Here is a 114,473-nt window from a genome sequence, read left to right as displayed (position 1 = left end):
CTTTCAGCGGCTGCTGGGCTAGCGGTGCAGGACGTACTGGCCGCTGAACCTCACCGCCGGCTCGTCACTGCCGTCATTGCTCACCGTTGTCTCCAACGTCAACCGCGCCCGCCCACGACGCTGGTACATGGCCAGGAATCGCTCCCAGGTCTTTTCGTCGGGCGCTGCACAACGCGCCACCGCCGCACCGGTAACCGGCAACGGGTAGCTGATCTGCCCTTCCTGGATGACGATATGCCCGTCATCGATCCCCCGTTCACGCAGGCGCAGGTGCAGCCAGCCCCAACCCACCAGCACTGCTGCGCAGTACAGGCTGCCGCCGAACATGGTGCTTTTGTGGTTGACGTTGGCCGCCAGCGGCAGTTGCAGGCGCAGGGTGTGCTGCTGCCAATCGATCACTTCCAGGCCCATCTGGCGGGTCAGGGGGATGTCGCTGTGCAGTACGGACTGCAGGTACTGGCTATCGGTGCTCATTAACGGTTGTCCTCTTGATCGTCATGCCCGCCGCTGCCGCCGTCGAAGTTCAAGCCGTGCTTGCGCAGCTTGTCATGCAGGGTTTTGCGGGGGATACCCAGTGCTTCGGCCAGGCTCCGCATGGAGCCATGTGGCTGGGCCAGTTCAGCAGCGATCAGCGAGCGTTCGAACTGCTCGACCTGCTCGCTGAGGTTGCCGCTCAGCATGGGTGCTGCCGGTGCTGCTGCCGAGGGGGCCTGGCTATCCAGTGCCAGTTCCAGGCCAAGGGCGAAACGCTCGGCGGCGTTCTGTAGCTCGCGGACATTACCTGGCCAGTCATGACGCAGCAGCAGGGCGCGTTGCGCTGGCTGCAGCGCATGCGGCGACAGACCATGGCGTTGGCTGGCAGCATCGGCGAAATGCTGGAACAGCACCAGTATGTCGTCCCCGCGTTCGCGCAGTGGCGGAATACGCAGCGGCGCGACGTTCAGGCGGTAATACAGGTCCGCGCGGAATCGCCCTTGGTCGGCAGACTGACGCAGGTCTTCCTTGGTGGCGGCAATGATGCGGATATCGAGCGGGATCAACTGGTTGCCACCCAGTCGTTCGACCACCCGCTCCTGCAGCATGCGCAGCAACTTCACCTGCACATCCAGGCTCATGCTCTCGATTTCGTCGAGGAACAGCGTGCCGCCGTTGGCAAATTCGAACTTGCCGATACGGCGCTTCTGCGCGCCGGTGAACGCCCCGGGCTCGTGGCCGAACAGTTCGCTTTCGACCACCGATTCGGCCAGCGCGCCGGCGTTGATCGCCACGAATGGCCCTTCGCTGCGGCTGGACAGGTCGTGCAGGGCGCGAGCCACCACCTCTTTGCCAGCGCCGGTCTCGCCCAGAATCAACACATCGGCGCGGGTGCCGGCCAAGGCACCGATCTGCTCGCGCAGGCGCAGCATGGCCGGTGAATGGCCGACCAGGCGGGTTGCCAGCTGCTGGCGGTCGCTCAGTGCCAGACGCAGGCTACGGTTGTCCAGCACCAGCCGGCGCAAGGCCAGGGCGCGGCGTACGCTGTCGAGCAGAGCGTCTGTGGCAAAAGGTTTTTCCAGGAAGTCATAAGCCCCGGCGCGCATCGCCTGCACCGCCAGCGGCACATCGCCATGGCCGGTAATCAGCAGCACCGGCAGCTCGCTGTCACGGCCGTGCAGTTGTTCCAGCAACTGCAGGCCATCGATGCCCGGCATGCGGATGTCGCTGACCACCACGCCGGGCCAGTCGGCCTCGATACGCTCGGCCAGGCCTTGAGCTTCGGCCAGGGCGACTACCTTGAGCCCAGCCAGGTCCAGGGTCTGGCTCAAGGCTTGGCGCAGGTGGGGGTCATCGTCCACCAGGATGACCTGGGCTCGGCTGTCGATCAGTGTCTCGGTGGTCATGCCGAGGGGTCCTCCGAATTGGGCAAAGTAGCGCCAGACGCGGCCACACGCAGCTGGAGGGTCAGCATTGCGCCACCTTCCGGGTGGTTGGCCAGCAGCAGTTCACCGCCCAGGGCGCGCATCAGGCTTTCACAGATGGCCAGGCCCAGGCCCAGGCCCTGGGTACGGGTCTTGGTTGTGAAGAACGGCTCCTTGGCGTGCTCCAGGGCCTGGCGGCTGAAACCGGGGCCGTTGTCACGGATGTACAGGTAGACGCAGTCATCACGCTGCTCGGCACTTAGCCACAGGCGACGCGGGTTGGCTTTTTCAGTCAGGGCGTCGAGGGCATTGGCCAGCAGGTTGCCTAGCACCTGGCGCAGGCGGGTCTCGCCGGCCTGTACCCACAAGGTGGCTTCCGGCAGGTCGCGGATCAGCTCTACGGCCATCGCCCGGCGGCGCTTGGCCAGCAGCGCCAGGGCATCGTCCAGGGCCGGCTGCAGGGCCACGCTCTCCGGGGCATGGCGGTCACGACGGGCGAAGGCGCGCAGGTGGGCAATGATCGAGGCCATGCGCCCGGTCAGCTCGCCGATCAGCTTGAGGTTGCCGCGGGCGTCTTCGGTACGTTGGTGGTCGAGCAGGATTTCGGCGTTCTCCGCGTAGCTGCGGATGGCGGCCAGGGGCTGGTTCAACTCATGGCTGATACTGGCCGACATGGTGCCGAGAACCGACAGCTTGCCGGCCTGCACCAGTTCGTCCTGCGCGCGCACGGCCTCCTGCTGAGCGTTTTCGCGCTCCAGCACGGCATTTTTCAGGCGGGTGTTCAGGCCTTCAAGGTCGGCGGTACGTTCGGCCACGCGCTTTTCCAGTTCCTGGCGGCCACGGGCTTCGAAGTCGATGCGGTCGATGTAATGGCGTCGCCGTTGCATCACCAGGCCGGCTAACAACATCAGTACAAGCAGCGTACCGGCACCGATGGCCATGACCGTCTGCACCGAGCGATCAACCAGCGTGCGCGGGGCGAGGATGCTGACTTGCCAGCCGGTTTCCTTGATGTCGCGGGTCTGGGTGATCCAGGCCTGCGGGTTGAGAACCAGCGGCTGTGGGGCCTGGGTCGGATAGGGCTGGATGGCGATGATGGCCTGGCGCTCGGCGTCGGTCAGCGTGCGGGTAGCACGGAAGCGCCAGTCGGGCCGCGAAGTCAGGATGACCACGCCATTGTGATCGGTCAGCAACAGCTGCTCGGGCGTACGGCCCCACAGGGTTTCGGTGTGGTCGAGATCGACTTTGACCACCAGCACGCCGACGATCCGCTCGCGGTCCCGCACGGCCGCGGCAAAGAAGTAGCCACGTTTGGCCGAGGTGGTGCCCTGGCCGAAGAAGCGGCCCAGGTGGCCGGCCATGGCTTCGTTGAAGTAGGGGCGGAAGGCGAAGTTTCTGCCGACGAAGGTGTCGTGCTTGTCCCAGTTCGAGGCGGCCAAGGTGTTGCCGCTGATGTCCATCAGGTACATCACCTCGGCACCGGTCTGTTGCACGATGTCCTTGAGCAGGCGGTTGGCGTTGGTCACCGCTTCCAGGCGGAAAGGATCGGCCAGTACATCACGCAGCGCCGGCAGGTCGCCGAGAATTTGCGGCAAGGTCTCGTAGCGGTGCAGGGTACCGAGCAAGTTGGCGACATACAGGTCGAGGGTCTGGCGGTTCTGCGAGGCCAGCTTTTCCTGGTAATAGCGCTCGGCCAAGTGATGCAGGGGCCACAACAATGGGGCCAGGCTCAGCGCCAGCAGGGCCAGGCTGCGCCAGCGGGGACGGCGTGGGGGCGTGGGTTTTGCAATCATCACGTAAATGCGCCAGAAAAGTCTGACGCAATTATGCGCTAGTTAAGGCAGCAGTTCCGCCTCTGCCAATGGCAGGCCTACCTTGTCCTTGTCCGATAACAGCGGTGGCTGCTGCAGCCCCCAGTCGATGTCCAGTTGCGGGTCGTCCCAGCGGATGCAGCGGTCGGCGTCAGGGTTGTAGTAGTCGGTGGTCTTGTAGAGGAACTCGGCCGATTCACTCATCACTGCAAAACCGTGGGCGAAGCCAGGTGGAATCCACAGCTGGCGATGGTTGTCGGCCGACAGGTGCACCGCGACCCATTTGCCGAATGTTGGCGAGCTTTTGCGCACGTCCACGGCGATATCGCGGATTTCCCCGTGTACCACGCGCACCAGTTTGCCCTGGGTGTTTGCCACCTGGTAGTGCAGCCCGCGGAGCACGCCCTTGATGGAACGCGAGTGGTTGTCCTGGACGAACTCCACGTTCACGCCGGTTTGCTGTGAGAACTCACGGGCGTTGAATGCCTCGAAGAAAAAACCACGGCTGTCAGCGAACACCTTTGGCTCGATGATCAGTACTTCAGGGATTGCTGTAGGGGTGATGTTCATAGCGGCTCGCTGGCCCGTCGCTCAAGTATTGACCCTAGTCGGCCTTGCCGGAAATTTCCGCGCGTAGCTGTAACAGGATGCATAAGGTGTGGCTATGGTAGACAGCAGGCCGCTCCTTTCACCAGACCAGCGCTGACGTGTGCCGATTGTTATCGATTTAAATTCGCTGAATTGCGCGGAATTCTTCGATTTTCAGGCTTCAAATATCGATATATATCGGTTATAAATTGAAAAACGCCCCAGCTCACCCGGCTCAGGGCCATCACAGAGGTCACCCATGAAAACCCTCAACTCCACGCCCCGTGCCGATGGTTTCCACATGCCCGCCGAGTGGGCTCCACAAACTCAGGTATGGATGGTCTGGCCGGAGCGCCCGGACAACTGGCGCCTGGGCGGCAAGCCGGCGCAGGCTGCCCACGTAACCCTGGCCAAGGCCATTGCCCGTTTCGAACCTGTGACCGTCGCGGCCTCCGCTGGCCAGTACGAGAACGCTCGGCGCCAACTCGACCAGCCGAACATTCGCGTGGTTGAAATCAGCAATGACGATGCCTGGGTGCGTGACACCGGCCCTACCTTCGTCATCAACGACCATGGCGAAGTGCGCGGTGTAGATTGGGGCTTCAACGCCTGGGGCGGCTTCGATGGCGGCCTGTACGCACCCTGGAACCGCGACGAGGAACTGGCCGCCAAGGTGCTGGAAATGGAGCGCTGCCAGCGCTACCAGACCGAAGGTTTTGTGCTGGAAGGTGGTTCGATCCACGTAGACGGCGAAGGCACCGTGATCACCACTGAGGAATGCCTGCTCAACCGCAACCGCAACCCTCACCTGAGCCGCGAGCAGATCGAAGCGGTGCTGCGCGACCACTTGGCAGTCGACACCGTGGTGTGGCTGCCCGACGGCTTGTACAACGACGAAACCGACGGCCACGTCGACAACTTCTGCTGTTACGTGCGCCCGGGCGAAGTGTTACTGGCCTGGACCGATGATTCCAACGACCCCAATTACGCGCGCTGCCACGCAGCCATGGACGTGTTGAAGAACACCCGCGACGCCAAGGGCCGCGAGTTCATCGTGCACAAGATGCCGATCCCGGGCCCGCTGTTCGCCACTGCCGAAGAGTGCGCCGGTGTCGACCAGGTCGCCGGCAGCCAGGAGCGTGACCCGTCGGTGCGCCTGGCGGGTTCGTATGTGAACTTCCTGATCGTCAACGGTGGCATCATTGCCCCAAGCTTCGACGACCCGGCAGATGCTGAAGCCAGAGCGATCCTGGCAAGGATCTTCCCCGACCATGAGGTGGTGATGATCCCGGGCCGCGAGCTGCTCTTGGGTGGCGGCAACATTCACTGCCTGACCCAACAGCAGCCAGCGCCGGTCAAGCGCTGAGCGCATAATGGATAAAGAGGCCCGTCACATGACGGGCCTCTTTTTTGCGCGAGCGACGCCCGGAGGCCGAGCTGGCATACGTTTTGTATTGTTTTTCAAACAGATAGCGAGATGGCATGGCCAGGCCGCGCCTCTGATCTGTAACAATACCAACGTAAATTAGCCGCTCACGGGCCAGGGAGTACGTGTGGACATGAACGCAGCAAGTGAGTCGGCTTTGCGCCCATCGGCAGTTGATCGCCAATCGCTCAGGCTTGTGGCGAAGTGGTTGAAACACCATGGAAGCATCAGGGTCAGGACGACCGACCCACGACGTCTGCTTGCCGGGCGATACCCCCAAGGGTTGATCAGTGAAGCAGAGATGCAGGCGCTGATGGCGGTGTGGCACTGATCGATTGCACCTGTACCTGCCTCTCCGCGGGCTTGCCCGCTAAGAGGCAGGTACAGTCAACAAAGATCAGAAGCTGTAGCTACCCGTCACTACAAGGCTACGCGGATCACCCACCTGGATCTGCGCCGCACTGGTCGCCGAGCTGTAATAGGTCTTGTCGGCAATGTTGCTCAACGCCGCCCGCACATCCCAGTCATGCGTACGGTAGCCCGCCAGTGCATCCCAACGGCCATACCCTGGCAATACCGTGGTGTTCTGGTTGTCCGCATAACGTTCGCCCACCAGTGTCAGCCCGGTCTCGGCGTACCACCCCAATTCTGGCTTCCAGGTCACGAACAGGCTGCCATTGCGCTTGGCCACGTCATTGATGCGGTTGCCTTCCTGGCCGTTATTGTCCTTGACGATGATCGCATCCTGCAGGCCAATGCCGCCGCGTACATACCAGTTGCCGACGATGTTGCCGGTGGCCGTCAGCTCGATGCCGCGTGAACGCTGCATGCCGCTGAGCAAGATGATGTTCGGGTCGTTTGGGTCGCGGGTGCGGCGGTTGTAAAGTTCCAGCTCGTAGATAGCCAGGGTGGTGGTCAGGCGCTGGTCCAACCAGTCGCTCTTTACGCCTATTTCTTTCTGCCGGGTCTCTTCCGGGTCGGTTTTATTGGTGTTGCCCTGTGCCCCTGGGGTGATGCCGATCAAGCCGCCACCCACCGGTGAGAAAGTTTTGCTCCACGAGGCGTAGAACGAATGGTCGCGCCATGGCGTGTAGACCACGCCCAGGCGTGGGCTGGTGCTGTTGCTGTCCTGCGGTTCGCGCAAGCCATCCTTGTTGGTGGTTTCCACTTCGAACTGGTCAAAGCGCACGCCGGCGAGAACCTGCCACTGATCGTTCAGGCGAATCTGGTCCTGCAGATAAACCCCGCGGCTGTCGACCACGGTGTGGTTGTTGCTCGATACCGCCAGCGCACCATTGTGCGGCTGGCTGGGTTTGCCCAGGCCTGGCAGGTCCTGTCTGCCAGCGCTGTACAGCAACGGGTCGCGCCGCTGGTTGCCGAACTCCAGGCCCAGCAGCAGCTTGTGTTCAAGGCCCAAGGTGTCGAAGTCGCCCTCGGCCTCCAGGTTGTTGAACAGGTTGCGGGTGTTCAGGTCCTGCTGCCAGCGTTGGCGGGTCAAGGTATTGGTGCCGGCGTCGTAGCCCGTGACATAGGTGTTGTCGAACTCGCTGTCGAGTTTGAACAGGCCCAGGGTGTGGCGCAGTTGCCAGGTTTCGTTCAGCTGGTAGTTCAGCCGCGAACGCAGCGACTGGGCGCGATCATCGATGTAGTCGCGCTGGTCGCCGTAGGTGGTGCCGCGGCTGACGTCGGCGGGGCGACCATTGACCCCAGGAATGCCACGGTCGGGCGTGCGGTTGTAGCGGCTGTATTCATACTGCACCAGCCAGTTCAGGTCGGGGGTGATCTGCCAGCTGATCGACGGGGCGAACAGTTGGCGGCTGCCGTCGATACCATCGCGGAAGCTGTTGTTGTCCTGGTTGCCCATGTTCAGGCGCAGGCTGACCGTGTCGCTGGGGTCGGCGCTGAGGTCGGCATACAGGCTGCGCAGGTCTTCGCTGCCGGCCTGTGCTTCGATGGTCGAGCGGCGACCCGGCTCCGCTGCCTTGCTGACCCTGTTGACGATGCCGCCCTGGCTACCACGGCCATACAGCACCGCTGCCGGCCCCTTCAACACCTCGACCCGCTCGATGTTGTGCAAGTCGCGGATGTACTGGCTGTCGTCGCGGATACCGTCCAGGTAGAAGTCGTTGCTGGCCTCGAAGCCGCGGATGCGTACGCTGTCAAAACGGGTGTCGGCGCTGCTGCTGACGTTTGGGATGCCCTCCAGTGCCTTGCCCAGTGTGTTGCTGCCGTAGTCCAGCACATTGGCGGTTTTCACCGTATCGATGGCCTGCGGCACATAACGCACAGGCGTCGAAGTGCGGGTTGCGGTGCTCACCTCCTTGACCCGCGGGTTGTCCTTCTCGCGCTCGCTGTCGGCGGTAACCGACGACTCCGGCAGCGTGGTGGTGGCGGCACTGGCCAGGCTGGCGCTGAAAAGCAGCGACAGGCCGAGCGTCAGGGGTGAAAGGCGGCAGGGTACAAGCATGGGCACATTCAGACCGGGCAGTTGAAAATAAGGTGCGAATGGTAATGCTTGCTATTTGCTCTTGCTTGGGTATTTGTAAAGGGTTGTCTTTACATATGTATCTGTTTGTAACAGTCTCTGCGGCCACGCTTTGCCTGCGCACAGGAAATTGTCCGTTTGATCAAAAGGCAATTTCCTACACAAGATAAATTGCCCGCTGATAGCGCAAACCTGCATGAAAATGCACCGGATACGCCGAATTTCTTGGTTATATCAACCTGCATTTCACGACTTTTTGACATTTGTAATCTCGCGCGGCTAGGATTCGGCCAACGCCTGCTGGCCATGGTATTGGCCAGGCTGCTGCCAAGGGCCGCCGTGAACTTACCGGTTGGCCCGCCCGGCTGGATCCGCATAGCGTCGAACCTACGAAGGGGCGTTGGTTCCCGGCGTCATATTGCAGCGCGTTTTTGATTAAGAAATAAGGAAAACAACATGTTGAAAACCAGGACCAGCCTGGTCGCCCTGGCGATGATCGCCGCGACCCAGGCTCAGGCCAATGACCAGGCTGACAGCAAGGGTTTCATCGAGGACAGCCACGCCAACGTCCTTCTGCGCAACGCCTACATCAACCGTGACAAGAAGCATGGCACCGACGACCAGATCGAATGGGGCCAGGCGTTCATCGCCAACTTCTCCTCCGGCTTCACCCAGGGCACCGTTGGCGTCGGTGTCGACGCATTCGGCCTGTACGCCGTGCGCCTGGATGGTGGCAAAGGCCACAACGGTGGTGGCGGCGTCGACTTCTTCAAACCGCACGAAACCACCAATGCCGAAGGCAACGCCAGCTCGCCGCACAACCTGGCCCGTGGTGGTGCTGCAGTGAAATTCCGCATTTCCAACACCGTGCTGAAGTACGGTGACCAGATGCCAGCACTGCCAGTGCTGCAGTACGACGATGCACGTCTGTTGCCAGAAAGCTTCACCGGCACCCTGATCACCTCCAAAGAGATCCAGGGCCTGGAACTGAACGCTGGCCGCTTCACCCAGGAAGCGCGCAAGAGCGCCGAGCGCCGTGATGGTGGCGGTCTGAAGTCGATCAACGTCTTCGGTGCCAGCTACAAGTTCACCGACAACTTCACCGCTTCGCTGTACACCGCCGACAACGAAGACGTGATGAAGAAGCACTACCTGGGCTTGAACTACGTCTTCCCGATCGCCAGCGACCAGTCCCTGACCCTGGACTTCAACGGCTACAAGTCGGATATCAACAACAAGTACGTAAAAGCCGCAGGCTTGAACGGCGACTCCAACACCATCTGGAGCCTTGCAGCCACCTATGCGTACGGTGCGCACTCGTTCACCCTCGCTCACCAGCGCAGCACCGGCAGCACTGGCTACAACTACGGCTTCTACCAGAACGCCGGTGGCGTGGGTGACGGTGGTTCCACCATCTACCTGGCCAACTCGTACTGGTCCGACTTCAACGCCGAAGACGAGCGCTCCTGGCAGCTGGGCTACGGCCTGGACTTCGGTGCCTACGGCATTCCGGGCCTGACCTACAAGCTGGCCTACGTGGTGGGTGACAACATCAACACCCGCAACGTCGCCAACCCGCAAGGCTTTGGCGAAGGTAAAGAGCGCGAGATCTTCAACCAGATCCGTTACGTGGTGCAGGACGGCCCGGCCAAGGACCTGTCGATCAAACTGCGTAGCTCGTTCTTGCGTACCAACAACGCCGTGCAGCAGAACGGTTACAACGACGACGGCAACGAAGTCCGCGTATTCGTCGAGTACCCGATCAGCATCTTCTGATCTGCAGTTCTTTGCATGAAAGCTGGGGCCGCGCTGCGGCCCTTCGCGGGCTTGCCCGCTCCCACAGGTAAAGCGCCGCCTTCGATGGCGCTGCAAATTGTGGGAGCGGGCACGCCCGCGAAGGGCTGCAGGGCAGCCCCAGTCATGTTTGTCATGCAGGTTCAGTCTCTTCGTGGCGCAGTCTTGATGCCACAGTTCGTGTTGCAGTGTCTCCCGTCTCCGGCGCAAAACTGTCGCTACGCGCCATCCGCCACATCCGCGCATAAAACTCGCTTTCGATCGAGCCACTGAGTAATTCGCCCGGCTTGAGGAATGTGTGCAAGTCCGAAAACAACCCGATTTCGCTGGGGCTGATGCGCCGCGCCAGGTGCTTGGGCTTGAGCTCCGAAGGGTGCTCCAGGCCTGCGGCAGCCAGCATCTCGGCCAGTGCGTGCAGTGTGTTGCGGTGGAAGCTGGCCACCCGTTCGGCCTTGTCTGGTACCACCAGGGCGCGCTGGCGCAGAGGGTCTTGGGTGGCCACGCCAGTCGGGCACTTGTTGGTGTGGCAGCTCTGCGACTGAATGCAGCCAATGGCAAACATGAAACCGCGTGCCGAGTTGACCCAGTCAGCGCCGATGGCCAATACGCTGGCAATGTCGAAGGCGCTGACGATCTTGCCCGCCGCACCAATGCGGATGCTGGAGCGCAGGTTCAGGCCGACCAACGTGTTGTGCACGAACATCAGGCCTTCGCGCATCGGCACGCCCATGTTGTCGCTGAACTCGCGAGGTGCCGCGCCGGTGCCGCCTTCTTTGCCGTCGACAACGATGAAGTCAGGGGTGATGCCGGTGGCGAGCATGGCCTTGGCAATGCCCATGAACTCCCATGGGTGGCCCAGGCAGAACTTGAAGCCCACGGGCTTGCCGCCCGAAAGCTCGCGCAGGCTGGCTACGAACTGCAGCAACTCCACTGGTGTGCGGAAGGCGCTGTGCGCCGCCGGCGAGATGCAATCCTCGCCTGCACGTACGCCACGGGTCTCGGCAATTTCGGGGCTGACCTTGTGCCCCGGTAAAATGCCGCCGTGGCCAGGCTTGGCGCCCTGGCTGAGCTTGATCTCGATCATCTTCACCTGTGCCGAGCGGGCCTGTTCGGCGAAGCGCTGTGGATCGAAACGACCGTCCTCGGTGCGGCAGCCGAAATAGCCGCTGCCGATTTCCCAGATCAGGTCGCCGCCGTGCTCACGGTGGTACGGGCTGATGCTGCCTTCGCCAGTGTCATGGGCAAACCGGCCCATGCGCGCGCCGCGGTTGAGTGCGGCGATGGCGTTGGCGCTGAGGGCGCCGAAACTCATCGCCGAGATGTTGAAGATCGAGGCCGAGTAGGGCATTCGGCATTGCGGCCCGCCGATGGCAATGCGGAAGGAGGCAGGGTCTGGCGTGGCCACCGGCAGCATGGAATGGCTGATGAACTCGAAACCAGGTTGGTAGGCGTCGTTGAGCGTGCCGAATGCTTTCTCGGCGCTTTCGTTCTTGGCGCGGGCGTAGACCAGCGAGCGTTGCGAGCGGGAGAACGGCAGCTTGTCGTCGTCACCTTCGATCAGGTACTGGCGGATTTCCGGGCGGATGGTTTCGATCAGGTAACGGATATTGCCCAGGATCGGGTAATTGCGTCGCACCGCATGGTGGCTTTGGCGCAGGTCATTCAGACCGACCAGGCTGAGCAGCGCGGTGATCAGCGTTACCGGCCACAGCCAGGCATGTTGGGCCAGCAGGGGCAGGCTGGCGAAAGTGAAGACAAGGCAGAGTACGAGGCAGGCGTAGCGGCTGGGAAGAGAGTGTTTCATGGGTCCATCGCAGGCAGGATGACCGGGCATAGGATAGGCAAACGCAGGGGACGGAAAACCTGGGTAACCGGTAAAAGACTGTTACCTGATTGCGAATTCCCAGGCCTGCGCAGCCCTATGTTGTGGGCGGCCTTGTGTCGCGATGGGCTGCTCCCACAGAAGATCGCGTTAGCCAGGCAGCAGTATGCTGACCCGCAATCCACCGCTCTCACGGTTCGACAGCATCAGCTCACCCCCATGGCTGGTGGCGATCCGCTGGGCAATGCTCAGCCCCAGCCCATATCCGCCGGATGCCTGGTTACGCGACCCCTCACCGCGCACGAACGGGTCGGTAATGGTCGTCAGCAGCGCTGGCGCAATCCCCGGCCCGCGGTCGTCGATGTGGATGAACACCCCTGTGGTGGTCCGCTCCAGCGTGACAGAAACATCCTTGGCATAACGCAACGCATTGACCAGCAAGTTCTGCAGGCAGCGCTGCAGCAGCAGGGCATCCCCCCGCAGGCTGTTCACCCGGCCGTGCACGGGCAGTGGTTCCTGGTCAGTCGCCAGGTCCGCACACTGGCGCGTCACCAGCCGGTCCAGGTCCACCTGCTGCAAATTCTGCTGCTCTCCGGCACGCAGGTAATCCAGAACCTGACCGATCATATCGTCCATCTGCGTGATGTTCTGCCGCAGGCGCTGGCGGTGTTCGTCATCGGGTAAGCGCTCCAGGCGCAGGCGCATGCGAGTCAGTGGGGTGCGCAGGTCGTGAGACACGGCGGCCAGGAAGTAGGCCTTGTCGTTGACCATGGCAATCAGCCGCTGCTGCATCGCATTGAACGCCTGCGCCGCCTGGCGCACCTCCTCCGGGCCATCCAGTGCCAGGGGAGGCTGTTCGAGGTTACTGCCCAGGCCGCGTGCGGCATCGGCCAGGCGCCGCAACGGGCGCAGGCACAGGCGCACGGCAATCAGGCACACCAGCAACACGGCGACAATACGCAGCGCATACACCCGCAGCAGGTAATCGCTGATCAGCACCCACGCCGACTCGCCGCTCCAGCCCTGCAGTTCCTGGCCCGCAATGGTCAGCCAGTAGCCATTGGCCAACGGCACCGCGAACTGGATATGCGCCTGGGCCGTGCGCAGGCCGAACAGGCTGCGCCAGACGATCGGTTGGCCCAGTTCGTCGGTGAGTTGCACGTTCATCAGGCGCACGTCCTGGGCATGCCCCAGTTCGTACTTCAGGGCCTGCTGCAGCAACAGCTCGACCCGCCTGCGCCCAGGGCGCTCGTCATGCTCTTGCGCAGGCAGGCTTTCGACGCAGCGAAGCTGGTAGTGGGCTGGCGCCTGCAATGTACCGCCGTGGCAGTCGATCTGGGCAATCAGGGGGGCGCTGCGTGCAGCAACCAGTCGCACGGGCACCTCTAGCGCCTGGGCGAAACGCACATCGAACCAGATGCTGCTCGACATCAACTGGATCACCAGCGTGCCACTGACCATGATCAGCAGCAGTTGACCAAACAAGGTGCGTGGCCACAGCCGGTGAAACCAGCGCATGTCAGGCCCCGGCCGCGAGGGTGGCGATACTCAGCAGGTAGCCCTCGTTGCGGATGGTCAGGATTTGCGCGGCCCCCGCCGGCGCCCGGCGCAGTTGCTGGCGCAGGCGGCTGACGCACATGTCCACCGAGCGGTCGTCGGGCAGGTGGTCGCGGCCGAACGCGCTGCGGGTCAGTTGATCACGCGAGACCACACGGTTGTTGGCTTCCAGCAGTTCGCGCAGCACGCGGTAGTCGGAGCGCGGCAGGGTCAGGGTCTCGCCATCCGGGCGGGTGAGCAGACGCTTGACGTGTTCCAGGCGAAAGCCAGCGAACAGCTGGGCGTCCACCACGGGCTCTTCGGCACAGGTGCCCAGGCGTTGCGGACGACGTAGTACGGCTTTGATCCGGGCAATCAGTTCGCGTGGTTCGAAGGGCTTGGCCAGATAGTCGTCGGCGCCCACTTCCAGGCCGATGATGCGGTCCAGCGTGCTGCCCTTGGCTGACAGCATGATCACCGCCAATCCGGGGGTGGCCTGCAACTGCCTGCACAGGCTAAGGCCGTCCTCACCGGGCAGCATCAGGTCGAGCACCACCAGTTCCACTTTGTGCCGGGCCAGCTGGTCGCGCATCTGTTCACCGTCGGCTGCGGCCAGCACGTTGTAGCCGGCATCGGTCAGGTAATCACAAAGAAGTTCGCGGATCTCGTCGTCATCATCGACAACCAGCAGGGTCGTGCTCATGCAGAAAAACACCTGTTAGGTGAGGGCCGGTGGCGCTCGTTACGTTCAATTACATCCCCGTACATGTCGGGTCTGGAGCCCGGAGGGCTGATCCCTAGAATCCTAACAAAAAATCATCTGCAAATACGAAGCCTTCCCAAATGAATCCCAAGAGCATCCCGATAGCGTTCACTCCCTTCAGTCAAAGTGGCAGTCGCCTCAAGCCGCTGGCCTTCTGCATTGCCGTCGCCATCAGCGGTGGGGCAATGGCTGCCGACGGCAAACCCCTTGTACTGGACGCCACGCAGATCGAAGACAGCGCATTACTGCCTGCCGACGACGCTGGCCAGTTGGGCTACACGGTCGAGAGCACCCGTAGCTCCACAGGCCTGGCACTGACACCACGGCAGACGCCGCAATCGGTTACCACCATCACCCGCCAGCAGATGGATGACCGCGACATCCACACCATCGAGCAGGCACTGGGAACCACCCCAGGCGTAACAGCCAACAAGTCCGAGGTGGGTGGGCGTACCGACTACCGCGCGCGTGGTTACTCGATCAGCAACTGGAAGGTCGATGGCCTGCAGACCCAGGGCGGTTCCGATTTCAGTGGCAGCGGCAATGCGCTGAACATGGACCTGTACGAACGCATCGACATCGTGCGCGGCGCCAACGGCCTGCTGGGCGGCACCGGCGACCCCTCGGCAACCGTCAACCTGATCCGCAAGGCACCCACCAAAACCTTCGGCGGCAGTGCCTATGCCACTTACGGCAGCTGGGACAAGCGTCGTCTGGGGGCTGACTTGAACCTGCCTCTGTCCGAAGATGGCCGCCTGCGTTCGCGCTTCGTGATGACCCAACAGGATGCCAACTCCTTCCGTGACAACCAGTCCGAGCGCTCCCGCGCCGCGTTGGCCAACTTCGAATTCGACCTGGACGACACCACCACCCTGGGCGCCGGTTACCAGTATGAGTACAACAAGGTTGTGGGCGGCGGCTGGGGGGCGAACATCCCGATCTGGTACCGCGATGGCAGCAAGACCGACTTGCCGCGCAGCACCAACGTGGTGCCCAGCTGGAGCTTTGGCGAATACACCACCCGCACTGCGTTCGGTTCGCTAGAGCACCGCTTCGACAACGACTGGACCCTGGGCCTGAAAGCCGCCCAGGCCACCACCGAAGCCCTGAACCACCGGGGCCTTGCCAAGGTGAACTCGGCCGGGCGCGGCAGCTATGGTGGCTATTGGGACCAGGACGGCAGCGGCGCCGTACTGAACGGTTTGCACAGCTCCAGCGACACCACCCAGCAGTCGGCGCAGATCGACCTGTCTGGCCCATTCCAGTTGTTCGGCCGCACCCACCAGGCCATGGTCGGCTACAACGACAGCCGCACCGTCGGCTGGTCACCCCAGTACACCTGCACCATGGTCGGCGACGGCATGGCCAGCGCGCCTGCACTGGGCTGCCAGTTCCGCGCCAACAACGGCTTCCCGGTGACCGACTGGCACAATGGCGTGGATGACGACTACGACCTCATCGCCTCGCGCACCGGCCTTCACAGCAAGACCACCACCCGCCTGCAGGGCATGTACGCCGCCACCCGCCTGAGCATTACCGACCCGTTGTCGGTGATCGTTGGCGTGCGCACCAGCAACTATTCTTCGGTCACCCGCAGCGTGGCCGGCGAGCGCAGCAGCCAGGAAGAAAACGGCATCGTCACCCCCTACCTGGGCGCGGTGTATGACCTCAACGACAACTACTCGGTATACGCCAGCTACACCGATATCTTCACGCCGCAAACGTCTGAAACCAGCAGCGGCAGCAAGGTCGAGCCGATTCGTGGGCAAAGCTACGAAACAGGTATCAAGGGTGAGTGGTTCGATGGTCGCCTGAACGCCTCGGCGGCCTACTTCCGCACCAAGCAGGAAAACAAGGCCGTGCTGGACGGCGACCTGACCACCCCGACCGGCGGCAGCGCCTACAAGGCCGGCTCCGGGCAGGAAACCGACGGTATCGACCTGGAAGTCGCAGGCGCCCTGACCCCCAACTGGAACGTCTACGCCGGTTACACCTACCTGCACTTCCGCCGCGTCGACAGCGACGGCCGCAGCGACCCGTCGCACCTGTTCAAGGCCTCCACCACCTACCGCCTGAGCGGCCCGCTCGACCGCCTGACCCTGGGCGCCGGCGTGACTGCGCAGAGCAACATCCGCGCCATCTCCAGCCCGGCTGGCCAGCCCACCAACGGCGTGAGCAATGGTGCCACTGACGTGAACTGGTCCGGTTATGCCATCTGGAATGCCATGGCCAAGTACCAGCTCACCGACAACACCAGTGTCAGCCTCAACGCCAACAACCTGTTCGACAAGCACTACTACAGCCAGTACGGGTTCTATGCCGGGGCGATTTATGGTGACCCGCGTAACCTGTCGTTGACGGTAAGCACCGCGTTCTGATCAAGCCCTTCCACAGGGTCTGGCGCTGTACCTGTAGGAGCGGGTTCACCCGCGAACACCGGCGCAGCCGGTGCCTGCAACCGCATCGCCAGCTTCGCGGGCACGCCCGCACACGGAACCAGCGCTGGGTTCAAGGCCTGCGCTGGGCCGCCAAGCGGCCCTTTCTCACCTGGGCTCTGCCGCTTGCCCTGGCTCAACCGGCTTCTCCAACTGGCCCTCGAAGCTATTCCAATCCTCACCAAACAGCTCCACCGGATGCATGGTCCGGTCTGCGCCATTGCCACAGGCTAGCGCCTTGGCAGGGCAGTACAGGTCGCAACCCCAGCAGATACGCTCGGGGTGGCGAGGGTTTGTGGGGAATCTCTTGGCCATGCTCAACCTCCCTCAGGGCTACCTGATCTGAACGTAAACCCCTCGCCCTGCGCGTCGTTTGACGGGCATCAATCCATTGACGATCGCCAGGTCACCGTACATCGCGCATCCAGATATCTGGTTGATAGATATCTGGATCAGAGATATTTTCCACCCTATGTCGGTGCGCCGGGACAACACAATGCGGGTCATAACGAAAGCGGCGGTTACCAAGGCGATTGAAGCCCCCGACCAGTGGAAAGCGCCCCTAAGCCTGTGGCTGACGACCTTCGACAGGGCGACGCTGCGGTTTGAATCTTTTGAACAGTTGAGGCAGACGTGGGCCACGGTGTCTGGCTGGAATGTTGATCGCATCCCCCACTCAAAACTCAGGCCCGCCAGCCGCAAAGGGCCGCTTGATATCTACGTGTTCGATATCAAGAAAAACGAATGCCGCCTGATCGCGTGGCTCAATGCGCGAACGGGCACTCTCTACATCAAGGCCATTCTGTCGCAAGCCGAGTGCGACAAGTGGTGCAGAAGCGATATCAGGTAGCAACCTGGGCAGCGCGATATTTCAATTCGACAGGTGACAACATGAAGCGGGATAAAATCGAAGCCAATGGACGAGATGCCTTCATCGCTAATATTTCACCCATGCTCGATGGCCTGAACACTCAGATGGCAACCATGGCCCAGCTTCTGGCCGCCTGCCATGACCCCATCAAGGATGATGCCGAGCTTGAGGCACGCATGGCCTTGATCGACGAGCTCTACTCCCATGCGGACAGCGAAGGCCACGCTGCGGCACGCTTTGCCGAGATGGTAGCGGACCGCGTCTACGAGTATGAGAGTGAGTCTGTATTGGTGCCGTTCGCGAGCCAGGCCGAAGCGTTGGCCTTTCTGCTGTCGGACAGGGGCGTGAAGCAGAAGGACCTGTCGGCGATAGCGACCCAGAGCGCGGTATCCGAGATTCTGAACAACAAGCGGAAGATGACGGTTGCCCAGATAAAGGGCTTTGCTGAGTTTTTCAGCGTACCGGTTGAGTTCTTCATGCATGGGGTGGTTTGACAGGCTCGATAGCTGTCTCCGACCACAGCCCAGACTCGACCAGCGCACTGCACACCATGGCTCGGAACCCGTGGCCGCAGATATCCACCTTGGTGTCGTAGCCCATCGTCCTGAGTGCGGCAACCCCTGCGAACACCAAGTCAAATTGGCTAGTGATCGCGTGGATCTGCCCAAGCAAGGCCACTGCATGCGGCGGGTGTTGCATTCGTTCGTAAAAACGACCAACAGGTCCGACCGGCACGCGATGCAGGTCGCCGAACAGCGGATGAAGGAGTTGAAGCAAGAACTGAGAAAAATGGGATACAGGGTTTAGTTGCCAGGCGTTTGGGTGATCACGATCTGGGGCGGTGAACCGGCATCGTTCGAGGGCAGGGTCAGGGTTGTGCGAAAGCCGAGCTTGTCCAGCATGTCCATCATGGCGTCCAAGGTGAATTTCTCGATCTTGCCATTTGCAAGCTCGGATATGCGGGATTGGGTTACGTTCAGCTTGGCTGCGGCATCATGCTGTTTGAGGCCCATTTTTTTGATGCAGTCAGTGATGAAAATGGACAAGTCCATTTTCAAGGCCATTTTGCTGGCGGTATCTGCGTCGTGGGTGGCGTGGAAAGGGCTTTCGTGGAATTGAAGCGCCATCGGCTTGCCTCGGCAGAAATATCTAAAATTTACGATAAATCGTAGTGGGGATTGGTTGGCGAGTCAAAGCGTTTGTGTTGGAGGGTGTGTCTGTTTTTGAGCTGGGCTGTGATCAGAGAATTGCATCTGCTTGGGGGGGTGGGGCTGCTGCGCAGCCCATCGCAGGCAAGCCAGCTCCTACACCGATCGCGGTGGCTTCAGGGCATCTGTAAGGCAGGGGATTGGGGGCTGGGGGGGTTAAAACAAAAAAGGCCCACCTTTCGGTGAGCCTTTTTTGATACTGCGTATGGTGCCGGCACCAGGAATCGAACCCGGGACCTACTGATTACAAGTCAGTTGCTCTACCATCTGAGCTATACCGGCAATGGGGCGTCATTATAGCGATCGTTTGGCGCCTGTAAACCACTTCCTTGCGAATGTTCGCAAAAGACCTAAGTCACCGGCCCAAAAGAAGAATTTTCCTACCAGCCGCGGTGCATGGTGGTGACGCTAGGCTCGCTTTTACCCGGGTTGAAAAACAGCTTGTCGTTGTCGCAGCCGCGCTTGCGGCATGGGGCTTCTGTGCGCAGGGGCAGGCCTTTGTCGCCGCCCAGCTGCATGCCGGGGTGGTTCCAGCCCAGGTTGCTGTTGGGGTGGGGCGAGGTGCCGCCGGCGCAGCCGGTCAGGGCCAGGGCGAAGGTCAGCAGGGCGAGAGGGTTGGCTCGGGTCACGATGCTCAGGTCCGGTGGTCCATTGTCGGTTCTGGCGCAACGCCAGAAGGTCGCGGGGCTGGCGGGCAGCGCGCGACGTCACTTGTTAATGATTTGGGGGGCGGATGATACACCGTTGCGGCGGTGGAGCATTAGCCTTGTGTTGTCTGGTATGGCCTCTTCGCGGGTGAACCCGCTCCTACACGGGGGCGGGTAAGCCGGGTTATCTGTGTAAGGGAATTCTGAACCATGGGGTCAAAAGCTTCAGGGTTTGGATGCTTCGGAAGTATCCTACGCGCGCCGCCGAAGTAACGCTGTTGTCGGGGAAGTGGCTCACGGATACCGTTCTCGGGTCGCTCTGGCGACTGGGTGTGAGAACCCGACTTGAATAAGCGCTACCCGCCATGGTGGTCGTACGTGGGCAGACCTCGGTCTGGCCGGGCTTCCTTATTCACTCGGTTTCTCACCCTGCGTACGGCTGCCGCCCCAAATCCGTGAGAAAGATTTTTGGCAGTCTCCTTCCGTGAATAAGGATTTGCCATGAAAAAAGATGTTTCTGAGCCAATCACAACCGCAGGCGTGGAAACCTTCCTCGCAGCCGGTAACCCATCCCTCAATCTGCTACGCGTAGAGCCCGGCGTCCCTGTCGATGCTGCCTACGAGCATGTCTCGATCCTGATGGGCTACATCAAGCACCTGGTGCGCGAGGGGGATATGGAGGACGACCATAAATTTCTGGGTGCAGCCGATTACCTGTGCGACATGGCCAAGGCGCTGATGAACGATATCGAAATTGCCAAGGGCAAGGCGCATTAGGCATTGACGCGGTCATTTGTGGGAGCGGCCTTGCGTCGCGAAAGGGCTGCAAAGCAGCCGGCGATTTCAGAGATTGCGCCGAAAACGGGGGCCGCTTTGCGGCCCTTTCGCGACGCAAGGCCTCTCCCACAAAAGCCGCTTGCGCTAACCACAAGAAATGTTTATGCACAAGTGGCATCGGCGACCTGAGCGAAAGGCATGCCGGATCGCTACGCCGCTGGTCTTTGCGCAAACGCCTGTTTTTACTGGGCTGTAGCCGCAAGCAGGAATAAGCCAAGCGCTTGAAATAGCGCTTGGATCCAACAGGTAATCACAAGCTTGTTCACAGACTTATCCACAGGTTGTGCTGCGGCTAACCGTCGCGTTCCGCAAGAATGAGCAGGTTGCGCGGGGTCAGTGGGTAATCGCAGAACAGGCCCAGGCGCACGTCATAGCCTTGTTCTTCGAGGAACAGGGCGCGATCGAGTACCAGCCACAGCTCCAGTGGCCGACGGAACAGGTTGCGTACGCGCTCCAGGTTCCGAACCTCGGCCAGGCGTTGCCAGCCCGCAGCTTCCAACATTGCCCAGTCCGGGTTGCCACTCACTGGCAATTGCTTCAGTTCAGCCAAGTCACGGCAGTATTGCTCGAAGGGCTTCTCCAGCCAGGCCACCGGCAGGGAAGGCGTCGGCAGGTATTCATCGCTCTGGCGCTGCTGGCGTTGCAGCAGGTCGAAGCCCAGACGCCGGGCCATCGAGGTGTCGCGCTGGCGCCGCACGCGGGCGCCGGCAGTGACGGTTTCGCTCAAGGGCAGGCCCAGGTCGTCCAGCGATAGCTGCAGGCTCGACGCCTGCGCGGTTGTGGATAACGCCTGGTATTGCTGCGCCGCGATGCGGTTGTAGCAGCAGGGGGCTATGGCCAGTTGCCGGCAACCTTGCTGGCTGGCCAGTTGCATCAGGCGTACATGCAGATCGCCACAGGCATGCAGGGCAACCACGCTTTTATCGTCAGCCAGGTGGCGAGCGCTGTCGCTGGCCATCACGTCCTGATGTACGTGCTGTGCTTGCAAGTGGTGGTGTGCACTCAGGGCCTGACCGGCAGCGACCAGTTCGGCGTCGTACTCCAGGCAGGTCAGGTGTTGCCCAGTTTGCAGCAGGCGACGGCCGAGGTGGCCTTTGCCAGAACACCAGTCCAGCCAGTGCCGGGGCTGCTTGCGGAAGGCCAGGTGGCTGGCGAAGGCTTCGATCTGCTGCCATTTGCGGCCGGGGACGGCGACGTCCAGGCGGTGGGCGGCAGGCGGTAGATTGGTTTGCGCAAGGCTGCCGAGCGTGGCGAGCTGTCGGGCTTGTTCGGCCAGTTGCGGGAATGGGGCAGGCAAGCGGTCAATGGCGCTGTCGGCTTCGGCGTCTGCAAGGGAACATTGGCGCAGGTGAGCGGCAAGCGCTGGGTGGGTGGTTTCCCAAGGCAGTTGCAGGGTGGTGAAGGGGCGGGGTTTCCACAGCGGTTGGTGCTCGATCAGGAACTGGTCGAGGGCCTGGAAGCGGGTGCTGAGGTGGTGGCTGTGGAGGGGGCTGGGCATGGGGATGTGTGTTGGGGTTGAGGGCCTGTCCGCGGGGAAACCCGCTCCTACGAAGGTTCAGCATAGGCCTGTTGTAGGAGCGGGCGTGCCCGCGAAGATGGCCAGGAGATGTCAGCGGCCTTGGCAGGCATCCACGCGCAACCAGCGCTCCAGCAGCTTGAAGCCTTGCACCAGCATGAACGAGATCACCAGGTAGAACACGCCTGCAGCGAAGAAGATTTCCACCGGCAGGTAGGTGCGGGCGATGATGGTACGGGCCATGCCGGTCAGCTCCAGCAGGGTCACGGTACTGGCCAGGGCACTGGCCTTGAGCATCAGGATCACTTCGTTGCTGTACGCCGGCAGGCCGATGCGTGCGGCGCGTGGCAGCATGATGTAGAACAGCGCCTTGCCCCGCGACATGCCCAGCGCCCGCGCCGCCTCGATCTCACCTTTGGGGATCGACTGCAGTGCGCCGCGCAGGATCTCGGCAATGTAGGCGGCGGTGTGCAGGGTCATGGTCAGCACCGTGCACCAGAACGGGTCGCGCAGGTAGGGCCACAGCGAGCTGGAGCGCACCGCATCGAACTGCGCCAGGCCGTAGTAGACCAGGAACAACTGCACCAGCAGCGGCGTGCCGCGGAAGAAGAAGATGTAGCTGAACGGCACGGCGCGCACGTACCAATGGCGCGAGGAACGAGCGATGCCCAATGGGATGGCCAGGATCAACCCGGCAACCACGGCAATGGCCACCAGTTCCAGGGTCAGGACTGCACCCTCGGCCAGGCGTGGCAGCCATTTGAAGATGACTTCCCAATTCATTGTTCAGCCCTCGCAAAGCCGCGAGCGGCGCGTTTTTCCATGAAATGCATACCGGTCATGGCAATGACGGTCAGGCCCAGGTAGATGCAGGCCGCAACCATGTAGAAGGTGAACGGCTCTTTGGTCACGGTCACGCCGATTTGTGCGTGGCGCATGATTTCTTCCAGGCCGATTACCGACACCAGGGCGGTGTCCTTCATCAGGATCATGAACAGGTTGCCAAGGCCGGGCAGGGCGATGCGCCACATCTGCGGCAGGATGATCCGCGAGAGGATGCGGGCCTTGGACAGGCCTAGCGCCAGGCCAGCTTCACGGTGGCCTTTGGGGATCGCCAGGATGGCGCCACGGAACACTTCGGTGGCGTAGGCGCCAAAGCACAGGCCGAGGGCGATGACGCCCGCAGCGAAGGCGCTGAGCTCCAGGCCCGGCATGTTCAGGGCTTCGCCGAGGCTGCTCATGAGCCCGACGGTACCGAAATAGATAAGCAGCACCCAGAGCAGTTCGGGCACGCCGCGCACCAGGGTCGAGTAGAAGCCGCCAAGCCATTGCAGCGGCTTGAGCGGAGAGGTCTTGGCCAGGGCGCCGAGCAGGCCCAGGACCAGCCCCAGCAGCAAGGCGCAAAGCGCCAGTTTTACGGTCATCAGGGTGCCGGCCATCATGGCCGGACCGAATCCGTGCAGGTCGATATTCATGGGCAGGTCATTTTAGGGACTGGCGCGCCGCAAGGGCGCGCCGGTCAGGGCGGATCATTCGATGCTGAACGGGAAGTACTTGTCGTTGATTTTCTTGTACGTACCGTCGGCTTTGATTTCTGCCAGGGCTTTGTTCAGGTCGTCGCGCAGCTTGGTGTCACCTTTGCGCACGGCAATGCCGATCTTGTCGCTGTCCATCACCGGCTCGCCCTTGAACTCGAAGTTCGAGCCGTCTTTGCTTTTCAGCCACTCGTACTGCACGTACTTGTCGGCGAGGATGCCGTCGATACGACCGGAAACCAGGTCAAGGTAGGCGTTTTCCTGAGTGTCGTAGAGTTTGACATCGACATCCGGGTAGTTGTCTTCAAGGTAGGTGCCTGCCAGGGTGGCGCGCTGGGTGCCGATGACCTTGCCCTTAAGCGACGCTTTGTCGGTCTTGAAGTCGACGTTTTTCGGCGCGATGAACTGCAGCTTGTTGGAGTAGTACGGATCGGTGAAGTCCACAGCCTGCTTGCGTTCGTCGGTGATCGACAGCGACGACACCAGGAAGTCGAACTTCTTGGCGTTCAGGGCCGGGATGATGCCGTCCCAGTCGGAGGTAACGACCGAGCACTCGACTTTCATCTTGGCGCACAGGGCGTCGCCGATGTCTTTGTCGAAGCCAACCACGTTACCGCTGGCATCCTTGTTGTTGAACGGTGGGTAGGCGGCTTCGATGCCCATGCGCAGTTTTTCTGCGGCCATGGCGTTTGCCGACATCACCAGCGTGGCAGCAGCTGCCAGGAGAAACTTCTTGTAGGTGTGCATGTATTGCTCCGTTAGCGGTGGCTGGACATGAATTGCTTGCAACGCGCCGAGGTCGGGTTTTCGAAGACCTGCTGCGGCGATCCCTGCTCTTCGACCAGGCCCTGGTGCAGGAAGACGACTTCACTGGACACATGGCGGGCAAAGCTCATCTCGTGCGTCACCAGCAGCATGGTACGGCCTTCTTCGGCCAATGCGCGGATAACGTTAAGCACTTCCTGGACCATTTCCGGATCGAGGGCCGAAGTGGGCTCGTCGAACAGGATGACCTTGGGCTTCATGGCCAGGGTACGGGCAATGGCGGCGCGCTGTTGCTGGCCACCGGAAAGCTGGGCGGGGTAGCTGTGGCGTTTGTCGTAGATGCCGACCTTGTTCAGCAGCGCTTCGGCGGCTTCGATGGCCTCGGCCTTGCTTTGGCCGAGCACGCGGCGTGGCGCCTCGATGATGTTGTCGAGGATCGACATGTGCGGCCACAGGTTGAAATTCTGGAAGACAAAGCCGATTTCGCTGCGCAGGCGATTGATCTGGCGGTTGTCGGCAGCGATCAGGTCGCCATTCTTGGAGGCCTTGAGCTTGAGGGCTTCGCCGGCGACCAGGATTTCGCCCTGGTGCGGGTTCTCGAGCAGGTTGATGCAGCGCAGCAGGGTGGACTTGCCGGAGCCGGACGACCCCAGGATGGAGATCACGTCACCGTCGCGAGCGGTCAGCGAAATGCCCTTGAGAATTTCCTGCTCGCCGTAGCGTTTGTGCAAATTGCGGATTTCCAGCGCGGGCGTGGCCTGAGCCATGTGCGGTCCTCATGTGTTCGGGTGCGTTCCCAGCTGTTGGCGGCCTTCCTGGCGTGCGCCAAGCTAGCATAGCGGCATTATGACGGCCAACAGGGTCGCCGGGGACTGGGGGCACTGGTGGGGCAGTTTGTCGCATCGCTACAGCGTAACGTCGCGCAGATGTCCGCGAAGGTGTCGCCCAGCACCAGAGCCTTGATGAAAAAAGGCCCGATGGTGCCAGCTTTGGCCGGCTCATGGAAGCTGTTTTGGCCCATTGGAGGGGTAAACCCGACCTTTTGGCCGTAGGAACGGGTTATCCCGCGAATGCCTCTTTGAGATCGTGAGGTTGTACCCATGGGTTGCACTTTTTGTATTGCGCTGGTGCAAAGGTGTTACCGAGGAGCACCTTTGGTGCGTTTGTAAGTGGGTATTTCAGTAATCCGCTCATTTGATGCCCTTTCGGTCAGGCATTGGCCGAAAGCCCTCCAAGCCCTCTCCTGAAAGGCCTGTAGAATTTTCTGACGAATGCATTTAGCACCTGGCGCGTTTATTGCCAGCAGGAAACCGCCGATTGCAGTGACGCCTAGGTCAACCCCTGGCGCGCTCTGTATCCGCAGTCGGCGTGGTCCACTCCTTACAAAGGTAGTTTCAATGAGCGGTAACAATTCCAATGACCTCGCTCAGGGGCTCAAGCAACGGCATGTGACCATGCTGTCCATCGCTGGCGTCATCGGTGCCGGCCTGTTCGTAGGCTCCGGCCACGCCATCGCAGCTGCCGGCCCTGCCGTGCTGCTGGCTTACGCTGCCGCCGGTACGCTGGTCGTGCTGGTGATGCGTATGCTGGGTGAAATGGCAGTCGCCTCGCCTGACACTGGTTCGTTCTCTACGTATGCCGACCGCGCCATCGGGCGCTGGGCCGGTTTCACCATTGGCTGGCTGTACTGGTGGTTCTGGGTGCTGGTGATTCCGCTGGAGGCCAACGCCGCCGCGGCCATTCTGCATGCCTGGTTCCCGGCGGTTGACCTGTGGGCGTTCTCCCTCATCATTACCCTGGCACTGACACTTACCAACCTGTGCAGTGTGAAGAACTACGGTGAGTTCGAATTCTGGTTTGCCCTGCTCAAAGTGCTGGCGATCATCGGCTTCATCGCCGTGGGCTGTGCTGCCTTGTTCGGCTTTGTTCCGAACAGCCAGGTGAGCGGTGCCAGCCACCTGTTCGATACCCAGGGCTTCATGCCCAACGGCCTGGGCGCAGTGCTGGCAGCCATGCTGACCACCATGTTCTCGTTCATGGGTACTGAAATCGTCACCATCGCCGCTGCCGAGTCGAAGGACCCGGGCAAGCAGATCAGCCGTGCCACCAACTCGGTAATCTGGCGTATCTGCCTGTTCTACCTGGTGTCGATCTTCCTGGTTGTGGCCCTGGTGCCGTGGAACGACCCGGCCCTGGCCGAGGCTGGCTCTTACCAGACCGTGCTGAGCCGTATCGGTGTGCCGAATGCCAAGTTGATCGTCGACATCGTCGTGCTGATTGCCGTGACCAGCTGCCTGAACTCGGCGCTGTACACGTCTTCGCGCATGTTGTTCTCGCTGAGCAAGCGTGGCGACGCCCCGGCCATCGCCCAGCGCACCACCAAGGCGGCGACCCCGCATGTGGCGGTACTGCTGTCCACCGCAGCGGCATTCCTTTGCGTGTTCGCCAACTTCGTGGCACCGGCCCAGGTATTCGAGTTCCTGCTGGCCAGCTCTGGCGCCATTGCGCTGCTGGTGTACCTGGTGATCGCCGTGTCGCAACTGCGCATGCGCGCCCAGCGTGAAGCCCGTGGCGAAAAGATTACCTTCAAGATGTGGCTGTTCCCGGGGCTGACCTGGGCGACCATTGCATTCATCGTTGCCATTCTTGTGGTAATGGCGCTGCGTGAGGATCATCGTGTAGAGATCATTGCGACTGCGCTGCTGAGTATTGCTGTGGTGGCGGCTGGCTTGCTGGTGCACCGCAAGCGCGAGGCTGCCGGGCGGGCGGCGCTGGACAGCTGATCTGCGCTGGCTGAAATGAAAAGGCCGCGCCCAGTGAAGGGTGCGGCCTTTTTTGCCTGTACCGGCCCTTTCGCGGGCAAGCCCGCAGGTTCACCACAGGCCCGTAGGAGCGGGTTTACCCGCGAAAGGGCCGGGGCGGCTGGCCAATTTCCTTGGCTAATCACCGTTGCAGCCGCCATCGTATTCGCGGGTAAACCCGCTCCTTCAGGGGGCGCAACAGGTTACATGGCCCTGTCAGCCAAACTGCTTCTGCTGTTGCTGCTGTTTGGCCACGAGTTCGGAAGCGGCGATATAGGCTTCCTGGAACTCATCACTCTCCAGCCAGGCCATGGTGGTCTCTTCGTCAGCGCCGTCCAGCCATTTGCGGTAGGCGTTGAACACCAGCACGATGTAGTCGGTAGCGTGTTCTTCCTTGTGTCCCTTGAGCACCAGGGCGAGCAGCGGATCTACCAGGAACACCGAGATCATTGGCACCAGGCCGCCTTCCTGGGCTTCCTTCATCTTGTTGAACATCGCGTCGTAGCTGCCCGACTCCATGGCCTTGTTGTACACCTGCTCGACGCTTGCGCTGTCGCCGGCGCTGGCCTTGACCGCTTGGCCGCTGCGTACCATGCGGTTCTGCTTGGCCTTGCTGGCGGCGCGCTTGGCGCGTTTCTGTTGCTTGGTAGGGGTGGCCATGGGCAAATCCTTGGGTGTGTCTGAAAGTGCGCGTATTGAAGCGCAATTGCCCGATAAACCCAAGCAGTGCTCCCGGGCGCTGCCGCTTGAGATGTCTGTGGGATACATATCCAGATTATGCGAACCGTGGGCCCTGCGTAGCTTCTCTCCCGCTGCCAGCCATGCTGGCTGGCAGCCTGTCACCGCGCCAATTCGGCGTCTGTGAGTGATGCGCACGTTTGCGCTGCAAAGGAGGAGTCATGAAGCACTTTTATCTGGTCACCCTGTACGGCTACACGGACGATGGCAGGGTTTACTATCCAACCGGTTTCGCCGGTTGCGACGAACAGAGGATTACAAAGGCTGACATCGCTGCCGTCATCGAAAAAGGCAAGCAACACGGCCACCTTCGGTTGCACAGCATCTCCTACCTCGGGCACATGACCGAGGATGCATTCGAGCATCTTCGTTCCATGTCGGACGAGTAAGGTTCGACCCGCAGTCTGCTTATGGCTGCGGGTTTCTCGATTGCATGGCGAGCCTTCAGGTTGCGTTGTGAAATCGGGTGTTCTTCGAAGCCGCGTGAAGTTAAAAAATCACAGGCAACAAAAAACCCGCACTAGGCGGGTTTCTTGTTGTCGCTTCGGGTAACTTTGCAACCACCAGAAGCTTGAAGGTGGTGCCCAGAGACGGAGTCGAACCGCCGACACGAGGATTTTCAATCCTCTGCTCTACCGACTGAGCTATCTGGGCGACGAGGTGAATTAAATAGATTTCCGGACCGCTCGTCAACGACTTTTTGAAAAATTTTTAAATTAATTCCGTCGCTTACGATTTTTGGGGTCATTCGGCCGGTGGAACGTAGCCTTCGGCCTGGGCGTATTCTTCGCCGGCGAAAAACTTGTCCATTTCGGCCTGGAGGAATTTGCGGTCCTCGGCGTTCATCATGTTCAGGCGCTTTTCGTTGATCAGCATGGTCTGGTGCTTCTGCCAGTCGGCCCAGGCTTTCTGCGAGATGTGTTCGAAGATGTCCTGGCCCTTGGCGCCGGGGTAGGGCGGGCGTTCCAGGCCGGGTAGTTCTTCTTGGTACTTGCGGCACATCACGGTGCGAGTCATCGGGCGTCTCCTGCAATCAGTTCGTCGGTCGCGCGTTCAAGCAGCTTTTTCACCGGGGCGGCAAGGCCCAGACGCGGCGGGGTGGCGAGGTTATACCAGAGCCAGTCGGCCTCGGCCACGTGCTCGCCGACCGGGTCGACGCGTACTAGCCAGGGTTCGATTGCCAGCTGGAAGTGGCTGAAGGTATGGGTCAGGCCGTCCATGGCGTGGCGGCCAGCCAGGCGCAGGCCATGCTGGTAGGCCAGGTCGTCGAGCTGGGCGATGTCGTCCAGTTCCGGGAGGCTCCACAAACCACCCCACAGGCCGCTGGAAGGACGGCGGTAAAGCAGGATGGCGCCTTCGTGGTTGGCCAGCAGTGGCATCAGTGTGCGCCGTTGCGGTAACGCCTTGCGCGGTTTGGGCTCGGGGTAGCGGGTTTCTTCGCCGTGCAGGTGCGCTTCGCAGCCGCGCTGCAACGGGCAGATCAGGCAGCTGGGCTTGCTGCGCGTGCACAGCGTGGCGCCCATGTCCATCATCGCCTGGGTGTAGTGGTTGGCGCGTTGTTGCGGGGTGAAACGCTCGGCGGTGGCCCATAGCTGGTTGGCAACTTTGGGTTCGCCGGGGTAGCCGGCCTGGGCGGTGTAGCGTGCCAGCACGCGCTTGACGTTGCCGTCGAGGATCGGTGCGCGGATGCCCATGCTGATGCTGGCGATCGCGCCGGCAGTCGAGCGGCCGATGCCGGGCAGTTCGGTAAGCTGCTCGACACTGCGCGGGAATTCGCCGCCATGTTGCTCGACGACGACCTTGGCGGCTTTTTGCAGGTTGCGTGCGCGGGTGTAGTAGCCCAGGCCCGTCCACAGGTGCAGCACTTCGTCCTCCGGTGCCTCGGCCAGGGCTTGCACGGTTGGCAGGGCCTGCATGAAGCGGTCGAAGTAGTTGAGCACGGTGCTGACCTGAGTCTGCTGCAACATGATTTCCGACACCCACACGCGGTACGGCGTGATGCCCTGTTGCCAGGGCAGGTCGTGCCGGCCGTGCTCGTCATACCAGTCCAGCACAGCGCTGGAGAACTGCTCGGGGCTCATCGGTTGAACAGCCCCTTGAGCGCGTCTTTCAGTTCCGGGCTCACTTTGTCTCCAAGTTTTTCATCAAGTTTTTCATCGATCTTGTCTTTCAGGCGGTTGCCGGCCAGTTTGGCGGCAACCTTGCCCAGGCCGTTCTGGTCCAGGCGGCAGGCCTTCGCGCCGAGTTCCAGCGGGCCACGGCAGCGCAGGGGCACTTCAACACCCACATAGCGTTCGTTGACCTGGCAAGCCGGGTCCGGCATGGCACGCTGGTCGCCTTCGACGATTACGCCGATGTTGTAGTCCATGCCCAGCACGCGCAGGTCGAGGTCACCATGGCCGTTGACGGTCAGGCCAGGGATGCGCGCCTTGAGGTCCGGGTTGCTGGCGACGCCATTGCGCACCACCAGGCTGCCGCGCAGTTCCTGGAACGGGGTGTCCTTGCCACGTGGCTCGCTGTTCAGCGTCTTGCGATTGAGCGTGGCGATGGCCTGGCACAGCTGCTGTTCCAGGTTGGCATTGACCAGCACGCCGTCGTTGATGGTGAAGTTTGCGCTGCCGTTCAGGGTGTCGACCAGTGCCTTCTGGCTGTTACCGGTGGCTGTCATGTCACTGGTCAGGGTCAGCAGGCCCTTGACCGGTGGTGTCTGCTCCTTGCCTTCGGTCTTGATGAAGTGCTCCACCGGCACCCGCTGGATGTTGGTGCTCACACCCAGCTGTGGCACGGCAGGGCGTACGTCGACCGTGCCCTTGGCTTCGAAGGTGCCGTTGTACAGCTCTCCGCGCAGGGTTTGCAGAGTCAGCAGGCCGCCTTGGCCAACGGCCTTGAGCTGGGCGCCTTCGATCGGCAGCTTGTCCAGGGTCAACGAGCCGAAGGCCAGGTCAGCCTGCAGGTCGAGGGCGCGCAGCCGGTCGATCGGCAGCAGTTTGTCGTCGCTCCAGGCCACTTGCGTTGGGGCGTTGGGCAGTGGTGTGGTGCCGGCACTGGCTACGGCGCTGGCCTCTTGTTGCTTGACCTCGGCCTGGCGCGCAGCGGTGGCGCCCTTGGCCTCCTCGCTCTTGGCCGGCAGGTAGCGGTCGGCGTCGAAGGTGTCGCCCTTAAGCTGCAGGCGCAGGGCTTGTTTGGCGAAATCTTCGACGGCCACGCGGCCGCTGAAGGTGCTGTCGTCCAGCTTCACTGCCAGGTCTTCCAGGGCCAGGCTGCTGGGCGTGCCCTGCAGGCGAGTGACCAACTCCAGCTTGGCGAAGGCGGCCGGATCGTTGGTGGCCGGCAGCGGGCGACCAATGCTTTCAAGGAAGGCGCGCAGGTTGAACTGGGCGATGGACAGGCCGCCGCTCAGCTGGGGTGCCTTGTCCAGATCGCGCAGGTTCAGCTCCCCGAGGGCGCGCAGTTGGTTGGCCGAGACTTTCAGGCCGTTCCACGAGGCGACATTGGCGGCCAGGTCGACCAGCAATTGGCCTTGGGCGGCGAAGGTCACGGTCTTGCCGCCGGTAGGCTCCCCCGAGGTTTCGCCCGACAGGCGCATGTCTTCGAAGTTGTAGCGCTTGAGTTTGCGGTCGAAGCGCAATTCGCCGGCCAACTCGGTACGGGCCTTGATGCTCGGCTGGCTGGCGCTGATGAAGGCACTGGCCTTGAGCGGGATGTTTGCGCCTTCATGGATCGGGCCGGTGCTCAGCTGGATGCTTTCGGCGCTGTAGCTGTGGCCGGTCTTGGCATCGGTGTACTGCACGCGGGCGTTGTTCACGGTCAGGCTGTCGATGTCCAGCTTGATGGCGCGGTCGTTGCTTTCGGCGGTCGCAGGCTTCTGCTCGGCAGGAGCCTGTGCGGATGCATCGGTGCTTGCGCCGTTCTGTGCGGGCAGCGGCTTGCCGATGTCTTCCCAGTTGCCATGGCCCTGTTCGTCACGCGTCAGGGTCAGGTTCAGGCCTTCGACACGTACGTCGCTCATTTGCACTTCGCGGCGCAGCAGCGGCAGCACACGGACCGAAAGCCCGAGCATCTGCAGGTCGGCGAACGGCTCCTTGGGGTTGTTCAAGGTAGCGATGCTGGCTTCGTGCAGCTCCAGGCCCAGCCATGGGAACAGGCTCCAGCCGATGTCACCGTTGAGGGTCAGTTCGATGTGAGCCTTGTCGCGTGCCAGCTGGCGAATCTCGTCTTTGTAGTCGTTGGGATCAAAGAGGTGGGTCAGGGCGAAGCCCAGCGCCACGATGATCAGCAGTAACCCGAGAAGCCCCAGTCCCAGGATTTTGCCGAACGCTTTCATGGGCGAGTCCTTTTAGTCCGTTAGTGAGTTCAGGCGGCAGAGTATAACGCTGTAGCGGTTACCCCTGCTTGTACGACTAGAGATGTAGGAAATTCCTACGCCTGTATCAGATCGTACGGCTTTCGACAGCCTAGTATTGAGCGGGTGCCGGGAACATGACCGTTTCAGTCAGGCAAAATTGAACGATGGCAGATTGCTTTCACGCTGCTTGATGCTGCTACCCTTGCGCCGCTTCGCGAGCACCCTCCCAATAACAAGGATCAGATCCATGACCAGTACTGTCGCGACGGGAACCTCGGCCAGTGCGCCAGGCTTTCTGTCGAAGGAACGCATAATCGCCCGCCCAGGCTTCAACCGCTGGCTGGTTCCGCCAGCCGCCCTGGCCATTCATCTGTGCATCGGTATGGCCTACGGCTTCTCGGTATTCTGGCTGCCTTTGTCGCAAGCCCTTGGGATCACCGCCCCCGTCGCCTGTGCGGCAGACATGGGCTTCATGGCCCGAATGTTCAGCGCCGAATGCGACTGGCCAATCTCGATGCTGAGCTGGATCTACACCCTGTTCTTCGTATTCCTCGGCTGCTCGGCGGCGGTGCTGGGCGGTTGGCTGGAGCACGCCGGCCCGCGCAAGGCTGGCCTGGTCTCGGCCTTGTGCTGGTGCGGCGGCATGCTGCTTTCGGCGATAGGTGTGAAAACCCATCAGCTGTGGCTGATGTGGCTTGGCTCCGGCGTAATCGGCGGTATCGGCCTGGGCCTGGGCTACATCTCGCCGGTATCGACCTTGATCAAGTGGTTCCCGGACAAACGCGGCATGGCCACCGGTATGGCGATCATGGGCTTCGGCGGCGGGGCCATGGTAGGGGCGCCGCTGGCCACCGCGCTTATGGGGCATTTTGGCAATGAGCACGAAGTTGGCGTATGGCAGAGTTTTGTCGCCATGGCGGCGATCTACTTCGTGTTCATGACCGCTGGCGCACTGGCGTATCGCGTACCTCCGACCGGCTGGAAGCCTGAAGGTTGGGCTGCACCGTTGAAGAATGCCAGTAACGCCATGGTCACCGACCGCCACGTGCACGTCAGTGTGGCCTGGAAGACTCCGCAGTTCGCACTGATCTGGCTGGTGCTGTGCCTGAACGTGTCGGCGGGCATCGGCATTATCGGTATGGCTTCGCCGCTGCTGCAGGAAGTGTTCGCCGGTAAATTACTGGGCAACGAACTGACCTTCAGCCAGCTGAGCACTGCGCAGTTGGCGCAAATTGCCGCGATCGCCGCCGGATTTACCGGCCTGCTGAGCCTGTTCAACATTGGCGGCCGGTTCTTCTGGGCATCGTTCTCCGACTACATAGGCCGCAAGAACACCTACTTTGCCTTCTTCGCCTTGGGTGTGGGCTTGTACAGCCTGGTGCCGAACATGGGGCACCTGGGCAACGTGGCACTTTTCGTGGCCGCGTTCTGCATCATTCTGTCGATGTATGGCGGTGGCTTTGCAACGGTGCCGGCCTACCTGGCGGACCTGTTCGGCACGCAGATGGTGGGTGCCATCCATGGTCGCCTGCTGACCGCCTGGGCGGCAGCGGGGGTGCTGGGGCCGGTGCTGATCACCTACCTGCGCGAGTATCAACTGGCGGCAGGTGTGGAGCGGGCAGCGGCTTATGACATGACCTTGTACATTCTCGCGGGTTTGCTGGTGCTGGGCTTTATCTGCAACATGCTGGTGCGCCCGGTGGCCGACAAGCACTTCATGAGTGATGCCGAACTGGCGGCCGAGCGCGCGTTGAGCCATGACAAGGGCGCCGATGGGGCGCGGTCGCTGGAGTGGAAAGCGGCGCCAGGCAGCCTGCCACTGGTGCTGCTGGCCTGGGCGGTGGTGGTTGTGCCGTTGGCCTGGGGTGTCTGGGTGACCTTGCAGAAGACCGCTGTGCTGTTCCATTGATCAGCAGGGGCGCGCGTTGCGCCCCTTTCGCAGATGCAGGAGCGGGCCGTTGTGGTTGTATAGACCTGTAGCGGTATCCAGTCCGCATAAATCCTGGCTTTGCCATATGTCATCCGCGTTTCAAGCTGGCGCGTTCTGGGCCTATAATGAACCCCTTTTCGCCCAATGATTTTGCGGAGCTGGTGATGGTTGAACGTAAGGCTTCCGTCGAGCGCAATACCCTGGAAACCCAGGTCAAGTGCTCGATCAACCTCGATGGCAGTGGCAAGGCCCGATTCGATATCGGTGTGCCCTTCCTTGAACACATGCTGGACCAGATCGCCCGCCATGGGCTGATCGATCTGGATATCGAGTGCAAGGGTGACACGCATATCGACGATCACCATACCGTCGAAGACGTCGGCATCACCCTGGGCATGGCATTCGCCCAAGCCATCGGTGACAAGAAAGGTATCTTCCGCTACGGCCACGCCTACGTGCCGCTGGACGAAGCGCTGTCACGCGTGGTCATCGACTTCTCTGGCCGCCCAGGCCTGCAGATGCATGTGCCGTATACCCGTGCCAGCGTTGGCGGCTTCGATGTCGACCTGTTCCAGGAGTTTTTCCAGGGCTTCGTCAACCACGCCCTGGTAACCCTGCACATCGACAACCTGCGTGGTCACAACACCCACCACCAGATCGAAACCGTATTCAAGGCTTTCGGCCGCGCCCTGCGCATGGCCATCACCCTCGACGAGCGTATGGCCGGGCAGATGCCTTCCACCAAAGGGTGCCTGTAAATGCAAACGGTAGCCGTAATCGACTATGGCATGGGTAACCTGCACTCGGTGGCCAAGGCACTTGAGCACGTAGGTGCCGGTAAAGTGCTGGTTACCAGCGATGCCTCAGTGATCCGCGAGGCCGACCGTGTGGTGTTCCCGGGCGTGGGCGCGATTCGCGATTGCATGGCCGAGATCCGCCGCCTGGGCTTCGACAGCCTGGTGCGCGAAGTCAGTCAGGACCGCCCGTTCCTCGGCATCTGCGTCGGTATGCAGGCGCTGCTCGAGCACAGTGAGGAAAACACCGGCGTCGACTGCATCGGCCTGTTCCCTGGCCAGGTGCGCTTTTTCGGCAAAGACCTGCAAGAAGACGGCGAGCACCTGAAGGTGCCGCACATGGGCTGGAACGAAGTCGCCCAGACCATCGATCACCCGCTGTGGCACGACATCCCTGACCGCGCACGTTTCTACTTCGTGCACAGCTACTACATCAATGCCGGCAAACCGGGCCAGGTGGTGGGGCGCGGTCACTATGGCGTCGACTTTGCCGCAGCGCTGGCCGACGGTTCGCGTTTTGCCGTGCAGTTCCACCCGGAGAAGAGCCATACCCATGGCCTGCAGCTGCTGCAGAACTTCATTGCCTGGGACGGGCGCTGGTAAATGAGCAGGTCGAAGACCAAGGCCCCGAGCATCACCCTTGCCCCCGAGCAGGAGCGCGAAGCGCTCGACACCTTGAAGCGCTTCCTCGAAGACCGCTTCGAACTGCAGTTGGGGTCATTCGAGGTGGCCGAGGTCCTCGAGCTGTTCAGCAAAGAAATTGCACCCCATTACTACAACAGGGCGATTGCCGATGTTCAACTGCACCTCAAGGAGCGGTTCGAGAGCATCGAAAGCGACCTGTGGGCACTCGAGAAGCCCTGAAACCCAACAAATAGACAGGTTCCCAAGATGCTGATTATCCCCGCTATCGATCTGAAGGACGGTGCTTGCGTGCGCCTGCGCCAGGGCCGCATGGAAGACTCTACGGTATTTTCCGACGACCCGGTGAGCATGGCTGCCAAGTGGGTCGAGGGTGGTTGCCGCCGCCTGCACCTGGTCGACCTCAACGGCGCCTTCGAAGGCCAGCCGGTCAATGGTGAAGTGGTTACCGCCATCGCCAAACGCTACCCGAACCTGCCGATCCAGATCGGCGGCGGTATCCGTTCGCTGGAAACCATCGAACACTACGTCAAGGCTGGCGTCAGCTACGTGATCATCGGCACCAAGGCCGTCAAGCAGCCCGAGTTCGTCGCTGAAGCGTGCAAAGCCTTCCCGGGCAAGGTCATCGTCGGCCTGGACGCCAAGGACGGCTTCGTCGCCACCGACGGTTGGGCCGAAGTCAGCTCGGTGCAGGTCATCGACCTGGCCAAGCGTTTCGAGGCCGATGGCGTCTCGGCGATCGTCTACACCGACATCGCCAAGGACGGCATGATGCAGGGCTGCAACGTGCCCTTCACCAAGGCACTGGCTGAAGCCACCCGTATCCCGGTGATCGCCTCGGGTGGCATTCACAACCTGGGCGACATCAAGGCCCTGCTGGACGCCAAGGCCCCGGGCATCATCGGCGCCATCACTGGCCGTGCCATCTACGAAGGCACCCTGGATGTCGCTGAGGCCCAGGCCTTCTGTGACAACTACCAAGGCTGAGGACTGAACCATGGCACTGGCCAAGCGCATTATCCCTTGCCTGGACGTGGACAACGGCCGGGTGGTCAAGGGCGTCAAGTTCGAGAACATCCGTGATGCCGGCGACCCGGTGGAAATCGCCCGTCGCTACGACGAGCAAGGTGCCGACGAAATCACCTTTCTCGACATCACCGCCAGCGTCGATGGCCGCGACACCACACTGCATACCGTCGAGCGCATGGCCAGCCAGGTGTTCATCCCGCTGACGGTAGGGGGTGGCGTGCGTACCGTGCAGGACATCCGCAACCTGCTCAACGCCGGTGCCGACAAGGTCTCGATCAACACCGCCGCGGTGTTCAACCCAGAGTTTGTCGGCGAGGCGGCGGACCGATTCGGTTCGCAGTGCATCGTTGTCGCCATCGATGCCAAGAAAGTGTCCGGGCCAGGTGAAGTGCCGCGCTGGGAGATTTTCACTCACGGCGGGCGCAAGCCGACCGGGCTGGATGCAGTCGAGTGGGCGAAGAAGATGGAAGGCCTGGGCGCTGGCGAGATCCTGCTGACCAGCATGGACCAGGACGGCATGAAGAACGGCTTCGACCTGGGGGTCACCCGCGCTATCAGTGATGCGCTGGGCATTCCGGTGATTGCCTCGGGGGGTGTGGGTAACCTGCAGCACCTGGCAGACGGCATTCTGGAAGGGCACGCCAGCGCGGTGCTGGCAGCCAGCATCTTCCACTTTGGCGAATACACCGTGCCTGAGGCCAAGGCCTATATGGCTTCGCGCGGAATCGTCGTTCGCTGATCCATTGATCGGGGCTGCTTTGCAGCCCTTCGCGGGCACGCCCGCTCCCACAGAGATCTCAGCAAACCTGTTGGAGCGGGCGTGCCCGCGAAGGGCCGCGAAGCGGCCCCAATTGCCTCAGCCGAGGGTCTTGCCGAGCAGCGCGTGGTAAAGCTCGGTATCCCCGAGAATCCCCACTACCTTGTCGTTATCCTGCAGCACCAGCTTGTTGCCGGTTTGATAACGAATCTGCAGCGCATCACGCATGCCGATGTCGGCGTGCACCACGGTCGGCCTGCGTTCCAGCAGCTCCACATCTTGCCCCGGTGCCCATTTCTGCATGTCCAGACCGTTCTGGCCCTGGCGTGCACGCTTGAGCGCGCCGCCTTCGCCAAGGTCCAGCCACGAATCGATACCTGGATCCAGGCACACCGAGCCATTGACCCGTTTGCAGTTGTCCAGGCTGCGCATCAGGCTGCGGCCGCACAGCACGTTCAGCGGGTTGGTATGGGCGACGAAGGTGCGCACGTATTCGTCGGCCGGGTTCAGCACGATCTCCTCCGGCTTGCTGTACTGGATGATCCGCCCGTCTTTCATGATCGCAATGCGGGTACCCAGTTTCAGCGCCTCGTCCAGGTCGTGGCTGACGAACACGATGGTTTTGCTCAACTTGGCCTGCAGGCCAAGCAGCTCATCTTGCAGGCCTTGGCGGATCAGTGGATCCAGGGCCGAGAACGGTTCGTCCATCAGCAAGATGTCGGCATCCATCGCCAGCGCCCGGGCCAGGCCCACGCGCTGTTGCATGCCGCCAGAAAGCTCATCCGGCCTCTTGTTGCGCCACTGGGTCAGGCCCACCAGCTCGAGCTTCTCGTCGACCAGCTTGCGCCGTTCCTTTTCCGGACGACCCTGCATTTCCAGGCCAAAGCTGATGTTCTCGCGCACCGTCAGCCAGGGCATCAGGGCAAACTTCTGGAACACCATGGCAATGCGCTTGGTACGCATCATCTTCAGCTCGGCCGCGGAGCAGTTGGCAATGTCGATGTGCTTGCCTTCGTGCTCGACGAACAACTTGCCGCGGCTGACGGTGTTGAGGCCGTTGATGCAGCGCAGCAGGCTCGACTTGCCCGAGCCGGACAAGCCCATCAGCACGCAGATCTCGCCTTTGTTGATATCGAGGTTGGCCTTTTCGACACCCACCACCAGGCCGGTCTGCTTGAGGATCTGCTCGCGGGTCTGGCCTTGGTCCAGCAGCGCCAGTGCCTCGCGCGGCTTGTTGGAGAAGATGACGTCGACGTCTTCGAAACGAATGATGCTCATGCCTCACCCCTTACCGGCAGTTCCGGTTGCTTGCAGATACGGTCGAGCATGATTGCCAGCAGCACGATCGCCAGGCCCGCTTCGAAGCCCAGGGAGATATCGGCGGTGTTCAGTGCGTTGACCACAGGTTTGCCCAGGCCGTCAGCGCCGACCAGAGCGGCAATTACTACCATCGACAGCGACAGCATGATGCATTGAGTGACACCGGCGGCGATGCTTGGCATCGCGTGCGGCAGTTCGATACGGGTAAGCAGCTGGCGACGCGAGCAGCCAAAGGCCTTGCCGGCGTCCATCAATTCTTGCGGCACGTCGCAGATACCCAGGTAGGTCAGGCGGATGGGCGCGGCAATGGCGAACACCACGGTGGAGATCAGCCCCGGTACCACGCCCAGGCCGAACAGGGTCAGGGTAGGGATCAGGTAAACGAAGGTGGGTACCGTCTGCATCAGGTCGAGCACTGGGCGCATGGCGGTATAGAACATCGGTTTGTGCGCGGCGAGGATACCCAGTGGCACGCCGATCAACACACACACCACCGTGGCGAAGGTGACCTGCGCCAGGGTTTCCATGGTTTCCTGCCAGTAACCCAGGTTGAGGATCAGCAGGAACGACAGGGCAACGAACGCGGTCAGCGCCCACTTGCGCTGGATCAGGTGCGCCAGGGCGGCGAACAGGGCGATGAGAACGAGCGGGTTGAACCAGGTAAGGGTATTGGTGACCCCGTAGATCATGAACTCCAGGCCTTGCGCGATGGCGTCGAAGTAATTCGCGCCATGCTGGGTCAGCCATTCGACGAACGACGCGATGTACTGGCCCAAGGGTATTTTCTGATCGATAAGCATGATAGCGAGCTTCCACCTGCATAGATTGAAATCAACCCGAGGCAGGCACGGTCCTGCCCCGAGGTAGCGCTACTGCGTAGTTCGTTATTGCGTAAGCTTGGCCTTGGCCGCCTCCAGGCCGGGTTTGCCATCAAAGGTGGTAACGCCGGCCAGCCAGGCATCCAGCTTGCCTGGGTTGTCCTTGATCCATTTCCTGGCGGCGGCTTCGGGTTTCATCTTGTCGTCCAGGACATAGCCCATCATGGTGCTTTCATCCTTGAGCTCGAACGACAGGTTTTTAAGCAGTTGGCCAACGTTGCTGCATTCCTGCGTATACCCCTTGCGGGTGTTCGTCAGCACGGTGGCCTTGCCGAAGTCAGGGCCGAAGAATTCGTCCCCGCCGGTCAGGTACTGCATCTTGAAGCGGGTGTTCATCGGGTGTGGTTCCCAGCCCAGGAACACCATTGCCTCGCCGCGTTTCTGCGCGCGGTCAACCTGCGACAGCATGCCCGCCTCGCTGGACTGCACGATCTTGAAACCGGCGTCCTTCAAGCCAAAGGCGTTCTTGTCGATCATGCTCTGGATGGTGCGGTTGCCGTCGTTACCCGGTTCTATGCCGTAGATCTTGCCGTTCAGTTCCTTCTTGAACTTGGGGATGTCGCTGAAATCCTTCAGGCCCTTGTCATACAGCGCCTGGGGGACTGCCAGGGTGTACTTGGCGTTTTCCAGGTTGGCGCGCACGGTTTCTACCGTGCCGGCATCGCGGTACTGCTTGATGTCGTTTTCCATGGTCGGCATCCAGTTGCCGAGAAACACGTCCAGGTCCTTGCCGGTGGCCAGCGACTTGTAGGTCACCGGTACCGAGATCATGGTGGTGTGGGTCTTGTAACCCAGGGCTTCGAGCACAACGCTGGTGGTCGCGGTCGTGACTGTGATGTCGGTCCAGCCGACATCGGAGAAGCGTACAGTCTGACACTGCTCGGGTTCGGCTGCCTGGGCCAGCAATGGCGCGGACAGCAGCGCAACCAGCAACAGCGAGGGTGAACCTTTCATGGATGGACTCCTGAGATATTGTCTTCGGGTTCGCGTGGGTCGCCGGGCTTTCTGAGGGTCCGGTCGACCAGGCCTGCAGAGGGCAGGATGCGTGGCCGTGCTTTACGAGTCGCTTTCGATAATCCTCCAGCGCCGGGCAATCGCCTACTGGTGGGGTCGTATCCAGTACGGAACGGGTCGTATCCAGTATGGGCGATGTCGCTTATGGATTTTTCCACCCCCTCACACGCATTTTTGCGTCACCAGGCCGCTGGAAAACGGCGTGGTGGGCACAGTGCCTTGGCTGAAAACAGCGCGGCGCTGCTGGACAAAAGTACGTCGGTTGCAGACGGCGAGGTGGGCGGTAAAAGCCCGATGATGCTGGCATTCAAGGCGGCCCGCTGTTTGAGCCTAGCAGCTACCCCGCCCTGCGCATGGCGCGCAGAGACAAGCCCAGCAAGAGGTGATTCGACAATGGCCATCAGCGTGTTCGACCTGTTCAAGATCGGTGTCGGGCCCTCCAGCTCCCACACCGTCGGCCCCATGCGTGCTGGCGCCCTGTTCGTACAGGGCCTGCGAGAACGCGGCGAGCTGGAACGTGTAAAACGGATCGAAGTGCGCCTGTATGGCTCGCTGTCGGCCACCGGTATCGGTCATGGCACCGACAACGCCACCATCATGGGCCTGATGGGCGAGTGGCCTGACGCCATTGACCCGACCCAGATCGTGCCGCGTATCGCCGACCTGCGCGAAACCAACACCCTGCAACTGGATAGCCGCTTGCCCATCGAGTTCGTCTGGGCCCGCGACATGCTGCTGCTGGACGAGAACCTGCCGTATCACCCCAACGCCATGACCCTGATTGCCGAAGGCGAGCAGGGCGAGTTGCACCGCGACACCTATTACTCCGTGGGCGGCGGCTTTGTGGTCGATGCAGCCCAAGCCGCCAGCGGTGTGCTGGATGCTGACCAGACGGTGCTGCCGTACGACTTCAACAGCGCCGCCGAACTGCTGCGCCTGTGCAAGCAAAACGACCTCAGCGTGTCGCAATTGATGATGGCCAACGAGAAGGTCTGGCGCAGCGAGGAAGAAATTCGCGCTGGCCTGCACAAGCTCTGGGAGGCCATGCAGGAATGCGTCAACAACGGCCTCAAGTACGAGGGCACGCTACCCGGCGGGCTTAACGTGCGCCGCCGCGCCGCCAAGCTGCACCGCAGCCTGCAGGAAATCGGCAAGCCCAACGTGATCGGCTCGACCATGAGTGCCATGGAATGGGTCAACCTGTTCGCCTTGGCGGTCAATGAAGAAAACGCCGCCGGTGGGCGCATGGTGACCGCGCCTACCAACGGCGCGGCGGGTATCATCCCCGCGGTGCTGCATTACTACATGCGATTCAGCGATGCGGTTGATGAATCCAGCGTTGTCGATTACTTCCTGGCCGCCGCCGCCGTGGGCATCCTGTGCAAGAAGAACGCCTCGATCTCTGGTGCCGAAGTGGGCTGCCAGGGGGAAGTCGGCTCGGCCTGCGCGATGGCAGCAGCGGGTCTTGCCGAAGTGCTTGGTGCCACCCCGCCACAGGTTGAGAACGCCGCTGAAATTGCCCTGGAACACAACCTTGGCCTGACCTGCGACCCGGTTGGCGGGTTGGTGCAAGTGCCCTGCATCGAGCGCAACGCAATTGCTGCGGTGAAGGCCATCAACGCGGTGCAGATGGCGTTGCGTGGTGATGGTGAGCACTTCATTTCCCTCGACCAGGTAATTCGCACCATGCGTGATACCGGGGCCGATATGCACGACAAGTACAAAGAGACCTCGCGCGGCGGCCTGGCGGTCAGCGCTATCGAGTGCTGATTTGCAGATCTGATCTCCAGGGCATCTTCGCGGGCAAGCCCGCTCCTACAGGAACTGTGCAATCCCTGTAGGAGCGGGCTTGCCCGCGAAGACGCACTGGAGGCTGATGCGGGTGCAACACAACCGCCAATGCCTCTTTATGGTGCAGTGATGAGCGCCCCGTCTACCGTTCGTCGGATGTCGCGATCAGTGTTGGCGTTGTCGGTGACACTTAAGGGTGTCGCTTCTGGGAAACCCACGCGGCGCGTGTCACTAAACTGCTCAACCGTTACAGGCAACGCGCTAGCTCGCCTGTTCTGGACGATTGGCCAACACGTTGCAAGTACTTGAAATGCCCAATAAAGGCGTCGTTTTCAGGTTTTTTTGGATGGCCGTTCAAGTTTAGGCACGGCGTTTGCGTTGAGATTGGCAAGCCTACCCCCGGAAAATGACCGAGGGGTCATAACAAGAAGTAAGTGCCCGCCTGAGGCACACCCTGCATTTGTGTGAGGAGAAATCGCGATGACGTCGTACAACTCCGGGAATCCAACCCAGAACCGCACAACACCCCAGTCCATCGGGTTTCTTCTATTGGACAATTTCACCCTGATTTCCCTGGCCTCGGCAGTCGAGCCGCTGCGTATGGCCAACCAGCTGTCTGGCCGCGAGCTGTATCGCTGGCACACGCTGACGGTCGATGGCGGTCAGGTGTGGGCCAGCGATGGCCTGCAAATCACACCGGATGCCGCAATCAGCAATGCTCCGCCCATCGACACCGTGATTGTCTGTGGTGGTGTTGGCATCCAGCGTTCCGTCACCCGTGAGCACGTCACCTGGTTGCAAGCCCAGGCCCGTCAGTCGCGCAGGTTGGGCGCCGTGTGCACCGGCAGTTGGGCACTGGCCTGCGCTGGCCTGCTCGATGGCTTCGATTGCAGCGTGCACTGGGAATGCCTGGCCGCAATGCAGGAAGCCTTCCCGCGGGTGAACATGAGCACCCGTCTGTTCACCCTTGACCGCAACCGCTTCACCAGCTCCGGTGGCACCGCGCCGCTGGACATGATGCTGCACCTGATCAGCCGTGATCACGGCCGCGAGCTGTCGGCGGCGATCTCCGAGATGTTCGTCTACGAGCGTATTCGCAACGAGCAGGACCACCAGCGTGTGCCGCTCAAGCACATGCTTGGCACCAACCAGCCGAAGTTGCAGGAAATCGTCGCGCTGATGGAGGCCAATCTGGAGGAACCGATCGACCTGGACGAACTGGCGGTGTATGTGTCGGTTTCGCGACGCCAGCTGGAGCGCCTGTTCCAGAAGTACCTGCACTGCTCGCCGTCGCGCTACTACCTGAAGTTGCGCCTGATCCGTGCGCGGCAGTTGCTGAAGCAGACGCCGATGTCGATCATCGAAGTGGCATCGGTGTGCGGCTTCGTGTCGACCCCGCACTTCTCCAAGTGCTATCGCGAGTACTTTGGCATTCCGCCGCGTGACGAGCGCGTGGGCTCCAACACCGCGCAGCAGGTGGCCATGATGCCGATTCCGCAGGCCATGACCCTGTCGCCGCACAGCGGGCCGATGGCGGCCCTGAGCCAGGCGCGCAACGAGTCGACATTTGCCAGTGTAAGGCTCTGATACCGCGCCGGCCTCTTCGCGGGCACGCCCGCTCCCACAGGTCACCCGCTGAGCTTGAGCCAGCGGTGATCTGTGGGGGCGGGCTTGTTCCGCGAAGGGGCCGGTCCTGGGTAAATGGATTACGCGCGTTTGTTGAACTGCGCCAACGCTGGCAACAGTTGCTTGTCGATGGCTTGGCGCACCGCAGGCAGGATCGTCGCACTACCGGTGTACATCTGCTCCACCATCCCCTTCAGCGCCCGCGCATTGGGCTCGGTCAGCCCACGAACTACCGCTTCACACGCCTGTTCGGCACTGGCCCCGGCAGGAATATCGAAACCGCGCGCGCGCAGGTGGCCGGCGAGGTCGTCCTGATCAATCAAATCCGCATGCATCATGGCTGTTGTCCCTTTTATCGCTAAGAGAGTGCTGCTGTGATTTACGACCGATTCTGTGACGTGCGCGACAGCCTCGCAAGGACAGAATGTCGCCATGGCTGCTTTGGCTAAGAACAGGTCGTTTACGACTAAATCCCCTGCCAGGCAAGCACGCACACTGAAGCCATTCACGGTACAGAGGGTTTGGTCACCCTCGCTCACACGCAGTGGATGTTGCTCGCTCTTGGCCCCGGTAGCTCACGGCTTTCCGGGGTTATTTTTTTGCAACTGTTATTTATGTCAGTTGTTGGGAATCGATGCCCGTGGTCCAGTAAAGCTCCGATATCTGGAGCATGAACATGAACCGGAAACAATTGAAATTCTGCTTGCTAGGTGCTGTGTTTCTTTTTGGAGGATGCACCGCTTCGGACCCTACAAACTATCTCGACAGTTCGGCGGATACGCTGTTTCAGATCAAGCCAGACCAGAACCTCGCCGCCCTTGAGCGGCAATCGGGTACTGACCAGTATTTGAAGCTTTTGTTGAGTGTGGCAGAAGACGCTGAAGTTAAGGAAGTGCAGGTCAGTCCTGGGCTTGTATCGAAAGATACGGCGATGCTATCAATGCCTCTTACTGACGGCCGAACGGTGAGTTTCAAGTTGTCAAGAAGCGATAGTGTTGCTTCGGGAATGGTAGGGTGGGTTGGCGATTTGCCTTCCAATCGCAGACAACTCTACCCCTCATCTGCGGAAATCGATATGGATCCGCTCAACTGGGTTTCGTTGGTGAGTGACGGCAACCTGGTCGTTGGGGATGTCCGGGTGGATGGGCAGCTCTACCGGTTAACGGCGGTTGGCAAAGGCCAGCAAGTTTTGGTCAAGGTGGATGAATCAAAATTACCACCAGAAGCAGCGCCGATAGCTGTTCCTGTGCAAGCGCAGGCAAAAACCAAGTCACTCAGTACGTCTCAGTCGCCAAAAAGCACTATTAGGGTGCTATTCGTTACAACGCAGCAGTCGAGGGCCACGTTTCCGAATTACAAGCTCGAATTGGCTCAGGCGTTACAGAACGCCAACCAATACTTGATCAATAGTAAAATCGATGCCGTGTACGAGCTGTCGAATATTTACGACTCTGACTACGATGAAACAGGCAAAGAACCCAGTACTCAGCTTAATGATATGATAGCCGATAGACCATTAGGGGCGAAAATTCATATCGAACGTGAAAAAGTGCGCGCCGATCTGGTATCTATGCTTTCTACGTATAGTATTTACTGCGGTATAGCGAAGATGCCAGCGTACAGGGAGACGGCTTTCTCGTCCATTAGTTGCTTTGGTGCGTTAGGTCACGAATTAGGGCATAACATGGGGGCTACGCATAGTGACGAGTTTCCCGCTGAGGACATACCCGCTTATGCTTATGGCTACAAGCATACAGCACCAAATTTTCATACGCAGATGCGAACGTCGCATGGCGCCATCCCCTATCATTCAAACCCGCGGTTGCAGTATCAAGGGGTTCCGATGGGTACGGTGGATAAGAATGATGTGGCACGAACTTTCAATGAAAATCGGGACACTGTTGCCAATTTTTATCCGGACCCTGCTCATCGCGTTCGTTTGTGGTTGTACGGGTCGAACCGGGGTTGCTTCATTGATTTGAAGCCGGGTGAACAAGCCTTGCTCTCATGGTATACAGAATGCAAGGATAATGATGTCGACCCCGTACGGGTTGAGGTAAAAGACTTCTACAGTGGTTCGACCCCGAGAAAATTATGCTTCGCCAACATTTTGTACACGGTAAAGAGCTGCTATACGGGAAGTAACTTTTCTGGGGATTTCGTCATCACGAGTGTACATTCTGGCGGTGGTAAACCAGAAGGGTTCACATTTACAAGAAGGCTGATAGGGCCAGTCTATAGAGTTTCATACGAGTGATCGTCATGGTTGTCCGCTTCTGTTCTGTCTGATAGTTGCGAGTGAAGGCGCCAGGGTGCTTCGTATCTATGGAGACCGTGGCGCCGGCTCCCTGATCATTCAAGAAGGAAGTTTTAGGGTGCGCCCGATGTATTGCGGCGCCGGCGCCCCCTCCTGTTGCTCTACCAAGTGGTTCAATTGGCAAACAGTCGTGTGCCCAAAAGGCGCTGACTGCGGCCCCGCCAGGTCCACGTGCAGTAACATCTGCTCGCTTGCCGCCAGCACCTCGTCGAACCCTGCCCGGTGCAGGCTGTGATACACGTGAAGACGCTTGCGATCAAAGCCGATGATCTGCGTCTGCACCCATACCTCGGTACCCAGCTTCACCTCGTGCAAATAATTGATATGCGCCTCCAGCGTGAACAGTGAATTACCGCTTTGCCCGCGGCTGTCGGCGTCCAGGCCAATGCGCTCCATCAGGGCATCGGTCGCGTAGCTGAAGATCAGCAGGTAGAAGGCATCGCGCAGGTGCCCGTTGTAATCGACCCAGTCCTCCTGGACCGTGGTGCGGTAGGTGATCAGAGCGGGCATCGTGGCCTCCTTAATCGCTGAATGACAGGCCGTGGCTGGCCTTGCTGGTTTTCACCGCTTCCAGTACCGCCAGCAGGGTGTCGTCACGGTAGCGCTCCAGTGCAGCGATACTGCGCTCGCCCTGTTGCTCAGAGGTGCCGCTCACCACATCGTCGATCAGCTTGTCGGTCAGTTCCGGTGCTGGCAGGTACGTCCAGGGCAGCTTCAGGGCCGGGCCGAACTGTGACATGAAGTGGCGCATGCCGGCATCGCCACCGGCCAGGGTATAGGTCAGAAACGTGCCCATGAACGACCAGCGCAAGCCTGCGCCGAAGCGAATCGCGTCGTCGATTTCGCCCGTGGTGGCAACGCCGTCGTTGACCAAGTGCAGGGCCTCGCGCCATAGCGCCTCGAGCAGGCGGTCGGCGATGAAACCTGGCACTTCCTTGCGCACATGCAGCGGGCGCATGCCGAGTGCGGTGTAGATGGTTTTGGCAGCTTCAATGGCCTCGGGTGAGGTGCGGCTGCCGCCGACGATCTCGACCAGCGGCAGCAGGTACACCGGGTTGAACGGGTGGCCGACGACGCAGCGTTCAGGGTGAGTCGACGACTCGTAGAACTCGCTGGGCAACAGGCCCGAAGTGCTTGAGCCGATGATTGCATCAGGCTTGGCTGCGGCGCTGATTTTTGCGTGCAGGTCGAGCTTGAGGTCCAGGCGCTCTGGTGCGCTTTCCTGGATGAAATCGGCGTTGCGTACGCATTCCTCGATGGTCGCCACGAACTTCAGGCGGTCTTGCGATGCGCCAGGGGCCAGGCCTTGTTTTTCCAGTGCCGGCCAGGCGTTGGCGACACGTTTGCGCAGTGCCTGCTCGGCGCCGGGCGCCGGGTCCCAGGCCACCACGTCCAGGCCATGGGCAAGGGCGCGGGCGACCCAGCCGCTGCCGATCACGCCGCTACCCAGGGCGGCGAAAGTTTTGATTTCAGTGATAAAGGGCATAGCTAGTCCTCAGGGTAAAACACAGTCATCAGGGCTCATGGCTAACCCTGTGGGAGCGGGCATGCCCGCGAACACCGGCGCGGGCGGTGCCATCCATCGCGTTGCCTGCTTCGCGGGCACGCCCGCCCCCACAGGGTCTTCGGCGCATTTGCCATCGTTTAAAGGATCAGCGGCGCTTGAGGTTCATTTTTTCCCGGCCTTCTGCCGGGCTGAGCACGCGGCCACCCATGCGGGTGATGATCTCGCTTGCGCGTTCCACCAGTTGGCCATTGCTGGCCAGCACGCCACGGTCCAGATACAAGTTGTCTTCCAGGCCCACCCGCACATTGCCGCCGAGCAACACGGCCTGCGCGGCCATGGGCATCTGCATGCGGCCGATGCCGAAGCCGGCCCAGGTGACGTTGGCAGGCAGGTTGTCGACCATGGCCTTCATGGTGGTGGTGTCGGCCGGTGCGCCCCACGGGATGCCCAGGCACAGCTGGAACAACGGGTCTTCGAGCAGGCCTTCCTTCATCATTTGCTTGGCGAACCACAGGTGGCCGGTGTCGAAGATTTCCAGCTCGGCCTTCACCCCCAGTTCGGTAATGCGCTTGGCGCCGGCGCGCAGTTGGGCCGGGGTGGACACGTAGATCGAGTTGCCGTCACCGAAATTGAGGGTGCCGCAATCGAGGGTGCAGATTTCCGGCAACAGTGCTTCGACATGGGCCAGGCGCTCCAGCGGGCCGATCAGGTCGGTGCCCGGGCCGAACGCCAGCGGCGTTTCACCCGGGCCGATTTCCAGGTCGCCGCCCATACCGGCGGTGAGGTTGACGATGATGTCCACGTCGGCTTCGCGGATACGCTCCATGACTTCGCGGTACAGCGCCACATCGCGGCTGAAACGGCCGGTCTGCGGGTCGCGGACGTGGCAGTGGACCACGGTGGCACCTGCTTTGGCGGCTTCCACGGCGGCTTCGGCGATCTGCTTGGGGGTAACCGGGACCAGGTGGCTTTTCGAGGCGGTGTCGCCTGCGCCGGTAAGGGCGCAGGTGATGATGACGTCGTGGTTCATGGTGCAGTTCCTTGTGATGTCGGTGTTGGCTTTTTCGCGGGCATGCCCGCTCCCACAGGATCAATGTGATCCCGAGTGTGGCGCTTTACCTGTGGGAGCGGGCTTGCCCGCGAAAGGGCACTGTCAGTTGGCGGTAAGCTTGAGGTTGTCCGCAGCCGGCTTGCCATCGAAGGTGGTCACACCCTCAAGCCAGCGGGCCTTGTCCTCTGGGTGGTCCTTGAGCCACTGGCGGGCTGATTCCAGCGCGTCCTTGTGGTCGAGCAGTGGCTGCATCATGCGGCTCTCGTCCTCGGCGCTGAACTTCAGGTTGGCCAGCAGGCGGTGGGCATTGGGGCAGCGTTCGGCGTAGTCCGGCGCCGTCACCGTCCACACCGTCGCACGGCCCTCGTCAGGGCCGAGCGCATCCTGGCTGTCACCCAGGTAGGCCATGTCGATGTTCACGTTCATCGGGTGCGGCGCCCAGCCGAAGAACACCACGGCCTCCTTGCGCCGCACCGCGCGGTCGACGGCGGCGAGCATGCCGGCCTCGCTGGACTCGACCAGCTGGAACTTGCCCAGGTCGAACTGGTTCTTGGTGATCATTGCCTTGATCTGCGTGTTGGCGCCGGAACCCGGTTCGATGCCATAGATCTTGCCGCCCAGCTCTTTCTCGAACTTGTGGATGTCGGCGAAGGTCTTCAAGCCCTTGTCGTAGAGGTATTTCGGCACGGCCAAGGTGGCGCGCGCGTCCTCCAGGCTTGGCTTGTCCAACACTTTGACCTGGTTGGCATCGACGAACGGGGTGATGGTCTGGGTCATGATCGGGTTCCAGTAACCCAGGAACATGTCCAGGCGTTTGTCGCGTATGCCGGCGAAGATGATCTGTTGCGAGGCACTGGTCTGTTTGGTCTGGTACCCCAGGCCGTCGAGCAGTACCTGGGCCATGGCGCTGGTGGCAATGACGTCGGTCCAGTTGACCACGCCAAGGCGCACGTTTTTGCAGGCGGCGGGCTCGGCGGCGAAAAGCGGGGTGGCGACGATGCTGCTCAGGGCAAGGGGCAACAGGCTGCGGCGGATCAAGCTGTGCATGGTGGCTCTCCATCGGCAGTGCATATTGTTATTGAGGGCGGCCTCTGCGGACCGTGTGAATACGCTACGCTGGCGCCACCTTGCCCAAGCGCACGCTAGCGACAGGAATTAGCACCGGGGCGACCAGTTTTCTGTGGAGGAGGGGATGATGGAGACGATAGCCTTTCTGTTGGTGCCCGGCTTTTCCGCCATGGGGTTCATTTCGGCGGTGGAGCCACTGCGGGTTGCCAATCGTTTTGGTGGGCAGTTGTATCGGTGGCAGGTGCTTAGCCTGGACGGTGAGGCGGTGCTGGCGAGCAATGGCATGTCGATCAATGCCGATGCCGCCCTGGGGGAGGGGGAGCCAGCCAACATTCTGCTGGTGGTTGCGGGCTTCGAACCGCTGGCCAATGTCGCACCCAAACTGCTGCATGCGCTGCGCCGGCTCAACCACGAAGCGGTCATGCTCGGTGGCATCGACACGGGCGCGATGGTGCTGGCCGAGGCAGGGCTGCTCGAGGGCTACCGGGCGACACTGCATTGGGAGGCGCTTGAGGCATTCAAGGAACGCTATCCAGGCCTTCAGGCCACCCAGGAACTGTTCGAGATTGACCGCAGCCGCATCACCTGTGCCGGCGGAACGGCCTCGATCGATTTGATGCTGCACCTGATTGCCCAGTCTCACGGCAGCGAACTTGCGGTCAAGGTGTCCGAGCAGTTCGTGCTGGGTCGTATCCGTCAGCGCCAGGACCACCAGCGCATGCAGATCGGTGCGCGTTATGGCATCAGCAACAAGAAGCTGATCCATGCCATTGGCGAAATGGAAAAACACATCGAACCACCGCTGAGCACGCTGGATCTGGCTGCCGCGATCAGGGTAACAAGGCGTCAATTGGAGCGCTTGTTTCGCATGCACCTTGATGCCACACCGAGCAGTTTCTATCTCGCGTTACGGCTGGACAAGGCGCGCCAGTTGCTGGCCCAGACCGACATGTCGGTGACTGAGATCAGCCTTGCGTGTGGGTTTGAACTGCCTTCGTATTTCACGCGGCGCTACAAGCTGAGGTTTGGGCGGTGCCCGCGGGAGGAACGTAGGCCTGGCGCTGCAAAGTGAGCTTCAATCCAGCTCGCGCTCGAGAATCGCCCTCAGTTTTTCGCGGTTCCTCGCTTGCAGGTCCTTGCGAAGCGGGGCGAAGCCCGCTGCATTGAAGCGTGCACCCAGATGGTCGAATATCAGGTTCAACTTTCTGGTGGGCTCGATCGGGTCGGTAATGCAGTAGGCATAAAACAGGATCGCAACCGGGACTTGGTCCCCTTCATGGTCCATTTCGATACTGAGATGTGAAGAGGCGTTCATGACGGTGAAGGTACGCGTACCTGCCGACTGCAGAGCGGCTTGAACATTTTCGTCGAGGCTCTTGAACCAAGGCCCTTTCTCGCGGGGCGGGGGTAGATAGCCACTGTAAACATCGCTTAATGCAAGCAAGTGCGGCTCATACACGATGGTTTTATGAGTATGTTCGAACAGGGTGAATTTCAGTGATTGCAAGGTGGCGAGAGCGACAGTGAACCATTGCTGAGGCTGGGTTTCCATCGAGTATTTTTCATTGGCCACTGCTTGTGAATAACGCAGGCATAGCTGCAAATCTTCCCATGTATCGAGTGTCAGCCAGGGCGCAGGCTTGATGCTTAGCCGCTCCTCGAATATTCGGGTGTCCAGGCTCGTATCGTCCATGTGGCATTGCTCCTTGATGGATGCAGATGACCAGAACCGGGTACCAGCGCGCGCTGGTACCCGGCCTCGCTAATCAGATAGCGAGAAACGCGCCGAGGTCGCCTTTGATCTTCTCATTCACAAGGTCACGTGCAGCGTCGAAGTGACGAACGCTGAACGTGCCTTGTTGCGAAGCGCGATAAACGCGGGTAGAGGTTTTGTCGACCTTGCGGGTCAGGGCGCCTTCACGCTCGACTTTCGAGTCGTAGCTGGCCTGGAAGCTGGTCATGTGCATCGCGGGCAGGCCTTGTGGCGTCATTTCGCACTGGGCGACCACGAAGTTGCTCGATTTGCCGGTTTCGCTATGGCTGTGCTTTTCCAGGTGCGCCTTGACTTCCGGTTTCTGCACGACAATTTGCAGAACACGCCGGGCGCAGGCGGCGCGACGAGGGTCCGCGGAGACGCTGATGGTGACGGACTTGGTGATCAGCTCTGCCAGGGTCAGGTTGTCCTCATCAATGGCATCTTCGGCATGTGCAGCACCTGTCATGGTCCAGCCGAACTTGATCAGGCCATCGTTGTAGAAGTTGTACCACTCGCGCTGCTGGGTTTCCTTGTCGAACTTCTTGTTGGCCAGTTCGGTCATCAAGCGCATGCCGGCCAGGATGTCTTCCGCAATGTTGGCAGGCACATTGTCAGCGAAGATGCAGATGGTCTGGCCGGTAGCGGCTACGCGCTCTTGACCCTCTTTGCGGATTTTTTCCATTTCAACTTTGATGTCAGCCACTTTGTAATTCCTTGATAGTTGTGAGTTCCAAGACGCACATGGGGAGCACGTGGTCTGAGGGCACTATCGAGCAATCAAGCAGGGGGCATCAGCGGCATGTTGTTCCTCTGGAGCTGATCCTTCACTCGCGCGAGCTGATCAATCTTCGGGTGCCAGCTCTTCACTGTTTTGCAGGCCCAGGCTGCGCAAGTACTCCGCTCGCTCATCGCTGCGCTGTGCAATGCAGCTGTTCCAGGCGATCTGGTAGGCCTTGCTGCCTGGTTGTTCAGCATGGGTTTCGACCTTGCAGTCTGCATCGCGCAGTTGGCTCCAGACTTGCTCGGCTGCGTCAATTCGCGACATCAGGCCAGCCTCGTCGCCAAACTGATCACGCATGCGCTCGATCAGGTCGTCGTAGGCCGACTGCAGTTCACGCTCGGCGATCTGCTTGTTGAATGCTGCGCAGGCGAAGGTCTGCTGGTCGGTCTCCACATTGTCGCAAGGTGTGCTTTCTTCCTCGCTGGCCTGGGCACCGCTCACGATGGCCAGCAGCACCAGCCATGCCATTGATTTCATCCGTTTTCTCCTCAACAGGCTGTCGAATCGCAGGGATTCTCGCTCAGCCTGAGGTCCGGTGGTAGCTCCCTGGTCAAATGTTCATGTACCGGCCGCAAATGGCGTTATCGAGACTGTCTCTCATCCCCGGAACACGCGCCAGACGCGCTCTTGTCGCGCATTGACGCTTTCGGCAAACCCCCTGTCGTTTTTGCACCGGGGCGCCTCGGGGCACAGGCATATGCTGGCCTCAAAGCGCCGGCAGAAGGTTTGGCGCGACCCAACTCTATAAAAGGGGACAGCCTGATGAGCCCAGCCGAATTACACGCCGACAGCATCGTCATCGATGGCCTGATCATCGCCAAATGGAACCGCGAGCTGTTCGAAGACATGCGCAAAGGCGGCCTCACTGCGGCCAACTGCACGGTGTCGGTCTGGGAAGGGTTCAAGGCTACTGTCGACAACATTGCGTCCAGCCAGAAGCTGATCCGCGACAACAGCGACCTGGTGATGCCGGTGCGCACCACCGCCGACATCCGCAAGGCCAAGGAGCTGGGCAAGACCGGCATCCTCTTCGGCTTCCAGAACGCCCATGCGTTCGAAGACCAGATCGCTTATGTGGACGTGTTCAAGCAGCTGGGCGTGGGCATCGTGCAGATGTGCTACAACACCCAGAACCTGGTTGGCACCGGCTGCTACGAGCGTGACGGCGGGCTGTCCGGCTTCGGTCGCGAGATCGTTGCCGAGATGAACCGTGTCGGCATCATGTGCGACCTGTCCCACGTCGGCTCCAAGACTTCCGAAGAAGTCATCCTCGAATCGAAAAAGCCGGTGTGCTACTCGCACTGCCTGCCCTCGGGCCTGAAAGAGCACCCGCGCAACAAGTCGGACGAAGAGCTGAAGTTCATCGCCGATCACGGCGGTTTCGTCGGCGTCACCATGTTCGCGCCGTTCCTGGCCAAAGGCATTGATTCGACCATCGATGACTACGCCGAAGCCATCGAGTACACCATGAACATCGTCGGTGAAGACGCCATCGGTATCGGTACTGACTTCACCCAGGGTCACGGCCAGGACTTCTTCGAATACCTGACCCATGACAAGGGCTACGCCCGCCGCCTGACCAACTTCGGCAAGATCATCAACCCGCTGGGCATTCGCACCGTCGGCGAATTCCCCAACCTCACCGAGACCTTGCTCAAGCGCGGCCACTCCGAGCGTGTGGTGCGCAAGATCATGGGCGAGAACTGGGTAAACGTCCTCAAGGATGTCTGGGGCGAGTAAGCCGCTCTCCAAGCCTGATAGCCCCTGCCAGCAACGCCGGGGCACCCACAAAAAATTTTTATGGAGTTGAGTTTCCATGGCCAAAATCGCCCCGCAATTGCCAATCGAAGTCGACAGCGAGACCGGTGTCTGGACCAGCGACGCCTTGCCGATGCTGTATGTGCCTCGTCATTTCTTCGTCAATAACCATATGGGCATCGAGGAAGTGCTGGGCGCCGACGCCTATGCCGAAATCCTCTACAAGGCTGGCTACAAGTCCGCCTGGCACTGGTGTGAGAAAGAGGCCGAGTGCCATGGCCTGGAAGGCGTAGCGGTGTTCGAGCACTACATGAAGCGCCTGAGCCAGCGTGGCTGGGGCCTGTTCGAGATCCAGGATATCGACCTGGATAAAGGTACCTGCAGCGTCAAGCTCAAGCACTCTGCGTTCGTGTACGTCTATGGCAAGTGCGGCCGCAAGGTCGACTACATGTTCACCGGCTGGTTCGCCGGCGCGATGGACCAGATTCTCGCTGCCCGCGGCAGCAAGATCCGCACCGTGGCCGAACAGGTCTATGGCGGGTCGGAAGAAGGCCACGAAGATGGCCTGTTCGTTACAAAGCCGTTGTAAGCCGGAGATAGCGTCATGGCATTCGAAGCAATGTTCCAGCCGATTCAGATCGGCAAACTGACCATCCGCAACCGTGTGCTCAGCACCGCGCACGCCGAGGTCTACGCCACTGACGGCGGCATGACGACCGACCGCTATGTGAAGTACTACGAAGAGAAGGCCAAGGGCGGCATCGGCCTGGCCATCTGTGGCGGCTCGTCGGTGGTAGCCATCGACAGCCCGCAGGAATGGTGGGCATCGGTCAACCTGTCGACCGACCGCATCATCCCGCACTTCCAGAATCTTGCCGACGCCATGCACAAGCATGGCGCCAAGATCATGATCCAGATTACCCACATGGGCCGTCGCTCGCGTTGGGACGGCTTCAACTGGCCGACGCTGATGTCGCCATCGGGCATTCGCGAACCTGTGCACCGCGCCACCTGCAAAACCATCGAGGTGGAAGAGATCTGGCGGGTAATCGGCAACTACGCGCAGGCTGCGCGTCGCGCCAAAGAGGGCGGCCTGGACGGCGTGGAATTGTCGGCGGTGCACCAGCACATGATCGACCAGTTCTGGAGCCCACGGGTCAACAAGCGTACCGACGAATGGGGCGGTACCTTTGAAGGCCGCATGAAATTCGGCCTGGAAGTACTGAAAGCCGTGCGCGCCGAAGTGGGTGACGACTTCTGTGTAGGCATGCGTATCTGTGGTGACGAGTTCCACCCCGATGGCCTCAGCCACGAGGACATGAAGCAGATCGCCGCCTACTACGACGCCACCGGCATGCTCGACTTCATCGGTGTGGTCGGCTCGGGTTGCGATACTCACAACACCCTGGCCAACGTCATCCCCAACATGAGCTACCCGCCGGAGCCGTTCCTGCACCTGGCGGCCGGTATCAAGGAAGTGGTCAAGGTCCCGGTGCTGCACGCGCAGAACATCAAAGACCCGAACCAGGCCACGCGCATCCTTGAAGGCGGCTACGTGGACATGGTCGGCATGACCCGTGCGCACATGGCAGACCCGCACCTGATCGCCAAGATCAAGATGGGCCAGATCGACCAGATCAAGCAGTGCGTCGGTGCCAACTACTGCATCGACCGCCAGTACCAGGGCCTCGATGTGCTGTGCATCCAGAACGCCGCGACCTCCCGTGAATACATGGGTGTGCCGCACATCATCGAGAAGACCACCGGCGTCAAGCGCAAGGTGGTGGTGGTTGGCGCAGGCCCTGCGGGCATGGAAGCGGCCCGTGTGGCTGCTGAACGCGGCCACGATGTGACCCTGTTCGAGAAGAGGGACCAGATCGGCGGGCAGATCACCATTGCCGCCAAGGCCCCGCAGCGTGACCAGATTGCCGGTATCACCCGCTGGTACCAGCTTGAGCTGGCTCGCCTGAAAGTCGACTTGCGCCTGGGCACTGCCGCTGATGTGGCCGCCATCCAGGACCTGCGCCCGGACGTCATCGTGCTGGCCGTAGGTGGGCACTCGTTCCTGGAGCAGAACGAGCACTGGGGCGCCGCTGAAGGGCTGGTGGTCAGCAGCTGGGATGTGCTCGATGGCAAGGTAGCGCCGGGCAAGAACGTGCTGGTGTACGACACCATCTGCGAATTCACCGGTATGTCGGTGGCCGACTTCATCGCCGACAAAGGTAGCCAGGTCGAGATCGTCACCGACGACATCAAGCCAGGCGTGGCCATGGGTGGTACCACTTTCCCCACCTACTACCGCAGCATGTACCCCAAAGAAGTGATCATGACCGGCGACATGATGCTGGAAAAGGTCTACCGCGAAGGCGACAAGCTGGTGGCGGTACTGGAGAACGAATACACCGGCGCCAAGGAAGAGCGCGTGGTCGATCAGGTAGTGGTCGAGAACGGCGTGCGCCCTGACGAAGAGCTGTACTACGCGCTCAAGGAAGGTTCGCGCAACAAGGGCCAGATCGACGTGGAGGCGCTGTTCGCCATCAAGCCACAGCCGATCCTGAGCCAGCCGGGCGAAGGCTACCTGTTGTATCGCATCGGCGACTGCGTGGCCCAGCGCAACGTGCATGCGGCGATCTACGACGCCTTGCGCCTCTGCAAGGACTTCTGATCGTTAACAGTCGCCGCCATCGGGCGCGATCCCTGTAGGAGCGGGTTTACCCGCGAATGCGTCAGCACTGACAACACTGTTGCCTGACCGGACGCATTCGCGGGTGAACCCGCTCTTACATGGGGCCAGTCTCGCCCTCTGGTCGGCGCAAGAATCCAGCTGTTTGTGGGAGTCTCCCATGTTGAACACCCTTCTACCCATCCTGCTGTTCGCTGCCCTTGGCCTGGCAGTGCTCGGTGCCTTGCGCCGGGTGCGCATGTGGCGCCGTGGCCGGCCGTCCAAGGTCAACCTGATCGGCGGCCTGCTGGCCATGCCGCGCCGCTACCTGGTGGACCTGCACCACGTGGTTGAGCGCGACAAATACATGTCCAAGACCCACGTGGCCACTGCGGGCGGCTTTGTGCTGTCTGCTGCCCTGGCCATTCTGGTGCATGGTTTTGGCCTGCAGAGCAAGATCCTCGGCTACGCACTGCTGGTAGCCACGGTGATCATGTTCACCGGTGCCATCTTTGTCTTCAAACGCCGCCTCAACCCGCCTTCTCGCCTGTCCAAGGGCCCGTGGATGCGCCTGCCGAAGAGTTTGCTGGCGTTCGCCGTGAGCTTCTTCATTGCCACCCTGCCGGTCGCCGGTATCCTGCCGGCCAACACCGGAGGCTGGGTGATGGTCGCCATTCTGGGCCTGGGTGTGCTGTGGGGTGTGTCGGAGCTGTTCTTTGGCATGACCTGGGGCGGCCCGATGAAGCACGCCTTCGCCGGTGCCTTGCACCTGGCCTGGCACCGCCGTGCCGATCGCTTCGGCGGCGGCCGCTCCACCGGCCTAAAGCCGCTGGATCTGGAAGACCCGAACGCCCCTCTGGGTGTGGAAAAACCGGTGGACTTCACCTGGAACCAGCTGCTGGGCTTCGATGCCTGCGTGCAGTGCGGTAAATGTGAAGCCATGTGCCCGGCCTTTGCCGCTGGCCAGCCGCTGAACCCGAAAAAACTCATCCAGGACATGGTCATCGGCCTTGCCGGTGGCACTGACGCGCAATTCGCCGGTAGCCCGTACCCTGGCAAACCGATCGGCGAACACGGCGGCAATCCGCACCAGCCGATCGTCAATGGCCTGGTCGACGCCGAAACACTGTGGTCCTGCACCACCTGCCGTGCCTGCGTCGAAGAGTGCCCGATGATGATCGAGCACGTCGATGCCATCGTCGACATGCGCCGCCACCTCACCCTGGAAAAGGGCGCCACCCCGAACAAGGGCGCCGAGGTGCTGGACAACCTGATCGCCACCGACAACCCCGGCGGCTTCGCCCCCGGCGGGCGGATGAACTGGGCTGCCGACCTTAACCTGCAACTGCTGTCTGAAGTCAAAGCGACCGAAGTGTTGTTCTGGGTTGGCGATGGTGCCTTCGACATGCGTAACCAGCGCACTTTGCGTTCGTTTGTCAAAGTGTTGAAAGCCTCGGGTGTGGATTTTGCCGTACTCGGCCTGGAAGAGCGCGACAGCGGCGACGTGGCGCGTCGCCTGGGCGATGAGGCGACCTTCCAGCAACTGGCCAAGCGCAACATCCAGACCTTGGCGAAATACAAGTTCCAGCGCATCGTTACCTGCGATCCGCACAGCTTCCATGTGCTGAAGAACGAATACGGCGCCTTGGGCGGTGACTACCAGGTGCAGCACCACAGTACCTACATCGCCGAACTGATCGCGGCCAAGAAGCTCAATCTCGGCCAGCACAAGGGCGGCAGCGTCACCTACCATGATCCGTGCTACCTGGGCCGCTACAACGGCGAGTACGAAGCCCCGCGCGAAGTGCTCAAGGCGCTGGGAATCGAGGTGCGCGAGATGCAGCGCTCGGGCTTCCGTTCCCGTTGCTGCGGTGGCGGTGGCGGGGCGCCGATCACTGACATCCCTGGCAAGCAGCGTATTCCCGATATGCGCATGGACGACATCCGTGAGACCGAGGCCGAGCTGGTAGCCGTGGGTTGTCCGCAGTGCACCGCCATGCTTGAAGGCGTGGTCGAACCGCGCCCGCAGATCAAGGATTTGGCTGAACTGGTGGCCGACGTGCTGATCGAGGAGGACGGCTCCACTGTCCCAAAGCCGCAAACGGCTAAACGTGAACCTGCGGAGGTGCACTGATGAGCGACATTATCCGCCGCGACCCACGCGCCGAGTGGATCGCCCGTAACCGTCTGCACCCGCTGCATGCTGCGATGCAGACGCAACAGACCAGCTGGATGGGGCCCAACGGCATCATCCGCAAGAACCCGCATGCGATTGCCGCGGGCTTTGTCGGCCCGGCCGGCATCAAGCGTATCGATCGCAGCGGCGCCCAGCAGGGCACCGGTGCGGGTGGACGGCGCACGGCAGCGGTCGAGGTCAAGTTGCCATTGCACCAGGTGCCGGAGCCGGCGTTCTACATTGCCGTTGTGCCGGACATGGTTGGTGGCCGCCTGAGCAGCCACGACCGCGACCTGCTCGGCCTGGCTCACAGCCTGGCCGGCAGCGACGGGGCAGTGCTGGCCGTGGTGTTCAACGAGCACAAGGAAAGCAACTTTTCCACAGCCGGTGTCGACCGCCTGCTGGTTATCGAAGGCGAGGCCTTTGAAGGTTATGCACCGGAGCAACTGGTGCAAGGCCTACGGACTGTGGATAACCAGTTCACGCCGCGCCACTGGCTGCTGCCCGACAGCCGCACCGGTGGCGGTGAACTGGGTCGGCGCCTGGGCGCAGCGCTGGGCGAGCGCCCGGCAACGCGGGTATGGCAGGTCAAGGACGGCCAGTGCATCGGCCGCGCCGGTGCCGGCCAGCAAGACCTGCAACGCGCCGTGCCGCGTCTGATCCTGGCGGCGGCCGAGTGCGCCGAACCGGTCAGCGAAACCCGTCACGAAGCCTTGCCGGTGGAGTTGTCCACAGGTGTGGTGCGCAGCCTGCCGCGCATCGAAGACCTTGGTTCGGTGGCCGTCGACCCGGCCACCATTGCCATGGCCGAAGCCGAGTTCATCGTCTCGGGCGGCAACGGTGTCAAGGACTGGGACCTGTACCACAAGGCCACTGCAGCCCTCGGCGCTACCGAAGGTGCCTCGCGGGTGGCAGTGGACGACGGCTTCATGCCGCGTAACCGCCAGGTGGGGGCTACCGGCACCTGGGTTACCGCGCGTGTCTACGTGGCTGTGGGTATCTCGGGCGCGATCCAGCACCTGCAGGGTATCGGTGCCTGCGACAAGGTGGTGGCGATCAACATGGATCCGGGCTGCGACATGATCAAACGGGCTGACCTGTCGGTGATTGGCGACAGCTCGGCGATTCTCAAGGCGCTGATCGAGGCTGTGGACAACTTCCGCAGCGGCGGCCATCGCGACGCGGCATAAGGGCACGAGCATGAGTACGAAAGTGATCAGCCTGGTTTCCATTGGTGCCCACCCCAGCTCTGGCCGCGCCCGCCGCGCCGAGCAGGATGCCCGCGCCGTGGAACTGGGTTTGCAGCTGGCTGGGGATAACTTGCAGGTGGTGCATGCGGGCGACCCGCGTGAAGAGGCGCTGCGCGCCTACCTGGGCATGGGCCTGGACCACCTCGACGTGCTGGAGCAACCGGCCGGTGCCGATGTGCTGGGCGTGCTGGGCGATTATCTGCGCGACGCCGGGGCCCAGTTGGTGCTGACCGGCAGCCAGGCCGAGACTGGCGAGGGTTCGGGCATGTTGCCGTTCCTGTTGGCCGAAAAGCTTGGCTGGCCACTGATTGTCGGGTTGGCCGAGGTGGAGTCGATCGATAACGGTACCGCCCAGGTGTTGCAGGCTTTGCCACGTGGTCAGCGGCGTCGGCTGAAGGTGCGCCTGCCATTGCTGGCGACTGTGGATAACGCTGCGCCCAAGCCGCGCCAGAGCGCTTTTGGGCCTGCGCGCCGGGGGGTGTTGGCGGCGCGTAATGTGGCCATCGTCGAAGACGAATTGTTGGCCGAAGCCGAGCTGCAACCGGCCCGGCCTCGACCCAAGCGCTTGAAGGTGATCAAGGCCAAGAGCGGCGCCGATCGGATGAAGGCGGCAACCGCCAAGGCCAGTGGCGGTGGTGGCAAGGTGATGAAGGACGTTTCGCCGCAAGAAGGCGCTGAGGCGATCCTCAAGCTGCTGGTGGAAGAGGGTGTCCTGCGCTGAAGCAGCAGGGCTAGAGGTCTCTTTGTGGGAGCGTCCCGGCAAGGCCGCTCCCCTCATTCAATACTCAGCATCGAGCGAGCGCTTTTGCCCACCGAATCTGTTCGCCAAGGTGTGGATAAAGTGTTTGTGCATGTCTACAGGCCTGTTGTGACGGGCTCTCCAAGGTTTTGGTCAAAAAACGATCAGGCACTCTTCCAATCTTCGCATGCGCGTATGTCAGCATTTTTCTGATTTTGCCCACAATCGCTGTTAGCCGGTCTGTGGATAATCTGTTCGGTTACGGCTGCAGGCTGCGTAGTTGAAGGCCTGGAAAGATTTGGTCAAAAAATGATCGATATCGACTTGATCCTACTCAATCCTTGCTAATCATGGCCTTGAGCCGTTTATCCACAACCCGATTGCATAAAATTATTGGGTTGCTCACAAAGTCTGTTGGTGTCTCTGTGGACAAGGTGTATGAACTCCGCTGTAGCCCAGTGATAATGCGGGCTAGGCCAATATGATCAAATAATGATCAGTATCGTGCCTGACATTTTTGCCAGTACTCAAGCACACGATCGCTCATTACCCTGTCCACATTATGCAAGTAGTGTGGATAACCATGACGACATGTCTGCTTGACATCGACCAGCAGCAATCGGGATTGGGGGCGGGATATTACGAGCCGCGCGCCTACTCGCCTTACGGTGGCATGAGTGCAGTCTCGGTACGAGGTCTGGCTTTCAGCGGCCAGTACCTGGATCTGGTGACAGGTAGCTATCCATTGGGCAATGGCCATCGCTTCTACCGGCCGAGCCTCAGGCGGTTCATAAGCCCTGACGTGTTAAGCCCGTTCGGAAAGGGCGGGCTCAATGCCTACGCCTACTGCCAAGGTGACCCTGTAAACTTTGCTGACCCTAGTGGCCGTTTCCCCGCCATCATTGCGCCAGTCAGAAACCTCGTCACGGGAGTGATCAACCTAGGCATCAGTGTCGTGAAAATGTACCGAAACTACCGTACAGGGCGAGACTTCGCCCTCAATAGTGGTTACCCGGCGAGCCGCTCAGGGGTTTTCACGTACGGTACGTCGGAGCATGCGGTCGCGCGATGGTCTGTAGCGGATAAGGTGGTGTCGGCCGCGGGAAGCATCAGCGCCTCATTGAGTATTGGTACGGCTACCGCGCGGTTGATTACACCGGGATCCGAGGTGTTGGCGTGGGTTGATTTTGGGGTGGCCTCATTCGCCACAGTTTTGTCAGCTTATGAGCTTTACGGATTGGCAACGTCGTCTGCCGAGCGGCGCTATCCCATACAGCCGGTGGCTTATGAGATGCGTAGGGGAGTGCAGCCTTAAGATGCAGTGGCGTGAAAGCGCCATGCTTCGGTCGCCGAAGCATGGCGGGTGTATCAGTTACTACTGCGCCTGCACTTCTTTCAGGTATGGCGCCGGCTCTGCCCCCAGGTTGTTCAGCACGCGCTGGCTGTACCAGTCAATGAAATTCACCACACCAAACTCGTAAGTCTTCGAGTAAGGGCCAGGCTGGTACGCCGTGGAGTTGATACCGCGCTGGTTCTCTTCGGCCAGACGACGGTCCTGGTCGTTGGTGGCGTCCCACACCTTGCGCATGTTCTCGGGGTTGTAGTCCACACCCTCGACGGCATCCTTGTGCACCAGCCACTTGGTGGTGACCATGGTTTCCTGTGCACTGATCGGCCACACGGTGAACACGATCATGTGGTCGCCCATGCAGTGGTTCCAGGAGTGCGGCAGGTGCAGGATGCGCATCGAGCCAAGGTCCGGGTTCTTGATGCGACCCATCAGCTTCTGGCAGGCCTGCTTGCCGTCCATGGTCATCGACACGGTGCCCTTGAGCAGTGGCATGCGCACGATACGGTTACGCAGGCCGTGGCTCTTGTGCAGATACGGGATCTTCTCGGCTTCCCAGGCAGCGGCGGAGGCGGCCACGTGGTCCTTGAATTCCTGGCTGGCGCGCGGGTCGTTGGTGTCGTCCCACTCCAACAGGGTTTGCAGCAGTTCCGGGTGCGAACCGTTGCAGTGGTAGCACTCGCGGTTGTTTTCCAGCACCAGCTTCCAGTTGGCCTTTTCCATCAAGGTGGTTTGCACCGCCACCTTGGTGTTCTCCATGTCGTACGGTTCCATGTAATGGTCCAGCGTGGCCAGGAACTCGTCGATGGCAGGCGGGTTTTCCGCCAGGCTGATGAAGATGTAGCCGCCGGCAACCTTCACGTTCACGGGCTTGAGGCCATACTGGTTCATATCGAAGTCAGCACCCATCTCGGTGCCGGCGAACAGCAGGCGGCCGTCCAGCTCGTAAGTCCACTGGTGATATGGGCACACCAGTTTGGCCACCTTGCCTTTCTCGCTGACGCACAGGCGCGAACCGCGGTGGCGGCAGACGTTGTGGAACGCATGTACCTTGCCTTCGGCACCGCGCACTACAATGATCGGGTTCTTGCCGATCTGCAGGGTGATGTAGTTGCCCTTGGCCGGGATCTCGCAGGTCATGCCGGCGATCAACCATTCTTTATGGAAGATTTCCTGCATGTCGATCTGGAACAGACGCTCGTCGGTGTAGAAAGGCTGGGGTAGCGAGTAGGTGCGCTCGCGGGTCTGCAACATCTCGGCGGTGGCCTTGCGTGCAGGTTCAAGTGGATCGCCCAGGCTCAGGGTTGCGGTGACGTCCATCGTGTATTCCTCGGGGCCGTATGCGGCCGGCAAAAGGTGGCTAATCGTTGTTGTGGTGCCGCAAGGCTGTTTCAGACAAAACAGCGAGTTCTTTTGCCGTGGAGTGTGCGTCCGAAGACGCCGCGAACCGTATCCACGGGCGACATGGCCGATTTGAATAACGACGCGCCAGCCCTTGTGCCACGGGGCTGGTCGCGATAAGCACGTCGATGTCGCAGGCAGGAATGTACGTCGTCTTCAGCTTGCGCATTATCGCAGCCATGAAAAGGGCCATAGTCGGCCGCTGGAGATGAACATGTCCGATACCTTCCTCAATCCGGTCACTACCCAGACCTGGGCCAACGGCCGCCACATCGTGCGCTGCGTCAAGGTCATCCAGGAGACCTGGGACGTGCGCACCTTCTGCTTCATGGCCGACCAGCCGATCATGTTCTTCTTCAAGCCGGGGCAGTTCGTCACCCTGGAGCTGGAGATCGAAGGCAAGCCCGTGATGCGGTCCTACACCATCTCCAGTTCGCCGTCAGTGCCCTACAGCTTCTCGATCACCGTCAAGCGTGTGCCGGGCGGCCTGGTCTCCAACTTCCTGCACGACACCATGCACGAAGGCCTCGAGCTGCCGGTGCACGGCCCTGTGGGCCTGTTCAACGCCATCGACTTCCCGTCGAGCAAGGTGCTGTACCTGTCGGGCGGTGTGGGTATTACCCCGGTGATGTCGATGGCGCGCTGGTTCTACGACACCAACGCCAATGTCGACATGGTGTTCGTGCACAGCGCCCGTTCGCCGAAGGACATCATCTACCACCGCGAGCTGGAGCAGATGGCTTCGCGCATCCCCAACTTCAGCCTGCACATCATTTGCGAAAAGCATGGCCTGGGCGAGCCGTGGGCGGGGTACCGCGGTTACCTGAACCAGCGGCTGATGGAGCTGATCGCGCCGGACTACATGGAGCGCGTGGTGTTCTGCTGCGGCCCGACGCCGTACATGACAGCGGTCAAGCGCCTGCTCGAAGCGGTCGGCTTCGACATGGCGAATTACCATGAGGAATCGTTCGGCGCGACGCCGGCAGAAGCCAAGGCCGATGCCGTGGAGCACGCCGAGCAGGCGGCCGATGCACCGGAGCTGGACGTGTCCGACCTCAATCTGGTGGAGTTCATCGGCAGCGAGAAGAGCATCCGCATCGCCCCGGGCGAGACCGTGCATGCGGCGGCAGCCAAGGTTGGCCTGATGATCCCGAAAGCCTGCGGCATGGGTATCTGCGGCACCTGCAAGGTGCTCAAGCTGGGCGGCGAGGTGGAGATGGAGCACAACGGCGGCATCACCGAAGAGGATGAAGCCGAGGGTTACATCCTGTCGTGCTGCAGCGTGCCGAAAGGGGATGTGCGGATCGATTACTGATCCAGTGGCCAGTCTGGATTCTTCGCGGGCACGCCCGCTCCCACAGGGTCATCGCTATCTTCAGGACTGCGGTGAACCTTGCGGGAGCGGGCGTGCCCGCGAATGCTTCTAGGTGCGGAACCGGGCTACCAGGCCATTGAGGTCTACCGCCAGGCGCGACAGCTCGGCACTCGCCGCGCTGGTCTGATGCGCCCCGGTAGCGCTCTGCACCGACAGGTCGTTGATGTTCACCAGGTTGCGGTCCACTTCCCGCGCTACCTGGGCCTGCTCTTCCGCCGCACTGGCAATCACCAGGTTGCGCTCGTTGATCTGCGCCACCGCGCCGGCGATGGTGTCCAGTGCCATGCCCGCGCCACGGGCGATGTTCAGTGTCGACTCCGCACGCTCGGTGCTGGTGCGCATCGATTCTACCGCCTCTTCCGTACCGCCCTGGATGCTGCCGATCATGCGCTCGATTTCGCTGGTCGACTGTTGGGTACGGTGAGCCAGTGCCCGCACCTCATCCGCCACCACGGCAAAACCACGGCCCGCTTCACCGGCGCGCGCCGCTTCGATGGCTGCGTTGAGCGCCAGCAGGTTGGTCTGGTCGGCCAGGCCACGGATCACGTCGAGCACCTTGCCAATGTCGCGCGACTGCTCGGCCAGGTGGGTGATCAGCTTGGCGGTAGCTTGCACATCACCGCTCATGCGCTCGATTGCACCCACGGTTTCCATCACCAGGTCACGACCATCACCGGTGGAGCGGCTGGCTTCACTGGACGCTTCTGAGGTGCTCACGGCATTGCGCGCCACTTCTTCCACTGCGCTGGTCATTTCGGTGACTGCAGTGGCGGCCTGTTCAATCTCATTGTTCTGCTGCTGCAGGCCACGGGCACTTTCGTCGGTGACGGAATTCAACTCTTCTGCTGCCGAGGCCAGCTGGGTGGCGGAGCCGGCGATCTGCTGCAAGGTGTCGCGCAGCTTGTCCTGCATGCGCGCCATGGCGCGCAACAACCGGGCGGCTTCGTCGGTGCCCTCTGCGCGGATGACGTGGGTCAGGTCGCCGTCGGCGACTTGTTCGGCGCTTTTGAGCGCTTCTTCGATCGGTTTGACGATGCTGCGGGTCAGCAGGAAGGCGCAGGCGAAGGTCAGTACGGTGGCGGCAACCAGCAGGCCGATCACCAGGGCGAAAGCGCTGGCATACTGGCTGGCGGCTTTCTCGTTGGTGGCGCGAGTCTGATCAGTGTTGATGCGTACCAAGGTGTCCATGACCTTGTTGATCTGCTCGGAGTTGGCCAGCAGGTCGCGGTTGAGCAGGTCCTGCAGTTCATCCAGGCGGTCGGCCTGGCTCAGTGTGCGCATGCGTGATTCCAGTTGGCGGTACTGGTTGAGCAACTGACCGTACTGGTCGAATGCTGCCTGTTCGTCGGCGGCGATGATCATTGGCAGGTAGGCCTGGCGTGCCCGGTCGATCTGGCTGTTGCGCTGGTCAAGAAGATTGAGGGTATCGCGTTGGGTTGCCGGCTCGCGGTTGAGCAGCAGGCGATAGGAAAGCGTGCGCATGCGCAGGTTCAGCGCGGTGAGTTCGTCGAGGATCTTGATGCTGGGCACGCTGACTTGCTCGATGGCAACGCCCGCCTGGCGGATGTTGCCCATCTGCACCAGGGAGAAGATACCAAGGCCGAGCATCAGCAGGCCGATGAGCGCGAAGCCGAGAAGCGCGCGCGGGGCGATATTCATGTTGCGTAGGGACATGGAGAGGAGGATCCAGGCAAGTGGGAAAAGAGCGACAAAACATGACTTGCCGGGCTATCGGTCGTGACTGGCCAGTCTTGAATGCGTTCGGGGAAAATTGTGCAACCGCTGGCCTTTTCCTGACCGGCGGTTGATCCAGGTCGGAACAAGGGGTCGATTACCCTGTCAATCTGCGGGTCAGACACCTTATGAATCCGATATTTAATGGCGATAGGGCGCACTTTTCTTTATCGTGTGTGCCCCTCGCAACAACCTGAGATAGACCCATGCTGGAAGCTTCCCTGAATCAAATCGAGCAACTGGTCAGCGACCTGATGCAGAAAAACGCTCAACTCATCGAGCAGAACACCGCCCTTGGCCAGGAACTGGCCCAGGCCAAGGAAGAGAACGAAACCCTGCAGCTGTCGCTGATGGAGCAGGAAGAGAAGAACGGCGCTACCGCAGCACGCATCCAGGCCCTGGTCGAGCGCGCCAGCGCGGGCGTTGTTGGCGCATGAGACTGCAGGAGCAGCCGATCAATGTCGTGTCGATTCTCGGCATCGACTATTCGATCAAGGCGCCCGAAGGCCAGGAAGAAACCCTGGCCCAGGCGGTACGGATGCTCAATAAAGCCCTTAACGAGACCAAGCGTCAGTACCCGACCTTGATCGGTGACAAACTGCTGGTGCTGGCTGCCCTTAACCTGTGCTCCAAACAGGTCGAACTGCAGAAAGAGCATCAGCAGACCCTTGCGCGTACTCAAGCGCAGATCGATGCCACGGTGGATGCCATCGTGCGTACCATCGCTGAGCAATAAGGCCGTACACCGTCCCCCGTAGGAGCGGGTTCACCCGCGAATGCGTCAGTGGCTTCAACATCGCATTCGCGGGTAAACCCGCTCCTACAGGCATCAGCAGACCCTTGCGCGTACTCAAGCGCAGATCGATGCCACAGTGGATGCCATCGTGCGGACCATCGCTGAGCAATAAGGCCGTACACCGTCCCCCGTAGGAGCGGGTTCACCCGCGAATGCGTCAGTGGCTTCAACATCGCATTCGCGGGTAAACCCGCTCCTACAGGGTGCATCTGATTGCTTCAGATCACTGGATTAACTGGATACGCAAGTGTATACACTTTCCGCAGAACAATAATGTGCGGGGAGTAGGGGCATGCGTATCTGGCGTAAGAGCATTCAGTGGCAATTGATCACCAGCATGGGCGCTGCCTTGCTGGCGAGCATCTTGGTTGTAGTCATTATCTTCACCGTGGCGCTCAACCGCCTCACCGACCGCTACCTGGTCGACACTGCCCTGCCTGCCAGCATCGAAGCCATCCGCAACGACATCGAGCGCATGCTGGGCCAGCCGCTGGTCGCTGCAGCGGACGTTGCCGGTAACACCCTGCTGCGCGACTGGCTTGCTGCCGGTGAAGATCCCGCGCAGGCACCCCAATTCATCGAATACCTGGCCGCCGCCAAGCAGCGCAATCAGGCCTTCACTGCGCTGTTCGCCTCGACCGAAACCGGCCACTACTACAACGAGAACGGCCTGGACCGTACCCTCAGCCGCAGCAACCCCAAGGACAAGTGGTTTTACGGTTATATCGACAGCGGCGCCGAGCGGCTCATCAACATAGACATCGATGGTGCCACCGGCGAGCTGGCACTGTTCATCGATTATCGTGTGGAAAAGAAAGGCAAGCTGGTGGGTGTGGCCGGCATGGGCCTGCGCATGACCGAGTTATCGAAGCTGATCCACGACTTCAGCTTTGGCGAGCACGGCAAAGTGTTTCTGGTACGCAACGATGGTTTGATCCAGGTGCATCCCGATGCTGCCTTCAGTGGCAAGCGTCAGCTTGCCGAGCAGCTAGGCGCGGACGCAGCCAAAGGCGTCATGACCGGAGGCGGGAGCCTGCGTAGCAGCCGCTTCAGCCGTGACGGTGAGCGCTACCTGGCGCTGGGCCTGCCGCTGCGCGACCTCAACTGGACCCTTGTGGCTGAAGTGCCAGAGTCGGAAATTTACGCGCAAATGCATCAGGCCGTCTGGCTGACCAGCCTGATCGGTGGCGCCGTAGCGTTGGTGTCACTGCTGTTGGTGGTACTGCTGGCGCGAGGCCTGGTGCGGCCGATCCGCCGCGTTACCGCCGCATTGGTTCAGATTGGCGGTGGAGCGGGTGATCTCAGCCACCGCCTGGACGATTCGCGCCAGGATGAACTGGGTGACCTGGCCCGTGGTTTCAACCGCTTCCTGGACAGCCAGCGCAGCCTGATCGGCGAGGTGCTGAGTACCTCCGAGCGGCTGCGGCGGGCCGTGGAGCAGGTAACCCAGGTGGTGGACAACACCGCCGAGCGCTCCGGGCGCCAGCAAGAGATGACCGAAATGGTCGCCACTGCTGTACACGAGATGGGCCTGACCGTGCAGGACATTGCCCGCAATGCCGGCGATGCGGCCCAGGCGTCGCAGTCGGCACGAGACGAGGCGTTGCAGGCCCGCGAGGTGGTGCAACGATCCATTCGTGGCATCGAGGGGATGTCGGGCGACATCGGCAAAGCGGCCGATGCGGTCAGCCAACTGGCCGACGAAGTCGCCTCGGTCGATGAAGTGCTCGCGGTAATCCGCAGCATTTCCGAGCAGACCAACCTGCTCGCGCTGAACGCTGCGATCGAGGCCGCGCGGGCAGGGGAGATGGGGCGCGGGTTCGCTGTGGTGGCCGATGAAGTTCGTACGCTGGCCAGGCGCACACAACTGTCCACCGATGAAGTGCAGCAGATGATCCAGCGGCTGAAGTTGGGTGCAGGTTCGGCGGTGAGTTCAATGCAGGCAGGGCAGCAGGCAACCGGCAGTGGTGTGGAGTCGAGCCAGCGCACCGGGGCATCGCTGAGCGCGATTACCGACCAGGTAGAGCACATCAGTGACATGAACCATCAGGTGGCCACGGCTACCGAGGAGCAGTCGGCGGTGACCGAGGAAATCAACCGGACAGTGCAGGGGATTTCCGATTTGGCGCGTGAGACGGCGGCTGAGGTGCAAGGGTGTCGCGAGGAGTGCCAGGCGTTGCGTGGGTTGGCTGATGACCTGGCGCGGCAGATGGGTGGGTTCAGGCTCTAGATCGCCGGGGCCGCAAGACGGCCCCGGCACTTGCTCAGCCACCAATGATCGTGCGGATATCCGCGGCCAGCTCACGCACCCGCGCTTCTTCGGTATCCCAGGAGCACATGAAGCGCGCGCCACCGTTGCCGATAAAGGTATAGAAGCGCCAGCCCTTGCCCCGCAGCGCCTCGATGGCGTGCTCCGGCATCTGCAGGAACACCCCGTTGGCCTCAACCGGGAACATCAGCTCTACTCCCGGCAGGTCACTGACCAACGATGCCAGCAGCTGCGCGCAATGATTGGCGTGGTTGCCATGGCGTAACCAGGCGCCATCTTCCAGCAGCCCGACCCAGGGCGCCGACAAGAAGCGCATTTTCGACGCCAGTTGCCCTGCCTGCTTGCAGCGATAATCGAAGTCTTCGGCCAGTTGGCGGTTGAAGAACAGAATTGCCTCGCCTACCGCCATGCCGTTCTTGGTGCCGCCAAAGCACAGCACATCCACGCCGGCCTTCCAGGTCAGTTCGGCCGGGCTGCAGCCCAGGAATGCGCAGGCATTGGTAAAGCGTGCGCCGTCCATGTGCAGGTTCAGGCCCAGCTCCTTGCAGGTGGCGCTGATCGCCTTCAGCTCGTCGGGGCGGTACACCGTGCCTACTTCGGTAGCCTGGGTAATGGTCACCACGCGCGGCTTGGGGTAGTGGATATCCTGGCGTTTGAGCGCCACTTCGCGGATCGACTGTGGCGTCAGCTTGCCGTTGACGCTGGCCGCCGTCAGCAACTTGGAGCCGTTGGAGAAAAACTCCGGTGCACCGCATTCGTCGGTTTCGACGTGGGCGGTCTCGGAGCAGATCACGCTGTGGTAGCTCTGGCACAGAGACGCCAGGGCCAGGGAGTTGGCCGCGGTGCCGTTGAAGGCGAAGAACACTTCGCAGTCGGTTTCGAACAGATTGCGGAAGTACTCCGATGCACGCTCGGTCCACTGGTCGTCGCCGTAGGCGCGGTCGTGGCCGCGGTTGGCTTTTTCCATCGCCGCCCAGGCTTCGGGGCAGATACCGGAATAGTTGTCGCTGGCGAATTGTTGGCTCTTGTCTGTCATGGCACGGTCCTGTGAACGACGCAGAACAGCACTCTAAACCATCGATTCAGCACTTGCCTATACAACCCGTGCAGCGATTTCTGTTCATTACTGTGCCGGCCTCTTCGCGGGCGCGCCCGCTCCCACAATGGTCCTGCACACGGCAATCACTGTGGGAGCGGGCGCGCCCGCGAAGGGGCCCGCATGGGCGGCACAAAGAGAATGTCGTAAACGCGCCATTGCAAGGCGTGCGCAGGCATCTGACCCGACCCCGCCAGTCATAACATCGCCACAAAGGGCCACAGTGCCCCACGACAAAAAACGATCGCTGCCGGGAGATACACAATGTTCAGCAAGCAAGACCAGATCCAGGGTTACGACGATGCACTGCTGGCGGCGATGAATGCCGAAGAACAGCGCCAGGAAGATCACATCGAGCTGATCGCCTCGGAGAACTACACCAGCAAGCGCGTCATGCAGGCCCAAGGCAGCGGCCTGACCAACAAGTACGCCGAAGGCTACCCGGGCAAGCGTTACTACGGTGGCTGCGAGCACGTAGACAAGGTAGAAGCCCTGGCCATCGAGCGCGCCAAGCAGCTGTTCGGTGCCGACTACGCAAACGTCCAGCCGCACTCCGGCTCGTCGGCCAACGGCGCGGTCTACCTGGCCCTGCTGCAAGCCGGTGACACCATCCTGGGCATGAGCCTGGCCCACGGTGGCCACCTGACCCACGGCGCCAAAGTGTCGTCCTCGGGCAAGCTGTACAACGCTGTCCAGTACGGTATCGACACCAACACCGGCCTGATCGACTATGATGAAGTCGAGCGCCTGGCGGTCGAGCACAAGCCGAAAATGATCGTTGCCGGTTTCTCGGCCTACTCCAAGACCCTCGACTTCCCACGCTTCCGCGCCATCGCCGACAAAGTGGGCGCACTGCTGTTCGTCGACATGGCCCACGTTGCCGGCCTGGTTGCCGCTGGTCTGTACCCGAACCCGATCCCGTTCGCCGATGTGGTCACCACCACCACCCACAAGACCCTGCGCGGTCCGCGTGGCGGCCTGATTCTGGCCAAGTCGAACGAAGAGATCGAGAAAAAGCTGAACGCCGCTGTATTCCCGGGCGCCCAGGGTGGCCCGCTGATGCACGTGATCGCTGCCAAGGCGGTGTGCTTCAAGGAAGCGCTGGAGCCTGAATTCAAGGCCTACCAGCAGCAAGTGATCGAAAACGCCCAGGCCATGGCCAAGGTGTTCATCGACCGTGGCTACGATGTGGTTTCCGGTGGTACCGACAACCACCTGTTCCTGGTCAGCCTGATCCGTCAGGGCCTGACTGGCAAAGACGCCGACGCCGCCCTGGGTCGTGCGCATATCACCGTCAACAAGAACGCCGTGCCGAACGACCCGCAGTCGCCGTTCGTCACTTCGGGCCTGCGTATCGGCACCCCGGCCGTCACCACCCGCGGCTTCAAGGTCGCTCAGTGTGTGGCATTGGCTGGCTGGATTTGCGACATCCTCGACAACCTCGGTGACGCAGACGTCGAAGCCGATGTGGCGAAGAACGTCGCGGCCCTGTGCGCAGATTTCCCTGTCTACCGCTGAGTGGAGTCACACACCATGCAACGTTACTCGGGCTTCGGCCTTTTCAAGCACTCCCTCAGCCACCACGAAAACTGGCAGCGGATGTGGCGCACGCCAACCCCTAAAAAGGTTTACGACGTAGTCATCGTCGGCGGTGGCGGCCATGGCCTGGCCACGGCCTACTACCTGGCCAAAGAGCACGGCATCACCAACGTTGCCGTGATCGAGAAGGGCTACCTGGGCGGCGGCAACACCGCCCGTAACACCACCATCGTGCGTTCCAACTACCTGTGGGACGAGTCGGCGCACCTGTACGAGCACGCCATGAAGCTGTGGGAGGGCCTGTCCCAGGACCTCAACTACAACGTGATGTTCTCCCAGCGCGGTGTTTACAACCTGTGCCACACCCTGCAGGACATGCGTGACTCCGAGCGTCGGGTCAGTGCCAACCGCCTCAACGGCGTGGATGGCGAACTGCTGAACACTGCCCAGGTTGCGGCCGAAATCCCGTACCTGGACTGCTCGAAGAACACCCGCTACCCGATCCTCGGCGCCACCGTACAGCGCCGTGGCGGCGTTGCCCGTCACGATGCCGTGGCCTGGGGCTTCGCCCGCGCTGCCGACGCCCTGGGCGTCGACCTGATCCAGCAAACCGAAGTGATCGGCTTCCGCAAGGAAAACGGCGCGGTCATCGGTGTGGAAACCAACAAAGGCTTCATCGGCGCCAAGCGCGTCGGCGTGGTCACCGCCGGTAACTCGGGGCACATGGCCAAGCTGGCCGGCTTCCGCTTGCCGCTGGAATCGCACCCGCTGCAAGCACTGGTATCCGAGCCGATCAAGCCGATCATCGACAGCGTGATCATGTCCAACGCCGTACACGGCTACATCAGCCAGTCCGACAAAGGCGACCTGGTGATCGGTGCCGGTATCGACGGCTGGGTCGGCTACGGCCAGCGCGGTTCGTACCCGGTGATCGAGCACACCCTGCAGGCCATCGTCGAGATGTTCCCCAACCTGTCGCGTGTTCGCATGAACCGCCAGTGGGGCGGCATCGTAGACACCTCGCCGGACGCTTGCCCGATCATCACCAAAACCCCGGTCAAGAACATGTTCTTCAACTGCGGTTGGGGTACTGGCGGCTTCAAGGCGACCCCCGGTTCGGGCAACGTCTTCGCCGCGAGCCTGGCCAAGGGCGAAATGCACCCACTGGCCGCGCCGTTCTCCATGGACCGTTTCTACAACGGCGCATTGATCGACGAACACGGCGCCGCCGCCGTCGCCCACTAACCGGAGACACCGTCATGTTGCATATTTTCTGTCCCCACTGCGGCGAGCTGCGCTCCGAAGAAGAGTTCCACGCCTCTGGCCAGGCGCACATCGCCCGCCCGCTGGACCCTAACGCCTGCTCCGACGAGGAGTGGGGTACCTACATGTTCTACCGTGACAACCCACGCGGTATTCACCATGAACTGTGGGACCACGTTGCCGGCTGCCGCCAGTACTTCAACGTCACCCGTGACACCGTGACCTACGAAATTCTGGAAACCTACAAGATTGGCGAGAAGCCGCAAGTGACCGCCAACGGCAAAGCCGCCAGCGCCACGTCGACCGTCAAAGGCCAAGGGGAAAAAGTATGAGCCAGACCTATCGCCTCGCCAGCGGCGGCCGTATCGACCGCAGCAAGGTCCTGAACTTCACCTTCAACGGCAAGACCTACCAGGGTTATGCCGGTGACAGCCTGGCCGCCGCGTTGCTGGCCAACGGCGTCGACATCGTCGGCCGTAGCTTCAAGTATTCGCGCCCGCGCGGCATCATCGCTGCCGGTACCGAAGAGCCGAATGCCATCCTGCAGATCGGCTCCAGCGAAGCTACCCAGATCCCCAACGTGCGCGCTACCCAACAGGCGCTGTACGCGGGTCTTGTCGCCACCAGCACCAACGGCTGGCCGAACGTCAACAACGACGTCATGGGCATCCTCGGCAAGGTTGGCGGCAGCATGATGCCGCCGGGTTTCTACTACAAAACCTTCATGTACCCCAAATCGTTCTGGATGACTTACGAGAAGTACATCCGTAAAGCCGCCGGCCTGGGCCGTGCGCCGCTGCAGAACGACCCTGACAGCTACGACTACATGAACCGGCACTGCGATGTGCTGATCGTCGGCGCCGGCCCTGCTGGCCTGGCTGCTGCACTGGCCGCTGCGCGCAGCGGTGCCCGTGTGATCCTGGCTGACGAGCAGGAAGAGTTCGGTGGCAGCCTGCTCGACACCCGCGAAACCCTCGACGGCAAGCCTGCCGCCGACTGGGTCAACGCCGTGGTCAAAGAGCTGGAAAGCCTGCCGGAAGTAACCCTGCTGCCACGTGCCACGGTCAACGGCTACCACGACCATAACTTCCTGACCATTCACGAGCGCCTCACCGACCACCTCGGCGATCGCGCCCCGATCGGCCAGGTTCGCCACCGCGTGCACCGCGTCCGCGCCAAGCGCGTGGTACTGGCTGCCGGCGCCCACGAGCGCCCACTGGTGTATGGCAACAACGACGTGCCGGGCAACATGCTGGCCGGTGCTGTTTCCACCTATGTTCGCCGCTATGGCGTGGCGCCGGGTCGCAAGCTGGTACTGTCGACCAACAACGACCACGCCTATCGCGCCGCGCTGGACTGGCACGACGCAGGCCTGCAAGTGGTCGCCATCGCCGACGCCCGCCACAACCCACGTGGCTCGCTGGTTGAAGAAGCGCGTGCCAAAGGCATTCGCATCCTCACCTCCAGCGCCGTGGTCGAGGCCAAAGGCAGCAAGCACGTTACCGGTGCCCGCGTGGCGGCCATCGATGTGCAGGCGCACAAAGTCACCAGCCCAGGCGAAGTCCTCGAGTGCGACCTGATCGCGTCCTCGGGTGGTTACAGCCCTATCGTGCACCTGGCTTCGCACCTGGGCGGTCGCCCGGTATGGCGTGACGACATCCTTGGCTTCGTGCCGGGCGATGCGCCGCAGAAGCGTGAGTGCGTCGGTGGTATCAACGGCGTATATGCCTTGGGCGATGTGATTGCCGATGGCTTTGAGGGCGGCGTCCGCGCAGCCACCGAGGCCGGTTTCAAGGCCACTGTCGGCACCCTGCCAAAAACCGTGGCGCGCAAGGAAGAGGCCACTGTGGCACTGTTCCTGGTGCCGCACGACAAAGGCACCAAGGGGCCGAAGCAGTTCGTCGACCAGCAGAACGACGTGACCGCAGCCGGTATCGAGCTGGCCACCCGTGAAGGCTTCGAGTCGGTCGAGCACGTCAAGCGCTACACCGCGCTGGGCTTCGGTACCGACCAGGGCAAACTGGGCAACATCAACGGCCTGGCCATCGCCGCCCGTTCGATCGGCATCACCATCCCGGAAATGGGTACCACCATGTTCCGCCCCAACTACACGCCGGTGACGTTCGGCGCGGTAGCGGGCCGTCACTGTGGTCACCTGTTCGAGCCCGTGCGCTTCACTGCCCTGCATGCCTGGCACGTGAAGAACGGCGCCGAGTTCGAAGACGTCGGCCAGTGGAAGCGCCCGTGGTACTTCCCGAAAGCCGGTGAAGACATCCATGCTGCCGTGACTCGCGAATGCAAGGCCGTGCGCGACAGCGTGGGCCTGCTGGACGCCTCGACCCTGGGCAAGATCGACATCCAGGGCCCGGACGCGCGCGAATTCCTCAACCGCATCTACACCAACGCCTGGACCAAGCTCGACGTGGGCAAGGCCCGCTACGGCCTGATGTGTAAGGAAGACGGCATGGTCTTCGACGACGGCGTAACCGCTTGCGTCGGCGACAACCACTTCATCATGACCACCACCACCGGCGGCGCTGCCCGCGTGCTGCAGTGGATGGAGCTGTATCACCAGACCGAATGGCCAGAGCTGAAGGTGTACTTCACTTCGGTCACCGACCACTGGGCCACCATGACCCTGTCCGGCCCTAACAGCCGCAAGCTGCTGAGCGAGCTGACCGACATCGACATGGACAAGGAAGCCTTCCCGTTCATGACCTGGAAGGAAGGCAACGTCGGTGGCGTGCCGGCCCGCGTGTTCCGTATCTCGTTCACCGGCGAGCTGTCGTACGAAGTGAACGTGCAGGCCAACTACGCGATGGGCGTGCTGGAACAGATCATCGAAGCTGGCAAGAAGTACAACCTGACCCCGTACGGCACCGAGACCATGCACGTACTGCGTGCAGAGAAGGGCTTCATCATCGTTGGCCAGGACACCGATGGTTCGATGAACCCGGACGACCTGAACATGAGCTGGTGCGTTGGCCGCAACAAGCCGTTCTCGTGGATCGGCCTGCGTGGCATGAACCGCGAAGACTGCGTGCGTGAGAACCGCAAGCAGCTGGTGGGCCTGAAACCGGTCGACCCGACCAAGTGGCTGCCGGAAGGCGCCCAACTGGTGTTCGACCCGAAACAGCCAATCCCGATGGACATGGTCGGCCACGTCACCTCCAGCTACGCGTCCAACTCCCTGGGCTACTCGTTCGCCATGGGTGTGGTCAAAGGCGGCCTCAAGCGCATGGGCGAGCGTGTCTACTCGCCGCAGGCAGATGGCAGCGTGATCGAGGCGGAAATCGTGTCTTCGGTGTTCTTCGATCCGAAGGGTGAGCGGCAGAACGTCTAAGGCCCCCGGTCCAACCGGTGCCAGGCGTGGAATGAGGTCTCTGTGGGAGCGGGCGTGCCCGCGAAGAGGGCGGTGAATTCAACATCGCATTCGCGGGCATGCCCGCTCCCACAGGATGGCCGTCTCCCGCAGGCATCGTGGTCGAATCCAGAATTCAAGGCAGGTAAGAAATGAGCGCTATCAACGTCTTCCAGCAAAACCCCGGCGCCGAGGCCAAAGCCCAGTCGCCACTGCACCATGCCGACCTGGCCAGCCTGGTAGGCAAAGGCCGCAAGAACGCAGGCGTGACCCTGCGTGAACGCAAGTTCCTCGGCCACCTCACCCTGCGCGGTGATGGCCACAACCCGGAATTCGCCGCCGGCGTGCACAAGGCCCTTGGCCTGGAGCTGCCAGTGGCGCTGACCGTGGTCGCCAACAAGGATATGTCGCTGCAATGGGTCGGCCCCGACGAGTGGTTGCTGATCGTACCCGGCGGCCAGGAGCTGGCAGTCGAGCAAAAGCTGCGCGCGGCCCTTGAAGGCCAGCACATTCAGGTCGTCAATGTCAGTGGCGGGCAAAGCCTGCTGGAACTGCGCGGCCCGAACGTGCGCGACGTGCTGATGAAGTCCACCAGCTATGATGTTCACCCGAACAACTTCCCGGTGGGCAAGGCTGTGGGCACCGTGTTCGCCAAGTCGCAACTGGTGATCCGCCGCACTGCAGAAGACACCTGGGAGCTGGTGATTCGCCGCAGCTTTGCCGACTACTGGTGGCTGTGGCTGCAGGACGCTTCTGCCGAATACGGCTTGAGCATCGAAGCTTAAGGAGACCAGAACATGAGTCGGGCACCGGATACCTGGATTCTCACCGCCGACTGCCCGAGCATGCTCGGTACCGTCGACGTGGTGACGCGTTACCTCTTCGAGCAGCGCTGCTACGTGACGGAGCACCACTCCTTCGATGACCGGCAGTCGGGACGCTTCTTCATTCGCGTCGAGTTCCGTCAGCCGGACGATTTCGACGAGGCGGGCTTCCGGGCCGGCCTCGCTGAGCGCAGCGAAGCGTTCGGCATGGCTTTCGAGCTGACCGCACCCAACCACCGCCCCAAGGTGGTGATCATGGTGTCCAAGGCCGACCATTGCCTGAATGACCTGCTGTATCGCCAGCGTATTGGCCAACTGGGCATGGATGTGGTCGCGGTGGTGTCCAACCACCCTGATCTCGAACCGCTGGCGCAGTGGCACAAGATCCCTTACTACCACTTCGCCCTCGACCCCAAGGACAAGCCTGGGCAAGAACGCAAGGTGCTGCAGGTGATCGAGGAAACCGGCGCCGAGCTGGTGATCCTCGCGCGCTATATGCAGGTACTGTCGCCTGAGCTGTGCCGCCGTCTGGATGGTTGGGCGATCAATATTCACCACTCGCTGTTGCCGGGTTTCAAAGGCGCCAAGCCTTATCACCAGGCGTACAACAAGGGCGTGAAAATGGTTGGTGCCACGGCGCACTACATCAACAACGACCTGGACGAAGGGCCGATCATTGCCCAGGGCGTCGAGGTGGTGGATCACAGTCACTATCCCGAAGACCTGATTGCCAAAGGGCGGGATATTGAATGCCTGACCCTGGCGCGGGCTGTGGGTTATCACATCGAGCGGCGGGTGTTCCTCAACGCCAACCGGACTGTCGTTCTGTAATAACCGGTACCGGCCTCTTCGCGGCTAAAGCCGCTCCTACAGGTACAGCACAGCCCTCGGGTTGGTGCGGTCCCCCGTAGGAGCGGCTTTAGCCGCGAAGAGGCCCGCACAGGCCGCCCCTCCGTTTGCCCATATTCCCCAACGACACCCCTGCCGCTAAAAGGCATCTCCCTGTCGCTTCCAGTCAGTGCGTCCGGCCCCATCCGGCCCACAATTCCCTGCATTCCAGTAGTACATGCCGCCCACGGATGGCGGCGCTTCAACCAACGCTGCATAAATAATAATCAAGCGAGGTACAAGCAATGTCTGGCAATCGTGGAGTGGTATATCTCGGCGCCGGCAAGGTCGAAGTGCAACACATCGACTACCCGAAAATGCAGGACCCGCGCGGCAAGAAAATCGAACACGGCGTCATCCTGAAGGTGGTCTCCACCAACATCTGCGGTTCTGACCAGCACATGGTCCGTGGCCGCACCACTGCCCAGGTCGGCCTGGTCCTGGGCCACGAAATCACCGGTGAAATCGTCGAGAAGGGCCGCGACGTTGAGCGCATGCAGATCGGCGATCTGGTATCGGTCCCGTTCAACGTCGCCTGCGGTCGCTGCCGCTCCTGCAAAGAGATGCACACCGGTGTCTGCCTCACTGTAAACCCGGCCCGCGCCGGCGGTGCCTACGGCTACGTCGACATGGGCGACTGGACCGGCGGCCAGGCCGAATACGTGCTGGTGCCGTACGCTGACTTCAACCTGCTGAAGCTGCCCGAGCGTGACAAGGCCATGGAAAAGATCCGTGACCTGACCTGCCTGTCCGATATCCTGCCCACCGGCTACCACGGTGCCGTGACTGCTGGCGTAGGCCCAGGCAGCACTGTCTACGTTGCCGGTGCCGGCCCGGTCGGCCTGGCCGCCGCGGCCTCGGCGCGCCTGCTGGGCGCCGCCTGTGTGATCGTCGGTGACCTGAACCCGGCCCGCCTGGCCCACGCCAAGTCGCAAGGCTTCGAAGTGGTCGACCTGTCCAAGGACACTCCGCTGCACGAGCAGATCGTCGACATCCTCGGCGAGCCGGAAGTGGACTGCGCCGTCGACGCGGTCGGCTTCGAGGCCCGTGGCCATGGCCACGAAGGTGCCAAGCACGAGGCCCCGGCCACCGTGCTGAACTCGCTGATGCAAGTGACCCGCGTAGCCGGCAACATCGGTATCCCGGGCCTGTACGTGACCGAAGACCCAGGCGCTGTGGATGCTGCAGCCAAGATCGGCGCGCTGAGCATCCGCTTCGGCCTGGGCTGGGCGAAATCGCACAGCTTCCACACCGGCCAGACCCCGACCATGAAATACAACCGCCAGCTGATGCAGGCGATCATGTGGGATCGCATCAACATTGCTGAAGTGGTGGGGGTGCAGGTGATCAACCTGGATCAGGCGCCGGAAGGGTATGGCGAGTTTGATGCGGGTGTGCCGAAGAAATTCGTTATCGACCCGCACAAAATGTGGGGTGCGGCGTAATCAGCGTCGAGTAAAAAGAGCCCCTCGCATCGAGGGGCTTTTTGTCTATTCTGATAAGGCATCTCGGCCGGAGGTGCTTGTAATAAGCCTTTCATCGCTTTTGAAATCGAGCGCCGCCCGCACATACCTCATCAGTTCCGAAGCCTGGTGAGTGGCCCTGGAGCGAAGGGCCACTGCGCAGTCATTTTCATGCAGACAGTTAATTACTTCGATTTTGGCCGGCGCGTCTCATTGTTTGAGTCGACTGCCCCGAATTGGTAGTTTCTGTCGTCATTAGGATCGTCATATTTTTTTTGCGTGTAGAACATGTTTCCACTATCGGTGTGCCCGCTCGTTGGGCGGTAAGTATCAGGTTTTGAACTTTTTATGGATTCTTCGGCGTAGTAATGTTCGGAGAAAATGTATGCATGATCTTTCTTTTCTACGTATTTATTTATGCCGTGTGCCTTTCTTTTGCTGTGTTTAAGCGTTTTTTGTACGGTTTTTGCATTGGCCTTAATTTGTTTCTCGACTGTTTTTCCTCCGTATGTTCTTTCCTCGACTAAACTGGTGAGATTGGTGGTTTGCTTTTTCAGTTCTGCATTAATAACCTCGATGCTTTCCAGACGCTGCTCCAATTTTACTTGGTTACTACGAAACCACGTTCTAGGCTTGAGAAGGCTCCACATCCCCGTTTCGTCTTTCCGATTGACTGGGTCATTCACACAGTACGCGAAAGCATTGACCCCGCCTCGGGCGAATGGGCTTTCAGCGTTGTCCGGTCCGATGAACCGTCTCATCTCGGTGCTAAAGCCACGGTGTCCCTGGCCTAGAAGATAAAGGTGCATGTTTTCCAATATGAACTCGCCGTTGAATCCCAACGCTGTGGATCCTGAAGGCAGTTTGTCGTTGTATCCAAAGGGGGTATAGTTGTGATTGTTTTGCTTTCCGTCAGGCGTGCTCACGACAAGGACTGAATCCATCTCATCCGTTGCGAGAAGCTGGGAGCTTCTTGCTTCTTTGCCAGCGGATTCAGCAAGAGGGAGCGTTCCAATCCGCAGGATTGAACGCTTCTGATCGTTTCCAATGACAGTGGTCAGTTTGTTGGTCTGGTAGAAATATTTGGGGGTATCAGGACTGTTTTTCACCGACGTGCTCCCGTTGTCTGCAGTTGGCCCCGGAAATGGATGGCGTGGGCACTACGATTATCTGGAGTGTCTTGAGCAATTGACTACTGGCAGAAATATCAGGTATGCGCCTGTTGGGGCCCGGAACAATCCCCCAGATTTCCAGTCAAACCCTTCGTTTTCCAGGCCATCCCGGCCGACGAGGTCCCTTCCGATGAAAGCACTCACCTTGGCAACCCTGATGACCCTGGCCGCCAGCCCGGTGTTCGCCTTCAACCTCAGCGACGCCGCCAATGCCGTGTCCGCCATGCAGAACCCGCAACAGCAAGGCCAGGTGCAGGCCCCCGAGGCGCAGGCCAATCTGCTCAACACCTTGGGCAGCGAATTGAAGATCACCCCCGAACAGGCCGTGGGCGGCGCAGGGGCGATGTTGGGGTTGGCGCGCAACAACCTTAGCAGTGAGGACTATGGCCAATTGACCAAGGCCGTGCCGGGTCTGGACCTGTTGTCCGGTGCCAATATGCTGGGTGGGTTGAGCGGGCTGGGCGATTTGCTGGGCAAGAACAGCGAAAGCCAGTCGGCATTGAGCAACGCGTTGGGCAACGACGTGGAGAACCGTAATGACCTGGACAATGCGTTCAAGGCACTGGGCATGGACACTGGAATGATCGGCCAGTTCGCCCCGCTGATCCTGCAGTACCTCGGCCAGCAGGGCATCGCCGGGTCGTTGCTGCAGAACCTGGGTAGCCTGTGGACCACCCCAGCGCCAGTGAGTACGCCATCGGTTTGAGATTATCACAAGGCCAGACGTCATACATCGAAGGTCTTGAGCGTCACTTCCAGGGCTCTGATTCGATATTGTGCTTCAGTCAGCCAGACTTCGCGTGATTCCATTTCTTTACGATATCGTTGGTCACTGATCCCTTGGATTTTGGCGAAGGCTTTCGAAGATGGTTTCAAAAGCTCGGTGTATTCTTGCTGTTTTTGCGCTGCGCGTTCAGTGAGATTTTTTATATAGATGGCTAATGACCGTCTTTCTTTGAGAAGGCGGTTTTTGTGGGCAATCTGTTCCTTCAGGTACGTCTTGATCGTTATGTCTTTGTTAAAGGCAACAGTCTTTGTTTTCGCCAAATGGTGTGAAGCGGAGTGCCTGGTGTTCAACAGAGGAGGCTCTATTACCTGCGCCGCAAGCTTTTTTGTCAGCGGTGCTGTTCGGTGAGGTTTCGGGTTAGACTTTTGCTCCCAAAACTTTTGTAAATTGGCGAATTCCCGTTGTTGCCCTGTATCATCCCGGTAATTGATGGGGTCACAGGCACAGTATGCGTAGGCGTTATAGCCACCGTCGCTGAACGGGCTGAGATCATCGGGCTTGAGGAAGCGCATCAAGGCTGGACTATAGCTTCGGTATCCTCGCCCCAATGCATAGGTGCCAAGGAGCGGATCAAATCGTTCATCCTTGAAGCCTATTATCGTGGCTCTACCTGCTTGGCTGCCGATGTGCCCGTAAGGGCTGTAGACCAGGGCGGTGATTTTCACTTGAGAGCGGCTCGCAAGAGACATGCTGCTTAAGTCTTCGTCTTTGCGAGGCCGGGCACAACTAGCAGAATTATCAGGGGGCGCAACGTAACCGTGCTGATGTCAACCGGCTGCCTGCTTCGGCCTCTTCGCGGGTAAACCCGCTCCTACGCAGGTAGAGCCTATCCTTGGGGATGTGGTAATCCGCGTAGGAGCGGGTTTACCCGCGAAGAGGCCAGCTCAGGCGGCAGAGGTCTCAGCCCATCTCCGCCCGCAGCTGCTCGATCCGCTGGTCCTTCGCCACCCACAACTGGTTCACCCAAGCCTGCACCGCCTGACGAAACTCGGGATCATTCTCGTAATCCCCCGCCCACAACGCCGGGTCCAGCTCCCGCACCTGAATGTCGATAATCACCCGGCTGATGCTGCCATTGAGCAGGTCCCAGAACCCCGGCGCCTTGTTGCCGGGGTACACGATGGTCACATCCAGCAGGGCATCCAGCTGCTCGCCCAATGCCGCGAGCACAAACGCCACACCACCCGCCTTGGGCTTGAGCAGGTAGCGATACGGCGACTGCTGCTCCTGGCGCTTGGCTTCGGTAAACCGGGTGCCCTCCAGGTAATTGACCACGGTCACCGGCTGGCGCTTGAACAGCTCGCAGGCCGCCTTGGTGATTTCCAGGTCCTTGCCCTTGAGCTCCGGGTGCTTTTCCAGAAACGCCTTGCTGTAGCGCTTCATGAACGGGTAATCCAGCCCCCACCAGGCCAGGCCCAGCAACGGTACCCAGATCAGTTCCTTTTTCAGGAAGAACTTGAAGAACGGTGTACGGCGGTTGAGGCTTTCGATCAACGCCGGGATGTCGACCCAGGTCTGGTGGTTACTCACGGCCAGGTACGAGGTGTCCTTGCGCAGGTTTTCCACGCCACGGATGTCCCACTGGGTAGGGATGCACAGGGCGAAGATGGCTTTGTCGATTTCCGACCAGGTTTCGGCCACCCACATCACCGCCCACGACGCGTAGTCGCGGCCACGGCCCGGCAACACCAGCTTGAGCAGGGCGAAGACCAGCAGCGGGCAGATCAACACCACAGTGTTGAGCAGCAGCAGGGTGGTAGTGAGAATGCCGGTCAGCAGGCGACGCATAAAGAGACTCTTGTTGTGGGAGATGAACGGTTGGCAATGATAAGCAGGGCGGTGGCCTACGCCAAATGTCCAATGCCCGGCGGCGCGAACAAATGTTTCACGTTATGTTGTTTAGTCTTGTGGAAGCGAACCTCTCTTGCCAGTGCAGTCTAAGCACTGACCCTTTTCAAGGAAGCCTGCCTGTGAAACCACTGCTAGCCCTGTTGTCGATGTTGGCGCTGCCGGTAATGGCCGCCGAGCCCACCCTCTACGGCCGTTACGAGAACATCGCCCTGCCCGAACTGGGTGAAACCCTGAAAGCCAAGATGGACACCGGCGCCTTCACCGCGTCGCTGTCGGCCAAGGATATCGAGCTGTTCACCCGCGATGGGGACGAGTGGGTGCGCTTCCGCCTGGCGACCAAGGACTCGGACGGCAAGGTGTATGAGCACAAGGTCTCGCGCATCAGCAAGATCAAGGGCCGTGCCGATGAAGAGGACGAAGGGGATGCGCCAGAGGTCTCCAAGCGCCCGGTGGTCGACCTGGCGTTGTGCCTGGGGGATGTGAAGCGCACCGTCGAGGTGAATCTGGTGGACCGCAGCAACTTCAACTACCCGCTGCTGGTGGGTTCCAAGGCGCTGCGCGAGTTCAAGGCTGCGGTCAACCCGGCGAAAAAGTTCACTGCTGGCAAGCCAGGCTGTTGATCTGAAGCGTGCGCCATACAATGTAGGAGCGGGCTTGCCCGCGAACACACATAATGTGGTGTCAGGCACCGGCTTCGCCGGTGTTCGCGGGCAAGCCCGCTCCTACACTGAGATGTGCCAACCTTCAAAACCGCAAGGCCGGACGCCATGCCCCATATCCTCATCGTCGAAGACGAAGCCGCCATCGCCGACACCCTGGTCTACGCCCTGCAGGCCGACGGTCACAGCACCGAGTGGGTAACCTTGGGCAGTGCCGCCCTCGACCAGCAGCGCCAGCGCCCGGCCGACCTGGTCATCCTCGACATCGGCCTGCCCGACATCAGTGGCTTCGAAACCTGTCGCCAGCTGCGCCGGTTCACCGAGGTGCCGGTGATGTTTCTCAGCGCCCGGGACGGTGAAATCGACCGCGTAGTAGGCTTGGAAATCGGCGCCGACGACTACGTGGTAAAACCTTTCAGCCCTCGTGAAGTGGCAGCGCGCGTTCGGGCGATCCTCAAACGCATGGCCCCGAGGGCCGAGGCTGCCGGCGGAACCTCCTTGTTCCAGCTCGACACCCTGCGCATGCAGATCACCTACCGCAGCCAGCCGCTCACGCTGACCCGGCATGAGTTCCGCCTGCTGCAATGCCTGCTCGAACAACCGCAGCGGGTGTTCAGCCGCGAACAGCTGCTCGACGCTTTGGGCGTGGCCTCCGACGTGGGCTATGAGCGCACCATCGACAGCCATATCAAGAGCCTGCGCGCCAAGCTGCGCCAGGTAGCGGGTGATGCCGAGCCGATCCAGACCCATCGCGGCCTCGGTTACAGCTATAGCCCGGACCACGCCTGATGCGCTTGGGCATTCGCATCTTCCTGGTGTACTTCCTGTTCGTCGGCTTGGCCGGTTACTTCTTGCTCAATACCGTACGCGAACAGATTCGCCCGGTGGTACGCCAATCCTCTGAAGAAACATTGGTAGACACTGCCAACCTGCTGGCAGAAATCCTGCGGGATGAGGTCAAGGCCGGCACCCTGAACCAGGGCCGCCTGCCCGAGGTGCTCAAGGCCTACGGCTCGCGCAGCCCGGGCGCACAGATCTGGGGGCTGGCCAAGAACCAGGTCAGCCACCGCATCTACGTCACTGACGCCAAGGGCATCGTGTTGCTGGACTCCAGTGGCGAGGCCCTGGGCAAGGATTACTCGCAGTGGAATGACGTGCTGCTGACCCTGCGTGGCCAATATGGCGCCCGCTCCACCCGCAGCGATCCCAACGATGAAAGCACCTCGGTGATGCACGTTGGCGCACCGATCATCGACGACGGCAAGATCATCGGCGTTGTCACTGTCGCCAAGCCCAATAGCTCATTGCAACCCTACATTGACCGCTCCGAGCGGCGCCTGCTCACCCTGGGGCTGGGCCTGATCGGCCTGGGCTTGCTGATCGGCGCGGCTCTATCGTGGTGGCTTGCGCGCTCACTGCGCAAGTTGGCAGGTTATGCGCAGGCGGTCAGCGAAGGTGAGCGTGCGGAGCTTCCGCATTACAAGGGCGGCGAGCTGGCGAACCTGGCACAGGCAGTGGAGCGCATGCGCACCCAGCTGGAAGGCAAGGCCTATGTCGAGCGCTACGTGCACACCCTGACTCACGAGCTGAAAAGCCCGCTGGCGGCCATCCGTGGTGCTTCCGAGCTGTTGCAGGGCGAGGATATGCCCGCTGATCAGCGGGCACGCTTTGCCGGCAATATCGAGCGCGAGAGCAAGCGTTTGCAGCAGATGATCGAGCGGCTGCTCAACCTGGCCAGGGTCGAGCAGATGCAGGCGCTGGAGGACGAGCAGCAGGTGGCGCTGGCGGCGTTGGTCGATGAGTTGTTGCTGGCCCATGCGGCGCGTATCGAAGGCGCCAGTTTGCAGGTACGTCAGCGGGTGCCTGCCACTTTGCGTTTGCGCTGCGATCCGTTCCTGATGCGCCAGGCGTTGGCCAACCTGCTCGACAACGCGCTGGACTTCACCCCGGAAGGTGGCACGCTGCTGTTCGACCTGGAGCGCGATGGCGAACGGGTAGCGTTGAGTTTGTTCAACCAGGGGCAAGCGATACCGGCGTATGCCATCGGGCGGGTCAGCGAGCGGTTCTACTCGCTGCCGCGGCCCGGGAGCGGGCGCAAGAGCACTGGGCTGGGGCTGAATTTCGTGGCCGAGGTGATGCAGCTGCATGGCGGGGCCTTGGCGGTGGACAACGTCGATGGCGGGGTGCGGGTGCGGTTGTGGCTGCCGGTGCGGCGCATTAGCTGAGATAGCCGGGGCTGCACAGCAGCCCCAAATACACGTAAATCACACACGCTCTCCACAAAGCCTCCATGCAAGACGCAGACACTGCGCCCACTGCCACAGGAGGCCACATGAACAAGACCCTAGGTTTCAAACTCGGCATGATCGCCATGCTGATGTTGCTGTTGCTCATCCCACTACTGCTGATCAACGGCCTGATCGACGAACGCCAGGCCATGCGCGACGGCGTGCTGCGCGATATCGCCCAGAGCACCAGCTTCGATCAGCAACTCAGCGGCCCGCTGCTGGTGGTGCCTTACCGCAAGTACCAGCGCCGCTGGATCGAAAAGGACGGTGAGCGTACCCAGGAAACCAGCACCATCGCCGGCCACCTGTACTTTCTGCCGGAAACCTTCGACGCCGACCTGGGTGTGGACACCGAACTGCGCGCCCGAGGCATCTACCAGGCGCGGTTGTTCCACGCCAAAGGCCGTATCAGCGGCCGCTTCAAGCTCCCGGAGCATTGGGGGATCGACAAGGACTTTGACGACTACCGCTTCGACACGCCGTTCCTGGTGGTGGGCATCAGTGATATCCGCGGTATCGAAAGTGCTCTGGAGCTGAGCATGGACGAGCAAAAAGTGCCGTTCGAGGCCGGCACCCAGCTCGACTGGATGCGTGGCGGCGTGCACGCCAGCCTGCCGGGGCTGGACGGGCTACAGGCGCGAGCGTTCAGCTATGGCTTTGACCTGGCGCTGCAAGGTACCGGCCAGTTGCACGTGGTGCCCGTGGGCCGTACCAGCAGCGTGGACATGCGCGCCAACTGGCCGCACCCGAGCTTCGTCGGCAACTACTTGCCCAACCGCCGCGATATCGATGCTCAAGGCTTCAGTGCCCACTGGCAAACCTCGTTCTTCGCTACCAACCTTGAGGACGCGATACGCCAGTGCGCTAACGCCGGGCAGTGTGCAGATTTCAGTGAGCGCAGCTTTGGCGTGAGTTTTATAGACCCGGTGGACCAGTACCTGAAAAGCGAGCGGGCGATCAAATACGCGTTGTTGTTCATTGCCCTGACCTTTGCCGGTTTCTTCCTGTTCGAGGTAATGAAGAACCTGAGTGTGCACCCGGTGCAGTACATCCTGGTGGGCGTGGCGCTGGCGTTCTTCTATCTGCTGCTGCTGTCGTTGTCCGAGCACATCGGTTTTGGTTTGGCGTATGGGCTGTCGGCTTCAGCCTGTGTGCTGCTGATCGGCTTCTACCTGAGCCATGTGTTGCGCAGCCTGGGGCGAGGGGTGGGTTTTGCCGCGGGTTTGGCGGCGTTGTACGCGCTGCTCTTCGGGCTGCTGAGTGCCGAAGACTATGCGCTGCTGATGGGGTCGCTGCTGTGTTTCGGCCTGCTTGGGGTGTTCATGGTGCTGACCCGGCGGCTGGACTGGGCACGGGTGGGGAGGGCGGCATGAGGGAGGACAAAGAGATCGGGCGCTGGTTGGCCCTCAGGATCGGGCTGTTGTTTCCTGTGATACCGAGGTGAGGCCTTCGCGGGCACGCCCGCTCCCACAAGCCCACCACAGATAGCGAACACTGTGGAAACCTGTAGGAGCGGGTTCACCCGCGAAGGGGAACTGTCAGGCCACTGGCGCTGTAGCGACCATCGATGGCCGCTTGACCACCTCGGCATACCACGCCGCCAATCCAGGTTGGCGCTCACGCCAGCCGAATCCGGGCTGACGCAAATCCAGATAGCCCAGCGCACAGGCCACGCCAATCGCCGCCAGGTCGAAGCCGGACATCAGCTCCGGCAAGTGCTCCTGCTCCAGGTTGGCCAGGCTCCGGCGGATCTTGTCACCCTGCGCCTGCAGCCAGCCCTCCCAGCGCTTTTCTTCTGGCCGCAGGAAGCTCTCATAACGGCTCGACACCGCCGCATCCATGATCGCATCGGCCTGTGATACCAAGGTCATGCGCCGCCAGCGCGCCGAGCCTTCTCGCGGCAGCAGCGGCAGGCCTACGTGCTGCATGTCGAGGTACTCGCAGATTACCCGGCTGTCATGCAGCACGGTGCCGTCTTCCAGGCGCAGGGCCGGGATCTTGCCGATCGGGTTGTCCAGGTTGAGCTGCGGGTCGCCGCTCACCGGGCTGATGTTCACCGGCTGCAACTGCACACGCTCAAGCTGGCCGGTTTCGTGCAACACCACCATGACCTTGCGCACGAAAGGCGACAACGGCGAGTGGAACAGGGTCATCGTGCTCATGCTTCAGTTACCTTGCAGGCTGGGTGGCAGACACACGCCGGTGCCACCGATGCCGCAGTAGCCGTCCGGATTCTTGGCCAGGTACTGCTGGTGGTAGGCCTCGGCGAAATATACGGTCGGTGCCTGGTCGATTTCGGTGGTGATTTCACCGAAGCCGGCCTTGCTCAGCTCGGCCTGGAAGGCGTCGCGGCTGGCCTTGGCCTGTTCCAGCTGTTCCGGGCTGGTGCAGTAGATGGCCGAGCGGTATTGGGTGCCGATGTCGTTGCCCTGGCGCATGCCTTGGGTCGGGTTGTGCAGCTCCCAGAACATCGCCAGCAGTTCGCGGTAGCTGACCTTGTCCTTGTCGAACACCACCAGCACCACTTCGGTGTGGCCGGTCAGGCCCGAGCAGACTTCTTCGTAGGTAGGGTGCGGGGTGAAGCCGCCGGCGTAGCCGACCACGGTGCTGACCACACCTTCACGCTGCCAGAAGCGGCGCTCCGCGCCCCAGAAGCAGCCCAGGCCGAAGATGGCGAAGTCGATGGCGCCTTCGAAGAACGGGCCGAGCAGCGGGGTGTCTTTGAAGACGTAGTGGAACTCGGGCAGGCTCATTGGCGTGTCGCGGCCAGGCAGGGCCTGTTCCGCAGTGGGCATGACGTTTTTGTTCACCAGGATTTCCGAACGCAGGACCATGGCCGTTCCTCTGTGTTTATTCAGTGGGGGAGTGGTTTGGGCCTTCGCGGGCATGCCCGCTCCCACAGGTACAGCACAGGTTTCAAAGGTTGTGGTGTTCCTGTGGGAGCAGGCGTGCCCGCGAAAGGGCCCGAATGGCTTCTATAGTGCCCGAGGATTACGCAGCTGTCAGGCCAGCGGGCCACGCGGATAGCGCTTCAGCCGTTCAGCCAGCTCGCGCCCGGGAATTGGCCGGTCGAACAGGTAACCCTGGCCCACGTCGCAGCGGTGGCGGCGCAGGAACGCCAGTTGCTCCGGCGTCTCGATCCCTTCGGCCACCACCTTCAGCTTCAGGTTATGGGCCATGGCCACCACCGCCGAGGTGATTTCCATGTCGTCCTGGTTGTCGGGGATTTCGTTGATGAAGCTGCGATCGATCTTGAGGATGTCGATCGGAAACTTCTTCAGGTAGCTCAGCGACGAATAACCGGTGCCGAAGTCGTCCATGGCCAAGGTCAGGCCCAGGGCCTTCAGTTCATCCAGCTGGCGGTGGGTGTCCTCGCTGGCTTCCAGCAGCAGGCCTTCGGTCAATTCCAGCTCCAGCAGGTGCGGGGGCAGGGCTTCTTCCTTGAGGATGGTGCTGATTGACGCCACCAGGTCCGGGTCGGAGAACTGTTTGGGCGACAGGTTGATGGCTACATGCAGGTTGCCCAGGCCGGCCTTGCGCAGTTGCTGGCTCATGCAGCACGCCTGGCGCACCACCCATTTGCCGATAGGGATGATCAGGCCGGTTTCCTCGGCCACGCTGATGAACTGGTCCGGGCGGATCATGCCGCGTTCGGGGTGGTTCCAGCGCAGCAGTGCTTCCAGGCCCAGCAGGCGACCGCTGCGCAGGCACAGCTTGGGCTGGTAGAACACGTCCAGCTCATTCTGGGTCAGGGCACGGCGCAGGTTGTTTTCGACGAACAGCTTGTAGCTGGCTTCGGCATTGAGCACTTCGGTAAACACCTGTACCTGGTGTTTACCGTTGGCCTTGGCCTTGTGCAATGCAAGGCCGGCATTCTTCATCAGGCTGGCTGGGTCGATGCCGTGCAACGGTGCACAGGCCAAGCCTACCGAGGCGGTGACGTTGATCAACTGGTTATCGACGAACATCGGCTTGTCGAGGGTGCACAGCAACTGCTGGGCAACGCCTTGGCCATCTTCAAGGCTGGTGTCGTCGAGCAGCACGGCGAACTCGTTACTGGCAAAGCGCGCGAGGATGCCACCGCTGTGCAGGCTGTTGCGCAGACGCCTGGCCAGGCTGATCAGCAGCTTGTCGCCGGTCTGGTGGCCAAGGCTGTCGTTGATGCGCTTGAAGTTGTCGATGTCCACCAACAGCAGGCACATCGAGCTTTCGCCATCGCGGGCGAAGCGCTCGTCCAGGCTGCGAATGAACGCCGGGCGATTGCCCAGGTTGGTGAGGTTGTCGGTGTAAGCCAGGCGCTCGATGCGTTGCTGGGCCAGCTTGGTCTGGGTGACGTCTTCGTAGATGCCGATGTAGTGGGTCAGCTCACGGTTGTCACCGTATACCTTGGAGATCGACAACTGGCCCCAGTACGGCTCCAGGTTCTTGCGCCGGCTCTTGAACTCGCCCTGCCAACTGTTGCCCATGGCCAGGCTCGACGGCGAGTCGAACAGCAGTTCGCTGAGGTTCTCCAGTGCCGGTAGCTCGCCCAACTGGCGGCCCTGCACTTCGTCGGTACTGTACTGGGTGATGGCGGTGAAGCTGGGGTTGACGTACTCCACCCGGCCGTCGCGGTTCACCAGCAGAAAGGCGCTGGCGCTCTGCTCGACCGCGCGCTGGAACAGATGCAGGGCACTGGCCGCGGCCCGCCGTTTGTGGTTTGTGATCACTTGGGCGAACTGGTCGGCCAGCTCGCCGGCAAAGGCAATCTCGTCCGACTGCCAGGCCCTTGGCTGGCCGCTTTGCTCCAGGCACAACACGCCGATCACCTGGCCATCGACGCGGATGCTGGCGTCGAGCATGGCCTTGTTTTCCGGGCGCATGCTTTGCGCCAGAGCACGGGTACGCGGGTCGTGGCCGGCGTTGTGAGCGTCAATGGCGCGGCTTGCGTGCAGTGCATCCAGGTAGTCGGGGAAGCGGCTGGCATCGATGGCTTCGGGCTGGCGGTGCTCCTGCGCATCGCGGTACCAGGCGATGATCGGTTCCAGGCGTTGGTCTTCCAGGTGCCAGATGCTGGCGCAGTCGACCTTGTAGATTTCGCAGGCGCTCTGGGTGATCAGTTGGGCCGCTTCGAGTAGCGAGTTGCCCGCGCTGTAGCGCTGGCGGGCGAGGCGCAGGATAAGGTCCTGCTGGCCGCGCACACGCTCCAGGTGCTCCAGCTGTTCTTGCTGTGTGCGCTGGTTCAGTTGCAGGGCCAGCTGCAAGCGATTGTTGCGTGACTCCAGGTCGCTGGCGCCAAGTTCGCCGCTATCTTCCTGCTGGTCGTCGAGTACGCTCAGGTAGCCGCGTAACAGCTGGCGGTTGTGTTGTTTGTAAGCTTCACCCGCTTCCAGCAGGCGCAGCGAGGTGCTCGGCGTGTGCAGGGTGTAACGCACGCGGTAGTAGCCGCGTTGGGCCAGTTGCAACTGGATTTCGTCGTGCAGCCGGTAGCGTGCTTCGGGTTCCATCAGGCTAGCGTAGGGCGCGTCAATCAGGGCACACAGCTCGCCGGTTTGCATGCCGAACTGGCGCTCACAGGCCGGGTCAAGGTAGAGCATGGCCCAGGTGGCTTCGTTGAGCCTTTCGAAACGCAGCATGCCGAGCCGCGAGGGCACGGGTAACTGCGTCACGACCTCGGCCGCCACACGGCTGGCGGCATCGGGTTGGCTTTTCATCGAAGACTCGCTTGAAGAGGGAACGCTGCCTTTTGGCTGCGGCGGATTTGGCAAGGTTGCATCATGTCCCGAGGGCTGGCAAGCGGCCATGCTTGATGCTGTGGACAGGTTATCGGCTGACGTGGCCGATTCTGTAGTTTGGCTGGAGATTTTGGGGCCGCTTTGCGGCCCATCGCGACACAAGGCCGCTCCCACACGGATCGCGCCAGCTTTCAGAAATTGAGCAAGACAGTTGCCCCCACAATGGACTGCGATTGCCTGTGGGAGCGGCCTTGTGTCGCGAAAGGAGGGCGAAGCCCTCCCAGCTTTTTCCAGGCAAAAAAAAGCCCCGCCAATCGACGGGGTTGAGGTACGAGCGTGGCAGCTCGAAAAGGGAACTGCCCCTCGCAAGGAGGGGCAGAGTGCTGCCTTACAGCAGCATGGTGCGGATATCGCCCAGCACGTCGCCCAGGCGCTTGGTGAAGCGCGCGGCGGCAGCGCCGTTGATCACACGGTGATCGTAGGACAGCGACAGCGGCAGCATCAGCTTTGGCTGGAAGGCCTTGCCATCCCAGACTGGCTGCATGGTCGCCTTGGAGACGCCCAGGATAGCCACTTCCGGCGCATTGACGATCGGCGTGAAGCCGGTGCCGCCAATATGGCCGAGGCTGGAGATGGTGAAGCAAGCGCCTTGCATCTCGTCAGCCGACAGCTTCTTGGTGCGCGCCTTCTCGGCCAGTGCAGCGGCTTCGGCAGCCAGTTGCAGCAGGCTTTTCTGGTCGACGTTCTTGATCACAGGGACCAGCAGGCCGTCCGGGGTGTCCACGGCGAAGCCGATGTGCACGTACTTCTTGCGGATGATGGCCTTGCCGCTTGGCGCCAGCGAGCTGTTGAAGTCCGGCAGTTCCTTGAGCAGGAAGGCGCAGGCCTTGAGCAGCAGTGGCAGCACGGTCAGCTTCACCCCAGCCTTCTCGGCCACGGCCTTCTGCGCCACGCGGAAGGCTTCCAGCTCGGTGATGTCGGCAGAGTCGAACTGGGTCACGTGCGGCACGTTGAGCCAGCTGCGGTGCAGGTTGGCAGCACCGACCTGCATCAGGCGGGTCAGGGCCACTTCTTCCACTTCACCGAACTTGCTGAAGTCCACGGCAGGGATTGGCGGGATGCCAGCACCACCGGTCGCACCGGCGGCTGCCGGCGCTTCCTTGGCCTTCTGCATCATGGCCTTGACGTAGACCTGCACGTCTTCTTTCAGGATGCGACCGTGCGGGCCGGTGGCAGCAACTGCACCCAGCTCGACACCGAATTCACGGGCCAGCTGACGAACAGCGGGACCTGCGTGAACCTTGGCATTGCTGCCAGCGGCCGGTGCGGTAGCAGCCGGTGCGGGGGCAGCAGCCGGTGCGGCCGGTGCGGCGGCCGGAGCAGCCTCAGCCTTGGCTGGCGCAGGGGCGGCAGCTGGTGCCGGCGCGGCAGCCGGGGCTGCACCCGCCACTTTCAACTTGAAGATCAGGTCGCCAGTGCCGACTTCGTCTTCCAGCTTGCACAGTACTTCTTCGACCACGCCGGCGGCCGGCGACGGGATTTCCATGGAGGCCTTGTCGGACTCCAGGGTGATCAGCGACTGGTCGGTTTCGACGGTGTCGCCGACTTTGACCAGTACTTCGATGATCTTGGCCTTGCCCGACGAACCGATGTCCGGCACATGGATGTCCTGCACGCTGGCGGCAGCCGGGGCTGCGGCCGGAGCAGGGGTGGCTTCGGCGGCGGGAGCCGGCGCAGCTGCCTGAGCCGGAGCGGCAGCAGCCGGTGCCTCAGGGGCCGCAGCAGCGGCGCCCTCGGCTTCCAGGACCAGCAGCTCGTCGCCTTCTTTCAGGCGGTCGCCCAGCTTGACCTTCAGCTCCTTGATGACGCCGGCCTTGGGCGCCGGGATTTCCATGGAGGCCTTGTCGGACTCCAGGGTCAGCAGGCTTTGGTCAGCCTCGATACGGTCACCGACCTTGACGAACAGCTCGATGATTTCACCTTCACCGCTGCCGATGTCAGGTACGCGAATGAGTTCGCTCACTTAAAAATACTCCTCAGCAGTCCAGTGGGTTGCGCTTGTCCGGGTCGATACCGAACTTGACGATAGCGTCTGCGACAACCTTGGGTTCGATCTCGCCACGGTCAGCCAGGGCTTCCAGGGCAGCCAGCACCACGAAGTGGCGGTCGACTTCGAAGAAGTGACGCAGCTTCTTGCGGCTGTCGCTGCGACCGTAACCGTCGGTACCCAGGACTTTGAACTCTTTGCTCGGTACCCACTGGCGAATCTGCTCGGCGAACAGCTTCATGTAGTCGGTAGAGGCAATGACCGGGCCTTTGCGACCGTTCAGGCACTGCTCGACGTAGGTCTGCTGTGGCTTCTGGCCAGGCTTCAGGCGGTTGGCGCGTTCCACGGCCAGGCCGTCGCGGCGCAGTTCGTTGAAGCTGGTGACGCTCCACACGTCGGCACCGACGTTGAACTCTTCACGCAGGATCTTCGCGGCTTCGCGGACTTCGCGCAGGATGGTGCCGGAGCCCATCAGCTGTACGTGGTGTGCGGCTTCGCGGGTGTCCTCTTCCAGCAGGTACATGCCCTTGATGATGCCTTCCTCGACACCGGCCGGCATGGCTGGTTGCTGGTAGGATTCGTTCATCACGGTGATGTAGTAGAAGATGTCCTGCTGCTCTTCGGTCATCTTCTTCATGCCGTCCTGGATGATCACCGCCAGCTCGTAGCCGTAGGTCGGATCGTAGGTGCGGCAGTTCGGGATGGTGCCCGCCATCATGTGGCTGTGACCGTCTTCGTGCTGCAGGCCTTCACCGTTGAGGGTGGTACGGCCGGCGGTACCGCCGATCAGGAAACCACGGGTGCGGCTGTCGCCAGCGGCCCAGGCCAGGTCGCCAATACGCTGGAAACCGAACATCGAGTAGAAGATGTAGAACGGCAGCATCGGCTGGTTGTGGCAGCTGTACGAGGTACCGGCAGCGATGAACGACGACATGGCGCCGGCTTCGTTGATGCCTTCCTCGAGGATCTGGCCCTTCTTGTCTTCGCGGTAGAACATCACCTGGTCTTTATCGACTGGCTCGTAGAGCTGGCCGACCGACGAGTAGATGCCCAACTGGCGGAACATGCCTTCCATACCGAAGGTACGGGCTTCGTCCGGGATGATCGGGACGATGCGCTGGCCAATGTCCTTGTCCTTGACCAGCTGCGCCAGAATACGCACGAAGGCCATGGTGGTGGAGATTTCGCGGTCGCCCGAGCCATCCAGGATCGCTTTCAGCGTTTCCAGTGGCGGGGTCGGCACGCTGAAGCTCTTGGCACGGCGCTGTGGCACGAAACCGCCCAGGGCAGCACGGCGCTCGGCCAGGTACTTGGCTTCGGCAGAACCTTCTTCCGGCTTGAAGAACGGCAGGTTCTCCAGGTCGGCATCCTTGACCGGGATGTCGAAGCGGTCACGGAAGTGACGCAGGCTGTCGACGTCGACCTTCTTGGTGTTGTGCGCGGTGTTCTTGGCTTCGCCAGCACCGGTGCCGTAACCCTTGATGGTCTTGGCCAGGATGACGGTCGGCTGCTCTTTGTGGTTAACAGCCTGGTGATACGCCGCGTAGACCTTGTACGGGTCGTGACCGCCACGGTTGAGCTTCCAGATCTCTTCGTCGGACAGGTCTTCGACCATGGCCTTGAGTTCCGGGGTGTTGAAGAAGTGCTCGCGAACGTACGCGCCGTCTTTGGCTTTGTAGTTCTGGTACTCGCCGTCGATGACTTCGTCCATGCGGCGCTGCAGGGCACCGTTGGTGTCCTTGGCCAGCAGTGGGTCCCAGAAACGGCCCCAGACGACTTTGTTGACGTTCCAGCCACCGCCACGGAACACGCCTTCGAGTTCCTGGATGATCTTGCCGTTGCCGCGAACCGGGCCGTCGAGGCGCTGCAGGTTGCAGTTGATGACGAAGATCAGGTTGTCCAGCTTCTCGCGGCCGGCCAGGGCGATTGCACCCAGGGATTCCGGCTCGTCGCACTCACCGTCGCCCATGAAGCACCAGACCTTCTGCTTGCCGGCCGGGATGAAGCCACGGGCTTCCAGGTACTTCATGAAGCGTGCCTGGTAGATCGCCTGGATCGGGCCCAGACCCATCGAAACGGTCGGGAACTGCCAGAAATCAGGCATCAACCATGGGTGCGGGTACGAAGACAGGCCGTTGCCGTCCACTTCCTGGCGGAAGTTGTTCATCTGGTCTTCGCTGATACGGCCTTCCATGAAGGCACGGGCGTAGACGCCTGGCGATGCGTGGCCCTGGAAGAAGACCAGGTCGCCGCCGTGTTCTTCGGTAGGGGCCTGGAAGAAGTAGTTGAAGCCGATGTCGTACAGGGTGGCACTGGAGGCGAAGCTAGAGATGTGTCCGCCCAGGTCCGAGTCTTTCAGGTTGGTACGCATGACCATGGCCAGCGCGTTCCAACGCACCATCGAGCGAATGCGGCGTTCCATGAACAGGTCGCCAGGCATGCGTGCTTCGTGGGTGACAGGGATGGTGTTGCGGTATGGCGTGGTGATCGCATATGGCAGCTGGGAGCCACTGCGGGTGGCCAGCTCGCCCATACGGGTCATCAGGTAATGAGCGCGGTCTTCGCCTTCTTTGTCGAGGACCGACTCCAGGGCATCCAGCCATTCCTGGGTTTCGATTGGATCGAGGTCTTGCATGGCTTGCTCCAGGGCGGAAAGGCAACCAGAATCGATTGCCTGAGATTGCGACTGGCCTTATGGGCAGACGTCGTGAATTCTTGGATTACCGGGGTGTCTTCCGGCGCGTTGTAGTTTTACTACATTTGCTTTCGCATTTCATGCTTTTACACGACACGAGTAGTAGTAAAACTACATTTGTGCGACGTTTGGTCGCACCTTGGCTTGTGAGGAAAAACGTTCATGTTGGTTGGCATTGTGTCGCGAACGGGTGGTTCTTGATGTTTATTGCCAAGATTTCGTTTTTTTCAGCTATTTCCAACTTTTGTACGACAGTCCAACCGTGGTCCGGCTTCCCCTTGGCCGCTTTTTCCCCTCTATTTCACGCCGATCAAGGATAGACCATGCGCCTACCTTTGCCCTCCGATCTGCCCGCCACCTTGCAGCCGCTGGTCACTCGCAACCAGCAGTTCATCAGCGATGCCGTGGCCGGCCACCCCGAACTCGACCTGCAGGCCTGGAGCCCGCTGCACCGGCAGCAGTTCGACCAGGTGGCTGCTGCCAGTGAATTCGTGCTCAGCCTGGCCCAGCGCGAGCCGGCCATGCTGTTCGCCCTGCTGGCCAGTGGCGAGCTGGAGCGGCGTTACGCCCCCGGTGAGCTGCGCGGGCAAATCGCCGCAACGGCCCAGGCGGCACAGAGCGAGGACGAACTGGCGCGCAACCTGCGCCGCGCGCGCAACCGCCAGCAGTTGCGCATTATCTGGCGCGACATCACTCGCCAGGCGGAGCTTGGCGAAACCTGCCGTGACCTGTCGGACCTTGCCGATGCGGCCATCGACGAAGCCTACCAATGGCTGTACCCGCGCCATTGCCAGCAGTTCGGGACACCCATCGGCAACCGCAGCGGCCAGCCGCAGCACATGGTGGTGCTGGGCATGGGCAAGCTGGGAGCGGTAGAGCTTAACCTGTCGTCGGACATCGACCTGATCTTCGGTTTCCCCGAGGGCGGTGAAACCGAAGGGGTGAAGCGCTCGCTGGACAACCAGGAGTTCTTCACGCGCCTGGGCCAAAGGCTGATCAAGGCGCTGGACCCGGTTACTGTCGACGGCTTTGTATTCCGCGTTGACATGCGTCTGCGTCCCTATGGTTCGGCGGGTGCCCTGGTGCTCAGCTTCAATGCACTGGAGCAGTACTACCAGGACCAGGGCCGTGACTGGGAACGTTACGCGATGATCAAGGCGCGGGTGGTGGCCGGCGACCAGGCGGCTGGCGCGCAGTTGCAGGAGATGCTGCGCCCGTTCGTGTACCGCCGCTACCTGGACTTTTCCGCAATCGAAGCGCTGCGCACCATGAAGCAATTGATCCAGCAGGAAGTGCGGCGCAAGGGCATGGCCGAGAACATCAAGCTGGGGGCCGGTGGTATTCGCGAAGTGGAGTTCATCGCCCAGGCCTTCCAGCTGATCCACGGCGGGCGCGACCTCAGCCTGCAGCAGCGGCCGTTGCTCAAGGTGCTGGCCACCCTGGAAGGCCAAGGCTACCTGCCGCCAGCAGTGGTGGCCGAGTTGCGTGAGGGCTATGAGTTCCTGCGGTACACCGAGCACGCGATCCAGGCCATTGCCGACCGCCAGACGCAAATGTTGCCGGAAGGTGAGACCGATCAGGCACGCGTGGCCTACATGCTCGGCTTTGCCGACTGGCAGAGCTTCCATGACCAGTTGATGTACTGGCGTGGCCGCATCGACTGGCATTTCCGCCAGGTCATTGCCGACCCGGATGATGAAGACGGTGAAGGCGAACTGGTGGTGGGTGGCGAGTGGTCGCCGTTGTGGGAGCAGGCGCAGGACGAAGAAGCCGCTGGCCGGCAATTGCAAGAGGCTGGCTTCAAACAACCCGCCGAAGCCTTGCGGCGCCTGGCCGGGCTGCGTTCCAGCCCGCAGTTGCGCTCGATGCAGCGCATCGGCCGTGAGCGACTAGACGCATTCATCCCGCGGCTGTTGGCCCAGGCGGTGGAGCATGACAACCCCGACCTGGTGCTTGAGCGGGTGCTGCCATTGGTCGAGGCTGTGGCGCGGCGTTCTGCCTACCTGGTACTGCTGACCGAAAACCCGGGTGCCTTGCGCCGTTTGCTGACGCTGTGCGCTGCCAGCCCGTGGATTGCCGAGCAGATTGCCTTGTACCCGCTGCTGCTCGACGAACTGCTCAATGAGGGCCGTTTGTTCAGCCCGCCCTTGGCGCCAGAACTGGCCAGCGAACTGCGCGAGCGCCTGACGCGCATCCCCGAGGACGACCTGGAGCAGCAGATGGAGGCGCTGCGCCATTTCAAGCTGGCCCACAGCCTGCGCGTGGCTGCCTCGGAAATCAGCGGCAACCTGCCGTTGATGAAAGTCAGCGACTACCTGACCTGGCTGGCTGAAGCCATCCTCGACCAGGTGCTGGCCCTGGCCTGGCGCCAGACCGTGGCCCGCCACGGCCAACCCAAGCGCAGCGACGGCAGCCTGTGCGACCCGGGTTTCATCATCATCGGTTACGGCAAGATGGGCGGCCTGGAACTGGGCCACGGTTCGGACCTGGACCTGGTCTTCATCCATGACGGCGATCCGCAGGCGGAAACCGACGGTGCGAAGCCTATCGACAGTGCGCAGTTCTTCACGCGTCTGGGGCAGCGCATCATCCACTTGCTGACCACCCAGACCAACTCGGGCCAACTGTACGACGTGGATATGCGCCTGCGCCCGTCCGGCGCCTCGGGGCTGCTGGTCAGCTCGCTGGGTGCGTTCGAACGCTACCAGCAGAACGAAGCCTGGACCTGGGAACACCAGGCGCTGGTACGGGCCCGTGTGCTGGTGGGTTGCAAGCAGGTGGGGGCGGCATTCGAAGGTGTGCGCGCCAAGGTACTGGGCCAGGCGCGCGACCTGGAAAAACTGCGCAGCGAGGTGAGTGAAATGCGCGCCAAGATGCGTGACAACCTCGGTACCAAGGCTACGGTTGCCGGTACGGGGGCGAACGCCTTCGACGCCGGCGTGCCGTTCGATATCAAGCAGGATGCCGGCGGTATCGTCGATATCGAATTTATGGTGCAATACGCCGCTTTGGCCTGGTCCCACGACCATCCGGCCATACTTCGATGGACCGATAACATCCGCATTCTGGAAGAGCTGGAGCAGGCGAACTTGATGCCGGCCAGTGACGCGGTGCTGTTGCGTGAAGTGTACAAGGCGTTCCGCTCGGCCTCCCACCGCCAGGCCCTGCAGAAGCAGGCCGGGGTGATCGATGCGGCGCAGTTTGCCGATGAACGCCGTGAAGTGCGGCGGATCTGGGGTGAGTTGGGTTTAAGCTGATACCGTGTTGGCTTGTTCGCGGGCAAGCCCGCTCCCACAGGTACTGCACAGGCCCTGAGCAGTGTGCAATCCCTGTGGGAGCGGGCTTGCCCGCGAATAGGCCATGTGAGTGGTACACTGTCCGCCACATAGCCTGAATATAAAGAGGGGAGGCCAGGCTGGACCGCAGCCTGTAGCCTCCCCGAGCGTTTCTGGACTGAGCATGAGAATACTGATCATTGGCCCCAGCTGGGTTGGCGACATGGTGATGGCGCAGACCCTGTTCCAGTGCCTGAAACAGCAGCACCCCGACTGCGTGATCGACGTGCTGGCCCCCGAGTGGAGCCGGCCGATCCTCGAACGCATGCCTGAAGTGCGTCAGGCCTTGAGCTTCCCGCTCGGCCACGGTGCGCTGGAACTGGCCACGCGGCGGCGCATCGGCAAGTCCCTGGCCGGCCAGTACGACCAGGCCATCCTGCTGCCCAACTCGCTCAAGTCGGCGCTGGTGCCTTTTTTTGCCGGCATTCCAAAACGCACCGGCTGGCGCGGTGAAATGCGCTTCGGTCTGCTGAACGACGTGCGCAAGCTGGACAAGACCCGCTACCCGCTGATGATCGAGCGCTTCATGGCCCTGGCTTACGCGCCCGGCGCCGAGCTGCCGCAGCCATACCCGCGTCCCAACCTGCAGATCGAAGCGCAAAGCCGCGACGCCGCCCTGGCCAAGTTCGGCCTGGAACTGGACCGTCCGGTACTGGCGCTGTGCCCTGGCGCCGAGTTTGGCGAAGCCAAGCGCTGGCCGGCAGAGCACTATGCCGCTGTGGCCGATGCGATGATTCGACAAGGCTGGCAAGTGTGGCTGTTCGGCTCCAAGAACGATCACCCGGTCGGTGAGCAGATCCGCGACCGGCTTATTCCGGGGTTCCGTGAAGAGTCGTCCAACCTGGCCGGTGAGACCTCGCTGGCCGAGGCCATCGACCTGATGTCCTGCGCCCATGCCGTGGTGTCCAACGACTCCGGCCTGATGCACGTGGCCGCTGCGCTGAACCGTCCATTGGTGGCGGTGTACGGCTCGACTTCACCCGGCTTCACCCCGCCGCTGGCCGAACAGGTGGAAGTGGTGCGCACCGGTATCGAGTGCAGCCCGTGCTTTGACCGCACCTGTCGCTTCGGCCATTACAATTGCCTGCGTCTGCTGGATCCGGGCAAAGTGATCGCCGCCCTGCACAGCCTAAGCGGACCGGACCTGATCGATACCGTGGCCGAGGTCGACTAAGTGCGGGTACTGATCATCAAGACCTCGTCGCTGGGGGATGTCATCCACACCCTGCCGGCGCTTACCGATGCCGCCCATGCCATTCCAGGCATCCGTTTCGATTGGGTGGTGGAAGAAGGCTTCGCCGAAATCCCCAGTTGGCACCCTGCGGTCGACCAGGTCATCCCGGTGGCGATCCGTCGCTGGCGCAAGAACCTCTGGCAAACCATCAAGAGTGGCGAGTGGAAGGCGTTCAAGCAGCGCGTTCGCGAGCGCAAGTATGACCTTGTGATCGACGCCCAGGGCCTGGTCAAGTCGGCTTGGTTGACCCGTTACGTGAAGGCACCCGTAGCCGGCCTGGACCGCTACTCGGCCCGCGAAGGCTGGGCCAGCCGCTTCTACGACCGGCCTCTGTCGGTCGCCACCGGCCAGCATGCGGTGGAGCGGGTACGCCAGCTGTTTGCCATGGCCCTGGCCTACGACCTGCCAGAAGGCATCGGCAACTACGGCCTGGACCTCGACCGCCTGCAACTGCCGCCGGCTGCGCCCTATGTGGTGTTCCTGCATGGCACCACCTGGGCGACCAAGCACTGGCCCGAAGCCTACTGGCGCGAACTCGCCGAGCGCATGGGCCGGCGCAAGCTGGAAGTGCGCCTGCCCTGGGGTAATCCGGCCGAGAAGGCGCGGGCCGAGCGAATTGCCCTAGGCTTGAACAACTGCCAGGTGCTCCCCAAATTGAACCTTGCCGGCGTCGCTCGTGTACTGGCGGCGGCAAAGGCCTGCGTGGCGGTCGACACCGGCCTTGGCCACCTGGCGGCGGCGCTCGATGTGCCCACCCTTTCGCTGTTTGGCCCGACCAACCCGGGCCTGACTGGCGCCTACGGACGGACCCAGATTCACCAGGCCAGTGACTGGCCTTGCGCTCCCTGCCTGCAAAAGAAGTGCACCTACAAACCGAGCGCCGATGACCTGGCCCGGTTCGATCTGAAACGCGAGTGGCCGCTGTGCTTCACTCGCCTGAATCCCGAGCATGTGGCGAGCCGCTTGAGCGCGTTGCTGCTGGCTGAGGATGTCCGTTGATGCAACTGGCTTTCGTGCTTTACAAATATTTCCCCTTCGGCGGGCTGCAGCGCGATTTCATGCGCATTGCCCTGGAGTGCCAGAAGCGGGGCCACCAGATCCGCGTGTACACGCTGATCTGGGAGGGTGACATTCCACCGGGTTTCGAAGTGCTGGTGGCGCCGGTGAAGGCGATTTTCAACCACCGCCGCAACGAGAAGCTCAGTGCCTGGATGGCCGCTGACCTGGCCAAGCGCCCGGTCGACCGCCTGATCGGCTTCAACAAGATGCCGGGGCTGGACGTGTACTACGCCGCCGACGGCTGCTTCGAAGACAAGGCGCAGACCCTGCGCGGTGGCTTGTACCGTCGCTGGGGCCGCTACCGGCACTTTGCCGAGTACGAGCGTGCGGTGTTCGCCAAGGACGCCCATACCGAAGTGCTGATGATTTCCGAAGTGCAGCAGCCGCTGTTCATCAAGCATTACGGCACCCCGGTAGAACGCTTCCACCTGCTGCCACCAGGCATTTCCCAGGATCGCCGTGCGCCGGCCAATGCCGCCGAGATCCGCGCCGAGTTCCGCAAGGAATTCGACCTGGGGGATGACGACCTGCTGCTGGTGCAGATTGGCTCAGGCTTCAAGACCAAAGGCGTGGACCGCAGCCTCAAGGCACTGGCCGCGCTGCCGTCAGCCCTGCGCAAACGTACCAGGCTGATGGTGATCGGCCAGGACGACCCCAAGGTATTCCAGCTGCAAAGCGCTACCCTCGGCCTGGGCGACCAGGTGCAGTTCCTCAAGGGTCGCAGCGACATCCCGCGCTTCCTGTTGGGCGCCGACCTGCTGATTCACCCGGCTTACAACGAGAATACCGGTACGGTGCTGCTCGAAGCGTTGGTCGCCGGCTTGCCGGTGCTGGTGTCCAAGGTGTGCGGTTATGCCCACTACATTGCCGAGGCCGACAGCGGCCTGGTGCTGGATGAGCCGTTCGAACAAGAGCAGCTCAACGGCTACCTGCAGCGCATGCTCGAAGACCCGCAGGCGCGTGCCAGCTGGTCGCGCAATGGCCTGGCATTTGCTGATAGCGCCGATCTGTACAGCATGCCACAGCATGCTGCCGACGTGATCCTGGGGCAAAAAACCGCATGAAGCTGATATTGGCCGAGCCCTTCAAACGCCTGTGGGCCGGGCGTGATGCCTTCGACGCCGTGGAGGCGCTGCAAGGCGAGGTCTATCGCGAGCTGGAAGGGCGCCGCACGCTGCGCACCGAGGTGGCTGGCGAGGGCTTTTTCGTCAAGATCCACCGTGGCATCGGCTGGGGCGAGATCTTCAAGAACCTGTTCACCGCCAAGCTGCCGGTACTCGGTGCCGGCCAGGAATGGCGGGCGATCCAACGCCTGCACGAAGTGGGTGTGCCGACCATGACCGCAGTCGCCTACGGCGAGCGTGGCAGCAACCCGGCCACGCAGCACTCGTTCATCATCACTGAAGAGCTGGCGCCCACCATCAGCCTGGAAGACTTCAGCATCGACTGGGTCAAGCAGCCGCCCGAGCCGCGCCTGAAGCGTGCACTTATCGCAGAAGTGGCGAAGATGACCGGCGGCATGCACCGCGCCGGGGTCAACCACCGCGATTGCTACATCTGCCATTTCCTGCTGCACACCGACCGACCGGTGACGGCGGATGACTTCAAGTTGTCGGTGATCGACCTGCACCGTGCGCAAACCCGTGCCACGATCAGCCGCCGCTGGCGTGACAAGGACCTGGCTGCGCTGTACTTTTCGGCCCTGGACATCGGCCTGACCCAACGCGACAAGCTGCGCTTCCTGCGTGGTTACTTCCAGCGTCCGCTGCGGCAGGTGCTGAAGGAGGAAGCCGCGCTGCTCGCCTGGCTGGAGCGCAAGGCCCAGAAACTCTACGATCGCAAGCAACGCTATGGGGATGCACTCTGATGGCGAGTTGGACACTGGCGCCGGGGTACGAACACCTGGCGGCGGACTTCGGCAGCCTCGATGCGGTATTCGCCCTCCAGGGCGAACGGCTGACCCGCGATCCGCTCAGTGAGGTGGTACGCATCGAGCGTGACGGGATCAACTACTATGTCAAGCGCTACACCGGGGCCGGCAAGCACATGCGCCGGTATCTGGGGCGGCCACGCATCAAGGCCGAATGGCAAAACCTCAAGCAGTTCGCCAAATGGGGTATCCCCACCGCCGAAGTCGTGGCCTGGGGCCTGGAGCGCAACGGCCTGGCCTTTGGCCGTGGCGCGATGATCACCCGTGAACTGCCGCGCACCGAAGACCTGTCGGCATTGGCCGAACACAACGATCCGCGCTTGGCCGACCGCACCTGGGTCGACCATATCAGCCGTCAACTGGCGCGCCATACCCGGGTCATGCACGAGCACCGCTTCGCCCATAACGATTTGAAGTGGCGCAACCTGCTGGTCGATGACCAGGGCACGCTATTCTTCATCGACTGCCCCACCGGCGACTTCTGGCGCGGATTCATGTGGCGCCACCGGATGATCAAGGACCTGGCATGCCTGGACAAAGTGGCCAAATACCACCTGTCAGCTACCCAGCGCCTGCGCTTCTACCTGCAATACCGTGGCCGTGACCGGCTGAATGTGCGTGACAAGAAGCGCATTCGTCGGGTACTGGGCTTTTTCGAGGGAAGGGAATGACCGATTACCTGGCCAGCGCGGACCTCGCGCTGCTCAAGCGCCATGGCCTGGACGACTTCGAGGCGCTGTGGGCGCTGCAACTTGATGCGGTGGACGAACCCAACACCGGCCGCGGTGGCTGGAGCAGCGTCTTCCGTCTGGAACTCGAAGGCAAGGGCTACTACCTCAAGCGCCAGAGCGACTACCTGACCCGTACCTTGCACCGGCCGTTCGGCGAGCCCACCTTTGCCCGGGAATTCCGCAACATCAGTCGCTACCAGAAGCTGCGCATTCCGGCATTGCAGGCGGTGTTCTACGGCGAGCGCAAGCAGGGTGGCAAGCACCGGGCCATCCTGATGACCCGCGCTCTGGACGAATGGGCCGACCTCGAAAGCCTGCTGGCGCAATGGCCGCGGTTGGGTAAGGCCGAGCGCACTGGCATCCTGCAGGCCTGCGGCCAGCTGGCGCGTACCCTGCACAGCGCCGGCCAGGTGCATGGCTGCTTCTACCCCAAGCACATTTTCTTGCGCCAACGGCGTGACGGCTGGGATGCGCAACTGATCGACCTGGAAAAGACCCGTCCCCTGCTGCTCGGCATGCGTGACCGCCTCAAGGACCTGGAGCCACTGCTGCGCCGCGCCCAGGCGTGGAGCGTGCAGGATGTACGTACTTTGCTGGCTACCTACCTGGGGCAGCCCGCCGACGGCGCGCTGGTCGATAGCTGGCTGCAACGGTTGACGCAACGCCGTCGTGAAAAAGAGGCCCGCTGATGCGTTTGTCTGAATTGAAGGATGCCGGGCGCAGCCCATCGCTGCCCCTGAGCATCACGTTGGTTGATGCCGCTGGCAGCGCCGACTTGCAATTGCTCAGCCTGCTGCGCGTGCTGCCGGGCCAGCGTTATGTGGGCGCTGGTGTCTGGCGCGGTACACCGGTGCTGGCAAAGTTGCTGGTCGGTGGTAACGCTGCACGGCATTTCCAGCGCGAACTGCAGGGTGTGAAATTGCTGGCCAAACAAGGACTGACCACGCCGACGCTACTGGCCGACGGCCTCAAGGAAGGCGAGGGTGGCTGGCTGCTGTTCGAATTCCTTGACGGTGCCCAAAGCCTGGCCGATGCCTGGGCCGCAGTGGAAAACCTGCCAGTGCTGGCGGACGAGCAGCACCTGGTGCTGGGCGAAGCGCTCACTGCCGTGGCGCACATGCACGCCCAAGGCCTTTGGCAGGAAGACCTGCACCTGGACAACCTGCTGCGCCATGCCGGCAAGCTGTACCTGATCGACGGTGCGGGCATAAGGGCGGAAACGCCCGGTCAGCAGTTGTCGCGTCCACGCGTGCTGGAAAACCTCGGGGTGTTTTTCGCCCAGTTGCCCAAGCGCCTGGAGCCGTTCATCGAAGAGCTGCTGGTGCATTACCTGCTGGCCAACGCCGAGCATGCGTTGCCGCTGGAAGCGCTGCAGAAACAGGTGGACAAGGTGCGCACCTGGCGCCAGAAGGACTATCTGGACAAGGCTGGCCGCGAGTGCAGCCTGTTCAGCGTCCAGCGCACCCTTTCGGGCTTGCAGGCGATCCGCCGCATTGAGGTCGAGGCCCTGCAGCCTGTACTGGAGCAGGCCGATGCGCTGATCGACACCGGCCATTTGTACAAGACCGGTGGCGCTGCCAGCGTGGCGCGCATCGAGGTCAACGGTCGCCAGTTGGTGATCAAGCGCTACAACATCAAGAACACCGCGCATTGGTTCAAGCGCTTCTGGCGCCCGAGCAGGGCTTGGCATTCCTGGATTGAAGGCCACCGCCTGGAGTTCCTCGACATCGCCACGCCACGCCCCCTCGCGGTGCTGGAACAGCGGGTGCTGGGCCTGCGCAGCCGTGCCTACCTGGTCACCGAGTATGTCGACGGCCCGGACCTGACGGCATGCTTCGCGCCCTACGTCGAAAGCGGCGATGCGCCCGAGGAGCAGGTGGAGGCCTTGGTGCACGTGATGCAGCAGCTGATTCGCGAGCGCATCAGCCACGGCGACTTCAAAGGCCATAACCTGTTCTGGCACAACGGCCAGTGGTCGCTGATCGACCTCGATGCCATGTGCCAGCATGCCACCCAGCTCAGCTTCGCACCGGCCTATGCCCGTGACCGGGCACGGCTGCTGCGCAACTGGCCCAATGGCAGTGCCTTGCATCAGCGGCTGGACCGGTTGTTGCCAAAACTGGTCGACTGAGGCCGCCGGCTCCGCTGTCAGTGGGCCGGCGCTGGTTGATCTGGCAGTGTCAGCCAGTCACTGCTGCGCCCTGCCTGGCGAACGCGTATCAGCCACTGGCCGTTTTCGTGGCGCAGCACCGCCCACGGCACCACGCTGGCGTTGCTGGCAACGGCAATCTGCAAGTGGTAATGATCCGGCAGCAGGTGGCGGCGCACAGGTAACTGCCCGTCCTTGAGCGCCAGGTACAGCTGATCGTCAGCCTGAAAAAGCCCTTGTTCGATGTTTACCGGCAGGCCAGCCATTGGCACTTGCAGATAGCAGTCCTGCAGCAACTGCTTCAGGTCGGGCAACCCGTCGTACCAGAGCACCGGTGAGTCGATCACCCATTGCCCGTCGGCTTTGCGCTTGAGCGGTTGCTGCAGATAGGCATCTGGCTGGCCAGGGTCGATGGCCCGCCAGCGGTAGCCGTCGAAGCTGACCTGATAGTAGCGGTTGTCGTTGTCCTTGATGAAGTACAGCGACAGCCCACCAAACGCCGAGCGTTGTTCGTATACACCTTCATCGTAGATACCGTCTATGCGATAGCGCAGGCTGCTGCTGCCCGGTTTTACCTGGAGGCGTGCGGGTAGCGGCAGTGGCGGTGGTTTGGGGATCCCGCGCAGGGATCGGCGTAGCACTCTGGAACCCAGAAAACTGGTACCCGCATCGTTGAGGTGGCTAAGCGCCTGATAGGCATGCCGCATCACCCCTTCCACATCCTCTTGCTTGAAGGCCTCGGCGCCATCCCAGATGTCGATTGCCATGCGGCCGATCGACAGTACCAGCAACGCGCGGTTCGGCAGCAGCAGGCTGATGAAGTCCAGTAAGCGCCAGCTCAGCGCCATGACCGACTCCACATTCACTTCCCTGGTCGTCATGCTGTCGGCATCGGCCTGAGCAATCAGCGCCCGGGCTTCGGCCATGTAGTAGACGAAGAACAGGTCGTCCTGGATCTCGGGTGTCCTCAAATGCGTGCTCATGCGCCCCTTGTCCAGCAGCTGCTGCACCGTAGCAGCAGGCAGCAATGGCAGGCGTTCGGCCACATATGCTCTCAACGTGGGCTGCTGGCGCAATGTGCGAAGCAGTTCGCGGGTCGTGCGAAAACGGCGCCAGGCCCTGCGGTCCGGGGCATCCGGGGTGTACAGCACGCATGCCGGAGACTTGTAGGGGGTGCTGTTGAGCAGCAGCACGCCCTGCACGGTATGGCCCATGATGTTCAACTGGCGAACAGTGACCGGGTAGCCTGCTACTGGCGCACGCAAGACATTGTGTGGTTGGTCCAGCACTGCGCGCACCCAGTTGTAGCCATGTTCGAAAGGGTCTTCGCCAAAGTGTCCGGCGTAGTGCGCCTTGACTGCTTCAGCGCGCATGCGTGCACGGTTGACCTTGCTGTGCGCAGTCAGGCGCCATTTGCCTGCTCTGGAACTGATGAGTTGGGTGTGCAGGTACTTTGCGTAGCTGTCACCCACGTTCAGTTCCCGGACCATGTGCTTGACATACTGCGGCGTGAGCCCGGCGGGCATGGCTTTGCCGTGGGCATGGATCACCCGGGCAGTCAGCCAGTAGTCGGTATCGAACCACGGCAAGTTCTTGAGGGCGATCTCTTCGAGGGTGTTGATTTCCTCGACCATCTCCACCATCTCGTGGCCCACGCGTCGCATGCCTACATAGGTGACATAGGACGAGAGGGCGAAGGGATGCATGATTGCGCCCGTGCGGCGGGCGCGTACGACCACGATCTTGATCTCGCGAGGATCTGTTTCGTACCCCAGGTCATGGCTCAGGCGCTCGCGAAGGCGTGCGTTGGCCCAGGCCAGCAGGCTATTGCGTTGCTTGAAGTCGTCAAGGCTCAGCACTCCCGGGGCAGCAGCCTGCTCGGCGATTGCCACCAGCGTTTGCATGGCCTGCATCATATGGCTCAGGCCTTGCGCAGATGTATTGCGCAGCCAGTTGGGCAGGTTCTTCTCAAGCAATTGGGAGTAGCGTGTTTGCAGGATGGGCTTGGCGCCGACTTCGTGCCATAGCGCTAGGGCTTCATGTATTCGGGTGTGCTGGTCGGGTGAGCCGTTGCTCCACAAGCCGGTGTCACTCAGGCGTTGGCGTTGGGCTTCTATCACGCTGTCGATCTGGGCCTCCAGCAGGCTGTCGGCGTACCATTCATAGCGCAGGCGCTGTGACCGGCGAGCGCGGTCCGCCTGCGTGTCAGTGTACAGATGCAGCAGCGGTCTGCTCTGGAGTGGGTCTTCCAGGCGTTCGCAAAGCTCCAGGTGCAGTGCGGCAAGGGAGTCGAAGGCCTCGATGCCTTGTGACAGGCTGCACAGCAAGGCAGCGCCTGCGGCATCCTGAGGCGTGAGCATAGGGCCTTCGGGGGTACCGGCAACGATGATCAGTGTGCCTGGCAGGTAGCTTCGCCAGTTGGGCCGTAGGCCTTCCAGCAGAACGCGGTAGACCTGTGGCCTTTTGGCCAGGGGCATATGCCTGCGCTGGGAGGGTAGTGGCTGTTGCAGGCAGGCCCATAGTTGATCGGCTGAGCGGTAGCCCAAGGTCTCGTCGCCCAGGCGCAGTTCAACCTCGGCCAGCATCAGCGCCTTGCGCAGTGCCAGCAGCTTTTGTCTGGGGGTTTCGCCTTGCTCATCGGCCGTGGTCCAGAAGCTGGCCAGTTCGCCGTGCAGCCAGGTGCGTGTGTCGGGGTCGATGGGGTGTTGAAGGTCGAGGGTCGGGAGGCCGTCGAGCAGGTCACCGATTTGTCGGTCGATCTGTTCCAGTTGTTCGAGGGGGCGCATGGGGCGGGTCCTTGGTTGAGGAAACCCCATGCTTGGCAATAGCTGCGGTTGCGGGGTGGTAGCGGGCTAGTGCCCCCGACGCCAGAGCAGCCCGCGCAGGCTCAGCAGGGCCGGCAGGCCCAGGCCGGCCCAGGCCAGAACGTCCCAGCCACCGTCGCCGAGCAGTGCGGCGAACAGGCCCAGGAAGCCAAGCAGGGAAATCAACGCTGGCCAGGCGAAGAGGCGTGCAGTGGCTTGTGACCTGTGGCTCATGCGCGCGCCTCCCTGGGTTTACGCTGCTTGCCCCACCACAGGTAGAGGCCGCTGCCGAGCACGATGATTGTCAGCACGTCCAGTAACGCCCAGAGGATCTGCATCGGTCGCCCGCCGTAGTCGCCGAAATGCAGTGGCTGCGACAGGCCCATGGCATCCATGTACCAGGGACGGTCGCCTACGGCAGTCACTTCAAGGGTGCGAGCATCGATCAGTACCGGCGTGAACAGGTGCGAACTCAGGTGGGTGGCACCGTTCATGAACACCGCATAGTGGTGCTCGCTGGAGAAACGCGTGCCTGGAAACGCGATGAAATCCGGGCGCATGCCGGGTGCGGCCTGCTCGGCAATTTCCAGCAGGCGAGTGGCTGGGGCGCGCTCGACGAGCGGCGGGGCGTCGCGGTAGGGGGCAACCATCGCAGCCAGGCTGTCATTGCGCCAGGCCGCGATGACCAGGTCGGACAGGGCACTGATTACCCCGGTCACGCTCACCGTCAATGCCCAGGCCAGGGTGACCACGCCGATCAGGTTATGCAGGTCGAGCCAGCGCAGGCGGCGGGATTTCTTGTGGCGTACGGTGCCGAATTCCAGGCGGCGCATGAATGGCGCATAGAGCACGGTGCCGGAGACAATCGCGACGATGAACAATACGCCCATGAAGGCCAGCAGCAGCTTGCCCGGCAGGCCTGCGAACATGTCCACATGCAGGCGCAGCATCAGCATCATGAAACCGCCGTTGGCGGCCGGCATGGCCACCGCCTCGCCGGTGCGTGCATCGAGCATGAAGGTATGCGACAGGTTGGGATCGGTGCCGGCGGTGGCGGCGGTAATGGCGACCACGCCGTTGGGCTCGTCTTCATCGTAGCCGAAGTACTGCATGACCTCGCCGGGGCGATGTTGTTCGGCCTTGAGCACCAGTTGCTGCAGGCCGAGGTGCGGGGTGCCTGCCGGCATTTCACGCAGTTCAGGGGCGTCGCCTAGCAGGTGTTCGAGTTCGTGGTGGAAGATCAGCGGCAGGCCGGTGACTGCCAGCAACAGCAGGAACAGGGTACAGACCAGGCTGCTCCAGGTGTGGATCAAGGACCAGCGGCGGATGGTGGGGCTTTTCATCACGGTACCGATTGTTGTCGGTTGGAACCCGGGGCCGCAAGGCGGCCCCAGTTCACTCAGAACTTGTAAGTGGCGCTGGCGACAACGCTGCGCTCATCGCCGTAATAGCAGTAGTACGAGTCACAAGTAGAGAGGTAATCCTTGTTCAGCAAGTTGGTGGCGGTGACCGCTACCGACGCGCCCTTCAGGCTGCCGTTCAGGCGACCCAGGTCGTAATGCACCGACCCATCGAAGACGGTGTAGGCCTTGGCCTTGCCCAGGTAGGTATTGCCTTGGTCACCGTAGGTATTACCGGTATAACGCGCGCCCAGGCCGATGCCGAAGCCGTCGAGTACGCCTGAGTGCCAGGTGTAGTCGCCCCAGATGGACGCTTGCTGGTTCGGCATCAGTTGCAGACGGTTGCCTTTGAAATCGCCGTCCTGAACCTCGGACTTGGCCAGGGTGTAGGCGGCAATGACCTTCAGGTTGTCGGTCACATCGGAAACCGCTTCCAGCTCAAGGCCGCGGACTTTCACTTCACCGGTCTGACTGGTGATGGTCACACCACCGACCGTGTTGGTGACCGAGACGTTTTTCTGAGTCAGGTCGTACACGGCTGCCGACAACAGGGTGTTGGACCCCGGCGGCTGATACTTCACGCCCAGCTCCCACTGCTTGCCTTCGGTGGGCTTGAACGAATCCGAGGCCGACACACTGGCATTGCTGGACGGCTGGAACGACTCGGCATAGGACAGGTACGGCACGAAGCCCGAGTCGAACACGTAGCTGATGGCTGCGTTACCGCTGAATTTCTTGTCCCGCTGGGTATTGGTGGCATCACCCTGGTTGAAGAACTTGGTGCCGGTATGCACCCAGTCTTCACGACCGCCCAGGGTCAGGCGCCAGTTACCAAGCGCCATCTGGTCCTGCACATACAGGCCGGTCTGACGGGTTTTCTGGTTGTAGTCGTAAAACGCGGTCGAGCGATCCGGGCGAGTGATCGGCAACCCGTAGACCGGGTTGTTGACGTTGCTGTCCGGCACGTTGAAGTCGAAGATCGACAGGTAGTTGGTGTTGATGCGCTGGTGGTCCAGGCCGATCAACAGCGTGTGGTCGATGTCCCCGGTAGCGAAGTCCGCCTGGAAGTTGTTGTCCACCGCGAACTGGCTGATGTCTTCATCGGTGTTGGTGGACATGCGGCTGACAGTGCCATCGTCCTGCACCGGTGGCGAGCTCTTGTTGTAACTGCCAGGGGTGATGGTCTGGAACGACAGGTCCGACTTGGTGTAGCGCAGGTTCTGGCGGAACTGCCAGACGTCATTGATGCGGTGTTCGAAGGCGTAACCCAGCGCGTAGTAAGTACGGTCGTAGAACTCGTAGTCCGGGTCACCCAGGTTCTTGTGGTGCGAGATCTTGCCGAATGGCATGTCGATTTTGGTGCCCTGGATGGGCCGGAACTGGCTGGTGGCACCGGTATCGTCACGGGTGAACTGGGTGAGGAAGGTCAGCGTCGTGTCTTCGTCGATGTTCCAGGTCAGGCTTGGGGCAATGTTGTAGCGCTTGTTGTCAATGTGGTCAATTTGCGTGCCACTGTCACGGATAACGCCACTGAGGCCATAGAGAAAGCGACCTTCATCGTCGATCTTGCCGGTGCTGGCGAAGTTGATCTGGCGATGGTTGTCGCTGCCGTATTGAAGCTCGATTTCGTGAGCGCTTTCCGCTTGCGGGCGGCGGCTGACCATGTCCAGCAGGCCGCCAGGTGGGGTCTGGCCGTAGATCGAAGAGGCCGGGCCGCGCAGCAGGGCGAGGCGGTCGAGGTTCCAGGTTTCGGCTTTCGGGTTGGCGTACACGCCGCGGGGCAGCGGCAGGCCATCGAGGAACTGCGTTGGCTCGAAGCCGCGCACGCGCATCCAGTCATAACGGGTGTCGCTGCCGAAGCTGGCGGAGACGATGCCTGGCATGTAGCGCACTGCATCATCCAGGCTGTGTACACCGCGGTCTTTCATTTGCTCGCGGGTGGCGACAGAGATGGAACGGGGGACTTCCACAAGTGCCGTGTCAGTCTTGGTGCCAGCAGCGGTGCGCTTGGCCACGTAGCCTTCAACCGGGCCCCAGGCGCTTTCGCTGGCGCTGGTGGCATTCACGGTGGTTTCCGGCAAGGCCAGGGTGCCATCCGGCACGGCCACCAGGCTGTAGCTGCCCGCAGTGCTCTGCTGCAACTGCAGGCCGGTACCGCTCAGGGCGGCTTGCAGGGCGCCCAGGCCGTCGTATTGGCCGCTGACCGGGGCCGAGGTGCGGCCGCTGACCAGTGCCGGGTCGATGGCCAAGGCAATGCCGGCCTGGCTGGCGATCTGGTTGAGGGTGGTGGCCAGTGGCGCGCTGGGCAGGTTGTAGGCGCGCGACGTGGATTGCTCGGCGGCGAACAAGACAGGGCTGGTCAGCGGGGCAGCCAGGCCGATGGCCAGGGCCATCAGGCTGGGGCGCAGGATATGATCAACGGCACGGGACATGCGGCGGTTCCTCGACGGGTAAGTGCTTGCTGCTTCCTTGCCGAGCGAGATCTGAAAAGTGACAGGGTGAATCTGAAAAATATTGAGAATTATTTAAAATGGGTTTTGCCAGCACCGGCCTCTTCGCGGGTGAACCCGCTCCTACGATGACCCCAATGTGTG

Annotated in this window: 96 protein-coding genes, 2 tRNA genes and 3 pseudogenes; 52 read left to right on the top strand and 49 right to left on the bottom strand. The window is 61.6% G+C overall.

The genetic code is table 11. From position 1 onward, the window contains the following. Positions 1-18: 18 nt before the first annotated feature. From ACF8EF_RS04845 to rfbC, 4 genes are read right to left on the bottom strand one after another with little or no spacing between them, the layout of a single operon-like run. A complete protein-coding gene (locus tag ACF8EF_RS04845; protein ID WP_176683640.1) occupies positions 19-474 on the bottom strand; it encodes a YiiD C-terminal domain-containing protein in 456 nt (151 codons plus the stop codon). Further along, entirely contained in the window at positions 474-1,880 is a 1,407-nt protein-coding gene (locus ACF8EF_RS04840; RefSeq protein WP_176683639.1) for a sigma-54 dependent transcriptional regulator, read from the bottom strand. Before ACF8EF_RS04840 ends, ACF8EF_RS04845 begins: the two co-directional genes overlap by 1 nt. Further along, on the bottom strand, positions 1,877-3,691 hold the full coding sequence (locus ACF8EF_RS04835; RefSeq protein ID WP_176683638.1) for an ATP-binding protein: 1,815 nt from the start codon (positions 3,689-3,691) through the stop codon (positions 1,877-1,879). The genes ACF8EF_RS04840 and ACF8EF_RS04835 overlap by 4 nt, the downstream gene beginning before the upstream one ends. A 42-nt stretch (positions 3,692-3,733) precedes the next feature. After that, a complete protein-coding gene (rfbC, locus tag ACF8EF_RS04830) occupies positions 3,734-4,279 on the bottom strand; it encodes a dTDP-4-dehydrorhamnose 3,5-epimerase (protein WP_176683637.1) in 546 nt (181 codons plus the stop codon). Positions 4,280-4,556: 277 nt separating this feature from the next. Between rfbC and aguA the strand changes: the two genes are divergently transcribed. Beyond that, positions 4,557-5,663, top strand: a complete 1,107-nt coding sequence (aguA, locus tag ACF8EF_RS04825) for an agmatine deiminase (protein WP_019438876.1) — start codon at positions 4,557-4,559, stop codon at positions 5,661-5,663. Positions 5,664-5,856: 193 nt separating this feature from the next. Then, positions 5,857-6,054: a hypothetical protein gene (locus ACF8EF_RS04820; RefSeq protein WP_080671093.1), complete on the top strand. Its 198-nt coding sequence runs from the start codon at positions 5,857-5,859 to the stop codon at positions 6,052-6,054. A 66-nt stretch (positions 6,055-6,120) separates the two neighbouring features. On the opposite strand, the gene ACF8EF_RS04815 is transcribed toward ACF8EF_RS04820, so the two are convergent. After that, the gene (locus ACF8EF_RS04815) at positions 6,121-8,190 is read right to left on the bottom strand and encodes a TonB-dependent receptor (protein WP_392460610.1); all 2,070 of its coding nucleotides are present in this window, start codon (positions 8,188-8,190) and stop codon (positions 6,121-6,123) included. A 474-nt stretch (positions 8,191-8,664) separates the two neighbouring features. On the opposite strand from ACF8EF_RS04815, the gene ACF8EF_RS04810 reads away from it, so the two are divergent. Then, complete coding sequence (locus ACF8EF_RS04810) at positions 8,665-9,984, top strand: OprD family porin (protein ID WP_392460609.1); 1,320 nt, start codon at positions 8,665-8,667, stop codon at positions 9,982-9,984. Positions 9,985-10,135: 151 nt separating this feature from the next. On the opposite strand, the gene ACF8EF_RS04805 is transcribed toward ACF8EF_RS04810, so the two are convergent. The 3 genes from ACF8EF_RS04805 to ACF8EF_RS04795 form a co-directional block, all read right to left on the bottom strand. Then, positions 10,136-11,806, bottom strand: coding sequence for an FMN-binding glutamate synthase family protein (locus ACF8EF_RS04805; protein ID WP_392460608.1), 1,671 nt, complete (start codon positions 11,804-11,806; stop codon positions 10,136-10,138). A 168-nt stretch (positions 11,807-11,974) separates the two neighbouring features. Then, on the bottom strand, positions 11,975-13,342 hold the full coding sequence (locus tag ACF8EF_RS04800) for an ATP-binding protein (RefSeq protein WP_392460607.1): 1,368 nt from the start codon (positions 13,340-13,342) through the stop codon (positions 11,975-11,977). Between the two features lies 1 nt (position 13,343). Next, entirely contained in the window at positions 13,344-14,063 is a 720-nt protein-coding gene (locus ACF8EF_RS04795; RefSeq protein WP_176683632.1) for a response regulator, read from the bottom strand. A 140-nt stretch (positions 14,064-14,203) separates the two neighbouring features. Between ACF8EF_RS04795 and ACF8EF_RS04790 the strand changes: the two genes are divergently transcribed. Further along, complete coding sequence (locus tag ACF8EF_RS04790; RefSeq protein ID WP_392460606.1) at positions 14,204-16,501, top strand: TonB-dependent siderophore receptor; 2,298 nt, start codon at positions 14,204-14,206, stop codon at positions 16,499-16,501. Positions 16,502-16,666: 165 nt separating this feature from the next. Here the strand turns inward: ACF8EF_RS04790 and ACF8EF_RS04785 are convergent, their stop codons facing one another. Next, the gene (locus ACF8EF_RS04785) at positions 16,667-16,873 is read right to left on the bottom strand and encodes a DUF3079 domain-containing protein (protein WP_252461650.1); all 207 of its coding nucleotides are present in this window, start codon (positions 16,871-16,873) and stop codon (positions 16,667-16,669) included. 58 nt (positions 16,874-16,931) lie between these two features. Between ACF8EF_RS04785 and ACF8EF_RS04780 the strand changes: the two genes are divergently transcribed. Then, the gene (locus tag ACF8EF_RS04780; RefSeq protein WP_392460605.1) at positions 16,932-17,408 is read left to right on the top strand and encodes a type II toxin-antitoxin system HigB family toxin; all 477 of its coding nucleotides are present in this window, start codon (positions 16,932-16,934) and stop codon (positions 17,406-17,408) included. Positions 17,409-17,449: 41 nt separating this feature from the next. Next, positions 17,450-17,923, top strand: coding sequence for a type II toxin-antitoxin system HigA family antitoxin (locus tag ACF8EF_RS04775; RefSeq protein ID WP_176683629.1), 474 nt, complete (start codon positions 17,450-17,452; stop codon positions 17,921-17,923). A 4-nt stretch (positions 17,924-17,927) separates the two neighbouring features. On the opposite strand, the pseudogene ACF8EF_RS04770 reads toward ACF8EF_RS04775, so the two are convergent. From ACF8EF_RS04770 to ACF8EF_RS04755, 4 genes and pseudogenes are all read right to left on the bottom strand, one after another. Then, positions 17,928-18,179: pseudogene (locus ACF8EF_RS04770) on the bottom strand (hypothetical protein); the annotation flags it as partial. A gap of 53 nt (positions 18,180-18,232) precedes the next feature. Next, positions 18,233-18,556, bottom strand: a complete 324-nt coding sequence (locus ACF8EF_RS04765; protein ID WP_176683628.1) for a helix-turn-helix domain-containing protein — start codon at positions 18,554-18,556, stop codon at positions 18,233-18,235. A gap of 287 nt (positions 18,557-18,843) precedes the next feature. Beyond that, positions 18,844-18,919, bottom strand: a tRNA-Thr gene (locus tag ACF8EF_RS04760). A gap of 98 nt (positions 18,920-19,017) precedes the next feature. Next, a complete protein-coding gene (locus tag ACF8EF_RS04755) occupies positions 19,018-19,266 on the bottom strand; it encodes a hypothetical protein (RefSeq protein WP_010951646.1) in 249 nt (82 codons plus the stop codon). 519 nt (positions 19,267-19,785) lie between these two features. Between ACF8EF_RS04755 and ACF8EF_RS04750 the strand changes: the two genes are divergently transcribed. Continuing rightward, on the top strand, positions 19,786-20,061 hold the full coding sequence (locus ACF8EF_RS04750) for a DUF3077 domain-containing protein (RefSeq protein WP_019439071.1): 276 nt from the start codon (positions 19,786-19,788) through the stop codon (positions 20,059-20,061). A 352-nt stretch (positions 20,062-20,413) separates the two neighbouring features. Here ACF8EF_RS04750 and ACF8EF_RS04745 read toward each other — a convergent pair whose 3' ends face one another. From ACF8EF_RS04745 to ACF8EF_RS04725, 5 genes are all read right to left on the bottom strand, one after another. Continuing rightward, positions 20,414-21,619 (bottom strand): adenovirus L4-33K/L4-22K family protein, encoded by a 1,206-nt coding sequence (locus ACF8EF_RS04745; protein WP_392460604.1) that lies wholly within the window; start codon positions 21,617-21,619, stop codon positions 20,414-20,416. Positions 21,620-21,730: 111 nt separating this feature from the next. Beyond that, positions 21,731-22,420 (bottom strand): ABC transporter permease, encoded by a 690-nt coding sequence (locus ACF8EF_RS04740; RefSeq protein WP_014589362.1) that lies wholly within the window; start codon positions 22,418-22,420, stop codon positions 21,731-21,733. Then, positions 22,417-23,112: an ABC transporter permease gene (locus ACF8EF_RS04735; protein ID WP_103443351.1), complete on the bottom strand. Its 696-nt coding sequence runs from the start codon at positions 23,110-23,112 to the stop codon at positions 22,417-22,419. The genes ACF8EF_RS04740 and ACF8EF_RS04735 overlap by 4 nt, the downstream gene beginning before the upstream one ends. A gap of 54 nt (positions 23,113-23,166) precedes the next feature. Then, on the bottom strand, positions 23,167-23,919 hold the full coding sequence (locus ACF8EF_RS04730; RefSeq protein WP_176683587.1) for an ABC transporter substrate-binding protein: 753 nt from the start codon (positions 23,917-23,919) through the stop codon (positions 23,167-23,169). Between the two features lie 11 nt (positions 23,920-23,930). Then, positions 23,931-24,704 (bottom strand): ABC transporter ATP-binding protein, encoded by a 774-nt coding sequence (locus ACF8EF_RS04725; RefSeq protein WP_176683586.1) that lies wholly within the window; start codon positions 24,702-24,704, stop codon positions 23,931-23,933. 630 nt (positions 24,705-25,334) lie between these two features. On the opposite strand from ACF8EF_RS04725, the gene gabP reads away from it, so the two are divergent. Beyond that, complete coding sequence (gene gabP, locus ACF8EF_RS04720; protein ID WP_209968700.1) at positions 25,335-26,720, top strand: GABA permease; 1,386 nt, start codon at positions 25,335-25,337, stop codon at positions 26,718-26,720. A gap of 234 nt (positions 26,721-26,954) precedes the next feature. Here the strand turns inward: gabP and ACF8EF_RS04715 are convergent, their stop codons facing one another. Then, positions 26,955-27,398, bottom strand: coding sequence for a hypothetical protein (locus tag ACF8EF_RS04715; protein WP_021782628.1), 444 nt, complete (start codon positions 27,396-27,398; stop codon positions 26,955-26,957). Positions 27,399-27,637: 239 nt separating this feature from the next. Between ACF8EF_RS04715 and ACF8EF_RS04710 the strand changes: the two genes are divergently transcribed. Beyond that, positions 27,638-27,865 (top strand): hypothetical protein, encoded by a 228-nt coding sequence (locus ACF8EF_RS04710; RefSeq protein WP_176683584.1) that lies wholly within the window; start codon positions 27,638-27,640, stop codon positions 27,863-27,865. A 189-nt stretch (positions 27,866-28,054) separates the two neighbouring features. On the opposite strand, the gene ACF8EF_RS04705 is transcribed toward ACF8EF_RS04710, so the two are convergent. The 4 genes from ACF8EF_RS04705 to ACF8EF_RS04690 all read right to left on the bottom strand — a co-directional run bounded on the left by ACF8EF_RS04705 (position 28,055) and on the right by ACF8EF_RS04690 (position 31,800). After that, positions 28,055-28,130: transfer RNA gene (locus ACF8EF_RS04705), tRNA-Phe, on the bottom strand. 90 nt (positions 28,131-28,220) lie between these two features. Further along, entirely contained in the window at positions 28,221-28,493 is a 273-nt protein-coding gene (locus tag ACF8EF_RS04700; protein ID WP_003255742.1) for an oxidative damage protection protein, read from the bottom strand. Continuing rightward, a complete protein-coding gene (mutY, locus tag ACF8EF_RS04695; protein ID WP_064615102.1) occupies positions 28,490-29,557 on the bottom strand; it encodes an A/G-specific adenine glycosylase in 1,068 nt (355 codons plus the stop codon). Before mutY ends, ACF8EF_RS04700 begins: the two co-directional genes overlap by 4 nt. Beyond that, positions 29,554-31,800 carry an AsmA family protein gene (locus ACF8EF_RS04690; protein ID WP_339534212.1) on the bottom strand — a complete coding sequence of 749 codons (2,247 nt, stop codon included), beginning with the start codon at positions 31,798-31,800 and terminating at the stop codon, positions 29,554-29,556. The genes mutY and ACF8EF_RS04690 overlap by 4 nt, the downstream gene beginning before the upstream one ends. A gap of 268 nt (positions 31,801-32,068) precedes the next feature. Between ACF8EF_RS04690 and ACF8EF_RS04685 the strand changes: the two genes are divergently transcribed. The 6 genes from ACF8EF_RS04685 (at position 32,069) to hisF (ending at position 36,955) form a co-directional block, all read left to right on the top strand. Beyond that, the gene (locus ACF8EF_RS04685; protein WP_021782632.1) at positions 32,069-33,730 is read left to right on the top strand and encodes an OFA family MFS transporter; all 1,662 of its coding nucleotides are present in this window, start codon (positions 32,069-32,071) and stop codon (positions 33,728-33,730) included. A 185-nt stretch (positions 33,731-33,915) separates the two neighbouring features. Then, entirely contained in the window at positions 33,916-34,509 is a 594-nt protein-coding gene (gene hisB / locus ACF8EF_RS04680; protein WP_003255736.1) for an imidazoleglycerol-phosphate dehydratase HisB, read from the top strand. Continuing rightward, entirely contained in the window at positions 34,510-35,148 is a 639-nt protein-coding gene (gene hisH / locus ACF8EF_RS04675) for an imidazole glycerol phosphate synthase subunit HisH (protein WP_176683582.1), read from the top strand. It abuts the gene before it with no gap. Beyond that, positions 35,149-35,409 (top strand): DUF2164 domain-containing protein, encoded by a 261-nt coding sequence (locus ACF8EF_RS04670; protein WP_021782634.1) that lies wholly within the window; start codon positions 35,149-35,151, stop codon positions 35,407-35,409. It abuts the gene before it with no gap. Positions 35,410-35,436: 27 nt separating this feature from the next. Further along, positions 35,437-36,174, top strand: a complete 738-nt coding sequence (gene hisA / locus ACF8EF_RS04665; RefSeq protein WP_003255731.1) for a 1-(5-phosphoribosyl)-5-[(5-phosphoribosylamino)methylideneamino]imidazole-4-carboxamide isomerase — start codon at positions 35,437-35,439, stop codon at positions 36,172-36,174. 10 nt (positions 36,175-36,184) lie between these two features. Continuing rightward, positions 36,185-36,955, top strand: coding sequence for an imidazole glycerol phosphate synthase subunit HisF (hisF, locus tag ACF8EF_RS04660; protein ID WP_176683581.1), 771 nt, complete (start codon positions 36,185-36,187; stop codon positions 36,953-36,955). Positions 36,956-37,072: 117 nt separating this feature from the next. On the opposite strand, the gene choV is transcribed toward hisF, so the two are convergent. From choV to ACF8EF_RS04645, 3 genes are all read right to left on the bottom strand, one after another. After that, positions 37,073-38,251: a choline ABC transporter ATP-binding protein gene (choV, locus tag ACF8EF_RS04655; protein ID WP_176683580.1), complete on the bottom strand. Its 1,179-nt coding sequence runs from the start codon at positions 38,249-38,251 to the stop codon at positions 37,073-37,075. After that, a complete protein-coding gene (gene choW / locus ACF8EF_RS04650) occupies positions 38,248-39,096 on the bottom strand; it encodes a choline ABC transporter permease subunit (protein ID WP_176683648.1) in 849 nt (282 codons plus the stop codon). Before choW ends, choV begins: the two co-directional genes overlap by 4 nt. Before the next feature lie 81 nt (positions 39,097-39,177). Further along, positions 39,178-40,125, bottom strand: a complete 948-nt coding sequence (locus ACF8EF_RS04645) for a choline ABC transporter substrate-binding protein (protein WP_176683579.1) — start codon at positions 40,123-40,125, stop codon at positions 39,178-39,180. A gap of 453 nt (positions 40,126-40,578) precedes the next feature. Here ACF8EF_RS04645 and ACF8EF_RS04640 point away from each other — a divergent pair, with 453 nt between their 5' ends. After that, a complete protein-coding gene (locus ACF8EF_RS04640) occupies positions 40,579-41,955 on the top strand; it encodes an L-serine ammonia-lyase (RefSeq protein WP_176683578.1) in 1,377 nt (458 codons plus the stop codon). A gap of 501 nt (positions 41,956-42,456) precedes the next feature. Next, positions 42,457-43,563, top strand: coding sequence for a GlxA family transcriptional regulator (locus tag ACF8EF_RS04635; RefSeq protein WP_176683577.1), 1,107 nt, complete (start codon positions 42,457-42,459; stop codon positions 43,561-43,563). 119 nt (positions 43,564-43,682) lie between these two features. On the opposite strand, the gene ACF8EF_RS04630 is transcribed toward ACF8EF_RS04635, so the two are convergent. Continuing rightward, positions 43,683-43,940, bottom strand: coding sequence for a hypothetical protein (locus tag ACF8EF_RS04630; protein ID WP_003255717.1), 258 nt, complete (start codon positions 43,938-43,940; stop codon positions 43,683-43,685). 338 nt (positions 43,941-44,278) lie between these two features. On the opposite strand from ACF8EF_RS04630, the gene ACF8EF_RS04625 reads away from it, so the two are divergent. Further along, entirely contained in the window at positions 44,279-45,859 is a 1,581-nt protein-coding gene (locus ACF8EF_RS04625) for a zinc-dependent metalloprotease family protein (protein WP_392460603.1), read from the top strand. Positions 45,860-45,958: 99 nt separating this feature from the next. On the opposite strand, the gene ACF8EF_RS04620 is transcribed toward ACF8EF_RS04625, so the two are convergent. The 4 genes from ACF8EF_RS04620 to choX form a co-directional block, all read right to left on the bottom strand. After that, the gene (locus tag ACF8EF_RS04620; RefSeq protein WP_176683575.1) at positions 45,959-46,429 is read right to left on the bottom strand and encodes a thioesterase family protein; all 471 of its coding nucleotides are present in this window, start codon (positions 46,427-46,429) and stop codon (positions 45,959-45,961) included. Positions 46,430-46,439: 10 nt separating this feature from the next. Then, a complete protein-coding gene (locus ACF8EF_RS04615) occupies positions 46,440-47,405 on the bottom strand; it encodes an L-carnitine dehydrogenase (RefSeq protein WP_020193114.1) in 966 nt (321 codons plus the stop codon). A 166-nt stretch (positions 47,406-47,571) separates the two neighbouring features. Beyond that, positions 47,572-48,456 carry a 3-keto-5-aminohexanoate cleavage protein gene (locus ACF8EF_RS04610; RefSeq protein WP_339444654.1) on the bottom strand — a complete coding sequence of 295 codons (885 nt, stop codon included), beginning with the start codon at positions 48,454-48,456 and terminating at the stop codon, positions 47,572-47,574. Positions 48,457-48,579: 123 nt separating this feature from the next. After that, entirely contained in the window at positions 48,580-49,524 is a 945-nt protein-coding gene (gene choX, locus ACF8EF_RS04605) for a choline ABC transporter substrate-binding protein (RefSeq protein WP_014589378.1), read from the bottom strand. 145 nt (positions 49,525-49,669) lie between these two features. On the opposite strand from choX, the gene ACF8EF_RS04600 reads away from it, so the two are divergent. Beyond that, a complete protein-coding gene (locus tag ACF8EF_RS04600) occupies positions 49,670-50,617 on the top strand; it encodes a GlxA family transcriptional regulator (protein ID WP_392460602.1) in 948 nt (315 codons plus the stop codon). A gap of 3 nt (positions 50,618-50,620) precedes the next feature. Here ACF8EF_RS04600 and ACF8EF_RS04595 read toward each other — a convergent pair whose 3' ends face one another. From ACF8EF_RS04595 to ACF8EF_RS04585, 3 genes are all read right to left on the bottom strand, one after another. Continuing rightward, positions 50,621-51,238, bottom strand: a complete 618-nt coding sequence (locus ACF8EF_RS04595; RefSeq protein ID WP_176683572.1) for a hypothetical protein — start codon at positions 51,236-51,238, stop codon at positions 50,621-50,623. Positions 51,239-51,311: 73 nt separating this feature from the next. Beyond that, positions 51,312-52,004: a hypothetical protein gene (locus ACF8EF_RS04590; protein ID WP_020193117.1), complete on the bottom strand. Its 693-nt coding sequence runs from the start codon at positions 52,002-52,004 to the stop codon at positions 51,312-51,314. Positions 52,005-52,142: 138 nt separating this feature from the next. Continuing rightward, positions 52,143-52,559 (bottom strand): lysozyme inhibitor LprI family protein, encoded by a 417-nt coding sequence (locus ACF8EF_RS04585; protein WP_392460600.1) that lies wholly within the window; start codon positions 52,557-52,559, stop codon positions 52,143-52,145. Positions 52,560-52,844: 285 nt separating this feature from the next. Between ACF8EF_RS04585 and ACF8EF_RS04580 the strand changes: the two genes are divergently transcribed. The 7 genes from ACF8EF_RS04580 (at position 52,845) to ACF8EF_RS04550 (ending at position 61,982) form a co-directional block, all read left to right on the top strand. Continuing rightward, on the top strand, positions 52,845-53,822 hold the full coding sequence (locus tag ACF8EF_RS04580; RefSeq protein WP_003255700.1) for a dipeptidase: 978 nt from the start codon (positions 52,845-52,847) through the stop codon (positions 53,820-53,822). Between the two features lie 76 nt (positions 53,823-53,898). Then, positions 53,899-54,429 (top strand): DUF5943 domain-containing protein, encoded by a 531-nt coding sequence (locus tag ACF8EF_RS04575; RefSeq protein ID WP_003255698.1) that lies wholly within the window; start codon positions 53,899-53,901, stop codon positions 54,427-54,429. 15 nt (positions 54,430-54,444) lie between these two features. Then, entirely contained in the window at positions 54,445-56,505 is a 2,061-nt protein-coding gene (gene dgcA, locus ACF8EF_RS04570) for a dimethylglycine demethylation protein DgcA (RefSeq protein ID WP_003255697.1), read from the top strand. Between the two features lie 178 nt (positions 56,506-56,683). After that, positions 56,684-58,636, top strand: coding sequence for a dimethylglycine demethylation protein DgcB (dgcB, locus tag ACF8EF_RS04565; protein ID WP_021782649.1), 1,953 nt, complete (start codon positions 56,684-56,686; stop codon positions 58,634-58,636). Beyond that, positions 58,636-59,868 (top strand): electron transfer flavoprotein subunit alpha/FixB family protein, encoded by a 1,233-nt coding sequence (locus ACF8EF_RS04560; RefSeq protein ID WP_176683570.1) that lies wholly within the window; start codon positions 58,636-58,638, stop codon positions 59,866-59,868. The genes dgcB and ACF8EF_RS04560 overlap by 1 nt, the downstream gene beginning before the upstream one ends. Positions 59,869-59,878: 10 nt before the next feature. Beyond that, complete coding sequence (locus ACF8EF_RS04555) at positions 59,879-60,649, top strand: electron transfer flavoprotein subunit beta (RefSeq protein ID WP_176683569.1); 771 nt, start codon at positions 59,879-59,881, stop codon at positions 60,647-60,649. Between the two features lie 601 nt (positions 60,650-61,250). Then, positions 61,251-61,982 (top strand): RHS repeat-associated core domain-containing protein, encoded by a 732-nt coding sequence (locus tag ACF8EF_RS04550; protein WP_392460599.1) that lies wholly within the window; start codon positions 61,251-61,253, stop codon positions 61,980-61,982. Positions 61,983-62,042: 60 nt separating this feature from the next. On the opposite strand, the gene gbcA is transcribed toward ACF8EF_RS04550, so the two are convergent. Beyond that, positions 62,043-63,335, bottom strand: a complete 1,293-nt coding sequence (gene gbcA / locus ACF8EF_RS04545; protein ID WP_143494265.1) for a glycine-betaine demethylase subunit GbcA — start codon at positions 63,333-63,335, stop codon at positions 62,043-62,045. Between the two features lie 295 nt (positions 63,336-63,630). Between gbcA and gbcB the strand changes: the two genes are divergently transcribed. Then, the gene (gene gbcB / locus ACF8EF_RS04540) at positions 63,631-64,731 is read left to right on the top strand and encodes a glycine-betaine demethylase subunit GbcB (protein WP_176683566.1); all 1,101 of its coding nucleotides are present in this window, start codon (positions 63,631-63,633) and stop codon (positions 64,729-64,731) included. Between the two features lie 108 nt (positions 64,732-64,839). Here gbcB and ACF8EF_RS04535 read toward each other — a convergent pair whose 3' ends face one another. Then, a complete protein-coding gene (locus ACF8EF_RS04535; RefSeq protein ID WP_176683565.1) occupies positions 64,840-66,465 on the bottom strand; it encodes a methyl-accepting chemotaxis protein in 1,626 nt (541 codons plus the stop codon). A gap of 266 nt (positions 66,466-66,731) precedes the next feature. Between ACF8EF_RS04535 and ACF8EF_RS04530 the strand changes: the two genes are divergently transcribed. The 5 genes and pseudogenes from ACF8EF_RS04530 to ACF8EF_RS04510 all read left to right on the top strand — a co-directional run bounded on the left by ACF8EF_RS04530 (position 66,732) and on the right by ACF8EF_RS04510 (position 69,551). Continuing rightward, positions 66,732-66,962, top strand: a complete 231-nt coding sequence (locus ACF8EF_RS04530) for a hypothetical protein (RefSeq protein ID WP_003255686.1) — start codon at positions 66,732-66,734, stop codon at positions 66,960-66,962. Beyond that, entirely contained in the window at positions 66,959-67,261 is a 303-nt protein-coding gene (locus ACF8EF_RS04525) for a cell division protein ZapA (protein ID WP_003255684.1), read from the top strand. The genes ACF8EF_RS04530 and ACF8EF_RS04525 overlap by 4 nt, the downstream gene beginning before the upstream one ends. Before the next feature lie 91 nt (positions 67,262-67,352). Next, positions 67,353-67,433, top strand: a pseudogene (locus ACF8EF_RS04520) (cell division protein ZapA); the annotation flags it as partial. A gap of 180 nt (positions 67,434-67,613) precedes the next feature. Then, positions 67,614-68,687, top strand: a pseudogene (gene mcpH, locus ACF8EF_RS04515) (methyl-accepting chemotaxis protein McpH); the annotation flags it as partial. Positions 68,688-68,813: 126 nt separating this feature from the next. Beyond that, on the top strand, positions 68,814-69,551 hold the full coding sequence (locus ACF8EF_RS04510) for a methyl-accepting chemotaxis protein (protein ID WP_370588310.1): 738 nt from the start codon (positions 68,814-68,816) through the stop codon (positions 69,549-69,551). A 34-nt stretch (positions 69,552-69,585) separates the two neighbouring features. Here the strand turns inward: ACF8EF_RS04510 and ACF8EF_RS04505 are convergent, their stop codons facing one another. After that, positions 69,586-70,626, bottom strand: coding sequence for a low specificity L-threonine aldolase (locus ACF8EF_RS04505; protein ID WP_176683563.1), 1,041 nt, complete (start codon positions 70,624-70,626; stop codon positions 69,586-69,588). A gap of 324 nt (positions 70,627-70,950) precedes the next feature. Between ACF8EF_RS04505 and ACF8EF_RS04500 the strand changes: the two genes are divergently transcribed. The 7 genes from ACF8EF_RS04500 (at position 70,951) to fdhA (ending at position 80,006) form a co-directional block, all read left to right on the top strand. Beyond that, positions 70,951-72,204 (top strand): serine hydroxymethyltransferase, encoded by a 1,254-nt coding sequence (locus ACF8EF_RS04500; protein ID WP_021782655.1) that lies wholly within the window; start codon positions 70,951-70,953, stop codon positions 72,202-72,204. Between the two features lie 15 nt (positions 72,205-72,219). Beyond that, positions 72,220-73,470 carry a sarcosine oxidase subunit beta family protein gene (locus ACF8EF_RS04495; protein ID WP_003255680.1) on the top strand — a complete coding sequence of 417 codons (1,251 nt, stop codon included), beginning with the start codon at positions 72,220-72,222 and terminating at the stop codon, positions 73,468-73,470. Positions 73,471-73,484: 14 nt separating this feature from the next. After that, a complete protein-coding gene (locus tag ACF8EF_RS04490) occupies positions 73,485-73,820 on the top strand; it encodes a sarcosine oxidase subunit delta (RefSeq protein ID WP_003255679.1) in 336 nt (111 codons plus the stop codon). Beyond that, positions 73,817-76,831, top strand: a complete 3,015-nt coding sequence (locus tag ACF8EF_RS04485; protein ID WP_021782656.1) for a sarcosine oxidase subunit alpha — start codon at positions 73,817-73,819, stop codon at positions 76,829-76,831. The genes ACF8EF_RS04490 and ACF8EF_RS04485 overlap by 4 nt, the downstream gene beginning before the upstream one ends. A gap of 170 nt (positions 76,832-77,001) precedes the next feature. After that, the gene (locus ACF8EF_RS04480; RefSeq protein WP_014589391.1) at positions 77,002-77,634 is read left to right on the top strand and encodes a sarcosine oxidase subunit gamma; all 633 of its coding nucleotides are present in this window, start codon (positions 77,002-77,004) and stop codon (positions 77,632-77,634) included. A 12-nt stretch (positions 77,635-77,646) separates the two neighbouring features. Continuing rightward, positions 77,647-78,504, top strand: coding sequence for a formyltetrahydrofolate deformylase (purU, locus tag ACF8EF_RS04475; protein ID WP_016714526.1), 858 nt, complete (start codon positions 77,647-77,649; stop codon positions 78,502-78,504). Positions 78,505-78,806: 302 nt separating this feature from the next. Then, positions 78,807-80,006, top strand: a complete 1,200-nt coding sequence (gene fdhA / locus ACF8EF_RS04470; RefSeq protein WP_011953256.1) for a formaldehyde dehydrogenase, glutathione-independent — start codon at positions 78,807-78,809, stop codon at positions 80,004-80,006. Positions 80,007-80,209: 203 nt separating this feature from the next. Here fdhA and ACF8EF_RS04465 read toward each other — a convergent pair whose 3' ends face one another. Beyond that, entirely contained in the window at positions 80,210-81,133 is a 924-nt protein-coding gene (locus ACF8EF_RS04465) for an RHS repeat-associated core domain-containing protein (RefSeq protein ID WP_392460598.1), read from the bottom strand. 193 nt (positions 81,134-81,326) lie between these two features. Between ACF8EF_RS04465 and ACF8EF_RS04460 the strand changes: the two genes are divergently transcribed. Further along, entirely contained in the window at positions 81,327-81,902 is a 576-nt protein-coding gene (locus ACF8EF_RS04460; protein WP_020191608.1) for a DUF2780 domain-containing protein, read from the top strand. Between the two features lie 20 nt (positions 81,903-81,922). On the opposite strand, the gene ACF8EF_RS04455 is transcribed toward ACF8EF_RS04460, so the two are convergent. Next, a complete protein-coding gene (locus ACF8EF_RS04455; RefSeq protein ID WP_392460597.1) occupies positions 81,923-82,672 on the bottom strand; it encodes an RHS repeat-associated core domain-containing protein in 750 nt (249 codons plus the stop codon). A 211-nt stretch (positions 82,673-82,883) separates the two neighbouring features. After that, complete coding sequence (locus ACF8EF_RS04450) at positions 82,884-83,771, bottom strand: acyltransferase (RefSeq protein WP_076402456.1); 888 nt, start codon at positions 83,769-83,771, stop codon at positions 82,884-82,886. 182 nt (positions 83,772-83,953) lie between these two features. Between ACF8EF_RS04450 and ACF8EF_RS04445 the strand changes: the two genes are divergently transcribed. The 4 genes from ACF8EF_RS04445 to creD all read left to right on the top strand — a co-directional run bounded on the left by ACF8EF_RS04445 (position 83,954) and on the right by creD (position 88,154). Beyond that, entirely contained in the window at positions 83,954-84,454 is a 501-nt protein-coding gene (locus ACF8EF_RS04445) for an ATP-dependent zinc protease (protein ID WP_176683559.1), read from the top strand. A gap of 147 nt (positions 84,455-84,601) precedes the next feature. After that, on the top strand, positions 84,602-85,282 hold the full coding sequence (creB, locus tag ACF8EF_RS04440) for a two-component system response regulator CreB (RefSeq protein WP_209968628.1): 681 nt from the start codon (positions 84,602-84,604) through the stop codon (positions 85,280-85,282). Beyond that, positions 85,282-86,718, top strand: a complete 1,437-nt coding sequence (creC, locus tag ACF8EF_RS04435) for a two-component system sensor histidine kinase CreC (protein WP_392460596.1) — start codon at positions 85,282-85,284, stop codon at positions 86,716-86,718. Before creB ends, creC begins: the two co-directional genes overlap by 1 nt. Before the next feature lie 107 nt (positions 86,719-86,825). Then, positions 86,826-88,154, top strand: a complete 1,329-nt coding sequence (gene creD / locus ACF8EF_RS04430; RefSeq protein WP_392460595.1) for a cell envelope integrity protein CreD — start codon at positions 86,826-86,828, stop codon at positions 88,152-88,154. Positions 88,155-88,319: 165 nt separating this feature from the next. Here the strand turns inward: creD and ACF8EF_RS04425 are convergent, their stop codons facing one another. The 5 genes from ACF8EF_RS04425 to aceE all read right to left on the bottom strand — a co-directional run bounded on the left by ACF8EF_RS04425 (position 88,320) and on the right by aceE (position 97,177). After that, a complete protein-coding gene (locus ACF8EF_RS04425) occupies positions 88,320-88,943 on the bottom strand; it encodes a glutathione S-transferase (RefSeq protein ID WP_392460594.1) in 624 nt (207 codons plus the stop codon). A gap of 3 nt (positions 88,944-88,946) precedes the next feature. Further along, on the bottom strand, positions 88,947-89,615 hold the full coding sequence (gene msrA / locus ACF8EF_RS04420; protein WP_010951691.1) for a peptide-methionine (S)-S-oxide reductase MsrA: 669 nt from the start codon (positions 89,613-89,615) through the stop codon (positions 88,947-88,949). A gap of 168 nt (positions 89,616-89,783) precedes the next feature. Beyond that, on the bottom strand, positions 89,784-92,474 hold the full coding sequence (locus ACF8EF_RS04415) for a bifunctional diguanylate cyclase/phosphodiesterase (protein ID WP_176683554.1): 2,691 nt from the start codon (positions 92,472-92,474) through the stop codon (positions 89,784-89,786). A 409-nt stretch (positions 92,475-92,883) separates the two neighbouring features. Next, positions 92,884-94,518, bottom strand: coding sequence for a dihydrolipoyllysine-residue acetyltransferase (gene aceF / locus ACF8EF_RS04410; RefSeq protein ID WP_339444533.1), 1,635 nt, complete (start codon positions 94,516-94,518; stop codon positions 92,884-92,886). A gap of 13 nt (positions 94,519-94,531) precedes the next feature. After that, the gene (aceE, locus tag ACF8EF_RS04405; RefSeq protein ID WP_003255651.1) at positions 94,532-97,177 is read right to left on the bottom strand and encodes a pyruvate dehydrogenase (acetyl-transferring), homodimeric type; all 2,646 of its coding nucleotides are present in this window, start codon (positions 97,175-97,177) and stop codon (positions 94,532-94,534) included. Positions 97,178-97,560: 383 nt separating this feature from the next. On the opposite strand from aceE, the gene glnE reads away from it, so the two are divergent. From glnE to ACF8EF_RS04365, 8 genes are all read left to right on the top strand, one after another. Continuing rightward, on the top strand, positions 97,561-100,494 hold the full coding sequence (gene glnE, locus ACF8EF_RS04400) for a bifunctional [glutamate--ammonia ligase]-adenylyl-L-tyrosine phosphorylase/[glutamate--ammonia-ligase] adenylyltransferase (protein WP_392460592.1): 2,934 nt from the start codon (positions 97,561-97,563) through the stop codon (positions 100,492-100,494). Positions 100,495-100,696: 202 nt separating this feature from the next. Further along, entirely contained in the window at positions 100,697-101,746 is a 1,050-nt protein-coding gene (waaF, locus tag ACF8EF_RS04395; protein ID WP_176683551.1) for a lipopolysaccharide heptosyltransferase II, read from the top strand. Then, on the top strand, positions 101,747-102,805 hold the full coding sequence (gene waaC, locus ACF8EF_RS04390) for a lipopolysaccharide heptosyltransferase I (protein WP_176683550.1): 1,059 nt from the start codon (positions 101,747-101,749) through the stop codon (positions 102,803-102,805). It abuts the gene before it with no gap. Further along, positions 102,805-103,929 carry a glycosyltransferase family 4 protein gene (locus tag ACF8EF_RS04385; RefSeq protein ID WP_176683549.1) on the top strand — a complete coding sequence of 375 codons (1,125 nt, stop codon included), beginning with the start codon at positions 102,805-102,807 and terminating at the stop codon, positions 103,927-103,929. The genes waaC and ACF8EF_RS04385 overlap by 1 nt, the downstream gene beginning before the upstream one ends. Beyond that, positions 103,926-104,732 carry a lipopolysaccharide core heptose(I) kinase RfaP gene (rfaP, locus tag ACF8EF_RS04380; protein WP_176683548.1) on the top strand — a complete coding sequence of 269 codons (807 nt, stop codon included), beginning with the start codon at positions 103,926-103,928 and terminating at the stop codon, positions 104,730-104,732. The genes ACF8EF_RS04385 and rfaP overlap by 4 nt, the downstream gene beginning before the upstream one ends. After that, on the top strand, positions 104,732-105,466 hold the full coding sequence (locus tag ACF8EF_RS04375; protein WP_176683547.1) for a lipopolysaccharide kinase InaA family protein: 735 nt from the start codon (positions 104,732-104,734) through the stop codon (positions 105,464-105,466). The genes rfaP and ACF8EF_RS04375 overlap by 1 nt, the downstream gene beginning before the upstream one ends. Continuing rightward, complete coding sequence (locus ACF8EF_RS04370) at positions 105,463-106,215, top strand: lipopolysaccharide kinase InaA family protein (RefSeq protein ID WP_392460591.1); 753 nt, start codon at positions 105,463-105,465, stop codon at positions 106,213-106,215. The genes ACF8EF_RS04375 and ACF8EF_RS04370 overlap by 4 nt, the downstream gene beginning before the upstream one ends. Continuing rightward, the gene (locus ACF8EF_RS04365; RefSeq protein WP_392460589.1) at positions 106,215-107,657 is read left to right on the top strand and encodes a lipopolysaccharide kinase InaA family protein; all 1,443 of its coding nucleotides are present in this window, start codon (positions 106,215-106,217) and stop codon (positions 107,655-107,657) included. The genes ACF8EF_RS04370 and ACF8EF_RS04365 overlap by 1 nt, the downstream gene beginning before the upstream one ends. A 17-nt stretch (positions 107,658-107,674) precedes the next feature. Here ACF8EF_RS04365 and ACF8EF_RS04360 read toward each other — a convergent pair whose 3' ends face one another. The 4 genes from ACF8EF_RS04360 to ACF8EF_RS04345 form a co-directional block, all read right to left on the bottom strand. Continuing rightward, positions 107,675-110,461 (bottom strand): dermonecrotic toxin domain-containing protein, encoded by a 2,787-nt coding sequence (locus ACF8EF_RS04360; RefSeq protein ID WP_392460588.1) that lies wholly within the window; start codon positions 110,459-110,461, stop codon positions 107,675-107,677. Between the two features lie 66 nt (positions 110,462-110,527). Further along, positions 110,528-110,713 (bottom strand): hypothetical protein, encoded by a 186-nt coding sequence (locus tag ACF8EF_RS04355; protein WP_176683543.1) that lies wholly within the window; start codon positions 110,711-110,713, stop codon positions 110,528-110,530. Further along, positions 110,710-111,822 (bottom strand): PepSY domain-containing protein, encoded by a 1,113-nt coding sequence (locus ACF8EF_RS04350; protein ID WP_176683542.1) that lies wholly within the window; start codon positions 111,820-111,822, stop codon positions 110,710-110,712. The genes ACF8EF_RS04355 and ACF8EF_RS04350 overlap by 4 nt, the downstream gene beginning before the upstream one ends. A gap of 56 nt (positions 111,823-111,878) precedes the next feature. Continuing rightward, complete coding sequence (locus tag ACF8EF_RS04345) at positions 111,879-114,311, bottom strand: TonB-dependent siderophore receptor (RefSeq protein WP_176683541.1); 2,433 nt, start codon at positions 114,309-114,311, stop codon at positions 111,879-111,881. Positions 114,312-114,473 lie beyond the last annotated feature (162 nt).

It is taken from the genome of Pseudomonas sp. zjy_15 (assembly GCF_043101865.1).
Lineage (GTDB): Bacteria > Pseudomonadota > Gammaproteobacteria > Pseudomonadales > Pseudomonadaceae > Aquipseudomonas > Aquipseudomonas putida_Y.
Note: the sequence above shows the minus strand (reverse complement) of the source record. Positions and strands in the feature narration are given on the sequence as shown.

Coding starts and splice junctions, on each gene's coding strand:
- waaF (WP_176683551.1), top strand. CDS start 100,697: ATGAGAATACTGATCATTGGCCCCAGCTGGGTTGGCGACATGGTGATG.
- ACF8EF_RS04750 (WP_019439071.1), top strand. CDS start 19,786: ATGAAAAAAGATGTTTCTGAGCCAATCACAACCGCAGGCGTGGAAACC.
- ACF8EF_RS04495 (WP_003255680.1), top strand. CDS start 72,220: ATGCAACGTTACTCGGGCTTCGGCCTTTTCAAGCACTCCCTCAGCCAC.
- ACF8EF_RS04585 (WP_392460600.1), bottom strand. CDS start 52,559: ATGAAATCAATGGCATGGCTGGTGCTGCTGGCCATCGTGAGCGGTGCC.
- gbcB (WP_176683566.1), top strand. CDS start 63,631: ATGTCCGATACCTTCCTCAATCCGGTCACTACCCAGACCTGGGCCAAC.
- ACF8EF_RS04710 (WP_176683584.1), top strand. CDS start 27,638: ATGAAGCACTTTTATCTGGTCACCCTGTACGGCTACACGGACGATGGC.
- creC (WP_392460596.1), top strand. CDS start 85,282: ATGCGCTTGGGCATTCGCATCTTCCTGGTGTACTTCCTGTTCGTCGGC.
- ACF8EF_RS04810 (WP_392460609.1), top strand. CDS start 8,665: ATGTTGAAAACCAGGACCAGCCTGGTCGCCCTGGCGATGATCGCCGCG.
- ACF8EF_RS04500 (WP_021782655.1), top strand. CDS start 70,951: ATGTTCAGCAAGCAAGACCAGATCCAGGGTTACGACGATGCACTGCTG.
- ACF8EF_RS04635 (WP_176683577.1), top strand. CDS start 42,457: ATGACGTCGTACAACTCCGGGAATCCAACCCAGAACCGCACAACACCC.
- choV (WP_176683580.1), bottom strand. CDS start 38,251: ATGAGCATCATTCGTTTCGAAGACGTCGACGTCATCTTCTCCAACAAG.
- ACF8EF_RS04840 (WP_176683639.1), bottom strand. CDS start 1,880: ATGACCACCGAGACACTGATCGACAGCCGAGCCCAGGTCATCCTGGTG.
- ACF8EF_RS04740 (WP_014589362.1), bottom strand. CDS start 22,420: ATGAATTGGGAAGTCATCTTCAAATGGCTGCCACGCCTGGCCGAGGGT.
- ACF8EF_RS04425 (WP_392460594.1), bottom strand. CDS start 88,943: ATGAGCACGATGACCCTGTTCCACTCGCCGTTGTCGCCTTTCGTGCGC.
- ACF8EF_RS04385 (WP_176683549.1), top strand. CDS start 102,805: ATGCAACTGGCTTTCGTGCTTTACAAATATTTCCCCTTCGGCGGGCTG.
- ACF8EF_RS04600 (WP_392460602.1), top strand. CDS start 49,670: ATGATGGAGACGATAGCCTTTCTGTTGGTGCCCGGCTTTTCCGCCATG.
- ACF8EF_RS04415 (WP_176683554.1), bottom strand. CDS start 92,474: ATGAAAAGCCAACCCGATGCCGCCAGCCGTGTGGCGGCCGAGGTCGTG.
- ACF8EF_RS04645 (WP_176683579.1), bottom strand. CDS start 40,125: ATGAAAGGTTCACCCTCGCTGTTGCTGGTTGCGCTGCTGTCCGCGCCA.
- ACF8EF_RS04610 (WP_339444654.1), bottom strand. CDS start 48,456: ATGAACCACGACGTCATCATCACCTGCGCCCTTACCGGCGCAGGCGAC.
- creB (WP_209968628.1), top strand. CDS start 84,602: ATGCCCCATATCCTCATCGTCGAAGACGAAGCCGCCATCGCCGACACC.
- aceE (WP_003255651.1), bottom strand. CDS start 97,177: ATGCAAGACCTCGATCCAATCGAAACCCAGGAATGGCTGGATGCCCTG.
- ACF8EF_RS04485 (WP_021782656.1), top strand. CDS start 73,817: ATGAGCCAGACCTATCGCCTCGCCAGCGGCGGCCGTATCGACCGCAGC.
- msrA (WP_010951691.1), bottom strand. CDS start 89,615: ATGGTCCTGCGTTCGGAAATCCTGGTGAACAAAAACGTCATGCCCACT.
- glnE (WP_392460592.1), top strand. CDS start 97,561: ATGCGCCTACCTTTGCCCTCCGATCTGCCCGCCACCTTGCAGCCGCTG.
- ACF8EF_RS04685 (WP_021782632.1), top strand. CDS start 32,069: ATGACCAGTACTGTCGCGACGGGAACCTCGGCCAGTGCGCCAGGCTTT.
- gbcA (WP_143494265.1), bottom strand. CDS start 63,335: ATGGACGTCACCGCAACCCTGAGCCTGGGCGATCCACTTGAACCTGCA.
- ACF8EF_RS04790 (WP_392460606.1), top strand. CDS start 14,204: ATGAATCCCAAGAGCATCCCGATAGCGTTCACTCCCTTCAGTCAAAGT.
- ACF8EF_RS04795 (WP_176683632.1), bottom strand. CDS start 14,063: ATGAGCACGACCCTGCTGGTTGTCGATGATGACGACGAGATCCGCGAA.
- hisB (WP_003255736.1), top strand. CDS start 33,916: ATGGTTGAACGTAAGGCTTCCGTCGAGCGCAATACCCTGGAAACCCAG.
- ACF8EF_RS04580 (WP_003255700.1), top strand. CDS start 52,845: ATGAGCCCAGCCGAATTACACGCCGACAGCATCGTCATCGATGGCCTG.
- ACF8EF_RS04505 (WP_176683563.1), bottom strand. CDS start 70,626: ATGACAGACAAGAGCCAACAATTCGCCAGCGACAACTATTCCGGTATC.
- ACF8EF_RS04360 (WP_392460588.1), bottom strand. CDS start 110,461: ATGCGCCCCCTCGAACAACTGGAACAGATCGACCGACAAATCGGTGAC.
- ACF8EF_RS04575 (WP_003255698.1), top strand. CDS start 53,899: ATGGCCAAAATCGCCCCGCAATTGCCAATCGAAGTCGACAGCGAGACC.
- ACF8EF_RS04765 (WP_176683628.1), bottom strand. CDS start 18,556: ATGGCGCTTCAATTCCACGAAAGCCCTTTCCACGCCACCCACGACGCA.
- rfaP (WP_176683548.1), top strand. CDS start 103,926: ATGAAGCTGATATTGGCCGAGCCCTTCAAACGCCTGTGGGCCGGGCGT.
- ACF8EF_RS04725 (WP_176683586.1), bottom strand. CDS start 24,704: ATGGCTCAGGCCACGCCCGCGCTGGAAATCCGCAATTTGCACAAACGC.
- ACF8EF_RS04715 (WP_021782628.1), bottom strand. CDS start 27,398: ATGGCCACCCCTACCAAGCAACAGAAACGCGCCAAGCGCGCCGCCAGC.
- hisA (WP_003255731.1), top strand. CDS start 35,437: ATGCTGATTATCCCCGCTATCGATCTGAAGGACGGTGCTTGCGTGCGC.
- ACF8EF_RS04510 (WP_370588310.1), top strand. CDS start 68,814: ATGACCGAAATGGTCGCCACTGCTGTACACGAGATGGGCCTGACCGTG.
- ACF8EF_RS04345 (WP_176683541.1), bottom strand. CDS start 114,311: ATGTCCCGTGCCGTTGATCATATCCTGCGCCCCAGCCTGATGGCCCTG.
- ACF8EF_RS04455 (WP_392460597.1), bottom strand. CDS start 82,672: ATGTCTCTTGCGAGCCGCTCTCAAGTGAAAATCACCGCCCTGGTCTAC.
- ACF8EF_RS04595 (WP_176683572.1), bottom strand. CDS start 51,238: ATGGACGATACGAGCCTGGACACCCGAATATTCGAGGAGCGGCTAAGC.
- ACF8EF_RS04640 (WP_176683578.1), top strand. CDS start 40,579: ATGGCCATCAGCGTGTTCGACCTGTTCAAGATCGGTGTCGGGCCCTCC.
- ACF8EF_RS04370 (WP_392460591.1), top strand. CDS start 105,463: ATGACCGATTACCTGGCCAGCGCGGACCTCGCGCTGCTCAAGCGCCAT.
- choX (WP_014589378.1), bottom strand. CDS start 49,524: ATGCACAGCTTGATCCGCCGCAGCCTGTTGCCCCTTGCCCTGAGCAGC.
- ACF8EF_RS04745 (WP_392460604.1), bottom strand. CDS start 21,619: ATGCCCAGCCCCCTCCACAGCCACCACCTCAGCACCCGCTTCCAGGCC.
- ACF8EF_RS04845 (WP_176683640.1), bottom strand. CDS start 474: ATGAGCACCGATAGCCAGTACCTGCAGTCCGTACTGCACAGCGACATC.
- ACF8EF_RS04630 (WP_003255717.1), bottom strand. CDS start 43,940: ATGATGCATGCGGATTTGATTGATCAGGACGACCTCGCCGGCCACCTG.
- dgcA (WP_003255697.1), top strand. CDS start 54,445: ATGGCATTCGAAGCAATGTTCCAGCCGATTCAGATCGGCAAACTGACC.
- rfbC (WP_176683637.1), bottom strand. CDS start 4,279: ATGAACATCACCCCTACAGCAATCCCTGAAGTACTGATCATCGAGCCA.
- ACF8EF_RS04530 (WP_003255686.1), top strand. CDS start 66,732: ATGCTGGAAGCTTCCCTGAATCAAATCGAGCAACTGGTCAGCGACCTG.
- ACF8EF_RS04550 (WP_392460599.1), top strand. CDS start 61,251: ATGACGACATGTCTGCTTGACATCGACCAGCAGCAATCGGGATTGGGG.
- ACF8EF_RS04480 (WP_014589391.1), top strand. CDS start 77,002: ATGAGCGCTATCAACGTCTTCCAGCAAAACCCCGGCGCCGAGGCCAAA.
- ACF8EF_RS04450 (WP_076402456.1), bottom strand. CDS start 83,771: ATGCGTCGCCTGCTGACCGGCATTCTCACTACCACCCTGCTGCTGCTC.
- ACF8EF_RS04835 (WP_176683638.1), bottom strand. CDS start 3,691: ATGATTGCAAAACCCACGCCCCCACGCCGTCCCCGCTGGCGCAGCCTG.
- aguA (WP_019438876.1), top strand. CDS start 4,557: ATGAAAACCCTCAACTCCACGCCCCGTGCCGATGGTTTCCACATGCCC.
- purU (WP_016714526.1), top strand. CDS start 77,647: ATGAGTCGGGCACCGGATACCTGGATTCTCACCGCCGACTGCCCGAGC.
- ACF8EF_RS04535 (WP_176683565.1), bottom strand. CDS start 66,465: ATGTCCCTACGCAACATGAATATCGCCCCGCGCGCGCTTCTCGGCTTC.
- fdhA (WP_011953256.1), top strand. CDS start 78,807: ATGTCTGGCAATCGTGGAGTGGTATATCTCGGCGCCGGCAAGGTCGAA.
- creD (WP_392460595.1), top strand. CDS start 86,826: ATGAACAAGACCCTAGGTTTCAAACTCGGCATGATCGCCATGCTGATG.
- hisF (WP_176683581.1), top strand. CDS start 36,185: ATGGCACTGGCCAAGCGCATTATCCCTTGCCTGGACGTGGACAACGGC.
- ACF8EF_RS04460 (WP_020191608.1), top strand. CDS start 81,327: ATGAAAGCACTCACCTTGGCAACCCTGATGACCCTGGCCGCCAGCCCG.
- ACF8EF_RS04555 (WP_176683569.1), top strand. CDS start 59,879: ATGAGTACGAAAGTGATCAGCCTGGTTTCCATTGGTGCCCACCCCAGC.
- ACF8EF_RS04620 (WP_176683575.1), bottom strand. CDS start 46,429: ATGCCCGCTCTGATCACCTACCGCACCACGGTCCAGGAGGACTGGGTC.
- ACF8EF_RS04355 (WP_176683543.1), bottom strand. CDS start 110,713: ATGAGCCACAGGTCACAAGCCACTGCACGCCTCTTCGCCTGGCCAGCG.
- ACF8EF_RS04800 (WP_392460607.1), bottom strand. CDS start 13,342: ATGCGCTGGTTTCACCGGCTGTGGCCACGCACCTTGTTTGGTCAACTG.
- ACF8EF_RS04690 (WP_339534212.1), bottom strand. CDS start 31,800: ATGAAAGCGTTCGGCAAAATCCTGGGACTGGGGCTTCTCGGGTTACTG.
- mutY (WP_064615102.1), bottom strand. CDS start 29,557: ATGAGCCCCGAGCAGTTCTCCAGCGCTGTGCTGGACTGGTATGACGAG.
- ACF8EF_RS04785 (WP_252461650.1), bottom strand. CDS start 16,873: ATGGCCAAGAGATTCCCCACAAACCCTCGCCACCCCGAGCGTATCTGC.
- ACF8EF_RS04670 (WP_021782634.1), top strand. CDS start 35,149: ATGAGCAGGTCGAAGACCAAGGCCCCGAGCATCACCCTTGCCCCCGAG.
- dgcB (WP_021782649.1), top strand. CDS start 56,684: ATGTTGAACACCCTTCTACCCATCCTGCTGTTCGCTGCCCTTGGCCTG.
- ACF8EF_RS04525 (WP_003255684.1), top strand. CDS start 66,959: ATGAGACTGCAGGAGCAGCCGATCAATGTCGTGTCGATTCTCGGCATC.
- ACF8EF_RS04365 (WP_392460589.1), top strand. CDS start 106,215: ATGCGTTTGTCTGAATTGAAGGATGCCGGGCGCAGCCCATCGCTGCCC.
- gabP (WP_209968700.1), top strand. CDS start 25,335: ATGAGCGGTAACAATTCCAATGACCTCGCTCAGGGGCTCAAGCAACGG.
- ACF8EF_RS04350 (WP_176683542.1), bottom strand. CDS start 111,822: ATGAAAAGCCCCACCATCCGCCGCTGGTCCTTGATCCACACCTGGAGC.
- ACF8EF_RS04700 (WP_003255742.1), bottom strand. CDS start 28,493: ATGACTCGCACCGTGATGTGCCGCAAGTACCAAGAAGAACTACCCGGC.
- ACF8EF_RS04490 (WP_003255679.1), top strand. CDS start 73,485: ATGTTGCATATTTTCTGTCCCCACTGCGGCGAGCTGCGCTCCGAAGAA.
- ACF8EF_RS04615 (WP_020193114.1), bottom strand. CDS start 47,405: ATGCCCTTTATCACTGAAATCAAAACTTTCGCCGCCCTGGGTAGCGGC.
- ACF8EF_RS04625 (WP_392460603.1), top strand. CDS start 44,279: ATGAACCGGAAACAATTGAAATTCTGCTTGCTAGGTGCTGTGTTTCTT.
- hisH (WP_176683582.1), top strand. CDS start 34,510: ATGCAAACGGTAGCCGTAATCGACTATGGCATGGGTAACCTGCACTCG.
- ACF8EF_RS04560 (WP_176683570.1), top strand. CDS start 58,636: ATGAGCGACATTATCCGCCGCGACCCACGCGCCGAGTGGATCGCCCGT.
- ACF8EF_RS04815 (WP_392460610.1), bottom strand. CDS start 8,190: ATGCTTGTACCCTGCCGCCTTTCACCCCTGACGCTCGGCCTGTCGCTG.
- ACF8EF_RS04375 (WP_176683547.1), top strand. CDS start 104,732: ATGGCGAGTTGGACACTGGCGCCGGGGTACGAACACCTGGCGGCGGAC.
- ACF8EF_RS04735 (WP_103443351.1), bottom strand. CDS start 23,112: ATGAATATCGACCTGCACGGATTCGGTCCGGCCATGATGGCCGGCACC.
- ACF8EF_RS04775 (WP_176683629.1), top strand. CDS start 17,450: ATGAAGCGGGATAAAATCGAAGCCAATGGACGAGATGCCTTCATCGCT.
- ACF8EF_RS04805 (WP_392460608.1), bottom strand. CDS start 11,806: ATGAAACACTCTCTTCCCAGCCGCTACGCCTGCCTCGTACTCTGCCTT.
- ACF8EF_RS04730 (WP_176683587.1), bottom strand. CDS start 23,919: ATGCACACCTACAAGAAGTTTCTCCTGGCAGCTGCTGCCACGCTGGTG.
- ACF8EF_RS04820 (WP_080671093.1), top strand. CDS start 5,857: ATGAACGCAGCAAGTGAGTCGGCTTTGCGCCCATCGGCAGTTGATCGC.